At 72.6% G+C, this 115,343-nt stretch carries 90 protein-coding genes and 1 pseudogene (2 of these 91 cut by a window edge); 27 read left to right on the plus strand and 64 right to left on the minus strand.

What is annotated here, in order from left to right:
- Positions 1-428 carry the 3' end of a PPK2 family polyphosphate kinase gene (locus ACFC0G_RS11395; protein WP_376401448.1) on the plus strand. 475 nt of this gene lie to the left of the window's left edge, so only the last 428 of its 903 coding nucleotides appear in the window; its start codon lies off the left edge, out of view; its stop codon occupies positions 426-428.
- On the opposite strand, the gene ACFC0G_RS11400 is transcribed toward ACFC0G_RS11395, so the two are convergent.
- On the minus strand, positions 414-1,940 hold the full coding sequence (locus ACFC0G_RS11400) for a hypothetical protein (RefSeq protein WP_376400811.1): 1,527 nt from the start codon (positions 1,938-1,940) through the stop codon (positions 414-416). The genes ACFC0G_RS11395 and ACFC0G_RS11400 overlap by 15 nt on opposite strands.
- 120 nt (positions 1,941-2,060) lie before the next feature.
- Between ACFC0G_RS11400 and ACFC0G_RS11405 the strand changes: the two genes are divergently transcribed.
- Both ACFC0G_RS11405 and ACFC0G_RS11410 read left to right on the plus strand, forming a co-directional pair.
- Positions 2,061-2,258 (plus strand): hypothetical protein, encoded by a 198-nt coding sequence (locus tag ACFC0G_RS11405; RefSeq protein WP_376400814.1) that lies wholly within the window; start codon positions 2,061-2,063, stop codon positions 2,256-2,258.
- Between the two features lie 47 nt (positions 2,259-2,305).
- Complete coding sequence (locus tag ACFC0G_RS11410) at positions 2,306-3,211, plus strand: polysaccharide deacetylase family protein (RefSeq protein WP_376401452.1); 906 nt, start codon at positions 2,306-2,308, stop codon at positions 3,209-3,211.
- 15 nt (positions 3,212-3,226) lie between these two features.
- Here ACFC0G_RS11410 and ACFC0G_RS11415 read toward each other — a convergent pair whose 3' ends face one another.
- The 4 genes from ACFC0G_RS11415 to ACFC0G_RS11430 form a co-directional block, all read right to left on the minus strand.
- On the minus strand, positions 3,227-3,421 hold the full coding sequence (locus tag ACFC0G_RS11415) for a hypothetical protein (RefSeq protein ID WP_376400817.1): 195 nt from the start codon (positions 3,419-3,421) through the stop codon (positions 3,227-3,229).
- 134 nt (positions 3,422-3,555) lie between these two features.
- Positions 3,556-4,206, minus strand: a complete 651-nt coding sequence (locus tag ACFC0G_RS11420; protein ID WP_376400820.1) for an ABC transporter — start codon at positions 4,204-4,206, stop codon at positions 3,556-3,558.
- The gene (locus ACFC0G_RS11425) at positions 4,203-5,066 is read right to left on the minus strand and encodes an ATP-binding cassette domain-containing protein (protein ID WP_376400823.1); all 864 of its coding nucleotides are present in this window, start codon (positions 5,064-5,066) and stop codon (positions 4,203-4,205) included. Before ACFC0G_RS11425 ends, ACFC0G_RS11420 begins: the two co-directional genes overlap by 4 nt.
- The gene (locus tag ACFC0G_RS11430) at positions 5,063-5,740 is read right to left on the minus strand and encodes an AIM24 family protein (RefSeq protein ID WP_376400826.1); all 678 of its coding nucleotides are present in this window, start codon (positions 5,738-5,740) and stop codon (positions 5,063-5,065) included. The genes ACFC0G_RS11425 and ACFC0G_RS11430 overlap by 4 nt, the downstream gene beginning before the upstream one ends.
- Positions 5,741-5,822: 82 nt before the next feature.
- Between ACFC0G_RS11430 and ACFC0G_RS11435 the strand changes: the two genes are divergently transcribed.
- Positions 5,823-6,536, plus strand: coding sequence for a peptidyl-tRNA hydrolase (locus ACFC0G_RS11435; protein WP_376400829.1), 714 nt, complete (start codon positions 5,823-5,825; stop codon positions 6,534-6,536).
- Positions 6,537-6,548: 12 nt separating this feature from the next.
- Positions 6,549-7,244 (plus strand): hypothetical protein, encoded by a 696-nt coding sequence (locus ACFC0G_RS11440; RefSeq protein ID WP_376400832.1) that lies wholly within the window; start codon positions 6,549-6,551, stop codon positions 7,242-7,244.
- Between the two features lie 42 nt (positions 7,245-7,286).
- Here ACFC0G_RS11440 and ACFC0G_RS11445 read toward each other — a convergent pair whose 3' ends face one another.
- Complete coding sequence (locus ACFC0G_RS11445; protein WP_376400835.1) at positions 7,287-7,889, minus strand: CGNR zinc finger domain-containing protein; 603 nt, start codon at positions 7,887-7,889, stop codon at positions 7,287-7,289.
- Positions 7,890-7,974: 85 nt separating this feature from the next.
- Here ACFC0G_RS11445 and ACFC0G_RS11450 point away from each other — a divergent pair, with 85 nt between their 5' ends.
- The 5 genes from ACFC0G_RS11450 (at position 7,975) to ACFC0G_RS11470 (ending at position 13,922) form a co-directional block, all read left to right on the plus strand.
- Positions 7,975-8,793 carry an MBL fold metallo-hydrolase gene (locus ACFC0G_RS11450; protein ID WP_376400838.1) on the plus strand — a complete coding sequence of 273 codons (819 nt, stop codon included), beginning with the start codon at positions 7,975-7,977 and terminating at the stop codon, positions 8,791-8,793.
- Between the two features lie 89 nt (positions 8,794-8,882).
- Positions 8,883-10,349, plus strand: coding sequence for a DUF692 family multinuclear iron-containing protein (locus ACFC0G_RS11455; RefSeq protein ID WP_376401455.1), 1,467 nt, complete (start codon positions 8,883-8,885; stop codon positions 10,347-10,349).
- A gap of 4 nt (positions 10,350-10,353) precedes the next feature.
- Positions 10,354-11,421, plus strand: coding sequence for a TIGR04222 domain-containing membrane protein (locus ACFC0G_RS11460; protein ID WP_376400841.1), 1,068 nt, complete (start codon positions 10,354-10,356; stop codon positions 11,419-11,421).
- Positions 11,422-11,469: 48 nt separating this feature from the next.
- On the plus strand, positions 11,470-12,228 hold the full coding sequence (locus ACFC0G_RS11465) for a TIGR04222 domain-containing membrane protein (protein WP_376400844.1): 759 nt from the start codon (positions 11,470-11,472) through the stop codon (positions 12,226-12,228).
- An 86-nt stretch (positions 12,229-12,314) separates the two neighbouring features.
- Entirely contained in the window at positions 12,315-13,922 is a 1,608-nt protein-coding gene (locus ACFC0G_RS11470; RefSeq protein ID WP_376400847.1) for an alpha/beta hydrolase, read from the plus strand.
- A 66-nt stretch (positions 13,923-13,988) separates the two neighbouring features.
- On the opposite strand, the gene hemQ is transcribed toward ACFC0G_RS11470, so the two are convergent.
- Positions 13,989-14,702: a hydrogen peroxide-dependent heme synthase gene (hemQ, locus tag ACFC0G_RS11475; RefSeq protein ID WP_376400850.1), complete on the minus strand. Its 714-nt coding sequence runs from the start codon at positions 14,700-14,702 to the stop codon at positions 13,989-13,991.
- 17 nt (positions 14,703-14,719) lie between these two features.
- A complete protein-coding gene (gene hemG / locus ACFC0G_RS11480; RefSeq protein ID WP_376400853.1) occupies positions 14,720-16,246 on the minus strand; it encodes a protoporphyrinogen oxidase in 1,527 nt (508 codons plus the stop codon).
- A gap of 140 nt (positions 16,247-16,386) precedes the next feature.
- Here hemG and ACFC0G_RS11485 point away from each other — a divergent pair, with 140 nt between their 5' ends.
- Positions 16,387-17,385, plus strand: coding sequence for a DUF4349 domain-containing protein (locus ACFC0G_RS11485; RefSeq protein WP_376400856.1), 999 nt, complete (start codon positions 16,387-16,389; stop codon positions 17,383-17,385).
- A 73-nt stretch (positions 17,386-17,458) separates the two neighbouring features.
- Positions 17,459-18,832, plus strand: coding sequence for an FAD-dependent oxidoreductase (locus tag ACFC0G_RS11490; RefSeq protein ID WP_376400860.1), 1,374 nt, complete (start codon positions 17,459-17,461; stop codon positions 18,830-18,832).
- 85 nt (positions 18,833-18,917) lie between these two features.
- On the opposite strand, the gene hemE is transcribed toward ACFC0G_RS11490, so the two are convergent.
- Entirely contained in the window at positions 18,918-19,994 is a 1,077-nt protein-coding gene (hemE, locus tag ACFC0G_RS11495; RefSeq protein WP_376400863.1) for a uroporphyrinogen decarboxylase, read from the minus strand.
- Between the two features lie 91 nt (positions 19,995-20,085).
- Between hemE and ACFC0G_RS11500 the strand changes: the two genes are divergently transcribed.
- From ACFC0G_RS11500 to ACFC0G_RS11510, 3 genes are all read left to right on the plus strand, one after another.
- Positions 20,086-20,787: a DUF3000 domain-containing protein gene (locus ACFC0G_RS11500; RefSeq protein WP_376400865.1), complete on the plus strand. Its 702-nt coding sequence runs from the start codon at positions 20,086-20,088 to the stop codon at positions 20,785-20,787.
- Between the two features lie 286 nt (positions 20,788-21,073).
- A complete protein-coding gene (locus ACFC0G_RS11505) occupies positions 21,074-21,739 on the plus strand; it encodes a response regulator transcription factor (protein ID WP_017242457.1) in 666 nt (221 codons plus the stop codon).
- An 81-nt stretch (positions 21,740-21,820) separates the two neighbouring features.
- Positions 21,821-23,104 (plus strand): ribonuclease D, encoded by a 1,284-nt coding sequence (locus ACFC0G_RS11510; RefSeq protein WP_376400869.1) that lies wholly within the window; start codon positions 21,821-21,823, stop codon positions 23,102-23,104.
- Positions 23,105-23,175: 71 nt separating this feature from the next.
- On the opposite strand, the gene ACFC0G_RS11515 is transcribed toward ACFC0G_RS11510, so the two are convergent.
- Positions 23,176-24,294: an alpha/beta fold hydrolase gene (locus ACFC0G_RS11515; RefSeq protein WP_376400872.1), complete on the minus strand. Its 1,119-nt coding sequence runs from the start codon at positions 24,292-24,294 to the stop codon at positions 23,176-23,178.
- A gap of 308 nt (positions 24,295-24,602) precedes the next feature.
- On the opposite strand from ACFC0G_RS11515, the gene ACFC0G_RS11520 reads away from it, so the two are divergent.
- Both ACFC0G_RS11520 and ACFC0G_RS11525 read left to right on the plus strand, forming a co-directional pair.
- Positions 24,603-25,817: an acetyl-CoA C-acyltransferase gene (locus ACFC0G_RS11520; protein ID WP_024755102.1), complete on the plus strand. Its 1,215-nt coding sequence runs from the start codon at positions 24,603-24,605 to the stop codon at positions 25,815-25,817.
- Entirely contained in the window at positions 25,814-27,952 is a 2,139-nt protein-coding gene (locus ACFC0G_RS11525; protein ID WP_376400875.1) for a 3-hydroxyacyl-CoA dehydrogenase NAD-binding domain-containing protein, read from the plus strand. Before ACFC0G_RS11520 ends, ACFC0G_RS11525 begins: the two co-directional genes overlap by 4 nt.
- A 115-nt stretch (positions 27,953-28,067) precedes the next feature.
- On the opposite strand, the gene ACFC0G_RS11530 is transcribed toward ACFC0G_RS11525, so the two are convergent.
- From ACFC0G_RS11530 to ngcE, 10 genes are all read right to left on the minus strand, one after another.
- A complete protein-coding gene (locus ACFC0G_RS11530; protein ID WP_376400877.1) occupies positions 28,068-29,150 on the minus strand; it encodes a hypothetical protein in 1,083 nt (360 codons plus the stop codon).
- 96 nt (positions 29,151-29,246) lie between these two features.
- On the minus strand, positions 29,247-30,761 hold the full coding sequence (locus ACFC0G_RS11535; RefSeq protein WP_376400880.1) for an amino acid permease: 1,515 nt from the start codon (positions 30,759-30,761) through the stop codon (positions 29,247-29,249).
- A 120-nt stretch (positions 30,762-30,881) separates the two neighbouring features.
- Positions 30,882-32,840, minus strand: a complete 1,959-nt coding sequence (gene dxs / locus ACFC0G_RS11540; RefSeq protein ID WP_376400883.1) for a 1-deoxy-D-xylulose-5-phosphate synthase — start codon at positions 32,838-32,840, stop codon at positions 30,882-30,884.
- Positions 32,841-33,100: 260 nt separating this feature from the next.
- Positions 33,101-34,420: a sugar ABC transporter permease gene (locus ACFC0G_RS11545; protein WP_376400886.1), complete on the minus strand. Its 1,320-nt coding sequence runs from the start codon at positions 34,418-34,420 to the stop codon at positions 33,101-33,103.
- On the minus strand, positions 34,417-35,205 hold the full coding sequence (locus tag ACFC0G_RS11550; RefSeq protein WP_078626871.1) for an ATP-binding cassette domain-containing protein: 789 nt from the start codon (positions 35,203-35,205) through the stop codon (positions 34,417-34,419). The genes ACFC0G_RS11545 and ACFC0G_RS11550 overlap by 4 nt, the downstream gene beginning before the upstream one ends.
- A gap of 323 nt (positions 35,206-35,528) precedes the next feature.
- Positions 35,529-36,593 carry a sugar ABC transporter substrate-binding protein gene (locus ACFC0G_RS11555; protein WP_376400889.1) on the minus strand — a complete coding sequence of 355 codons (1,065 nt, stop codon included), beginning with the start codon at positions 36,591-36,593 and terminating at the stop codon, positions 35,529-35,531.
- A gap of 121 nt (positions 36,594-36,714) precedes the next feature.
- On the minus strand, positions 36,715-37,926 hold the full coding sequence (locus ACFC0G_RS11560; RefSeq protein WP_376400892.1) for an ROK family protein: 1,212 nt from the start codon (positions 37,924-37,926) through the stop codon (positions 36,715-36,717).
- Between the two features lie 179 nt (positions 37,927-38,105).
- Positions 38,106-39,044 carry a carbohydrate ABC transporter permease gene (locus tag ACFC0G_RS11565; protein WP_376400895.1) on the minus strand — a complete coding sequence of 313 codons (939 nt, stop codon included), beginning with the start codon at positions 39,042-39,044 and terminating at the stop codon, positions 38,106-38,108.
- Positions 39,044-39,973: a carbohydrate ABC transporter permease gene (locus ACFC0G_RS11570; RefSeq protein WP_376400898.1), complete on the minus strand. Its 930-nt coding sequence runs from the start codon at positions 39,971-39,973 to the stop codon at positions 39,044-39,046. The genes ACFC0G_RS11565 and ACFC0G_RS11570 overlap by 1 nt, the downstream gene beginning before the upstream one ends.
- A 101-nt stretch (positions 39,974-40,074) precedes the next feature.
- Positions 40,075-41,523 (minus strand): N-acetylglucosamine/diacetylchitobiose ABC transporter substrate-binding protein, encoded by a 1,449-nt coding sequence (ngcE, locus tag ACFC0G_RS11575; RefSeq protein WP_376400900.1) that lies wholly within the window; start codon positions 41,521-41,523, stop codon positions 40,075-40,077.
- 536 nt (positions 41,524-42,059) lie between these two features.
- Between ngcE and ACFC0G_RS11580 the strand changes: the two genes are divergently transcribed.
- A complete protein-coding gene (locus ACFC0G_RS11580; RefSeq protein ID WP_376400903.1) occupies positions 42,060-42,977 on the plus strand; it encodes an FG-GAP repeat domain-containing protein in 918 nt (305 codons plus the stop codon).
- Positions 42,978-43,069: 92 nt separating this feature from the next.
- On the opposite strand, the gene acnA is transcribed toward ACFC0G_RS11580, so the two are convergent.
- Entirely contained in the window at positions 43,070-45,787 is a 2,718-nt protein-coding gene (gene acnA / locus ACFC0G_RS11585) for an aconitate hydratase AcnA (protein ID WP_376400906.1), read from the minus strand.
- 221 nt (positions 45,788-46,008) lie between these two features.
- The gene (locus tag ACFC0G_RS11590; RefSeq protein WP_376400909.1) at positions 46,009-46,869 is read right to left on the minus strand and encodes a maleylpyruvate isomerase N-terminal domain-containing protein; all 861 of its coding nucleotides are present in this window, start codon (positions 46,867-46,869) and stop codon (positions 46,009-46,011) included.
- Positions 46,870-46,986: 117 nt separating this feature from the next.
- Between ACFC0G_RS11590 and ACFC0G_RS11595 the strand changes: the two genes are divergently transcribed.
- Entirely contained in the window at positions 46,987-47,343 is a 357-nt protein-coding gene (locus ACFC0G_RS11595) for a VOC family protein (RefSeq protein WP_376400912.1), read from the plus strand.
- A 51-nt stretch (positions 47,344-47,394) separates the two neighbouring features.
- Positions 47,395-48,924: a helix-turn-helix domain-containing protein gene (locus tag ACFC0G_RS11600; protein ID WP_376400914.1), complete on the plus strand. Its 1,530-nt coding sequence runs from the start codon at positions 47,395-47,397 to the stop codon at positions 48,922-48,924.
- Positions 48,925-48,986: 62 nt separating this feature from the next.
- Here ACFC0G_RS11600 and ACFC0G_RS11605 read toward each other — a convergent pair whose 3' ends face one another.
- From ACFC0G_RS11605 to ACFC0G_RS11620, 4 genes are all read right to left on the minus strand, one after another.
- Positions 48,987-52,157, minus strand: coding sequence for a trypsin-like peptidase domain-containing protein (locus ACFC0G_RS11605; protein WP_376400917.1), 3,171 nt, complete (start codon positions 52,155-52,157; stop codon positions 48,987-48,989).
- Positions 52,154-52,504: a trypco2 family protein gene (locus ACFC0G_RS11610; RefSeq protein ID WP_376400920.1), complete on the minus strand. Its 351-nt coding sequence runs from the start codon at positions 52,502-52,504 to the stop codon at positions 52,154-52,156. The genes ACFC0G_RS11605 and ACFC0G_RS11610 overlap by 4 nt, the downstream gene beginning before the upstream one ends.
- 385 nt (positions 52,505-52,889) lie before the next feature.
- Positions 52,890-54,113: a M20 family metallopeptidase gene (locus tag ACFC0G_RS11615; protein WP_376400923.1), complete on the minus strand. Its 1,224-nt coding sequence runs from the start codon at positions 54,111-54,113 to the stop codon at positions 52,890-52,892.
- Positions 54,110-55,564 (minus strand): MFS transporter, encoded by a 1,455-nt coding sequence (locus tag ACFC0G_RS11620; RefSeq protein ID WP_376400926.1) that lies wholly within the window; start codon positions 55,562-55,564, stop codon positions 54,110-54,112. Before ACFC0G_RS11620 ends, ACFC0G_RS11615 begins: the two co-directional genes overlap by 4 nt.
- Before the next feature lie 432 nt (positions 55,565-55,996).
- On the opposite strand from ACFC0G_RS11620, the gene ACFC0G_RS11625 reads away from it, so the two are divergent.
- On the plus strand, positions 55,997-56,977 hold the full coding sequence (locus ACFC0G_RS11625; RefSeq protein WP_376400929.1) for an Lrp/AsnC family transcriptional regulator: 981 nt from the start codon (positions 55,997-55,999) through the stop codon (positions 56,975-56,977).
- A 47-nt stretch (positions 56,978-57,024) separates the two neighbouring features.
- On the opposite strand, the gene ACFC0G_RS11630 is transcribed toward ACFC0G_RS11625, so the two are convergent.
- The 3 genes from ACFC0G_RS11630 to ACFC0G_RS11640 all read right to left on the minus strand — a co-directional run bounded on the left by ACFC0G_RS11630 (position 57,025) and on the right by ACFC0G_RS11640 (position 60,276).
- On the minus strand, positions 57,025-58,575 hold the full coding sequence (locus tag ACFC0G_RS11630) for an MFS transporter (protein ID WP_376400932.1): 1,551 nt from the start codon (positions 58,573-58,575) through the stop codon (positions 57,025-57,027).
- 127 nt (positions 58,576-58,702) lie between these two features.
- Positions 58,703-59,116, minus strand: coding sequence for a RidA family protein (locus ACFC0G_RS11635; protein WP_376400935.1), 414 nt, complete (start codon positions 59,114-59,116; stop codon positions 58,703-58,705).
- A complete protein-coding gene (locus ACFC0G_RS11640; RefSeq protein WP_376400938.1) occupies positions 59,113-60,276 on the minus strand; it encodes an acyl-CoA dehydrogenase family protein in 1,164 nt (387 codons plus the stop codon). Before ACFC0G_RS11640 ends, ACFC0G_RS11635 begins: the two co-directional genes overlap by 4 nt.
- 138 nt (positions 60,277-60,414) lie before the next feature.
- Here ACFC0G_RS11640 and ACFC0G_RS11645 point away from each other — a divergent pair, with 138 nt between their 5' ends.
- Together ACFC0G_RS11645 and ACFC0G_RS11650 are read left to right on the plus strand one after the other, a co-directional pair.
- A complete protein-coding gene (locus ACFC0G_RS11645; protein WP_376400941.1) occupies positions 60,415-62,037 on the plus strand; it encodes an AMP-binding protein in 1,623 nt (540 codons plus the stop codon).
- Between the two features lie 43 nt (positions 62,038-62,080).
- The gene (locus ACFC0G_RS11650) at positions 62,081-62,908 is read left to right on the plus strand and encodes a PaaX family transcriptional regulator C-terminal domain-containing protein (RefSeq protein WP_376400943.1); all 828 of its coding nucleotides are present in this window, start codon (positions 62,081-62,083) and stop codon (positions 62,906-62,908) included.
- Between the two features lie 46 nt (positions 62,909-62,954).
- Here the strand turns inward: ACFC0G_RS11650 and ACFC0G_RS11655 are convergent, their stop codons facing one another.
- From ACFC0G_RS11655 to ACFC0G_RS11665, 3 genes are all read right to left on the minus strand, one after another.
- Positions 62,955-63,455 (minus strand): DUF1772 domain-containing protein, encoded by a 501-nt coding sequence (locus ACFC0G_RS11655; RefSeq protein ID WP_376400946.1) that lies wholly within the window; start codon positions 63,453-63,455, stop codon positions 62,955-62,957.
- An 87-nt stretch (positions 63,456-63,542) separates the two neighbouring features.
- Positions 63,543-65,981, minus strand: coding sequence for a bifunctional salicylyl-CoA 5-hydroxylase/oxidoreductase (locus tag ACFC0G_RS11660; RefSeq protein ID WP_376400949.1), 2,439 nt, complete (start codon positions 65,979-65,981; stop codon positions 63,543-63,545).
- Positions 65,966-66,793, minus strand: coding sequence for an enoyl-CoA hydratase family protein (locus ACFC0G_RS11665; RefSeq protein WP_376400952.1), 828 nt, complete (start codon positions 66,791-66,793; stop codon positions 65,966-65,968). The genes ACFC0G_RS11660 and ACFC0G_RS11665 overlap by 16 nt, the downstream gene beginning before the upstream one ends.
- 255 nt (positions 66,794-67,048) lie before the next feature.
- Here ACFC0G_RS11665 and ACFC0G_RS11670 point away from each other — a divergent pair, with 255 nt between their 5' ends.
- On the plus strand, positions 67,049-67,567 hold the full coding sequence (locus tag ACFC0G_RS11670; RefSeq protein ID WP_376400955.1) for an ATP-binding protein: 519 nt from the start codon (positions 67,049-67,051) through the stop codon (positions 67,565-67,567).
- A 118-nt stretch (positions 67,568-67,685) separates the two neighbouring features.
- On the opposite strand, the gene ACFC0G_RS11675 is transcribed toward ACFC0G_RS11670, so the two are convergent.
- The 17 genes from ACFC0G_RS11675 to ACFC0G_RS11755 all read right to left on the minus strand — a co-directional run bounded on the left by ACFC0G_RS11675 (position 67,686) and on the right by ACFC0G_RS11755 (position 98,850).
- Positions 67,686-69,098 (minus strand): amino acid permease, encoded by a 1,413-nt coding sequence (locus ACFC0G_RS11675; protein ID WP_376400957.1) that lies wholly within the window; start codon positions 69,096-69,098, stop codon positions 67,686-67,688.
- A 122-nt stretch (positions 69,099-69,220) separates the two neighbouring features.
- The gene (argF, locus tag ACFC0G_RS11680; RefSeq protein WP_376400960.1) at positions 69,221-70,243 is read right to left on the minus strand and encodes an ornithine carbamoyltransferase; all 1,023 of its coding nucleotides are present in this window, start codon (positions 70,241-70,243) and stop codon (positions 69,221-69,223) included.
- Between the two features lie 266 nt (positions 70,244-70,509).
- Positions 70,510-71,742 (minus strand): arginine deiminase, encoded by a 1,233-nt coding sequence (locus tag ACFC0G_RS11685; RefSeq protein ID WP_376400963.1) that lies wholly within the window; start codon positions 71,740-71,742, stop codon positions 70,510-70,512.
- 71 nt (positions 71,743-71,813) lie between these two features.
- The gene (locus ACFC0G_RS11690; protein WP_376400966.1) at positions 71,814-74,321 is read right to left on the minus strand and encodes a hypothetical protein; all 2,508 of its coding nucleotides are present in this window, start codon (positions 74,319-74,321) and stop codon (positions 71,814-71,816) included.
- Positions 74,318-76,723, minus strand: coding sequence for a hypothetical protein (locus tag ACFC0G_RS11695; RefSeq protein ID WP_376400969.1), 2,406 nt, complete (start codon positions 76,721-76,723; stop codon positions 74,318-74,320). Before ACFC0G_RS11695 ends, ACFC0G_RS11690 begins: the two co-directional genes overlap by 4 nt.
- Complete coding sequence (locus ACFC0G_RS11700; RefSeq protein WP_376400972.1) at positions 76,720-79,365, minus strand: hypothetical protein; 2,646 nt, start codon at positions 79,363-79,365, stop codon at positions 76,720-76,722. Before ACFC0G_RS11700 ends, ACFC0G_RS11695 begins: the two co-directional genes overlap by 4 nt.
- Positions 79,362-82,958, minus strand: coding sequence for a tubulin-like doman-containing protein (locus tag ACFC0G_RS11705; RefSeq protein ID WP_376400975.1), 3,597 nt, complete (start codon positions 82,956-82,958; stop codon positions 79,362-79,364). Before ACFC0G_RS11705 ends, ACFC0G_RS11700 begins: the two co-directional genes overlap by 4 nt.
- 22 nt (positions 82,959-82,980) lie before the next feature.
- Positions 82,981-85,722 (minus strand): VWA domain-containing protein, encoded by a 2,742-nt coding sequence (locus tag ACFC0G_RS11710; RefSeq protein WP_376401459.1) that lies wholly within the window; start codon positions 85,720-85,722, stop codon positions 82,981-82,983.
- Positions 85,723-85,730: 8 nt separating this feature from the next.
- Positions 85,731-86,252 (minus strand): Pycsar system effector family protein, encoded by a 522-nt coding sequence (locus tag ACFC0G_RS11715; RefSeq protein WP_376400978.1) that lies wholly within the window; start codon positions 86,250-86,252, stop codon positions 85,731-85,733.
- Positions 86,249-88,210 carry a hypothetical protein gene (locus tag ACFC0G_RS11720; RefSeq protein ID WP_376400981.1) on the minus strand — a complete coding sequence of 654 codons (1,962 nt, stop codon included), beginning with the start codon at positions 88,208-88,210 and terminating at the stop codon, positions 86,249-86,251. The genes ACFC0G_RS11715 and ACFC0G_RS11720 overlap by 4 nt, the downstream gene beginning before the upstream one ends.
- The gene (locus tag ACFC0G_RS11725; RefSeq protein WP_376400983.1) at positions 88,207-90,717 is read right to left on the minus strand and encodes a hypothetical protein; all 2,511 of its coding nucleotides are present in this window, start codon (positions 90,715-90,717) and stop codon (positions 88,207-88,209) included. The genes ACFC0G_RS11720 and ACFC0G_RS11725 overlap by 4 nt, the downstream gene beginning before the upstream one ends.
- The gene (locus ACFC0G_RS11730; protein WP_376400986.1) at positions 90,714-91,637 is read right to left on the minus strand and encodes a hypothetical protein; all 924 of its coding nucleotides are present in this window, start codon (positions 91,635-91,637) and stop codon (positions 90,714-90,716) included. Before ACFC0G_RS11730 ends, ACFC0G_RS11725 begins: the two co-directional genes overlap by 4 nt.
- Before the next feature lie 90 nt (positions 91,638-91,727).
- The gene (locus tag ACFC0G_RS11735) at positions 91,728-92,453 is read right to left on the minus strand and encodes a Crp/Fnr family transcriptional regulator (protein WP_376400988.1); all 726 of its coding nucleotides are present in this window, start codon (positions 92,451-92,453) and stop codon (positions 91,728-91,730) included.
- A gap of 430 nt (positions 92,454-92,883) precedes the next feature.
- Positions 92,884-95,412, minus strand: coding sequence for a polynucleotide kinase-phosphatase (locus ACFC0G_RS11740; RefSeq protein ID WP_376400991.1), 2,529 nt, complete (start codon positions 95,410-95,412; stop codon positions 92,884-92,886).
- Positions 95,409-96,947: a 3' terminal RNA ribose 2'-O-methyltransferase Hen1 gene (locus tag ACFC0G_RS11745; protein ID WP_376400994.1), complete on the minus strand. Its 1,539-nt coding sequence runs from the start codon at positions 96,945-96,947 to the stop codon at positions 95,409-95,411. The genes ACFC0G_RS11740 and ACFC0G_RS11745 overlap by 4 nt, the downstream gene beginning before the upstream one ends.
- A gap of 57 nt (positions 96,948-97,004) precedes the next feature.
- Positions 97,005-97,913: a homocysteine S-methyltransferase gene (gene mmuM / locus ACFC0G_RS11750; protein ID WP_376400997.1), complete on the minus strand. Its 909-nt coding sequence runs from the start codon at positions 97,911-97,913 to the stop codon at positions 97,005-97,007.
- A gap of 13 nt (positions 97,914-97,926) precedes the next feature.
- Positions 97,927-98,850, minus strand: a complete 924-nt coding sequence (locus ACFC0G_RS11755) for an LLM class F420-dependent oxidoreductase (RefSeq protein ID WP_376401000.1) — start codon at positions 98,848-98,850, stop codon at positions 97,927-97,929.
- 248 nt (positions 98,851-99,098) lie between these two features.
- On the opposite strand from ACFC0G_RS11755, the gene ACFC0G_RS11760 reads away from it, so the two are divergent.
- Positions 99,099-99,464, plus strand: coding sequence for a hypothetical protein (locus ACFC0G_RS11760; RefSeq protein WP_376401501.1), 366 nt, complete (start codon positions 99,099-99,101; stop codon positions 99,462-99,464).
- A gap of 47 nt (positions 99,465-99,511) precedes the next feature.
- Here ACFC0G_RS11760 and ACFC0G_RS11765 read toward each other — a convergent pair whose 3' ends face one another.
- From ACFC0G_RS11765 to ACFC0G_RS11820, 12 genes are all read right to left on the minus strand, one after another.
- Entirely contained in the window at positions 99,512-99,997 is a 486-nt protein-coding gene (locus ACFC0G_RS11765; protein WP_376401003.1) for a DUF6099 family protein, read from the minus strand.
- A 126-nt stretch (positions 99,998-100,123) separates the two neighbouring features.
- On the minus strand, positions 100,124-100,489 hold the full coding sequence (locus tag ACFC0G_RS11770; protein WP_376401462.1) for a nucleotide pyrophosphohydrolase: 366 nt from the start codon (positions 100,487-100,489) through the stop codon (positions 100,124-100,126).
- Positions 100,490-100,635: 146 nt separating this feature from the next.
- A complete protein-coding gene (locus ACFC0G_RS11775; RefSeq protein WP_376401006.1) occupies positions 100,636-101,922 on the minus strand; it encodes an ATP-binding protein in 1,287 nt (428 codons plus the stop codon).
- Between the two features lie 55 nt (positions 101,923-101,977).
- Positions 101,978-102,409, minus strand: a complete 432-nt coding sequence (locus ACFC0G_RS11780; protein ID WP_024758847.1) for a cell division protein SepF — start codon at positions 102,407-102,409, stop codon at positions 101,978-101,980.
- Positions 102,410-102,520: 111 nt separating this feature from the next.
- Positions 102,521-103,609: a PLP-dependent aminotransferase family protein gene (locus ACFC0G_RS11785; protein ID WP_376401465.1), complete on the minus strand. Its 1,089-nt coding sequence runs from the start codon at positions 103,607-103,609 to the stop codon at positions 102,521-102,523.
- Positions 103,610-103,873: 264 nt separating this feature from the next.
- Positions 103,874-104,569, minus strand: a complete 696-nt coding sequence (locus tag ACFC0G_RS11790) for a GntR family transcriptional regulator (protein WP_376401009.1) — start codon at positions 104,567-104,569, stop codon at positions 103,874-103,876.
- A gap of 61 nt (positions 104,570-104,630) precedes the next feature.
- Entirely contained in the window at positions 104,631-105,635 is a 1,005-nt protein-coding gene (locus tag ACFC0G_RS11795) for a proline racemase family protein (protein WP_376401011.1), read from the minus strand.
- A 119-nt stretch (positions 105,636-105,754) separates the two neighbouring features.
- On the minus strand, positions 105,755-106,687 hold the full coding sequence (locus ACFC0G_RS11800) for a dihydrodipicolinate synthase family protein (protein ID WP_376401014.1): 933 nt from the start codon (positions 106,685-106,687) through the stop codon (positions 105,755-105,757).
- Between the two features lie 115 nt (positions 106,688-106,802).
- Complete coding sequence (locus tag ACFC0G_RS11805; RefSeq protein ID WP_376401017.1) at positions 106,803-107,708, minus strand: metallophosphoesterase family protein; 906 nt, start codon at positions 107,706-107,708, stop codon at positions 106,803-106,805.
- 23 nt (positions 107,709-107,731) lie between these two features.
- Positions 107,732-108,535, minus strand: coding sequence for a putative protein N(5)-glutamine methyltransferase (locus ACFC0G_RS11810; RefSeq protein ID WP_376401020.1), 804 nt, complete (start codon positions 108,533-108,535; stop codon positions 107,732-107,734).
- A 198-nt stretch (positions 108,536-108,733) separates the two neighbouring features.
- Positions 108,734-109,240 carry a hypothetical protein gene (locus ACFC0G_RS11815; protein ID WP_376401023.1) on the minus strand — a complete coding sequence of 169 codons (507 nt, stop codon included), beginning with the start codon at positions 109,238-109,240 and terminating at the stop codon, positions 108,734-108,736.
- Between the two features lie 43 nt (positions 109,241-109,283).
- Positions 109,284-110,960 carry an MFS transporter gene (locus ACFC0G_RS11820; RefSeq protein WP_376401026.1) on the minus strand — a complete coding sequence of 559 codons (1,677 nt, stop codon included), beginning with the start codon at positions 110,958-110,960 and terminating at the stop codon, positions 109,284-109,286.
- Between ACFC0G_RS11820 and ACFC0G_RS11825 the strand changes: the two genes are divergently transcribed.
- Together ACFC0G_RS11825 and ACFC0G_RS11830 are read left to right on the plus strand one after the other, a co-directional pair.
- Positions 110,959-112,017 (plus strand): RNA polymerase subunit sigma-70, encoded by a 1,059-nt coding sequence (locus ACFC0G_RS11825; RefSeq protein WP_376401029.1) that lies wholly within the window; start codon positions 110,959-110,961, stop codon positions 112,015-112,017. The genes ACFC0G_RS11820 and ACFC0G_RS11825 overlap by 2 nt on opposite strands.
- A 235-nt stretch (positions 112,018-112,252) precedes the next feature.
- Positions 112,253-112,553: pseudogene (locus ACFC0G_RS11830) on the plus strand (DUF4265 domain-containing protein); the annotation flags it as partial.
- Positions 112,554-112,779: 226 nt separating this feature from the next.
- Here the strand turns inward: ACFC0G_RS11830 and ACFC0G_RS11835 are convergent.
- The 3 genes from ACFC0G_RS11835 to ACFC0G_RS11845 form a co-directional block, all read right to left on the minus strand.
- Positions 112,780-113,232, minus strand: a complete 453-nt coding sequence (locus ACFC0G_RS11835) for a hypothetical protein (RefSeq protein ID WP_376401032.1) — start codon at positions 113,230-113,232, stop codon at positions 112,780-112,782.
- Positions 113,233-113,246: 14 nt separating this feature from the next.
- Entirely contained in the window at positions 113,247-114,896 is a 1,650-nt protein-coding gene (locus tag ACFC0G_RS11840; protein ID WP_376401035.1) for a restriction endonuclease fold toxin-2 domain-containing protein, read from the minus strand.
- Positions 114,897-114,962: 66 nt separating this feature from the next.
- On the minus strand, positions 114,963-115,343 hold the 3' portion of the coding sequence (locus ACFC0G_RS11845; protein WP_376401038.1) for a DUF6928 family protein. The gene runs 150 nt beyond the window's last position; 381 of the gene's 531 nt are visible here — the last part of the coding sequence; the start codon falls outside the window, past its right edge; the stop codon is at positions 114,963-114,965.

Below are 115,343 nucleotides of genomic sequence, written 5' to 3' on the forward strand. Positions count from 1 at the left end.
TCGCACGCGTCCGCGACCTGGTCCCGCGCGAGCGGCTCGACCGCCGCTACGAGCAGATCAACCGCTTCGAGAGCTCGCTCGCCGAGGACGGCGTGACGGTCGTCAAGGTGTTCCTGCACATTTCGTACGAGGAGCAGCGCAACCGGCTCCTGGAGCGCCTGGACAACCCCGAGAAGCACTGGAAGTTCAACCCGGGCGACATCGAGGAGCGGTCGGTGTGGCCGGCGTACCGGGAGGCGTACGAGATCGCCCTCGAACGCTGCACGACGGACGAGGCCCCTTGGTACCTGGTCCCGGCGGACCGCAAGTGGTACCGGAACTGGGCGATCAGCAAGCTGCTGCTCGAACACCTGGAGGCGCTGGACCCGGCGTACCCACCGGGCGACTTCGACGTGGACGAGTGCCGGCGGCGACTACTGCTGACGTGAGCGGCGCCAGTCCCTGACGGCGCGCGTCAGCGCCTCGGAGGACTCCAGGTCGAGGAGCTCCAGCCGGCCGTGGCCGACCATGACGGTGAACAGCCGGCCCAGGAGCGCCGTCTCCTCCGCCCGGGCCAGCCGGACGGTGAAGGTGGTCATGACCTTCGTGTCGTCCAGCCAGGTCACCAGATCGAACAGCGTGTCGATCCCGGTGTCGTCCAGGTCCCTGACGGCCCGGCCGAGTCGCAGGTCGGGCCCGGCGGCGACCGCCGCGGCGAGGACTAGGGCGGCCACGTCGTACCGTCCCGCCTTCGCGAGCCCCACCGAGGCCCGCAGGCCGAAGCGGTCGAGCCGGCTCCCGTTGGCGAGCTTCTCCGCCACCCGCGCCAGGGGGGCCGGGCTCACGGTGCCGGCCAGCGCGGCCGTCACGAGGGTGACCGCCTGGGCGTCGCTCCGCACCCGGCCCACCGCCTCGGCGAGGACCCGGTCGGCCTCGGAGTCGGAGCGGGTCCCGGCGTCCCGCAGGCCCTGGAAGACGACGGCCGCGCTGCGCTGGGTGACCCGGGAGGCGACCGCCGCCGTCCACGACTCCCGGGTCCGGGTCCGTCCCAGCCGGACGACCTCCGGGGCGAAGGCCAGCACGTCGTCCAGCGGCCTCAGCCGCGCCACGTCCGCGGCGAACGTCTCCGGGGCGGCTCCGATCTCCAGCAGCCAGCGCAGCAGCTCCGCCACCTCCTCAAGGGGACGCGACCACGCGGCCTCGGTCAGGTCCCGCGCCGCCTCGGGGAGGTCGTCCCCGTCCCACATCGCCGCCAGCCGACGCTTGAACAGCTCCAGCGGTACGTCGTCCAGGGCCGTCGCCGGGCCCCGCCGCGACAGCTCCTCCTCCAGGTCCAGCACCTGGTCCCGCAGCTCCCTGCCCTGGCGCTCGGCATCCGCCCGGAGGCGTTCGGCGTCCTGGAGATCCTGGCGGAGCCGGGTGATCTCCCCGAGGAGGTCCTCCTGCGCGCGGCTGAGGGCGGTCCGCTCCGCGCCCCAGTCCATGCGGAGCTGTGTCAGGTCCTCGGCGACGTGACGTACTTCGGACTCCTTGCGTTCCAGGAGGGAGTGCAGGGCCTCGACGGTGCGGTGGGCCCGTTCCGTGTCGCGGCGGGAGCGGGCCAGCTCGCCCCGCAGGCTCTCCAGCTGGAACTCCGCCGGGTTGCAGACGCGCAGCGCCTCCAGCCGCTGCCCCCGGATCGCCTCCTTGGCCTCCGGCTGGAGCGGGGCGCCCACGTGCTCCTCCACCTCCCGCACCAGGCGGTCGATGAACTCCTGAGGGGCGAGGCGCCGGCCGGAGAGGTAGCGGGACACGGCGGACTTGTCGAGGTGGACGCGGTGGGCGTACTGGGTCTGCGGGATGCCGAGGCGGTTGAACAGTCCTGTCAACACGGTGCCGAGTGCGGCGACTTCGGCCACCTCGCCCCGCTCGACGTCGGACGAGGTGCCCTGCGCGCCCTGCGTACGGGCCACTTCGGTCATCGTGCCTCTCCCCCGGCGGTGTTGACGCCGCATCGGCAACAGTTGCGGCTTTCGCAACGTACCGGACGGAGCCGACGGTGGGGGCTCGTCGATCTCCTCCTCGCCTCCCGAAGGAACCCCATGCGCACTCTCCGCCGGGCGCAGCGCGCCCTCATCGTCCTCGTCGCGACGCTGCCCCTGCTGCTCGTCACCCTTGCCTTCGTCCCCGCGCTGCTCGTCCTCCCCTTCCGCCGGGACCGGGCCGCACACGCCCAGGCGATGGTGCGTCAGCTCAGCGCGTGGACTCGGGTGCTGCTGCTGTCGAGTCGCGAGCGTTAGTCACTTTGATCAGTTAACTTCCGATCGTGAACATTTCTGTACGAAAGATGGCGGCGTCCGCTCTCCTGGGCGCCGCTCTCGTCGGCTGCGGCGGGGGCGGCGACCCGACCCCCGCGGCGAAGGAGCCGACAGGGCCGACGGGGTCGACGGCGCCGGCCGCCCCCCACAGCCCCTCGGCTCCGGCCGACGCGGCGGCCGGGCCCAAGCCGGCGGCCGGACGCGGCGGCGTACGCACCGCGGCCCCCACCCTGGCCCCGGGGCCCGGCGGACTCACCCCGGTGTACTCCCGCCGGACCGCGGGGGCGCCGAACAGCGCCGAGAAGGTCGTCGCGCTCACCTTCGACGCCGACATGACCGCCGACCAGGGCCCCCGGGCCGCGCGCGGCGAGCACTTCGACAACCCGCAGCTCGTCGCGACCCTGCGCCGGCTCAAGGTCGACGCCACCGTCTTCATGACGGGCCGCTGGGCGGAGGAGTACCCGGACCAGGCCAAGTCCATCGGCGGCGACCCGCTCTTCGAGATCGCCAACCACTCCTACAGCCACTACGCCTTCGCGTCCCCCTGCTACGGACTTCCGACCGTCGCGGGCCCCGACATGACCGCGGACGTGCAGCGGGCCTTCGACGCCTTCCGGGACGCCGGGGCGGTCAACGTCGTCCCGTACTTCCGCTTCCCCGGCGGCTGCTACGACGACGCCGCCCTGCGCGCGCTCGGCCCCGCCGGGGTGACGGCGGTCCAGTGGGACGTGGTCAGCGGCGACGCCTTCGCCAAGGACGCGGACGCCGTCGCCGAGCAGGTGCTCGACGGGGTGAAGCCCGGCTCGCTCGTCGTCATGCACTGCACGCGCAGCGCCGCGCCCGTCACCGAGCAGGCGATCCGCCGGATCGTCCCGGAACTCCGGGCGCGCGGCTACCGCTTCGTGAAGGTCTCGGAGCTGATGGGCGGCCGCTGAGCCGCACGACGCCTCCTAGCCCGAGCAGGCGTTGCGCTGCGCTTCCTGCCATTCACACACCGGGCAGAGCGTGATCCCCTTGACCGACTCGGGGTACTCGGTCGGCTCCTGGCACAGGACGCAGGAGGCGAAGGGGCCCTCGGCCGCCGGTTCGGGCTTCGGGCCGACGGGCTCGGAGGTGCCGTCGCAGTAGGACGTGGACTCGGTCATGTGGTCGAGCGTACTCACTCGGGGGTTGCTCACTCGGGGGTTACTCACTCCGGGGTTGCTCACTCGGGGGTTGCTCACTCGGGGGTTGCTCACTCCGGAGTTGCTCCCTTCGAGCCCGCTCACTCCGCGCCCGCTCACTCCAGGCGTGCCGTGGCCCGGCAGGCGAGGGCCGCCGTCGCCGCCGCGAGGAGCACGGCTCCGGCGCACGCGAGCCAGGGCAGCTGTGCGGTCGTCGTGCGGGAGCCGGTGACCAGGGCGGTCAGCGCGTGCTTCGCCGGGGAGCCCGTGGTCACGAGGGCGAGGAGCGAGCCGGTGACGAGCGCCGCGACCGACCAGCCGGCGGCCTTGACGAACGGGCGGGCGGTGAGGGCGCCCACGGAGGCGCCCGTCAGCACACAGGCCGCCGTCGCGAGGAGCCCCGCGCCCGCGGCGGCGAGCGGGCCGACCCCGCGCAGGTCGCCGATCGCCGTGACACCGAGGACGGCGAGCACGCCGAGGAGCCCCGGCAGGGCGGTCCCGGTGAGCAGCGCCGCGAGGTGGGCGCGGCCCCGGCCGGCGGCCGCGGCGACGACGTTCCGGGCGGCGGGCGGTTCCTGGGTGAGGCAGATCCGTACGCACCAGGCCGTCACCGGGACCAGGGCCGCCGCCGAGAAACCGAGCGCGCCGAGCACGGGCTCGCCCGCGCGGACGCCGACGGCGAGGAAGGCCGCGTAGAGGAGGAGCGGTGCGAGCCAGCGCTGCGAGCGGAGGAGCAGACCCGACTGGTAGCGCAGGAGCGCCGTCATACCCGTACGCCTTCGGAGTCGAGTCGGTGGATGTGCCAGGAGGCGGCGAGGAGCGCCGCGAGGAGGGCGTCGGAGTGTGCCGCGCCGACGGTCAGGACGAGCGTGCCGATGGGGTCGGTGGGGCCGTCGGGCTCGTCGGAGTGCGGCGACTCGGTGGCGGGGGCGCCCGGGAGGCCGTCCGGGAGCGGCTTGCCGCCGGAGGCGGTGATCCGGACCCGGGGCTCCGGCGGCGCTTCCCGCGCCGCTGCCGCGACGGCCCGTACCGCGCCGGCCTCCACGGCGTACACCGCGTCCGCCTCCCCCGCGAGGCGGCGCGGGTCGTGGTCGACGAAGACGGCCGTGCCGCCCGCCGCGACCCGTTCCCGGACGGCGCGGTCCAGTGCGGTGCGGGCGGTGGTGTCGAGGCCGGTCCAGGCCTCGTCGAGGACGAGGAGGTCCGGGTCCGCGAGGAGGGCCTGGGCGACGGCGACCTTCTGGCTGGTGCCCTTGGAGAGTTCCGCCAGTTCCGTACGGGCGTGCTCGGCGGCCCCGAAGCGCTCCAGCCACTCCGCCGCCCGGGCCCGGGCCGTCGCCCGGCCGAGGCCCTGGACGCGGCCCAGGTGGACCAGGTAGTCGCCGGCCGTGAAGGGCAGGGCCACCGGGAAGCGTTCGGGGACGTACGCGGTGCGGGGCGGGCGGCCGGTGATCCGGCCCTCGCTCGGGGCGTCGATCCCGGCGACAAGACGGAGCAGCGTCGACTTCCCGGTGCCGTTGGTGCCGACGACCCGGACGAGGGCGGGGGCGGGCAGGTCGAGGACGGCCCCGCGCAGGACCCACGGCCCGCGCGGGCCGTACCGCCGCCCGACCCCCTCCAGCCTCAACTCGACGAGTTCTTCTGCGGGGTGAGCTCGCTGGGCCGGACGACGACGAAGCCCTGCCCCTCCAGCTTGAGCTGCACCGCCTCGCCCGAGCCGCCGCGGATCATCGAACCGAGGGACTGCGAGCGGTGCAGCGAGGTGCGGAGCTGCTCGCTCCAGCCGACGACGGCGTCGGTGTCGACGAACACGGGGGCCTGCGGGGAGACGGGGATGACGATGGGGTTGCCCTCGCAGATCAGCGCCACCTTCCCGTAGCCGGAGAAGACGGAGTTGAAGATGCCGCCGCCGGTCACGCCGGCGCCCTTCACCGTCTTGATCTCGTAGTGGAGGGTCGAGTCGAAGCAGAGGACGTTGCGGCCGTTGACCGAGAAGGCGTCGCCCTGCTCGATCTCGATGATGAAGCAGTTCTGCGCCTCGTGCGCGAACCAGGCCTCGCCCTGGCCGCGGACGGCCATCAGCGCCAGGCCCTCGCCGGTGACGGCGCGCTTGAGCAGGCCGCCGATGCCCTGGCCCTTGCGCTCGAAGTGGAGATCGCCGCGGAAGGCGATCATCGAGCCCTGACGGGCGTGCATCTCGCCGTTGACGGTGTACTTGACCGACTTCGCGTTCTGCAGGGTCATGCCCGGGAAGCCGGCCGCCTCGGCGAGATGTTCGCCGGCGAAAAGATCACTCTTCATGCAGGGCATCCTGGCCCGGAAGCCCTGATTCCCACAAGAATCCCCCGCAGTTCGCACGCATCGGCAGTGGCAGACTTGCCGGGTGAGCAGCCACGAGACCGACCTCCGCGATGAGAAGCCCCAGTTCGTCCTCCCCCTGGTCGTACGGATCGAGCGCGACGCGCCCCCGTCCCGTACCGACGCCCTGGAGACCGCCGCGCGGGCCGTCCTGGAGATCCTCACCGACGACCGTTCCCTCGGCGAGGGCGAGTGGGCGCAGGCCATGACGGACTGGGAGGACGCCCGGATCCGCAAGGTCGTGCGCCGGGCGCGCGGCGCGGAGTGGCGGAAGGCCGGAGCGCTCCCGGGGATCACCGTGGCCGGCGCGGAGGCGGAGGTACGGGTCTTCCCGCCGGTGCCGCTCGACGGCTGGCCCAAGGAGCTGGCCAAGCTCCAGGTGTCGGGCACCGAACTCGACGACCCGGCGGCGCCCGGTCCCGTACCGGACGGGGCCGTGGTGCTCTGGATCAACCCCGGGGTCGACATGTCGGCGGGCAAGACGATGGCGCAGGCCGGCCACGGCGCGCAGCTGCTGTGGTGGGCGATGGACGACGCGGACCGGAAGGCCTGGCAGGCGGCCGGCTTCCCGCTCGCGGTGCGCACCGCGACACCCGAACACTGGGCCGCGCTCGCGGCGGGCGACAGCGGCCTTCCGGTCGTACGCGACGCCGGTTTCACGGAGATCGCCCCCGGAAAGACGGTCGTCTCCGAGGGCAGCCCCCTCTTCGCTCCCCACCTCCGACTGCGCCGCCCGTAGAAGACCGAGGCCATGACCTCGCCCTTGGGCCGGCGGGCCGACCGATCCGCGTCCCTGCTGCTCCTCTTCCTCCTGGCGGGAGCCAGTGCCCTCGCCCGCGGCCCCGCCAGGTGGAAGCTCAGGAAGATCGCCACGTCGGACGAGGTCCGACGGAAGCGGCAGCGCGCCGAGCACGAACTGCGGGCGCGCGCCGAGGAGATCGGCAGGTCCGGGCCGTGGGGCCCGGCCCTGCGCACCACTCTGGTGGACTCGTGCACCCGGGGCGGCGCCAGGAACCTCTTCGACCGGAACGCGCCGAAGCAGCCCGCCATGTCCTGCACGCTGCGACTGCACCTGTACTTCGTCGTGGACCGTCCCGTACCCGACATCGTCGGGGACCTGCGCTCCATGACGACTCCCGCGGTCTGGTCCGAGGATTCGATACGGGCCGTCCTGCGCTACTACGAGACCGAGGTCCACGCGTCGCCGCACACCTACCCGCCGTCCGTCGGAAGCCTCAAGGGCGGGGAGCAGCTGTCCTGGGACGCGCCCGGCGACAACGTGCGGGCGAAGGTCGCGGAACCGCGCCCAGGGCGGCGTAAAGCGGTGCTCGGCACCTGCGCGTCCGACCCTGCGGATGTCACCCTCCGCGCGCTGCGGGAGCGGCCGGGGACGCTCTTCGCGTGGACGCTGACCACGGGCTACCACACGGTCCAGGGCACCAGGTGAGCCCGAGGGGCACGACGGGACGACGCTGCTGAGCCGCTCCCGTCAGTCCGCCTCCGGCGGCCGGGTGCGGCGGGCGTAGGCGCGGGCGGCGCGGGCGCGGTCGCCGCAGCGGGTGGAGCACCAGTGGCGGCGGCCGTGGCGGAGCAGGTAACGGTTGCAGGGGGTGGAGCCGCAGCTGGTGAGGCGGTCGGCCTCGGGGCCGGTGACGAGGTCGGCCGCGTTGGCCGCGAGCGCCGCGAGGGCGCGGCCGAGGATCTGGTCGGTGGGGCAGGGCGCCGCGCGGTAGGGGCCGTTGCGCTCGTCCCAGTACAGCAGGGCGGCCGTGGGGGCCTTGCCGATCGCGTCGTTGACGGCGGAGAGCGCCATGGGCAGGGCGGGCACGCCCGCGACCCGGGCGGCCAGCAAGGACCTGACGTGTTCGCGCAGGGAGCGCAGCTGCGCCGCGCACATCTCCTGCACTCCGGCGTCGGCCGGCGCGAGGCCGTGCTCGGTGAGCCACCGGTTCGTGGCCTCGGGGGTGCCGAGGAAGTCCATGGAGTGCCCGCCGGGCAGCGTGACGACGCTGTTGACGAAGGCGAGGGCGATGTACTCCTCCGCCCCCGGCGCGGGCGGCGGCATGGATGCGGCGGTCGAGGTCTCACTCATGGTTCTCATGGTACGGCTTGCTTTCATCCGTGAGTCATGGACTATGGTCCTCACGGATAGATCGCCACTTATTCGTGAGGTTCTGATGACTGACACCGGCACGCCCGCTGAGCACGAGCAGATCCCCGTCCGCGTCCTCGGAGGCCCGACCGCACTCTTCGAGTACGGCGGCCTGCGCTTCCTGACCGACCCCACGTTCGACGCACCCCGCGAGTACCCCGTACCCGGCGGCCTGCTGAGCAAGACGGCGCCCTCCGCCACCACGCCGGCCGAGATCGGCCCGATCGACGTGGTCCTGCTCTCCCACGACGAACACCCCGACAACCTCGACGCGTCCGGCCGCGCCCTCCTCGCGGACGTCCCGCTGACCCTCACCACCACCGGCGGCGGACAGCGCCTGGGCGCGGGGACCAAGGGACTGGCCGACTGGGAGTCGGTCAAGCTGGACCGCCCCGGCGGCGGCACCGTCACCGTCACCGCCGTGCCCGCCCTGCACGGCCCCGGTACCCGCGAAGAGGTCGAGCCGTTCACCGGCCAGGTCGTCGGCTTCGTCCTGACCGGGCAGGACCTGCCCACCTTCTACGTCAGCGGCGACAACGCCTCGCTCGGCCTGGTCCAGGAGATCGCCGAGCGGTTCGGCCCGGTGGACACCGCCGTCCTGTTCGCCGGAGCACCCCGTTTCCCCCAGCTCTTCGGCGGCGCCACGATCGTCCTCGACAGCGCGCAGGCCGCCGAGGCCGCCACGATCCTCGGCGCCCGCCGCGTGGTCCCCGTCCACTGCGACAGCTGGGCGCACTTCACCGAGAGCCGCGACGACGTGATCGCCGCGTTCACCGCCGCCGGGCTGCTCGACCGCCTCGACCTGGGCGGGGCCCTCCACCGGACGCCGGAACCTCAAATGTAGCTCTGAACGTCCCCCTCCCTGGGTTCGAACGTCTCCGCCGGGGCCATCACGTGGATGACTGAGGACCGAAGGAGGGGGACATGGGGGACATGGAGGACATGACGGCACTCGGCATCGGCATCGGCTGGCGTCCCGAGATCGCGGAGGCGGTGGAGGCGCTGACCGGCGTCGACTGGGTCGAGGTGGTCGCGGAGAACATCTGCGCCGACCACCTGCCCGACTCGCTGACCCGGCTGCGGGAGCGCGGCGTGACGGTCGTCCCGCACGGGGTGTCGCTCGGGCTCGGCGGCGCGGACCGGCCGGACCCGGCGCGGCTCGCGGCGCTCGGCGAGAAGGCGGTGGCGCTGGGGGCGCCGCTGGTCACGGAGCACATCGCGTTCGTACGGGCCGGGGGGCCGCTCACCGCGTCGCCGCTCCTGGAAGCGGGCCACCTGCTGCCCGTGCCCCGCACCCGGGACGCGCTCGACGTGCTCTGCGAGAACGTCCGCATCGCGCAGGACGCGCTGCCCGTGCCGCTCGCCCTGGAGAACATCGCGGCCCTCATCGCCTGGCCCGGGGAGGAGCTGACGGAGGGGCAGTTCCTGGCGGAGCTGGTGGAGCGTACGGGGGTACGGCTCCTCATCGACGTCGCCAACCTGCACACCAACCACGTCAACCGCGGCGAGGACCCGGCGAAGGCCCTGTCCGAGCTGCCGGTGGAGGCCATCGCGTACGTCCACGTGGCGGGCGGCGTCGAGCGCGACGGCGTCTGGCACGACACGCACGCCCACCCGGTGCCGCGCCCCGTCCTCGACGTCCTGGCGGACCTCGCCTCGCGGGTCTCGCCGCCCGGCGTGCTCCTGGAGCGGGACGACGACTTCCCGCCCGCGGAGGAGCTGGCCGCGGAGCTGACGGTGATCCGGGAGACGGTGGCACGCGCCCGGAGCGCGGGAACGCCGGTCGCCGGATCCGTCGCCCCGGCGCAGCCGCTGCTCATCGGCGCGGGCGCCCGCGTCTCGGGCGGGCCGATGCCGAGCGCCCTGGCCGTCGATGTCGACAGCGACAGCGACAGCGACATGGACGTGGACGTGGACATGGACTCCGTGGCGCCGGGCCTGCCCCGGCCCAGGGCCGCCGCCGACGACGTTCCCGTTCCCGAGCCCTCCGACGGCGCCCGCCAGCGCGTCGCGCTCGCTCAGGCCGCGCTGCTGTCCGCGCTCGTCGCCGGGACCCCCGCGCCCGAAGGGTTCGACAGCCGGCGCCTCGGGGTGCAGAGCCGGGCGCTCGCGGCCAAGCGGGCCGGGGTCGTCGCGAAGGTCGCCCCCGAGCTTCCGGAGATCCTCGGCAAGGGCTTCCGGCCCGCGTTCCTCGCGTACGCCAGGACCCGCCCCATGACCGGCGGCTACCGCCGTGACGCCCTCGACTTCGCCGAGCACCTGCTGCTCGCCGACCGCCCCGAGGACCCGGCCGCCCGACGGCGGCTCACCGAGTGGTGGCAGGACCGTTCCGGCAGCCGCCCGCCCGGCCGCGCCGTCCGGCTCGCCCGGGCCGCCCGCCACGCCCTCGTCCGGAGGTGACCGCGTGAACGCCCTGGTCGTCGTCTTCTACGTCGCCGGCGCCGCCGGCATCGCCCTGCTCATCACCCGCGTCGTCCGCTCGCGCGGCCGCTCCGGCGGGCCGATCCACGACCGGTACGAGGCGGCCTTCCTCAACGGCGGCCCGGCCCGGGTCGTCGACGCCGCCATCGCCGCCCTCCAGTCCGACGGCCGGATCGCGATCGGCGGCCCCGGCATCGTCGCGGTCGTCCGGCCCGTCGCGCACGACCCGGTGGAACGCGCCGTACTCGACGTGCACGCCGCCGCCCCGCACGGGGCCCTGCACCACCTGCGGCTCGCCGTGATGCGGCACCCGGCGGTCCAGGAGCTCGGTGACGGGCTCGCGGGGCGCGGGCTCATCGAGGAGCCGGCGAGGCGGAGCACCACCCTCGCCTGGTGCCTCGCGCTCGGCCTCACGGCCTTCTTCCTCTTCCCCGTCTCGGTCGTCCTCACCATCCTCGACCTGGCCACCGCACCGGAGATGTCGGTGCCGTTCGTCGTGAAGGTGCTGCCCCTCCTGTTCGCCGCCGGGGTCACGGCCATCGCGTGCGGGGCGATCTCCGGGAAGCGGCTCACCTCCGCCGGGCAGGCCGCCCTCGCGGCGTACGGACGGGCCCACGGCCACCTCGCCGACGCCGGTCACCTCGTGGCCCTGTACGGGCTGCGGGGCCTGCCCGACCCCGTGCTGCGGGAGCAACTCCTCGCCGCCGCCCGGGTGTACGCGCCCCGAAGGAGCCGCGGGCGCGGAAGGCGTCCCGCGCCCTCGCACCACCTCTCCGCCGACTACGCCGCCGCCGGTGTGGCCACCGCGTGGTGCGCGGAGAACAGCTTCTGCGGCGGGGGCGGCTCCTCCTCGGGCGGAAGCTCCGGCTCGTGCTCGTCCGGCTCGTGCTCGTCCGGCTCCTGTTCCTCCGGTTCCTGTTCCTCCGGCTCGTGCTCGGGCGGCGGGTCCGGCTGCGGTGGCGGGGGCGGCAGTTCCTGTTCGAGCTCCAGCGGCAGTTCCTGCTCCAGCTCCAGTTCCAGCGGGAGTTCGTGCTCCAGCTCCAGCAGCTGATCACCCGTTCGAGTGGCGGGGGCCCGCGACCTGTCGTAGAACTCGGACATGGTCTGGGTTCCGCTTCTCCTCGTGGCATGCGTCGTCGCCGGTGTCGCCTGCGCACGGCTCTGCCGGGCCACCCTCGTGGCGGCCCGGCCCGCGGCTGCCGGGCCGTACGCCGGAAGCGACGACGAACTCACCGTCCTCGAAGCCGCCTACCTCGCCGGCGGTCCGCTCCGGGTCACCGATCTCACCCTCGTCGCCATGCACCGGGAGCGGCGGCTGCTGCTCGCCCACACCGGCTGGGCGACGGTCGTGGACGCCGACGGCGGCTCAGGGGACGAGTGGGAGAGCGCCGTACTCGGTGCCATCGGGCCCGGCGGCCAGTCCCCCATCCCCGCGGTCCGTCCGGAGGTGGCCGCCGCCGACGCGGTGCGGGCGCTCGCGCAGCGGCTCGTCGACCGGGGGCTCGCCGTGTCCGACGCGGGCCGCCGCGAGGTCGCGGCCGGGGTGCGGGCGGTGCGGGCCGCGCTCCTGCTCACCCTCGCGCTCGGGGCGGCGGCGGCGCTCCTCGTGCCCGGCGACGAACGGACCCCGGCCGTCGCCGGGTTCACGCTGCCGCTGCTCGCCTCCGGGCTCTGCCTGCTGATCGGCCGGATCGAGGTATACCCGTACACCCGCTGGGCGTCCCCCGCCGGGCAGCGGCTGCTCTCCGGCCTCTCCCGGGCCGACCCGCTCACCGCGCTCGCGACGCGCGGCCCCGCCGTCCTGGAGCCCGAGCTCCGCGCGGCACTCCGGGAACACGCTCCCGTACGCCTCCCGTAGTTCCTTTACTTCGCCCCGCCCCGCGCCAACGATCTCTTCGTCCCCGCGCGCGCCCCACGCGCACGCGGTCACGAAGGGAAGCACCGATGCCCTCTCCCGCGCTGTACGGAGCCCTCAGCGCCCTCCTGTTCACCGCCCTGCCCCTGGCCCCCGCGCACGACGCTCCCCCGTCCGAGGCGCGCGGCACCGTGCTCGCCGCCCGCCGGGCCGCCGCCGAGGGGATCGCCTTCGGCTCCTGCCCGGCAGCCGAGAGACTGCCGCCGTCCGTCGCGTGCGGCACCGTCCGCGTACCGCTCGACTACGCGGACCCGGACGGTCCCCGCGTCCCGCTGACCGTCAGCCGCGTCCGGGCCTCGGGGCCCGCCGCCGGCCGGCAGGGCGCGCTCCTCTTCAACCCCGGGGGCCCGGGCGCCTCCTCGACGTACTTCCCGCTGGCCGCCGAGCTCCCGGCGTGGCGGCGGATCTCCGCCGCGTACGACCTCGTGGGCTACGCCCCGCGCGGGGTGGGCCGCTCGGCGCCGGTCTCCTGCCAGGACCCGGCGGACCGGGCGACGGGCCCGACCCCGGCGCCGAGCCGGCCGTCCGAGGTGTACAAGCGGGAGCGGATCGCGCGCGCGAAGACGTACGCGGAGGGCTGCGCGCGCCGGACGGGCCCGGCCCTGCGCCACTACCACTCGCTCAACAACGCCCGGGACCTGGAGGTCGTGCGGGCGGCGCTCGGCGAGCCGCGCCTCACGTACCTGGGCAGCTCGTACGGCACGTACATCGGCGGCCTGTACGCGACCCTCTTCCCGCACCGGGTGCGGCGGATGGTCCTCGACGCGCCGGTGGACCCGAGGCCTGACCGGATCTGGTACCGGAACAACCTCGCCCAGTCCGAGGCGTTCGAGCGGCGGTGGGCGGACTTCCGCACCTGGGTGGCGAAGCACGACGCGGTGTACGGGCTCGGTGGCACCGCGCGGGAGGTGAGCGGCCGGTACGAGCGGGTGCGCGCCGAGCTCGCGGAGCGCCCGGCGGGCGGCCGGGTCGGTCCCGGCCAGCTGCACGCGGCGATGCTGGACACCGGCTACGACGACCGGTTCTGGCCGCTGCGGGCGGGCGCCCTCGCCGCCTATCTGCAGGGCGATCCGGCGCCGCTGATCGCCCAGGCCGCGCCCCCGGAGAATCCGGGGCCCGACGCGGGCAACGGGCGTGCGGTGTACACGGCGGTGGAGTGCAACGACGCGCCCTGGCCGGAGGAGTTCGCCGTCTGGGACCGGGACAACACGCGGCTGGCGGCACGGGCCCCGTTCGAGACCTGGGACAACGCCTGGACGAACCTGCCCTGCGCCTACTGGAAGGCGCCCCGGCAGCGCCCGCTGGACGTGCGGACGGGTCCGGGGGTGCTGCCGCCGGTGCTGATCCTGGCGGCGGAGCGGGACGCGGCGACCCCGTACGCGGGGGCGGTCGAACTTCAGCGGAGGCTGTCGGGCGCGGCCCTGGTGACCGAGCGGGACGCGGGCACGCACGGTGTCGCGGGCGGGCCGAACGCCTGCGTGAACGGCTATCTGGAGCGCTATCTGCTCACGGGGGCGGTTCCGGACTTCGACAGGACCCCGGAAATGACGCCGGTGCGGCGCGCGTCATGCGCGCCGCACCCGGAGCCGGACCCGGTGTCGCTGGACGGGAGGGCAACGAAGACGCCCGCCGTCTGATCTTCCGGGTCAAGGGGTGGCGCGCCCGGCCGGGAGCAGGGCCGCCACCAGGTTCGTACGGCCGTGTCAGGCCAGGCCCGCCACCAGGTCGGCGACGCTCTTGCGCCGGCCGGTGTAGAACGGGACCTCTTCGCGGACGTGCATCCGGGCCTCGGAGGCACGCAGGTGGCGCATGAGGTCGACGATGCGGTGCAGCTCGTCGGCCTCGAAGGCGAGGAGCCACTCGTAGTCGCCGAGCGAGAAGGAGGCGACCGTGTTGGCGCGGACGTCGGGGTAGCCGCGGGCCATCTTGCCGTGGTCGGCGAGCATGCGGCGACGGTCCTCGTCCGGCAGCAGGTACCAGTCATAGGAGCGCACGAAGGGGTAGACCGAGACGTAGTCGCGCGCGTTCTCGTCGGCCAGGAAGGCCGGGATGTGCGACTTGTTGAACTCGGCGGGGCGGTGCAGCGCCATGTTGGACCACACCGGCTCCAGGGCGCGGCCCAGCTTGGTGCGGCGGAAGAGGTTGTACGCCGCCTGGAGCTCGTCGCTCGTCTCGGCGTGCCACCAGATCATGACGTCGGCGTCGGCGCGCAGACCGGAGAGGTCGTACGTGCCGCGGACGGTGATGTCCTTGGCGGCGAGCTGGTCGAACAGCTCCTGGACCTCGTCGGCGTAGCCGGCGCGGTCCTCGGGCAGAACGTCGCGCAGCTTGAACACGGACCACAGGGTGTAGCGGATGACCTCGTTGAGGTCCTTCGCCTTCTTACCGGCGTTCGGGATCTTTTCGGGCGCACTCATACGCCTATTCTCGCCCGTCACGAGGAGTGCCCCGCACCGGGGTCGGTCCTTTTCGACGTGGCGATGATCTCGTCCCCGAACCCGGCCGCGATCTCGTCGGCCGCGCGGTGGGCCGAGGCGATGCACGCGGGGATGCCGACGCCGTCGTACGCGGCGCCCGCGACCCGCAGTCCGGGCAGGGCGGCGACGGCCTCGCGGACGCGGGCGACCCGGGCGAGATGGCCGACGGGGTACTGGGGCAGGCCGCCGGTCCAGCGGGTGACCGTGGTGGCGACGGGGCGCGCGGTGAGCCCGGTGGCGGCGGCGAGGTCCTTGAGGGAGGCGGCGACGAGGTCGGTGTCCTCCCGGTGGACCTGCTCCTCCTCGCCGTGGCGGCCGACGGAGGTGCGCAGGACGAAGAGGTCGGGGGCGCCGTCGGCGACCCAGCGCCACTTCTGGCTGGAGAAGGTGGAGGCCTTGATGGTGTGGCCGTCGACGGGTGGAACGAGGAACCCGGAGCCCGGCAGGGCGGGGAGATCCGTGCCCGGCAGGGCGGGGAGATCCATGCCGGCCGGGGCGGGCAGGTCCGTGCGGCGGAAGGCGAGCGTGATCAGGGCCATGGAGGCGTACGCGATCTCCGCGAGCTCGGCGGAGGCGGCGGGCGCGTGGTCGGCGAGGAGCGCGGCGGCGGGCCCGGCGGGGGTGGCGAGGACCACGGCGTCGGCGGCCAGGACCCGGTCTCCGGCGACGACCTCCCAGCCGGCCGGTCCGGTGCGGCGCAGGGCGGTGACGGGGGTGCGGGTGAGGATCTCGCCGCCGGCGGCGCGGATCGCGTCGGCGACGGCGCTGGGCAGGGTGCCGACACCGCCCTCGACGCCGAGGAAGACGGAGCCGCCGAGTCCGGTGCCGGCGCCCGCCGCGTCGGCAGCGGCGGCGGCGGCTCCGGCCTGCTGGACGGCGTGGACGGCGGCGGTGAGCGTGGGGTGGCGGCGGGCGGCCTCGAAGAGGGCGGGGACGGCGGCCTTCATCGAGATGCGGTAGGCGTCACCGGCGTAGACCCCGCCGAGGAGGGGTTCGACGAGCCGGTCGACGACCTCGTGGCCCATGCGCTCGGCGACGTACGCGCCGATGGCGATGTCGTCGCCGATCTCGGTCGGGGGCAGTTCGCGGTCGAGGCCGATGCGGCGGACCCCCTCCTCGGAGAGGAGCCCGTCGACCGCGCGGCCGTCGCCGGGGACGCCCATCACATGGCCCTTGGGCATGGGGGTGAGCTCGCCCCGGGACCAGACGGACGCGGTGGTCGTGGCGGGCGGCTGGAGCCGGTCGCCGAGGCCGACGGCCCGGGCGAGGGCGACGGCCTCGGGGCGGCGGGCGAGGAGCGACTCGGCGCCGAGGTCCACGGGCGCGCCCGCGATCTCGCCGGCGAGGAGCTTGCCGCCGAGGCGGGCGCCCTCTTCGAGGAGGGTCACCCGGTGGCCGGCGGTGGCGAGCCGGTGGGCGGCCGCGAGTCCGGCGATTCCGCCTCCGGCGACGACGACGTGGTGTCCCGTGGTGTCCGCGTTCATGGGACCACTCTCTCAAATCGCCCGCGCGCTCCCTTTCCGAGGCCGGACCGTGACCGCATCGCTACCGCCGGACGGAAACCCGCGCGGCCGCCGCTCACGTCCAAGGGGCACGACTCACCACCATTCCCTGGGGGGAACCCATGCACAGAACACGAACGGTGTCCCGGGCCCGGACGACGGCGGCCGCCGCGCTGCTGACGGCCTCGCTCGTCCTGACCGGCTGCGGCGCGGGCGGTACGACGGCCGGCGACAGCAAGAGCGACGTGAGGGCGGCGCAGGGCGGGAAGGCAGCGGGCGCGGCCGACGCCGACTCGGGCAGCGAGAAGCAGCCCACGGCACCGGGCAAGGCGGCGCAGCCGCAGCACGTCATCCGTACCGCCTCGCTCGCCGTGGAGGTCGAGGACGCGGCGAAGGCCCTGGTCACGGCCCGCCGGGTGGCGGCGGGCGCCGGCGGGCGGGTGGAGAACGAGTCGACGGAGCGGATCGACGACACGTACGTCACCTCGCGCGTCGTGCTCCGGGTGCCGCAGGAGCAGTACGACGCGGTCCTCACCGAGCTGGCGGGCACCGGCAAGCTCCTCGCCCGCACGGCGGACGCCAAGGACGTCACCGAGCAGGTCGTGGACGTGGACAGCCGGATCGCCACCCAGCGGGCGAGCGTCGCGCGGGTGCGGGCGCTGATGCAGCGGGCGGAGAAGCTGGCCGACGTGGTGACCCTGGAGGGCGAGCTGAGCCGCCGCCAGGCGGACCTGGAGTCGCTGCTCGCCCAGCAGTCCTCGCTGAAGGACCGGACGACGATGGCGACGATCACCCTCGAACTCACCGAGAAGGAGAGGCCGGGCGCCGACAAGGAGGAGGACGAGGGCCGTCCCGGCTTCGGGGACGCGCTGAGCGGCGGGTGGAACGCCCTGGTGGGCGCGCTCGCCTGGATCGGCCTCGTCCTGACCGCCCTGGCCCCGTGGCTGGCGCTCGCCCTGATCGCCTTCCTCCTCTGGCGCCACCTGATCCGCCCGCGCCGCACGGCGCGCCTCGCGGCACGCCCGGAAGCCGCGCCGGAGCCCCGCCCGCTGCCGGCCCAGAACGCCGCCGGCGTGGCCACGCCCGCCGAGCGTCCCGACACCCCCGGGGCCGGCGAGTGAGCCGAAGGGGCGCGGCGGGGCTGTGAGCCCGGCTGTAGCGCCCCGGAGGCGAACCGAGCCTCAAAATAGGGGAATGAGCGAACGACTGGTGGTCATCGGTGGCGACGCGGCGGGCATGTCCGCCGCGTCGCAGGCGCGCAGGCTCAGGTCCGCCGGGGAGCTGGAGATCGTCGCCTTCGAGCGCGGTCACTTCTCCTCGTACTCGGCCTGTGGCATCCCGTACTGGGTCGGCGGGGACGTCGCCGCGCGGGGCGAGCTGATCGCCCGTTCCCCGGAGGAGCACCGGGCCCGGGACATCGACCTGCGGATGCGGACCGAGGTGACCGCGATCGACGTGCCGGGGCGGCGGGTCCTCTCCCGGGACCTGGACGCGGGTACGGAGGCGTGGACGGGCTTCGACAAGCTGGTGATCGCGACCGGGGCCCGGCCGCTGCGTCCGCCGCTGCCGGGGATCGACGCGGCCGGGGTGCACGGCGTGCAGACCCTCGACGACGGCCAGGCGCTGCTCGACTCGCTGGAGCGCACGCCGGGACGGCGGGCCGTCGTGGTCGGCGCCGGCTACATCGGGGTGGAGATGGCGGAGGCGCTCCTCGCCCGGGGGTACGAGGTGACGGTCCTGACCCGGGGCGAGCAGCCGATGGCGACGCTCGACCCGGACATGGGCCGGCTGGTGCACCGGGCGATGGACGGGCTGGGGATCACGACGGTCGTCTCGGCGGAGGTGACGAAGATCCTGACCGGTGCCGACGGGCGGGTACGGGCGGTGACGACGGCGGACGCCGAGTATCCGGCGGACGTGGTGGTCCTGGGGACGGGCGTGGTGCCCGAGACCTCGCTCGCCCGGGCGGCGGGGCTGCCGCTGGGCGCGCACGGCGGGCTGCTCACCGACCTCGCGATGCGGGTGCGCGGCCATGACGACATTTGGGCGGGCGGCGACTGCGTGGAGGTCCTGGACCTGGTCTCGGGCCGGGAGTGGTACGTGCCGCTGGGGACGCACGCGAACAAGCACGGCCAGGTCATCGGGGCGAACGTCGGCGGCGACTACGCGACGTTCCCGGGTGTGGTGGGCACGGCGGTGTCGAAGGTGTGCGACCTGGAGATCGCGCGGACGGGCCTGCGGGAGCGGGACGCCCGGGAGGTGGGGCTGCGGTTCGTGACGGTGACGGTGGAGTCGACGAGCCGTGCGGGCTACTACCCGGGGGCCGCGCCGATGACGGTGAAGATGCTGGCGGAGCGGCGTACGGGCCGGCTGCTCGGGGTGCAGATCGTGGGGCGGGAGGGCGCGGCCAAGCGCGTCGACATCGCGGCGGTGGCGCTGACGGCGGGGATGACCGTGGAGGCGATGACGGCCCTGGACCTGGGGTACGCGCCGCCGTTCTCACCGGTGTGGGACCCGGTCCTGATCGCGGCCCGGAAGGCGACGGCGGCCGTCCGGGCGGCGGGCTGAGGGACAGAGACACGAACACGGACAAGGACAAGGCGACGGCCGCCGGGTGACCCCGGCGGCCGTCGTCGCATCGCGTGCCCGTGGGTCAGACGGCCGTCCGCGTGTGCACGTAGTCGACGAGACGCGTCAGGGAGTCCGGGTCCATCGACGGCATGACGCCGTGGCCCAGGTTGAAGACGTGGCCTTCCAGGTCCTTCGCGGCGGCGAGGACCTCGTCCGCCTTCGTCTCCACGACCTCGCGCGAGGCGAAGAGCACGGCGGGGTCCAGGTTGCCCTGGAGCGCCTTGCCGGGGCCGACGCGGCGGGCGGCCTCGTCGAGCGGGACGCGCCAGTCGACGCCGACGACGTCCGCGCCCGCCTCGCCCATGAGGCCGAGCAGCTCGCCCGTGCCCACGCCGAAGTGGATGCGCGGGACGCCGTAGTCGGCGACCGCGTCGAAGACCTTCACGGAGGCCGGCATCACCGAGCGGCGGTAGTCGGCCGGGGCCAGGGCGCCGACCCAGGAGTCGAAGAGCTGCACGGCGGAGGCGCCGGCCTCGATCTGGACCTTGAGGAAGGCCGAGGTGATCTCGGCGAGGCGGTCGAGCAGGTCGGCCCAGAGCTGCGGGTCGCCGTACATCATCGCCTTGGTGCGCTCGTGGCTGCGCGACGGGCCGCCCTCGACGAGGTAGCTCGCGAGGGTGAAAGGCGCGCCGGCGAAGCCGATGAGCGGGGTGTCGCCCAGCTCGGCCGTGAGCATCCCGATGGCCTCGGTGACGTAGTGGACGTCCTCGGGCGTGAGGTCGCGCAGCCGGGCCAGGTCGGCGCGGGTGCGGATCGGGTCGGCGACGACCGGGCCGACGCCGGGCTTGATGTCGAGGTCGAGGCCGATGGCCTTGAGCGGGACGACGATGTCGCTGAAGTAGATGGCCGCGTCGACCTTGTGGCGCCGCACCGGCTGGAGCGTGATCTCGGTGACCAGCTCGGGCCGCATGCAGGACTCGAGCATGGGAATGCCCTCGCGGACCTTCAGGTACTCGGGGAGGGAGCGCCCGGCCTGCCGCATGAACCAGACGGGGGTGTGCGGCACGGGCTCGCGCCGGCACGCCTTGAGGAACGCGGAGTCGTGCGTCCGCGACTGCTGCTTCGTCTGCTGGCCCTGCGGGCTGTCGTTGGCACTCACGCCCAGAATCTTCGCATGTGGCGGGAAGCCGCTCGTCCGGGCCGGGTGTCCCTCCCCGCACAGAGGCCCCGTTCCGCCTACTCTTCCCCGCATGGCTGCGGCTCAGGGACATTTTTCCGATCATTCCGACGGCAAAAGAGGGACGGACGACACAGCGGACAGTACGGAGACGAATCCGGTACCACCCGCCTTCCGGCGGGCGGTGGAGGCGCTGCGATCGGCGCGACTGCGGTCCGAGATCGAGATCGACCCGACCAGGCCCCCGCAGCGCCTGGCCCCGTACGCGTACGCGGTGGAGGCGGCCGTCGTCGACGGCGAGGACGACCTGGCGGACGGACGGCTCGTGCTGCTGCACGACCCGGACGGCCACGAGGCATGGAAGGGGACGTTCCGGCTGGTGACGCTCGTCAGGGCGGAGCTGGAACCGGAGATGGCGGCGGACCCGCTGCTCCCCGAGGTGTGCTGGTCCTGGCTGACCGGGGCCATGGAGGCACGCGGGCTCGCGTACGGGGAGGCGAGCGGGACGGTCACGATGGCGGGCTCCCACTATTTCGGCGGGCTCGCGGACCGGAGGCCGGCGACCCAGATCGAGATCCGGGCCTCCTGGACGCCGCGCGAGGGGCTCGGCGGTGTGCCGGACACGGGGGCGCACCTGGCGGCCTGGTGCGATCTGCTGTGCCAGATCGCGGGGCTGCCCCCCGCACCGGCCGAACCGGGGGCGGGGCCGACGGGAACGGTGACGGGCGCGGGGGTCGTGTCACTGCCCCAGCGACGGGGCCCACAGCAGGCGTGAGGCCCCGGAAGGACCCTCTCCGGCGGGACGGGAGGGGGTCCGTTCGGGGGCCCGCCGAGTGGACCCCCGAGTGCCCCGCTGAGGGGTCCACTTGGGGGTCCGCTCGTAGGATGATCGATCACGCGTCCGAATTGCCCTAATTGTTACTCACCAAATCGTGATCTTTCCCTAAAGGAGGGGGGCCCAGCTGCCGAAGGAGTCAGTGACCCCTTCAGCAGCACGGGTTCGCCCCCCGGCTTCATCCCCGAGCCGGCTCCGTCCCGCATCCTTCCCCCCAGGAGGCCTGGTGTCCGTTCTCCTCGAGCAGCCCGCAAGCCTGGTCGCCTACCGCCCGAACAAGCCGACGGCCATGGTCGTCGTGGCCGACCCGCGCGTCCGCTCCACCGTGACCCGCCACCTGTGGGCCCTCGGAGTACGCGACGTGATCGAGGCTTCGTCCATCGCGGAGGCACGTCCCCGCGTCGGCAACCCGCGCGACATCTGCGTGGCCGACGTCCACCTGCCCGACGGCAGCGGCCTGACCCTGCTGTCCGAGACCCGCGCCGCGGGCTGGCCCAACGGCCTCGCCCTCTCGGCCGCCGATGACATCGGCGCCGTGCGCAACGCCCTGGCGGGCGGCGTGAAGGGCTATGTCGTCACCGGTACGCGTACCAACATCGGTCACCCGACCCGACCCGGAGCCGCACCCATCGGTTCCGCCGCCGCGCGTCTGGGCCACCGCCGCCCCCCGGGTGCCCCGAGCCACCCGGGCGGCTACCGCGAGCTCTCCGGCCGTGAGGTCGAGGTGCTCCGGCTCGTCGCGGAGGGCCAGTCGAACAAGGCGATCGGCGTCTCCATGGGCCTCTCCGCCCTCACCGTCAAGAGCCACCTCGCCCGCATCGCCCGCAAGCTGGGCACCGGCGACCGCGCCGGCATGGTCGCGGTGGCCCTGCGGACGGGCATCATCCACTGACGAAAGGCCCGCGAGAAGCCCGCGCCTGTCGACGGAACGTTCCGTCGACAGGCGCTTGCCGTTCACCGATACCCTTGACAGGTGACCGACGCCCAAGAGACCGCAGCAGACACAGCACTGCGCACCACCGGGGGCGGCCCCCCGGACGACGATGTCCCTGCGAATGGGCTTCCGATCCCGTTGCTGGAGCCCCGCGAGGGGATTCCGCCGGTGGTCGAGACCGAGGACGCCCTCGCCGAGGTGATCGCCGCGTTCGCCGCCGGCAGCGGCCCCGTGGCCGTCGACGCCGAGCGCGCCTCCGGCTACCGCTACGGACAGCGCGCCTACCTCGTGCAGCTCCGCCGGGAGGGCGCGGGCACCGCGCTCATCGACCCCGTGGGCTGCCCCGACCTCTCGGGGCTCGGCGAGGCGCTCGCCGGGACCGAATGGATCCTGCACGCCGCGACCCAGGACCTTCCGTGCCTGCGCGACATAGGCATGCTCCCCACCTCGCTCTTCGACACCGAGCTGGCGGGACGGCTCGCGGGCTTCCCGCGCGTCGGCCTCGGCGCGATGGTCGAGTCCGTCCTCGGCTACGCCCTGGAGAAGGGCCACTCGGCCGTCGACTGGTCCACCCGCCCGCTGCCCGAGCCCTGGCTGCGGTACGCGGCGCTCGACGTCGAGCTCCTCGTCGACCTGCGCGACGCGCTGGAGAAGGAGCTGGACCGGCAGGGGAAGCTGGAGTGGGCGCACCAGGAGTTCGACGCGATCGCCTCCGCCCCGCCCGCCCCGCCCCGCAAGGACCCGTGGCGCCGCACCTCCGGCATGCACAAGGTGCGCCGCCGCCGTCAGATGGCGGTCGTCCGGGAGCTGTGGACGGCCCGTGACAAGGTCGCCCAGCGGCGGGACGTCTCCCCCGGCAAGGTGCTGAGCGACGCGGCGATCGTCGAGGCGGCGCTCGCGGTGCCCGTGAACGTGGCCGCGCTGACGGCGCTGCCCGGCTTCGGCAACCGCATGGGCCGCCGTCAGCTGGAGCAGTGGCAGGCCGCGGTGGACCGGGCCAGGGCCCTGCCGGAGAGCGAGCTCCCCCAGCCGGGCCAGCAGGTCGCCGGCCCGCCCCCGCCGCGCGCCTGGGCGGACAAGGACCCGGTCGCGGCGGCCCGCCTCTCGGCGGCCCGCACGGCGGTCACGGCCCTCGCGGAGGAGCTGAACCTCCCCCAGGAGAACCTGATCACCCCGGACACGGTCCGCCGCGTCTGCTGGGAGCCGCCGACCCCGGCCACCGCGGAAACGGTGGCCGCCGCCCTGACGGGCCACGGCGCCCGCCCGTGGCAGGTCGGGCTGGTGACCCCGCTCCTGCTGGAGGCGCTGTCGGCGACGGCGTGACCCCGCTTCGGTGGAGCCCCCGACCGCGTGCGGCCGGGGGCTCCACCGTCGTACGGGATCCCGCGCGGCGCCTACGGGACCGGGCTGAGGTCCCCGTTGGTGTCCATGTCGAAGACGCCGTGGGTCTTGCCGTCGACCTTGAGGTGCTTGAGCCAGTGCTTCGAGAGGTTGTGCACGTTCTTGTGCTGCATCTCCCAGACCACGGAATGGCCCGCGCAGGCCAGCTTGACCATCAGCTTGTGCGAACCCGCGACGGCGTCGTAGAGCGCGGGGACGGAGAAGTTGAGTTCCGGGTTCGTGTTGGGCGGTGACGTGTTCACCTGCTTGTCGTACTCCCCGTACACCATCAGTACGGGGACGCTGCCGCCGAGCACTCCGCCCTGGGCCGCGGTGGTGTTGTTCCACCCCCACCTGACGAAGTTCCTGATCCGGTTGAACCCCGTCGGGGGTCCCCACGTGCTGCCGATCGGGTCATTGGCCATGATCGCGTCCCAGGCCACGTCGACGATGCCGGGCGCGCGCTGCCCCTCGCAGGGCGCCTCGGCCTTCCAGCCCTGGTCGAACCCCGTCTTCCCGCCGATGAAGGTCGGGAAGCCCTGGAGCGGAAGCGCGGCCGGTGCGTTCGACGTGCCGAGGGGCGGGAAGATCGGCGCCAGCAGGAACAGGCTCGACACCTTCGTGGGGTTCTTGACCGCGTACGGGCCCATGGTGAACGCGGCGGCGGACCAGCCGACGAAGGCGACCTTCTCCACGCCGCACTCGGCGCGGATGAAGTCCACGACGGCGTTCAGCTCGTCCCGGTCGCTGTTCGAGTTGGTCAGCTGGAACGGGTAGCTCGGCGGGCCCGGAACGAATCCCGGCGGCCGCGGCGTCAGCAGGGGCTGCTGGGCCGGGTTGACGTTGTGGGGGTCGTCCATCTTGGGGCGCGGGGAGCGTCCGGACCCCTGGAGGTCCATCATGAAGACGTCGTAGCCGGCCTTCGCCAGCGCCTCGGCCCAGCTGTACGACTGGTGCTGGAGGTCGAAGCCCGCGAGCACCGGAACGCTCCGGCCGTGGAGCATGAGGACCGGTGTACGCGTCCCGACGGACGTGTCGCGCCGCTCCCGCACGAAGAGCTCGACCGTGTCGCCCGCGTTCGCGGGGACGGTGGACGTGTGGGGGACGGCGTGGTCGATGGTGACGATCGCCATGGGAGTCCTTTCCGTGCACAGCGCCGGGACACGGTGCCCCGGCGCTGTGCAGCCTCCGCCCGCCGGCGGGTGTCCGCGGCGCGACGCGGCCGCCGCCCTGGGCCCATCGGGTTGCAGGACCGTTCGATCGGACGGGCGTACGCGGGGGGCGCGCGAGCGTCCCGGTGGGATCCTCGGGGTGTGACCTTCACCGCTTGCCCCCCAAGGACTGGGCAGCCCGGTTACTCACAAGTAGCATGGGGGAAGCAAGCGCACGCTTAGGCGTGTCGCCGCAGCAGTGCCATCCCGCACCCTGGAGGAGAGCCAACGTGCCTCGTAGCGTCAGGGATGTCGTCTTCGTCGACGGCGTCCGCACCCCGTTCGGCAAGGCGGGCCCGAAGGGCATCTACCACGAGACCCGCGCCGACGACCTCGTCGTCAAGGCCATCCGGGAGCTGCTGCGCCGCAACCCCGGCCTCGACCCCGCGAAGATCGACGAGGTCGCCATCGCCGCGACCACGCAGATCGGTGACCAGGGCCTGACCCTCGGCCGTACGGCGGGCATCCTCGCCGGGCTGCCGCAGTCGGTGCCGGGCTACTCGATCGACCGCATGTGCGCCGGCGCGCTGACCGCCGTCACCTCGGTCGCCGGTTCGATCGCCTTCGGCGCGTACGACGCCGTCATCGCCGGTGGTGTCGAGCACATGGGCCGCCACCCCATGGGCGAGGGCGTCGACCCGAACCCGCGGTTCGTGAGCGAGAAGCTGGTCGACGAGTCCGCCCTCTTCATGGGCATGACCGCCGAGAACCTGCACGACCGCTACCCGAGCATCACCAAGCAGCGCGCCGACGAGTACGCCGTGCGCTCGCAGGAGAAGGCCGCCAAGGCGTACGCCGACGGCAAGATCCAGCAGGACCTGGTGCCGATCTCGGTGCGCCGTACCGACGCCTCCACCGGCGAGACCGGCTGGGGCCTGGTCACCGCCGACGAGCCGATGCGCCCGGGCACCACCCTGGAGTCGCTGGCCAACCTGAAGACGCCGTTCCGCGTCCACGGCAACGTCACCGCGGGCAACGCGGCCGGTCTCAACGACGGCGCCACCGCCTCGATCATCGCCTCCGAGGACTTCGCCCGCGAGCACGACCTCCCGGTCAAGATGCGCCTCGTCTCGTACGCCTTCGCCGGCGTCGAGCCCGAGGTCATGGGCTACGGCCCGATCCCGGCGACCGAGAAGGCCCTCGCCAAGGCCGGTCTGTCGATCGAGGACATCGACCTCTTCGAGGTCAACGAGGCCTTCGCGGTCCAGGTCCTCGCGTTCCTGGAGCACTACGGCATCGCCGACGACGACGCCCGCGTCAACCAGTACGGCGGCGCCATCGCGTACGGCCACCCGCTCGCCTCCTCCGGCGTCCGTCTGATGACGCAGCTGGCCCGCCAGTTCGAGGAGAACCCGCAGGTCCGCTACGGCCTCAACACCATGTGCGTCGGCTTCGGCATGGGCGCGACGGTCATCTGGGAAAACCCCCACTGGGAGGGCAAGTGAGCACCACCGCCGAGCTTCTGAAGGGCGCCGCCGCGCTCTTCCCCGACGAGGTCGTCACGAGCGCCCACGTACGGCACTTCGAACTGCCCGCCGGTGCCGGTCGGTTCGCGCTGATCACGCTGGACAACGGCTTCGACCACACCAAGCCGACCACCTTCGGCCCGCAGTCGCTCGCCAACCTGAACGCGGCGATCGACCAGGTCGAGGCGGAGGCCGCCAACGGTGAGATCACCGGCGCCGGCATCACCGGCAAGCCGTTCATCTTCGCCGTCGGCGCCGACCTCAAGGGCGTCGAGCTGCTGAAGAAGCACGACGAGGCCCTCGCCATCGGCAAGGGCGGCCACGACGTCTTCAAGCGTCTGTCCGCGCTCGCCGTGCCGACCTTCGCGTACTACAACGGCGCGGCCATGGGCGGCGGCGTCGAGGTCGGTCTGCACTGCACCTACCGCACCGTGTCGAAGGCCCTGCCGGCCTTCTCGCTGCCCGAGGTCTTCCTCGGCCTGGTGCCCGGCTGGGGCGGCTGCGCGATCCTGCCGAACCTGATCGGCGCCGAGAAGGCCGTCTCGGTCGTCATCGAGAACTCGCTGAACCAGAACCGTCAGCTCAAGGGCAAGCAGGTCTTCGAGCTCGGCATCGCCGACGCGCTGTTCGAGGGCGCGGACTTCCTGGAGCAGTCGCTGATCTGGACGGCCTCCGTCCTGAACGGCTCCGTCACCGTCGAGCGCCCCGAGATCGACCGCGGCGAGGGCTGGGACCAGGCCGTCGCCAAGGGCCGTGCCATCGCCGACTCCAAGGTGCACGGCGCCGCCCCGGCCGCCTACCGCGCCCTCGACATCATCGAGGCCGCCAAGGACGGGGACCTGCAGAAGGGCTTCGACGCCGAGGACCAGGCCCTCGCGGACCTGATCATGGGCGGCGAGCTGCGCTCCGGCATCTACGCCTTCAACCTGGTGCAGAAGCGCGGCAAGCGTCCCGCCGGTGCCCCGGACAAGTCGCTGGCCCGCCCGGTCACCAAGGTCGGTGTCGTCGGCGCCGGTCTGATGGCCTCCCAGCTGGCCCTGCTCTTCCTGCGCCGCCTCGAGGTGCCGGTCGTCCTGACCGACATCGACCAGGAGCGCGTCGACAAGGGCGTGGGCTACGTCCACGCCGAGATCGAGAAGCTGCTCGGCAAGGGCCGGATCAACCAGGACAAGGCCAACCGTCTCAAGGGCCTGGTCTCCGGTGTCCTGGACAAGGCCGAGGGCTTCGCCGACGCGGACTTCATCATCGAGGCCGTGTTCGAGGAGATGTCCGTCAAGCAGAAGGTGTTCGCGGAGGTCGAGGCGGTCGCCCCGGCGCACGCGATCCTCGCCACCAACACCTCCTCGCTGTCGGTCTCCGAGATGGCGTCGAAGCTCCAGCACCCGGAGCGCGTGGTCGGCTTCCACTTCTTCAACCCGGTCGCGATCCTCCCGCTCCTGGAGATCGTCCGCGGCGAGCAGACGGACGAGGCCTCCCTGGCCACCGCGTTCGGTGTCGCGAAGAAGCTGAAGAAGACCGCGGTCCTGACGAAGGACGCCCCGGCGTTCGTCGTGAACCGCATCCTCACCCGCTTCATGGGCGAGATCCAGAACGTCATCGACGAGGGCACGTCGGTCGAGACGGCCGAGAAGGCCATCGAGCCGCTCGGCCTGCCGATGTCGCCGCTGGTCCTCCTGGAGCTCGTCGGCCCGGCGATCGGTCTGCACGTCTCCGAGACCCTGAACCGCGCCTTCCCCGAGCGCTTCACCGTCTCCCCCAACCTGAAGGCCGTCGTCGAGGCCGGCAAGCGCGGCTTCTACGTCTACAAGCCCGAGAACGGCTTCAAGCCGGAGCTCGACCCCGAGGTCGCCGCCCTCCTCGTCCAGGGCGACTCCGTCCTGACGGAGGAGCAGGTCCGCGACCGCGTCCTGGACGCGGTGGCGCAGGAGATCGGCCTGATGCTGGAGGAGGGTGTCGTCGCCGAGGCGCAGGACATCGACCTCTGCCTGATCACGGGCGCGGGCTGGCCCTTCCACCTGGGCGGCATCACGCCGTACCTGGACCGTGAGGGCGTCTCCGAGCGCGTCAACGGCAAGCGTTTCCTGGCGCAGGGCGTGGCGAGCGTCCCGGCGTAACACCGGAGTTCACCCCCTCAGGGCGTACGCGAACGGCCCCGGCACCTTCTCCAGGTGCCGGGGCCGTTCCCGTGCGAGAGGGGGTACGGGGGCGGGCTCGCCCCCGTCACCGGGCTCAGCCCACGGGGCGCCAGCCCTCCAGGAGGAGGCCGTCCGCCGCCGCCTTCTGGCGCGTGGTGACCAGCGTCTTCCCGCCGGCCAGGGCCATCGCGACCAGGCGCCCGTCGAGGCCCCTGGTGAGGACCGTGGTCAGCTCCCCGCGCGCCTCACCGGTCTCCGACCAGCGGGCGCCCGACTCCTCCTGCTCGCTCGGGTAGGCGGCGAGGGCGAGCCGGCCGTCCGCCGACTGCTGGGCGAGGACCGTGCAGTCGAAGCCGTCGATCAGACAGCGGGTCGCGGTCAGCCGTCCCGTACCGACCGCGTCGGCGAGCCGCACCGGCGCCAGACCGCGCCCCGGGGACCAGGCGCGGATCCCGCCGTCCTTGTCGCCGTAGTAGACCGTCACGTGCCCCGACGGGCCCGTCACCGCCGCGAGCGTGCCGAAGGCGACCTCCGCCGGCACCACGTCCTGCCGGACGGGCTTGGCCCCGGACTCCTCCTGGACGTACCGGAGGAGGCCCTTCGCGGTCGCCGTGAGGAGCTCGACGCGCCCCTGGCCGTTGACCGCCGCCACCGGGGACGGGTCGGTGCCCGAGCCGTGCAGGTCCCACCACGGGTGCCAGCCGCCCGCGTCCTTCTGCGCCCGTACGCTCAGCCCGCCGCCGCCGTTCCGTACGAAGGCGTACGCGCGGCCCTGGGCGTCCACCGCGACGGCCGGGTTGCCCGTCCACGGCCCCTTGCCGTTCGAGTGTCCGATGGAGCGCCACGCCACGGCCGGACGGCCCGTCTGGAACTGGATGCTGTGCACCAGCTCGACGTGCTCCTCGTCCCCGGCCGTGGGCCGCAGCCCGACGAGGTGGACGTAGCGGTCGGCGCCCTGGCCGACCGCGAGGAAGGGCGTCAGACCGTCGCCGCCGAGCGAGACCGGCCCGCTCCAGCCGCCCTCGGGCTCCTCGGTCCAGCGCATCACCTCACCCGCCCGGGGCAGGTACGCGCTGAACCGTCCCTCCTCCCCTCTCGTCAGCCAGCTGCCCTGGAGGAGAGGGGTGGAAGTGGAACCGTGGGCAGAGGCTGTGGGGGCCTGGGATCGATTCGCCATGGGGGGATCCAGCGCTCCGGTCGTCGGGGGAGTTCGGGTACGAACCGACTGTAGTCGCCCGCCCGAACGCCTCTGCCCGCCCGGTGCCTTGCCCGCTCAGTACCGCGCTTCCCGGCCCTGCTGACCCAACCGGCTGTGCTTGCGCCCGTACAGGAAGTACACGACGATGCCGATCACCATCCACACCGCGAAGCGGAACCAGGTCTCGCCCGGCAGGTTGAGCATCAGCCAGAACGAGGCGGCGATGGAGATGATCGGCAGCACCGGCACCCAGGGGGTGCGGAAGGAGCGCGGCAGGTCGGGGCGGGTGCGGCGGAGCACCATGACGCCGACGGCGACGACGACGAAGGCGAAGAGCGTGCCGATGTTCACCAGGGTCGCGAGCTCGTTGATGCTGGTGAAGCCGGCGACGATGGAGATGATCACACCGAGCAGGATCGTCGGGCGGTACGGGGTCCGGAACTTCGGGTGCGTGACCGAGAAGAAGCGCGGCAGCAGGCCGTCGCGGCTCATCGCGAAGAAGACGCGGGTCTGGCCGAGGAGCAGGATCAGACAGACCGTGGTGAGGCCGACGGCGGCGCCGAAGCTGATCACGCCGGCGTAGAAGGGATGCCCGGCGGCTTTGAAGGCGTCGGCGAGCGGGGCGCTCACCGACAGCTCGGTGTAGTGCTGCATGCCGGTGACGACGAGGGCCACGGCCACGTACAGCACGGTGCAGATGAGGAGGGAGCCGAGGATGCCCCGGGGCATGTCCCGCTGCGGCAGCTTGGTCTCCTCGGCGGCGGTGGCGACCACGTCGAAGCCGATGAAGGCGAAGAAGACGACCGAGGCGGCGGTGAAGATGCCCATCACGCCGAAGTTGGTCGGCTCGTAGCCGAAGAGGACCGTGAGGAGCGGGGAGTCCCAGTTGGAGCCGCCGCCCTCCGGGGTGACGGCCGGCGGGATGAACGGCTTGTAGTTGTCGCCGACGATGAAGAACAGGCCGGCGATGATCACGATCATCACCACGGTGACCTTGATGGCCACGACGACCGCGGTGATCCGGGCGGAGAGCTTCATGCCCAGGACGAGGACCACGGTCAGCACCAGGACCAGCAGGAACGCCAGGATGTCGAAGGTTCCGCCCGCCACGTCCGGGCCTTCGAGCGAGGCCGGCAGGTGCCAGCCGATGTTGTCCATCAGCGAGCGGACGTACCCCGACCAGCCGACGGCGACCACCGCCGTACCGAGGGCGAACTCCAGGACGAGGTCCCAGCCGATGATCCAGGCGGGCAGCTCGCCGATCGAGGCGTACGCGAAGGTGTACGCCGATCCCGCCACCGGCACCGTCGAGGCGAACTCGGCGTAGCAGAGGGCGGCGAGGGCGCACACGATGCCGGCCGCCACGAAGGCGAGGGCCGTGGCCGGTCCCGCGTTCTCCTTGGCGACCTTGCCGGTGAGGACGAAGATGCCGGTGCCGATGATGACGCCGACGCCGAAGACGGTCAGATCCCATGCCGACAGGGATTTCCGGAGCGCGTGCTCGGGCTCCTCCGTGTCGCGGATCGACTGCTCGACCGATTTGGTCCGGAAGATTCCGGAGTTCGCCCGTGGCTGCTGGTCCGTACTCACCGTCGTACCTCCATGCCAGGGAACTGCCCGCTTTAGGGTCAGAATGCACGCGGAAGGGCCGGTCGGCACTCCGAAGAGTGATCCGACCGGCCCAAAGGTGACGCGGGGTGACGTCGTTCGTCAGTCGCGCGCGGGCTCCACGGCCTTCGCGCTGGTGTCGGTGGGGGTCCCCCCTGCTCGAGCGGAGTCGAGAGCTCGGGGGAGGCCGTCCAGACGCGAGACCAGACCGGTGACCTGACGGGCGATGTCCGGGGCGGTCAGCCCGATCTCGGCCATGACCTCGCCGCGCGAGGCGTGGTCGAGGAAGCGCGGCGGGATGCCGAAGTCACGCAGCGGCACGTCCACTCCGGCGTCGCGCAGCGCCTGGGCGACGGCCGAGCCGACGCCGCCGACACGGCTGTTGTCCTCGACGGTGACGACGACGCGGTGGCGCTCGGCGAGCGGGGCGAGGGCCTCGTCGACGGGCTTGACCCAACGGGGGTCGACGACGGTGGTGGAGATGCCCTGCCGGTCGAGGAGGTCGGCGATCTCCAGGCACATGGGCGCGAGGGCGCCCACGGAGACCAGGAGGACGTCCGGCCGGTCGGAGCCGGGCTCGCGGAGCACGTCCATGCCGCCGACGCGGCGCAGGGCCGGTACGGCGGGGCCGACGGCGCCCTTGGAGAAGCGGACGACGGTCGGGGCGTCGGTGACCTCGACGGCCTCGCGCAGCTGGGCGCGGACCTGGTCGGCGTCGCGCGGTGCGGCGAGCCGCAGGCCGGGTACGACCTGGAGGATCGACATGTCCCACATGCCGTTGTGGGAGGCGCCGTCGGTGCCGGTGACGCCGGCCCGGTCCAGGACGAAGGTGACGCCGCACTTGTGCAGCGCGACGTCCATGAGGACCTGGTCGAAGGCGCGGTTGAGGAAGGTCGCGTAGACGGCGAAGACCGGGTGGAGTCCGCCGGTGGCGAGGCCGGCCGCGGAGACGGCGGCGTGCTGTTCGGCGATGCCGACGTCGAAGACCCGCTCGGGGAAGGCCTTGGCGAACTTGTCGAGGCCGACGGGCTGGAGCATGGCCGCGGTGATCGCGACGATGTCCGCGCGCTCCTTGCCGAGCTCGACCATCTCCTGGGCGAAGACGCCCGTCCAGTCGGCGCCCGAGGAGGCGATGGGCAGACCGGTGTCGGGGTGGATCTTGCCGACGGCGTGGAAGCGGTCGGCCTCGTCCTGGAGGGCCGGCTGGTAGCCGCGGCCCTTCTCGGTGAGGCAGTGGACGATGACCGGGCCGCCGAAGCGCTTGGCGCGGGTCAGCGCGGACTCCAGGGCCTCGATGTCGTGGCCGTCGATGGGGCCGACGTACTTGAGGCCGAGGTCCTCGAACATGCCCTGCGGGGCGATGAAGTCCTTGAGGCCCTTCTTGGCGCCGTGCAGGGTCTCGTAGAGCGGCTTCCCGACGACCGGGGTGCGCTCCAGGATGTCCTTGCCGCGGGCGAGGAAGCGCTCGTAGCCGTCGGTGGTGCGCAGGGTCGCCAGGTGGTTGGCGAGGCCGCCGATGGTCGGGGCGTAGGAGCGCTCGTTGTCGTTGACGACGATGACGAGCGGGCGGTCCTTGGCGGCGGCGATGTTGTTCAGCGCCTCCCAGGCCATGCCGCCCGTGAGGGCTCCGTCGCCGATGACGGCGACGACGTGGTCGTCCTTCTTCAGGACCTCGTTGGCCTTGGCGAGGCCGTCGGCCCAGCCGAGGACGGTCGAGGCGTGCGAGTTCTCGATCACGTCGTGCTCGGACTCCGCCTGCGAGGGGTAGCCGGAGAGGCCGCCCTTCATCTTGAGCTTGGAGAAGTCCTGGCGGCCGGTGAGCAGCTTGTGGACGTAGCTCTGGTGTCCGGTGTCCCAGAGGACCTTGTCCTTCGGGGAGTCGAACACCCGGTGCAGGGCGATGGTCAGCTCGACCACACCGAGGTTGGGGCCGAGGTGCCCGCCGGTCTTGGAGACGGCGTCCACGAGGAACGTCCTGATCTCGTCGGCCAGCTGGTCCAGCTGTTCCGGGGAAAGCCGGTCCAGATCTCGCGGTCCCCTGATACGGGTCAGCAGAGCCACCCGTGCCTCCTTGCGTTTGAGCTGGTCGAGCTTGCCGATTTGTCGAGTCTAATGTTCCGTCTTGGATCGCGGGCATCGGGCCAGGGGGTGAGGCGTCACCCTCATGGCGGACGGTCCGCTGATCTGTACGGCTCTGTGCGTGGATCTGTACGGCTCTGTGCGTGGATCTGTACGGGCGGTGCACTGCTCCGGACGCAGCAGTGCCCGGCGCCGGTTTCGCGGCGCCGGGCGGTGTGGCGAGCGTTACGCGCGGGGCGACCCTACGCGCGGCCGGCCGTCTTCTGCGTCTTGCGGGAGACCGAGTCGATGATCACGGCGATGAGCAGGACCGCTCCGGTGATCATGTACTGGATCGCGTTCGAGGACAGGTTCATCTGGTTGAGGCCCTGGACGATCGACTGGATGACCAGGATGCCCAGGAGCGCCGACCAGACCTTGCCGCGTCCGCCGAAGAGGGACGTGCCGCCGATGACCGCCGCGGCGATGCACATCATGAGCTGGTTGCCGCCGCCGAGGGAGCGGTCGGCGCCGCCGGTGGCGGAGGCGAGGAAGAGGCCGCCGATCGCGCCCATGGTGCCGGAGATCATGAAGACCGAGATCCGGATCCACGAGACGTTGATGCCGGCGCGGCGCGCCGCCTCGATGCCGCCGCCGACCGCGAAGACCTGCCGGCCGTACGTGGTGCGGCGCAGGACGAAGTCGGTGACCAGCAGGATCACCAGGAAGATCACCAGGGAGAGCGGGAGGCCCTGCTCCTGGTTGAAGCCGTACGCGGCGACGAGGACCAGGACCGCCAGGACGGCGGTGCGCAGGATGATCTCGCTCTGCGGGCGGTGCGGGAGCTCGGCGGCCTTGCGGCGGCGCGAGTCGCGCAGCTGGGCGAGGTAGAAGGCGGCGACGACGACCACGGCGAGGCCGTAGGCGGCGGCGACGTCGGAGAAGTAGTACTTCGTGAGGTCGCCGACGAAGCTGCCGATCGGCGTGGGGATGGTGGACCGGTCGCCCATCACCCAGGTCTGCAGGCCGGCCCAGCCGAGGAAGCCGGCGAGGGTGACGACGAAGGCGGGCACGCCGATCTTGGCGAAGATCAGACCGTGGAAGGCGCCGATCAGGGTGCCGGAGAGGATGCCGAGGACGATCGCGAGCCCGTCCGGCATGTCCGTGCCGAGGACGCCCCAGACCGCGCCGGCGAGGCCCGCCACGGAGCCGACGGCGAGGTCGATCTCGCCGAGCAGCAGGACGAAGACGATGCCGACGGCCATGATGCCGGGGCCGACCGCGTACAGCGTGATCTGGTCGAGGTTGTACGAGGTGATGAAGTTGCCGGTGAGGGCCTGGAAGACGATGCCGATGACGATGAGGCCGACGACGACCGGCAGCGAGCCGATCTCGCCGGAGCGGATCTTGCGCTTGAACTCGTCGACGTAGCCCTTGAGGCCCTGCTGGCGGACGAGGAGGCGGGGGTCGACGGCGGGGATCGCGGCGGCGGCCGGGGCCTGCTCGCCCGTCCGGGGGTCCGGCACGGCCGCCTGGTCGCTCGCGGCCTGAGCGGGCTGCGGGGTCTGCGGGGTCTTGCTCACTTCGCTACCTCCGCGTTGCGCGCCTGGCGGCGGGTCACGGCGTTGTCCGTGGCTCCCGTGATCGCGGCGATGATCTCTTCGTGCGTGGTGGTGGCCACCGGGAAGGTGCCGTTGTTCCGGCCCAGGCGCAGCACCGCGACGGTGTCGGCGACGGCCTTCACGTCGGCCATGTTGTGGCTGATGAGGATGACGCCGAGGCCCTGCTCGCGCAGCCGCTCGACCAGGTCGAGGACCTGTGCGGTCTGCTCGACGCCGAGGGCGGCGGTCGGCTCGTCCAGGATCACGATCTTGGGGTTGCCGACGAGGGCGCGCGCGATGGCGACGACCTGCCGCTGACCGCCGGAGAGGGCGGCGACGGGGATGCGGACGCTGGGGATGCGGATGGAGAGGGTCGAGAGGAGGTCCTTCGCCCGCTTCTCCATGGCGACCTCGTCGAGGACGCCGCCCTTCTTGATCTCCCGGCCGAGGAACAGGTTGGCGACGACGTCGAGGTTGTCGCAGAGCGCGAGGTCCTGGTAGACGGTCGCGACACCGAGGTTCTGGGAGTCGTGCGGGCGGTTGATCTCGACCGGCTCGCCCTCCCACTCGATGACGCCCTCGTCGATGGGGTGCACGCCGGCGATCGTCTTGACGAGCGTCGACTTGCCCGCTCCGTTGTCGCCGACGAGCGCGACGACCTCTCCTGCGTGGACTTCGAGATCGACACCGGAGAGGACCTGAACCGCTCCGAACCGCTTGAAGATCCCGCGCAACGCCAACACGGGCGTCTGGGACACGTGAACCAACTCCTTCGCCACCGGTGCGGCGGCGGGCATGGCGCGCCGCCCGGGCGGCGCCGAAATCTGAGGGGGGCTTGCACGTCCGGCTCCCGGACCGACAGCGGGGTCTGGGTCGGCCGGGAACCGGACGGCGTGGGTGGGGACGGAACCCGTTCGTGGTGCGTATCCGCCGCGCGCTCCTTCACCTCTTGCACGTGGCGGCCGGCCGAGGGGCCGGTCGCACGGGCGGGGAGGCGGGGACGGGGCGGTCGTACGCGACGCACGGGGGTCCGTCGCCGGGGAGCCGGGCCCGTGAGGGCCCGGCCGGGCTCAGGACGAGGCCCGGAGGGTTACTTGATGCCCAGCTCGGTGCACTTGGCGGCGAGGTCCGCGGTGCAGATGTCGGCGGCCTTGTAGATGCCGTCGGCGATCACCGTGGACTGGATGTTGGCCTTGTCGACCACGACCGGGGGGAAGAGCGTGGAGGGCACGCCGTCGGTCGCGCCCTGCGCGCCGAGCTCCTTGCCCTTGAGCAGGTTCACCGCGAACTTGGCGGCCTCGGGGGCCAGCTGGAGCGGCGACTTGTAGATCGTGAAGGTCTGCGAGCCGGCGACGATGCGCTGGATGCCCGCGACCTCGGCGTCCTGGCCGCCGACCGGGACGTTCTTGACGCCGGCGTTCTCGAGGGAGGTGATGATGCCTCCGGCCATGCCGTCGTTGGCGGAGTAGACGGCGCCGATCTTGTCCTTGCCGACCGAGGAGATCGCGGCGGACATCTTCTCGCCGGCGACCTTCGGGTCCCACTCGCCGGACGCCTCGTAGGCGACCTTGCCGACCTTGCCGTCGAGCGCGGTGTGGGCGCCCTTCTTGAACAGCGCGGCGTTCGGGTCCTTCTCGTCACCGTTGATCATCACGACGTTGGCGGTGGCGGCCTTGGAGCCGAGGGCGGCGAGGAGCGCCTGGCCCTGGAGCTCGCCGACCTTGTTGTTGTCGTGGCTGACGTAGGCGTCGGCACCCGGGATGGCACGGTCGTACGCGACGACCTTGACGCCCTTGGCCTTCGCGTCCTTGAGCCAGCCCGCGGCCTTGGCCGAGTCCACCGGGTCGAGGGCGATGACCTTGACGCCGTCGGCGATCAGCTGGTCGAACTGCTGCTTCTGCTTGACGATGTCGGAGACCGCGTTGTTGTACACGATCTCGCAGTCGGAGCAGGCGGCCTTGACGGCCTTCTCGAACTGGGGCTTGTCCAGGGCCTCGTAGCGCGAGGTCTTGTTCTCGGGAAGGAGCAGACCGATCTTGGTCGAGCTGCCCTTGTCTTCGCTGTCTCCGCCACCGGCCTGGCCACAGGCGGCGAGCGAGAGGGCCATCGAGACCGCGGCCGTGGCTATGACGGCGCGACGCGTCACTGCGTTCATTGGGGTTGCCTCCCTGACGAGGCCGCGACGTTGCGGCCGAGGATGCACGAAGTCAACTCGGCCGCAACACCGTCGTCAAGAAGTAAATTCTTAACGAGATGACAACGGTGCCTTTCGTTATCTAAGTGAAGGCAGGCGTGGAGGTCGGGGCGGCCGCGGGCAGCGGGCTCTCCAACAGGGTCGAATCGCCCATCTCGCTCAGGACGAGGGCGAGGGCGCCCAGCACCTCCGCACGCCCGCCGAGCGCCCCCTGGGCCAGCGAGAGCTGCCGGGCGGCGCTGGGGATCGCGTACCGCGAGACGGAGTCCCTGATGGGCGCGAGCACCAGCTCGCCGGCCTCCGCGAGGTCGCCGCCGAGCACCACGCGGCTGGGGTTGAGGAGGTTGCAGAGGTTGGCGATGCCGCTGCCGATGTGCCGGCCGACGTCGGCGATCACCCGGCGGCAGCCGGGGTCGCCCGCCCTGGCCAGCTGGACGACCCGTTCCATGGTCAGGTCCGGGCCGTGGCTGGGCTGGAGGAGCGGCAGGACGTAGCGGGCGGCGGTGAAGGTCTCCAGGCAGCCGCGGTTGCCGCAGCGGCAGACCGGTCCCGACTCGTCGAGGGTGATGTGCCCGATCTCGCCGGCGGTGCCGCCGGGGCCGCGGTAGACCCGCCCGTCGATGACGAGACCGGCACCGACGCCGCTGGCCACCTTGATGTACGCGAGGTCCTTGACGCCCCGCCCGCTCCCCCAGACCAGCTCGCCGAGCGCGCCCAGGTTGGCGTCGTTGTCGACGTGCACGGGGACGCCGAGGCGGCGGGAGAGCTCCTCGGCCGGGTTGATGCCGCTCCAGCCCGGCAGGATCGAGGTCGAGCCGAGCAGGCCGGAGGAGACGTCGATGGGGCCCGGTACGCCGAGACCGACGCCGATGACCTTGTCGCGGCCGATCCCGGTGGCCTCGATCAGCCGGGTGACCAGCTGCTCCGCCCGGTCGAAGCCCTCGGCGGCGGAGGCGTCCACGTCGAGCGGCTCGGCCTCCTCCGCCAGCACCTGATGGGCGAGGTTGCCGACGGCGACCCGCAGGTGGGTGTGGCCGAAGTCGACGCCGATGACGATGCCCGCGTCCCCGGAGAGCGAGACGCTGCGGGCCCTGCGGCCGCCCGCGGAGGTCGGGGTGACGTCGACCGTCCCGCCGTCCTTCAGCTCCCGCACGATGTTGGAGACCGTGGCGGCGGACAGGCCCGTCGCCCGAGCGATCTCCGCCTGGGTGAGCGAGCCGGCCATCCGCACCGCCCGGACGACCCGTTCGAGATTGGCCCTGTGCAGAGATGTCTGCGACCCCGGAGTCTCCATCGACTCACTCACTCCCACCGATTTCTCCAACATGTGAACCCTAAGGGGACGCTTTCGCCTTGCCCCCCGTCAAGACCTTGAGCGAGGGGCGTCGGGTGTCACGGCACACGAAGGGCCCCCGGCGCAGCGGCGCCGGGGGCCCTTCGGGGGTGTCGGAGAGGGCCGGAGAGGCCCGGGGATCACTTCACGGCGCCGGCGGTCAGACCGGCCACCACCTGCCGCTGGAAGATGATGTACGCGGCGAGGACCGGCAGCATGGCCATCACCAGACCGGCGAAGAGGCCGGACCAGTCGCCCTTGTAGCCCTGGCTGACGGCGAGCTGGACCAGACCCTGCGAGAGCACCTTCTTCTCCGGCTCGGTGTTGAGCACCGTCGGCAGCAGGTACTGGTTCCACTGGCCGAGGAAGTTGAAGATGCCGACGCTGATCAGACCGGGCTTGGCCATCGGCAGCATCACCTGGAAGAAGGTCCGGGTGTGCGAGGCGCCGTCCACGAAGGCCGCTTCCGCCACCGAGGTCGGCAGGGTGCGGAAGAAGGCGGTGAGGAAGAAGACGGTGAACGGCAGCGAGTACGCGATGTAGACGAGGATCAGGCCGTGCAGGGTGTTGAGCAGGGCCATGTTCTGCATCACGTAGAACAGCGGCACCAGCGCCAGGATGATCGGGAAGCTCATCCCTCCGATGAAGAGGAAGTAGATGAAGCGGCTGCCCGGGAAGTCGAAGCGGGCCAGCACGTAGGCAGCCATCGAGCCGAGGAGCAGCGTGCCGAAGAGCGAGCCGCCGACCACCAGGATGGTGTTCAGGAAGTAGTCGCTCATGTGCGCTTCGGTCCAGGCGCGCGACCAGTTCTCGAAGTGCAGCTTGTCGGGCAGCGCCCACGGCGAGGTGAAGATCGCCCTGTCGGTCTTGAAGGAGGTCATGACCGCCCAGAGCAGCGGCATGACGACCATGATCGCCCAGAGGATGAGCATGCCGTGCGAGAAGACGTTGAGGGCCGCGCCCTCGGCCTTGGCGGTCTTGCGCGGGGCGGCCGGCGGCGTCTTGGTGAGCACGGGACCGGAGCCCGACGGGGAGCCGGGGGTCTCGACGCCGGTGACGGCAGTGTCGGTCGTCTTCATCAGAACTCCAGCCGCTCGCGTCGGCCCAGCTTCATCACGACGGCCGCGAAGGCCAGCGTGACGACGAGGAGCGCGACACCGATGGTCGTTGCGTAGGCGGCCTGACCGTCCCGGAACGCCTTCTGGTACACGTACAGCGGAAGGACGATGGTGGAGTAGTCCGGCCCGCCGCCGTTGGGGCCTACGGTCATGATCTGGACGACGGCGAAGGACTCCGCGCCGAGCGCCAGGATGCCCATGTAGATCCACCCGGACTGCACGGTGTCCCAGAGCAGCGGCAGGGTGATCTTGAAGAAGGTGGTGAAGCGGTTCGCTCCGTCGAGGAGGGCCGCCTCGTAGAAGTCCCGCGGGATCGACGCCATGCCGGCCGAGAACAGGACCACGAAGAATCCGACCGTGGACCAGACGAGAACCACCATCACGCAGATGAGGGCGAGGTCCGGGTCGCCGAGCCAGTCCGGCTGAATACTGTCGAGACCGACACCCTTCAGTACGGAATTGATCGCTCCGCTGTTCGGGTTGTAGGCGAACTGGAAGAGCAGCGCGACGATCGCGATCGACAGCACCTGCGGGAAGAAATAGACGATCTTATAGAACGACGATCCGCGCACGCCCGCGATGGCCGCTCCCCTGCGGCGCCGACCGCCGACATTGAGCATGAAGGCGAAGAACAGCGCGAGGCCGACGGTCACCAGCGGCAGTACCACCGCGAAGGTCAGACTGTGCTGGAGCGATTTCCAGAAGACCTCGTCGTCCAGCATTCTGCTGTAGTTGTCGAACCCGACCATCCCGAATTCGGGACTCAGCCCGGTCCAGTCCGTGAACGAGTAGTAGATGGACTGGATGAACGGCCAGATGACGAACAGCGCGTAGAGCGCGAGGGGGGCCGCCAGGAACCCCACGATGAAACGGTACTTGCCGTGTTGCATTTCCTACCGACCCCGATCTTCCCGCGGAGGCGCGCCGCTGCTGCCACGCGCTAGGGGGCCGGGGCCCGCTCCCGGTCGGCGGGAAGGGGCCCCGGCACTGCTCACTGGTGCTTGTAGTGCTTGATCGAGGAGTCCTGGGCCGCCTCGTCGGCGAACTTCTGGATCTTCTTGATCGTCTCGGCCGGGGTGGCGCGGCCGGCCATCAGCTCGCCGATACCGGCGACACCGATCTTCTCCTTCTGCAGCGCGACGTACCAGTCCTGCAGACGGGGGTTGACGACGTTCTGGCCGGCCTTGTCCAGGGCGGCGACGCCGGACTTGAGGCCCGGGGTCAGCTCGATGCCGTCAGTGCCGCCGTTGAGGGCGGTCAGCGACTTCACGGACTGCGTGAAGTTCTTGGAGGAGGCCTCGCTGAGCATGATGCGCAGCTGCTCCATGCCGCCCTCGGCGTTCTTCGCCTTCGCGGGGACGATGAAGGGCTCGCCGCCGGACGCCCAGATCGTGCCGAACGGCAACTTGTCGGAGGCGTCCAGGCCGGTCGGGCCGGAGACGGCCAGGTTGAAGTCGGCCGGCATGGTCTTCGCCGCCTCGTTCTCGACCCAGGAGCCGTTCGGGATGAACAGCGCCTTGCCCTCGGTCCAGGCGGTCTGCGACTGGATGTGGTCGAGGCCGGGGGTGCCCTTGAGGACGTACCCCTTCCTGACGAGCTCGTAGTACGCCTCGAAACACGCCTTGACCGCGGGGTGCTCCCAGGCCTTCGGCTCCAGGTTGTCGATGGCGTCCAGGACCTCGCGGCCGCCGACCTTGGCGATCATCGGGTACAGCGAGAACGGGACGTAGTACGGGTGCTTGCCCGCGTACGTCCAGCCGGCGATGCCCTTCTTCTTGGCCTTCTCGCAGACGGCCAGCATCTCGTCCCAGGTCTCGGGGTACTTGGCGTCGAGGGAGTCGAGCAGCTTCTGCGAGTACCAGACGCCGTAGACCGTGTAGGCGTAGTACATGATCCACACCGGGTCGCCGTCGAACTGGCCCATCTCGACGATGCCGGGACGCAGGGTGTCGCGGACCGTCTTCTTCGGGTCGTCGACGGAGGGCGAGTCGAGCAGCGGGGTGAGGTCCATCAGCTGCTTCTGGCCGACGAGGACACCCATGTCCATCTGCTCGGCGCCGGAGTTGTCGATGAGGTCCGGCGGGGTGCCACCGTTGAAGCGCGGCTGCAGCGTGGTGGTGATCTTCTGGGTCGGGGTGAACTTGACCTTCGCCTTGGGATAATTCGTCTCGTAGATCTTGATGGCGTCCTTGGCGTAGTCCTGCCCGAAACCACCGTCGAAGAGGACGAAATCAAGCCCTGCCGACTCGTTCACCCCGAGCGGGTTCTTTTCGGACTTCTGGCCCTTCTCGACCTTTCCGTTGCCACTGGCGTCACTGCTCGCGCAGGCGGAGAGGAAGCCCATCGTCGGCACCGAGATCAGACCGATCGCCGCGGAACGCTTGATCAGATCGCGACGGCCGAGGCCGCCCTCATTGGTGTGTGCGGAGGTGGATCCCATGCTCAAGTCCTCGCCTTCATTCAGGACTCAGGCGGTGTACCGGTCGCCCGTACTCACTCGCCTCAGGCGAAGGGCCCCGCCACCGCGGTCATTTGCAGCCGGGTCGTGCACGCGTCGGGCCTCGCCGGAGCTTTCCGACGGGCTGGACGCCGACAGGTATAGTCCACTTCCCTTCACCGGAGCAAGATCGAAAGCAGGTTTCAGCAACCATCTTTCCCGAGTTGAGACCTCCGGGATAAGCGCGCCGAATCTGCGGCGTTTCGTCCAACCATTGGCCCTGTAACACCCTTGACAGCACATCAGACCTCCACATATTGGGGGCCTTGCCGCACGATTGGCTGGACCGAACCGTGCCGAGTGGTGCGTTGCGGGGGCAAAGGGGGACATACGTCCGTGACCGAAACAGTTGTGTCACAGACCCGTCGCCCGGTGAAGATTCCGTAAGGAGGGGCGAGATCATAGAGGTCTCGCCGACGCCCGTCCTCGCGACGGAGGCACGGCGAACCTGCCTGTTACCTACGCATCTGGAGTATTACGTGGCCAAATCTTCTGGCCTGAACCGTACGGGCGTTCTGGCCCGTGTCACGGTCGCGGCGATCACGGCCGCCCTGGTGGGCACGACGACCTCCGCGGTCGCGGCGGACGCGCCGCAGCCCGACCGCTCCGCGACCGGCGTCGTGGAGTCGGCGCCGCGCGCCGGCGCGCTCGCCGCCACGGCCGCGGTGACGCCGAGGAACTCCCTCTACGGCGCCGTCAGCAGCGGCGCGCTCTACCGCTACGACCTCAACGGCACCGGCGGCCTGAAGGCCTCCGTGAGCAGCGGCAGCGGCTGGCAGTACAGCAAGTTCATCACGCAGGCGGACCACAACGCCGACGGTCGCTCGGACGCCCTCTGGTTCGTCGAGAACGGCCGTCTCGCCCACATGCGGTTCGACGCCAACCCGACCGACATCGGCGGCGGCTGGGGCAGCTACACCAAGGTGTTCTCGGCGAGCAACACCGGCGGCGGCGCCGCCGACGACCTGTTCGCGCGGGACACCTCGGGCGTGCTCTGGCACTACCTGGGCTACGGCACCGGCAAGCTCACCCCGCGCTACAAGGTCGGCACCGGTTGGAACGCCTACAACCAGATCACCGGCAAGGGTGACCTGACCAACGACGGCAAGGCCGACATCGTCGCGCGTGACGGTTCGGGCGTGCTGTGGCTGTACAAGGGCACCGGCAACTACAAGGCGCCCTTCACCACCCGCACCCGCATCGGCGCCGGCTGGGGCGGCTTCAACAACCTGCTCTCCGTCGGCGACATCAACTACGACGGCATCGCGGACCTCACCGCCCGTGACGGTTCGGGTGCGCTGTGGCTGTACAAGGGCACGGGTAACGCGTCCTCCCCGTTCCACACCAAGGTAAAGATCGGCACGGCCGGCTGGAACGGCTTCCGCCTCATGTTCTGATCCTTCGTCCGCCTCCGGGTGAACGAGCGAAAGGGCCCCGCTCCTCTTCCGAGGAGCGGGGCCCTTTCCGCTTGCTACCGGATCAGCGGGGGTCAGCCACGGATCAGGTTGCGGAGCACGTACTGCATGATGCCGCCGTTGCGGTAGTAGTCCGCCTCGCCGGGGGTGTCGATGCGGACGACCGCGTCGAACTCGACACCGGTGTCGGTGGTGACCTTGACCGTGCGCGGCGTGGTGCCGTTGTTGAGCTCCTCGACGCCGGTGAAGGAGAAGGCCTCCTCGCCGGTCAGGCCGAGGGACTCGGCGTTCGCGCCCTCCGGGAACTGGAGCGGCAGGACGCCCATGCCGATGAGGTTCGAGCGGTGGATGCGCTCGTACGACTCGGCGATGACGGCCTTGACGCCCAGGAGCGCGGTGCCCTTGGCGGCCCAGTCGCGGGACGAGCCGGAGCCGTACTCCTTGCCCGCCAGGATCGCGAGCGGGGTGCCCTGCTCGATGTAGTTGCGCGAGGCGTCGTAGATGAACGACACCGGCGCGTCCGCCTGGGTGAAGTCGCGGGTGAAGCCGCCCTCGGTGCCCGGCGCGATCTGGTTGCGCAGGCGGATGTTGGCGAACGTGCCGCGGATCATGACCTCGTGGTTGCCTCGGCGCGAGCCGTAGGAGTTGAAGTCACGACGCTCCACACCGTGCTCGGTGAGGTACTTGCCGGCCGGGGTGTCGGCCTTGATGGCGCCGGCCGGGGAGATGTGGTCGGTGGTGACCGAGTCGCCCAGCTTGGCCAGGACGCGCGCGCCGACGATGTCGGTGACCGGGGTGGTCTCCATCGTCATGCCCTCGAAGTACGGGGGCTTGCGGACGTAGGTGGACTCGGTGTCCCACTCGAAGGTGTTGCCGGTCGGGATCGGCAGCGCCTGCCACTGGGCGTCGCCCGCGAAGACATCCTTGTAGGACTTGTTGAACATGTCCTCGCCGATGGCGTTGGCGACGACGTCGTTGACCTCGGCCTCCGTCGGCCAGATGTCGGCCAGGTAGACGGGCTTGCCGTCCTGGTCGATGCCGAGGGCGTCCTTGGTGACGTCGACCTTCATCGAGCCGGCGAGGGCGTACGCGACGACCAGCGGCGGCGAGGCCAGGTAGTTCATCTTGACGTCGGGGTTGATGCGACCCTCGAAGTTACGGTTGCCCGAGAGCACCGAGGTCACGGCCAGGTCGTGCTCGTTGACGGCCTTGGAGACCTCCTCCGGCAGCGGGCCGGAGTTGCCGATGCAGGTGGTGCAGCCGTAGCCGACGAGGTTGAAGCCGACCTTGTCGAGGTACGGGGTCAGGCCCGCCTTGTCGAAGTAGTCGGTGACGACCTTCGAGCCCGGGGCGAGGGTGGTCTTGACCCACGGCTTGCGGGTCAGGCCCTTCTCCACGGCCTTCTTCGCGACGAGCGCGGCGGCGACCATCACGTACGGGTTCGACGTGTTGGTGCAGGAGGTGATCGCGGCGACGGTGACGGCGCCGTGGTCGATCTCGTACGTCGAGCCGTCGGGGGCCGTCACGAGGACGGGCTTCGACGGGGCGCCGTTCGGGTGGTTCGCCGGGGCGTCGGAGGCCGGGAAGGACTCCTTGCCCGCCTCGTCCGCCTCGTCGACGTAGTTGCGCACGTCGAGCGCGAACTGCTGGGCGGCGTTCGCGAGGACGATGCGGTCCTGCGGGCGCTTCGGGCCGGCGATGGAGGGGACGACCGTGGAGAGATCGAGCTCCAGCTTCTCGGAGAAGTCGGGCTCGGCGGCCGGGTCGAGCCAGAGGCCCTGCTCCTTGGCGTACGCCTCGACGAGCGCGACCTGCTGGGCGTCGCGGCCGGTCAGGCGCAGGTACTTCAGGGTCTCGTCGTCGATCGGGAAGATCGCGGCGGTGGAGCCGAACTCCGGCGACATGTTGCCGATGGTGGCGCGGTTCGCGAGGGAGGTCGCGGCGACGCCCTCACCGTAGAACTCGACGAACTTGCCGACGACGCCGTGCTTGCGCAGCATCTCGGTGATCGTGAGGACCAGGTCGGTGGCGGTGGTGCCGGCCGGGAGCTCGCCGGTCAGCTTGAAGCCGACGACGCGCGGGATGAGCATGGAGACCGGCTGGCCGAGCATCGCGGCCTCGGCCTCGATGCCGCCGACGCCCCAGCCGAGCACACCGAGGCCGTTGACCATGGTGGTGTGGGAGTCGGTGCCGACGAGGGTGTCGGGGTACGCCTGGCCGTTGCGGACCATGACCGTACGGGCCAGGTGCTCGATGTTCACCTGGTGGACGATGCCGGTGCCCGGGGGGACGACCTTGAAGTCGTCGAAGGCGGTCTGGCCCCAGCGCAGGAACTGGTAGCGCTCCTTGTTGCGGCCGTACTCCAGCTCGACGTTCTGGCCGAAGGCGTCCGCGGTGCCGAACTTGTCGGCGATGACCGAGTGGTCGATGACCAGCTCGGCCGGGGAGAGCGGGTTGACCTTCGCCGGGTCGCCGCCGAGCTCCTTGACGGCCTCGCGCATGGTGGCGAGGTCGACGACGCAGGGCACACCGGTGAAGTCCTGCATGATCACGCGCGCGGGCGTGAACTGGATCTCCTGGCTCGGCTGAGCCTGCGAGTCCCAGCCGCCGAGGGCACGGATGTGATCGGCGGTGATGTTCGCGCCGTCCTCGGTGCGGAGCAGGTTCTCCAGGAGGACCTTCAGGCTGTAAGGGAGGCGCGCGGAGCCCTCGACCTTGTCCAGCTTGAAGATCTCGTACGACTCGTCGCCCACGCGCAGCGTGCTGCGGGCGTCGAAGCTGTTCGCCGACACGACAGTCTCCTTCATCAATGTGCGCGTACTACCGTCATGCTGCCGCCACGACCCCTCGCCGATCCGCTAAGGTAAGGCTGAGTTAGGTAACCCTTACCGGGCGGGCGGCCACGGTGCGCCGTAAGCAGTTATCTCGATGTCGAGATAACTCTAGTGCATCCCCGCCGCTCGGTCATGCCCGGCCGCCCCGTGAATCCGCGGTGGCGCGCGTCACCCCCCGGTCAGGGGGTGGCGACCAGCTCGCCGAGGCGGGTGGCGAGCCACGGTCTGCGGCCGCCGGCTCGCATGCGGCCCTGGACGATCGCCTTCCAGATCGGCGTGCGCCGGAAGGAGACCAGCAGGAACGCGGCCGGCGTCACCGTGATCCGGCAGTCGTACGCGCGGGGCGGGGCGTCGCGGGTCACCGTCATCGTCCCGTCGTCGACGACGATCGCCAGCCTCGGACCGCCCTTGACGACCAGGTCGAACGCGATGCGGACGCCCTGCGCCTTCGCCGCGTCCAGGGCCAGGCTCATCATCGTGGGCATCGACTGCCCGATCACCAGGCTCGCCTCGTCCGGGCCGATCGGCCACGGGAGCCGCGCGCCGCGCGCGATGTCCAGGCCGTGCACGAGGGTCTCGCTGAGCATCAGGCCGGTCACGACCGCCACCGTGAGCGTCGGCTCCGACCCGTACCAGGGAGCGGTGACGGGGGTGTCAGGGGCGAGGCCCTCGGTGGTCCGCAGGAACCTCTCGCCCCGTTCGGCGAGGAGGTCGCCGAGCCGGGCGCGCCCTTCGTCGTCGAGGAGGCCGACGGAGGTGGCGTTCATGGCCGTGATCCGCTCGACGAAGGGCAGGTCGCCGGGCGGCAGGACGTCACCCCACTCCACGGACCCGTCGGCGGAGACGACGGAGCCGTACGCGAGATACACGGAGGCGAGGTGCGCGCCGACGTCGCCCACGGTCCACACCGGGACGCCGGAGGGCGCCTCCAAGTCGGGAACGTCGCCCAGCAGCCCCACGAGTCGCGGGATCGCGGCGGCCAGCGCGGCGCGGGTCCTCCGGTGCTCGGTGACCGGATCGAATGCCGTGACGGTGCCCATGCGACTCCCCCAAGCGGTGGACGGGCCCGCACGTTACCGCCGAGTAGTGCCGCAGCGATAGACACCGATGGCCGCGCACGGATGGCCGGGGGCGTCCGACGGGTCGAGGATCGAACCATGTTCAGCGGCGCGCACGTGATTCTCTACACCCGGGACGCGGAGGCCGACCGCGCGTTCCTCAAGGACGTCCTCGGCTTCGACCACGTGGACGCCGGCCGGGGCTGGCTCATCTTCAAGCTGCCGCCCGCCGAGATCGCCGTGCACCCCACGGAGGGCGAGCCGAAGCACGAGGTCTACCTCATGTGCGACGACCTCACCCGCACCCTGACGACCCTGGACGAGCGGGGCGCCACGATCTCACGACCCATCACCGAGCAGCCCTGGGGCCTGCTCGCGGCCGTCCGGCTGCCGAGCGGCACCGAACTCGCCCTGTACGAACCGCGTCACCCGACCGCGCACACCCTGTCACCCTGACGGCCCACCCCAATGGAGATCGTCATCTCATATCTGAGATAACGTGACGCCATGGCAGACGACTACCTCGTACGCATCGGCAAGCTCATCCGTGACGCCCGTCAGCACCGTGGCTGGACACAGACGCAGCTTGCCGAGGCGCTGGCCACGAGCCAGAGCGCCGTCAACCGGATCGAGCGCGGCAACCAGAACATCAGCCTTGAGATGATCGCCCGGATCGGCGAGGCCCTCGACAGCGAGATCGTGGCCCTGGGTTACGCGGGTCCCATGCACCTCCGCGTCGTCGGGCGCCGCCGGCTCTCCGGAGCCATCGACGTCAAGACGAGCAAGAACGCCTGTGTCGCGCTGCTCTGCGCGTCGCTCCTCAACAAGGGCCGCACGGTCCTGCGCCGGGTCGCCCGCATCGAGGAGGTCTTCCGGCTCCTGGAGGTCCTCAACTCCATCGGAGTGCGCACCCGCTGGATCAACGACGGGGTGGACCTGGAGATCGTGCCGCCCGCCGAGCTGGACATGGAGTCCATCGACGCCGAGGCCGCGATCCGCACCCGCTCGATCATCATGTTCCTCGGCCCGCTGCTGCACCGCATGGACCGCTTCAAGCTGCCGTACGCCGGCGGCTGCGACCTCGGTACGCGCACGATCGAGCCGCACATGATCGCGCTGCGCCGCTTCGGCCTGGACATCACGGCCACCGAGGGGATCTACCACGCCCAGGTCGAACGCTCGGTCTCCCCCGACCGCCCGATCGTCCTGACCGAGCGCGGCGACACGGTGACCGAGAACGCGCTCCTCGCCGCGGCCCGCCACGACGGCGTCACGGTCATCCGCAACGCCTCCTCCAACTACATGGTCCAGGACCTGTGCTTCTTCCTGGAGGCGCTGGGCGTCCGCGTCGACGGCATCGGCACCACCACCCTGACCGTGCACGGCGTGCCGCAGATCGACGTCGACGTCGACTACTCCCCCTCCGAGGACCCGGTCGAGGCGATGAGCCTGCTCGCGGCGGCCGTCGTCACCGAGTCGGAGCTGACGATCCGCCGGGTCCCGATCGAGTTCATGGAGATCGAACTCGCGGTCCTGGAGGAGATGGGCCTCGACCACGACCGCTCGGCCGAGTACGCCGCCGACAACGGCCGCACCCGCCTCGTCGACCTGACGGTCCGCCCCTCCAAGCTGGAGGCGCCGATCGACAAGATCCACCCGATGCCCTTCCCGGGCCTGAACATCGACAACGTCCCCTTCTTCGCGGCCATCGCGGCCACGGCGCAGGGCAAGACCCTCATCCACGACTGGGTCTACGACAACCGCGCCATCTACCTCACCGACCTCAACCGCCTCGGCGGCCGCCTCCAGCTCCTCGACCCCCACCGCGTCCTGGTCGAGGGCCCCACCCGCTGGCGCGCCGCCGAGATGATGTGCCCGCCGGCCCTGCGGCCCGCGGTCGTCGTCCTCCTGGCGATGATGGCGGCCGAGGGCACGTCGGTCCTGCGGAACGTGTACGTCATCAACCGCGGTTACGAGGAGCTGGCGGAGCGCCTCAACTCGGTCGGCGCGCAGATCGAGATCTTCCGGGACATTTAGGGATCCTCTGCGCGAAGGGTCTCCTCCCGAACCACCGGACGCCTCATGGTGGTTCGGGAGGCTTAACCCGAGGCATCGGATTTCAGAGGGACCCACCTCGTCATCGAGTCCCAGGCCTCCAGAGCGCCTGTCAGGACTTCCACGGCGGCCGGGGAATCAGGTCCGACGGTGCTTGCCAAGATGAGCAGCATTCCTCCGTACTGCTGCACCAGTGCGATGAACTCCTCGGTCGCAGGAGCGGTCCAGAGCTGGCCGAACGTTGCCACCGCGACCTCACCGGGGCCAGTGAACGCCCAAGCACGCCCGTCGGACGACCTGGGCGGCAATCCGGACCACAGCGGTTGGAGGTCGAGCGCTTCAGCGCTGGCCGACCGGGGCCCGAAAGCAGCCGTGGCCGTCCAGCGGTCCCCGCTCTGGACCAACTGCGCCACCTCGAGAGAGGGGTTGACCACGAGAGCGGGAACGAGCAGGTCGCTCCGCTCCCCCACAGGCACCCCGGCGGTGAAGGCCGTCCAGCTGGTACCCGCCTCTTTGGCCACATTGATCAGGGCCGAATCGTTCCAGTGCGGATATCGGCACAGTCCGAAGTGGAAGAGCCGTGCTTCGGCCCAGCTGTAGTGGTCGTCCACATAGAGTGCCGGAACACCGTCGCCCAGCGGGTATCCGCAGTCCTGGCAGTCACCGGCCCAGAGCAACTGCATGAGGGAACGGGCTTCCTCCTGCCCAAATCTGTCCAGGCAATCCTGGCCGAAGGCCAGATGCGGGAGTCCGGCCGAGCCGTCCGCGGCCTCCAGGACCACCCAGTCCGATGAGTGGCCGTGCTCCCGTGCCCGGCTCCACCACTCCTCCCCCAGCCGGACATCGCCGAAGGAGTACGCTGTCACGCCGGCCATCAGGCAGCCGATCGGGTCGCCCAGATTCCCCTGCTTGACCGCTGTCTCGTAGGCACGCGAGACATAGGAGCTCGCCGTTTCGTGGTCTTGCCTGCGCAGGAGGACGCCAGCGTACGAGAGCGCGGCGAGCGGGATCTCACCGTCCGCGGCAACTCTCAGGGCCTCGACGGCTTCGTCCGACTGCCACTTCGACCTCAGCCAGTCCGAGTAGTGCAGTGCGCTCCCGGGATCGCCGGCCTCGGTACCGCGCTTCCAGAGCGCTATCGCCTCATCCTGGTTCCCCAACTTTTCGTGGATCAGGCCGAGGGCGCCGATCGACTCCCGCTCCCCACTCTCGATCGCACGCTCGTACCACTTCCGCGCCTCTTCCAGATTCCCCCTCACGAAGGACAGGGCACCCATGTTGTGAGCCCCGGTGGAGTCGCCCAGGCAGGAAGCACGCTCGAAGCAGCGGCCGGCACCGTCATAGTCCTTCTCCGCGGCCAGCAGCGCCCCCAGGCTGATCAGGCCGTCGGGATCGTCCGCCTCCGCGAGGGGGCGGAGCACCTCCTTGGCCACGTCCGGCCGGCCCGCCACCTTGGCGACGGTCGACACCAACACGCGGCGCGTGTCGTCCACGATGCGCAGGGCCTCGTCCCACACCTGTCCCGGGAGCTCGCTCGGACGGGATCTGCGCGCAGCATCGGACACGAGGTAGTCGAACGGCTTCCATGTTCCTCCCCGGCCCGGGACCAGGGGGCTGGTCACGCCCAGCACGATCCTGGACGCCCAGTCCCAGGCTTCCTCCATGCCTTCCGGCCGCAGCGCCGGGCCGCCCGCCTGGTCGAGGAAGTGTGCGTGGAGGCGTTCCAGGGACTCCGGCGCCAGCGCAGTGTCCACACCTGTGCGGGCGAGGGCGACGGCGGCCGCGACGAGAGCGGCACCCCGGGGGTTGCCTTTCACCCGGGAAGCTGCCTTCCACCGCTTGAGAACCTGCGGTCCCGCCGCGAGGTACTCCGCCACCCCATGTGCCCTGTCGGCGTTCAGTGCGGCAACGATGCGTGGATCCTCGCGCGACGACGCAACCCGCCGCTCGTCGCCGGTCCAGATCCGGTCCAGGGTGATGTGATGCGCTGCGCGGATCACTCTGCCCGGTGAGGACGGCAGACGCGGCCCGGTGCCCCGCGAGAGCGACGGGCCGTCCTCCTCGTCCGTGTAATGCTCGTGGAACTCGGTGCGCAGCGTGGCGAGCACGACCGTGCCGCGGCGGACGAGCCGATCTAGCAGGGACGGCGTCAGCCCGTCGGACCGCAGGTAGTTGTGCAGGTCGTCGAGCCATACGACCTTCTCGCGATCACTTCCGGAGGAAGCATGCAGGAAGGACAGGTCGGCGTCGGGGTCCGGCTTGCAGACCGACCAGTCGCCGTGATTGCGGACCATGCCTTCGAACAGGGCCCTCGACTTGCCCGCGGCCGAATCCCCTGTCAGCAGCAACATGCCGCCCGTCTCCGCCAGCGCTTCGAGCCGGGCGTCCACCTGCGCATCGACGCAGCGTGGCACGTACTGCACGACGTCCGGATGGCCGGCGGCATCCGGCGCACGATGAACACCGAAGGAGACCGGGTCGGCGTCGGCAACAGGGAGCCAGTCACCTTCGCAGGAGGCGGAGGCCTCGTGCACCACCTGCGGCGCCGACCTGCCGATCTCCACCACCTCGGGACAGAGCCCTGCAGCTGCCTCCACCGCCCGCCGGAAACCGGCATCGGCCACCACGACGGAGATGGGAACGGCTTCCACCCGCGCGTGACCCCACTGCGCGGGATCCCCAGAGACCACGCCGATCAGGTATTCGCCAACGAAGAGCGCGGCGCCCGACATCCCCTGCCACGGCGATGCGCCGGAGGTGCCGGCCGCGGGCGGCGGGGCGTGGGAGCTGTCCAGGACATAGCGGCCGCGCAGGACGGATGATCCCGGCTTCAGCGTGCCCACGATCTGCTCGGTGTCCGGCCTCATCCCGTCCCGGAGCGAGATCCGCGGGTAGCCCACCGCTTCGCAGTTCTCCCAGGCGGCCAGGCCGGAAATCCGACCCCACCGGACATCGGACATCCGGCACGTCGTGGCCTCCCTGACCAGGTCGTCATCCGCTTCGAGCAGGGCCGCGTCGCACGACTCGTCGTAGCGGCGCCACACGAGGCGGCAGCTGCGCATCCCCGTCCCTCCAGGGACGGCGACGCGAACAGCCCCGCCCTCCTCTTCGAACAGGTGCGCCGAAGTGAGCACCAGGCGGGAGTCCAGTAGGAAGCCGCTGCCCTGCCGCGCTCCCTGGACGATGGCGATGCGTTCGACGGACCGGGCGCTCATCCGCCGCGCAGTCCGGACGGATGCTCGAAGTCACCCATGTCGACCTCGGCCTGATTTCCGATCTCGATCGGCCCGCCGTTGGCGGAATCCTTCGGCCTCAGCTTCACGGACACCTTGTGGACGGCGTTCTGTGCCACCCCCACCTGGGCGTCGCCGGAGACCACCCATGCCTTGAACCCCGCCTTGGCCGTCGCGTCGCGCCGCAGCTCGACCGAGAAATCCAGAGTGATCTCGTCGACCTCGAACCTGATGCGCTGGCCGTCCGCGGCGTGCACAGAGGCCATCAGCTGATCCCGCAAGCCCTGTACGGCCTCAGTGAGTTCCACGTTCTCCAACGGATCGCGCACGTCTCCGACTCCCCCGTTCGGTCAACCGTCAACCGCTACCACTATCACATTGTCCACGGCACGAAACGGCGATCCGGACAGTGCCTCCAGACACGGCGGGGCGCTGTGTGGCCACGCAGCACCCCAGCCGACGCCCACCCGCCCTCGACTGCCCACTACACACCGGAAGAACGCCAGGAGCCGCACCCTCAGACCCCGTATGCCGCCATCACAAGGGGAAGTCGCAGTCGAAGGCGCACTACCAGGGCAAGCGATGGACGGACCACTCGTGCAGCGAGCGTGCAAGATGATCTTGATGGAGGCTCATTTCTCCAGCTCAGAGAACATGCAGCACATTTCCAGGACATCTGGCATCTGACATCCGTGCACGCGTCAGGAGGCCGTGTCAGGAGGCCGTCGGTGCGGCCGGGTCCCGGTAGGGGGGGCGGGTCGTGAGGCGGTCGAGGAGGGACCGGCGGTGTGCGGGGGTGGTGGCGAGGTCGAGGGCGGTCCAGGCCATGGCGAGGCCGCCGTCGAGGACGGCGCGGTCGGCCTGGGGGGTCGTGCCGTACCGGGTGAACTCGGGGTTGTGCATGATCGTGTCGCCGCTGTCGTAGCCGATCAGCGGGTGGATGGTCGGGACGTGGTGCGAGACGTTGCCCATGTCGGTGGAGCCGCCCCGGAGGGACGGGTCCTCGGCCCGGACGTCCCGGCCCAGCGCGCGGGCCGCGGCGAGGTAGCTGCGGCCCATGGCCAGGTCCTGGCGGAGGTCGGCGTAGTCGTTGCCGACGGCCTCCAGGGCGAGTTCGGCGCCGGTGGCGAGCGCGCCGGCCTCGAAGCAGGCGCGGACGCGGGCCTGGAGCTCGCGGAGTTCCTCGCTGGTCCCGGCGCGGCAGTCGTAGTCGGCGGCAGTGTGCGCCGGGATGACGTTGGCGGCCTCGCCGCCGGAGGTGACGAAGCCGGAGACGACGGCTCCGGGTCGCATCTGCTGGCGGTACGCGGCGATGGCGACCTGCGCGATCATCATCGCGTCGGCGGCGTTGACTCCGCGCTCGGGCATCGCCGCGGCGTGCGCGGAGCGGCCCGTGTAGCCGACCTTCCAGCTGCTGATGGCGAGCGAGCTCATGCCGACGGAGTCCGAGGGCGCGGCGTGCACCATCATCGCGGCGGCGACGTCGTCGAACACGCCGCCGCGCAGCATGTCGACCTTGCCGCCGCCGGACTCCTCCGCCGGGGTCCCCAGCAGCTTGACGGTGATGCCGAGCTCGTCGGCGAGCGGCGCGAGCGCCAGGGCGGCGGTGACGGAGGCGGCGCCGTTGACGTTGTGGCCGCAGGCGTGGCCGATCCCGGGCAGCGCGTCGTACTCGGCGCAGATCCCGATGACGAGGTCGCCGCTGCCGGCGGTGGCGGTGAACGCGGTCGGCAGGTCGCACACGCCACGGGTGACGTCGAAACCCGCGGCCTCGACGAGATCGGTGATCCGGCGGGCGGAGCGGTGTTCCTCGTAGGCGAGTTCGGGGTCGGCGTGCAGCTGGTGGCTGAGGGCGAGGACCTCGTCCTGGCGTCGTGTCACGACGTCGCGGGTGCGGGCGCGCAGCAGGTCGAGGGGTGCGGGTGCGGTGGTGGTCATGAGCGGTCCTCGCGGTCCTTCGCGGTGCGGTAGAGCAGGGAGATCGCGGCGCCGGCCAGGGAGACGACCGCGCAGATCGTCCAGGAGGTGGTGTAGGCGCCGAGTTCGGGCAGGGTCTCGCCGGCCGGGGTGCGGGCGGCGAAGACGGTGAGGACGATCGCGGCGCCGGCGGACCCGCCGACGTTGATGAGGAGTTCGTTGATCCCGGAGCCGACCGAGGTCCGGTCGTGGGGCACGGACTCGACGGCGAGGGTACGGGTGGAGTGCTGGAGGAAGCCGATGCCGAGCCCGGCGACGGCGGTGCCGGTGAGGAACAGCGGCATCGAGCCGTGCCAGGTGAGGGAGGCGACGTAGCCGGCGGCCATGAGGAGGGAGCCGGCGCACAGGGTGAGCCGGTCGGAGATCGCGGCGGCGACGGCGGGCGCGGCCAGGGCCCCCGCCGCGATGGCGAGGAGGTTGGGCAGCATCGCGAGGCCGATGGCGAAGGGGTCGAGGCCCAGGCCGTAGCCGTACTCGGCGGGGCCGGTGCCCATGAAGACGGGGTTGGCGACCTGGAGGCCGATCATCGGGACGGTGAAGGTCACGGTCACGAGGGAGACGGTGACGACGTTGCGGTGCCGGAACATCCGGACGTCGATCATCGGCTCGGCGGTACGCAGCTCGACGAGGACCCACAGGGCGGTGACGAGCGTGCCGCCGACGAGGCAGCCGAGGGTACGTGCCGAGGTCCATTCCCAGTCGGGCAGTCCGCCCATGCCGAGGCCGAGCATGATCGCGACGAGGCCCACGCACAGGAGGATGCCGCCGGCCCAGTCGATCCGTCCGCCGGGGCGTGCCGCGGACTCGGGCAGCAGCGGCCAGGTGACGGCGAGGGCGAGGCCGACGGCGGCGGTGGGCACCCACAGGGCGGCGGTGGGGCTGTCGACGGTACGGGCGACGAAGCCGCTGGCGATCAGGCCGACCGCGATGCCGGCGACGAGCGCGGCGACCATGTAGCTGATGCCGCGCCGGGACTCCCCGTCGCCGTCCTTGCCGCGGTTGCGGAGGACGCCGACGAGCAGCGGGAAGAAGCCCGCGAACGCGCCCTGGAGGACCTGGCCGACGAGCAGCACCTCGAAGGAGCGGCTCAGGCCCACCAGGACGGAGCCGAGCAGCACGATCGCGAGGTTCCAGCGAAGGACGCGCCGGTGGCCGTAGAGATCGCCCATGCGGGACAGCACCGGGGTGAACGCGACGGACGCGAGCAGGTTGGCGATGCTGATCCAGTTCAGCTCGGCGGCGGTGACGTGGAGGGTGTCCGTGAGCCCCTTCAGAAGCGGGGAGAGGAAGCCCTGGGTGATGCCGCTGGACAGCTCGACCAGCGCGACGGAGGCGATCACCGCGGCGCCGGGGGTCGCGCGGACGGCGGCCCGCGACGCCGGTGGCGTCCGCAGGGTGTCGGTGTCCGTCATACGTACCACCTGTTCGGGGAAGGGGCCCGGGGGCCTGGGCGGGGAGGTGCCGGGGTGTGGGGGTGCGGGGTGTGGGAGTGCGGGGGTGTGGGAGTGCGGGGGTGCGGGGAGGGGCGGGGCGCCCGGCGGCGGCCGGTCTTCGGTCGGCCACGTGGCGAAATCCGCACCACAATGTCGCCAGCGGACAGGCAATCGGGCAAGAGTGCGCCTCACAATCGGGTGAAGGCGTCATTCGACCGGGTCCGATCGGCGGATCCAGGCAGGGACCCGCCCCCGACGGCCCTCCTCCGACACGCCCGCGACCCACCCCGGGCCCCGCCCCGGGCCCCACCCCGGGCCCCCTCCCCCGGCCGCACCGTAGGGTCCGGCCACACCACACACTCCCCCGCCCACCCCGCCGCTCACCCCGCCCCATCCCCAGGAGGTTCCTCGATGACGACCGAGCCCCCACTGCACGGCTCGCTCGACGCCCTGGACCACGCCGTGCTCCGGGCGCTCCACCGCGATCCCCGCGCGCCGTTCTCCGAGGTGGCCGCGACGGCCGGGGTGCACGAGCGGACCGCCGCGCGGCGACTCGACCGGATGACCGCGACCGGGGCGGTGGGGTTCACGGCGGCCCTCATCCCCGAGTACCTCGGCGAGGGCGTCACCGCCGAGGTGGCCGTGCGCTGCGCCCCCGGCCGCGTGCACGAGACCGCGCTGGCCCTCTCCCGACGGCCCGAGACACGGTCCGTCGAGGTCGCCACCGGTGCGCTCGACGTGTTCGCCGAGCTGAACGTGCCCGACCACGACGCCCTGCTCACCCTCGTCGACGCGGGGATCGGCAGGCTCGACGGTGTCGTCGACATCCACTCCTCGGTGGTCCTGCGGCTGCTCCTCACGGCCAGTGACTGGGCGCCGTACGACGACGAGCCCACCGACGTACGACGCCACGCCATCGAGGGCCGGCGCCTGCCCGAGCCTCCGGTGGTGGACGAGCTCGACCGTCGCCTGGTCGCGCTCCTCCACCGTGACGCCCGGATGTCCACCACCCGGCTGGCCCGCGAGCTCCGGGTCGGCGAGACCACCGCACGCCGCCGGCTGAGCCGCCTGATGGCCTCCCACGTCCTCCACCTAAGGCTGCACGCGGAGCCCGCGGTGCTCGGCTACCCCGTCGAGGCGCGGTTCCGGCTGGCCGTCAGCCACGCCCGCCTCGACGCCGCGATCCGCCGCCTGGCCGAGGAGCCCGCCGTCCGCCACCTCGTCGTCACGACCGGGACGACCGCGCTCCTCGGCTACTCCAGTCACCGCTCCACGGCGGATCTGCACGACTTCGCCGCCCGCGTCTTCGGCGCACTCGACGGCGTCGCGTCGGCGGAGGTCGCCCTGCTCATGCGCACCTACAAGCGCGCCGGGTTCGCACCGGGCCCGTAGGCGTGAGAAGGCCCGGGCCGTCTCACGGGCCCGGGCATCGGCTCCGGTCAGGCGCCCGGGACCACGCCGCCCTTGAGGCGTTCGAGGTCCGAGGGGCGGACCTGGATGGCGACGAGGGCGATCACGAAGGCGAGGACCGCGAAGACCGCCGCCACGATGAAGCCGGCCGAGACTCCGGCGGTGAGGACCTCGTCGCTCCAGGGCGGGGGCAGTTGGCCGGTCTCGGCGAAGCGGGCCTTCTCCAGCGGTCCCGCCTGGGCGAGGAAGGCCGGGACCTGCGTGTCCGCCTCGTTGCGGCTGACCGTGCCGAAGACCGTGACCAGGATCGAGAGGCCCAGCGAACCGCCCACCTGCTGGGTCGCGTTGAGCAGGCCGGAGGCGGCTCCGGTGTCCTGGGCCCTGACGTTGGAGAGGGCCATCAGGGTCAGCGAGACGAACATGAAGCCCATGCCGAAGCTGAAGACCAGCATCGGACCGAGGATCGAACCCAGGTACGTCGAGTCGATGTTGGTGAAGGTGAGCCAGGAGAGGCCGACCGCCAGACAGAGCGACCCCACCACCATGAAGGGCTTCGGGCCGAACTTGGGCAGGAGTTGTGAGGTGATGCCGGCGGCGACCGCGATGACGGCGCTCACCGGGAGGAAGGCGAGACCTGCTTGGAGCGGGCTGAAGTCCAGGACGGTCTGCACGAAGAGCGTGAGGAAGAAGAACATCCCGAAGATCGCGGCCGCGAGGCAGAGCATGATGCCGTAGGTGCCCGCGCGGTTGCGGTCGGCGAACATGTGCAGCGGGGTGATCGGCTGCCGGGAGCGGCGTTCCACCAGGACGAAGGTGACGAGCAGGACGACCGCGGCGACGAAGGAGGCGATCGTGAACGGATCGCGCCAGCCTTCCTGTGCGGCGCGGATGAATCCGTAGACCAGCGCCACCATGCCGAGGGTCGAGGTGAGCGCGCCGGTCACGTCGAAGTGGCCGGGCTGGCGCGCGGACTCCTTGACGTGCCGGGGTGTCAGGAAGGCGATCATGAGGGCGATCGGCACGTTCACGAAGAAGATCCAGCGCCAGTCGAGCCATTCGACGAGGATGCCGCCGGCGAGCAGGCCGATGGCGCCGCCGCCTGCCGACACGCCCGCGAACACGCCGAAGGCGCGGTTGCGTTCGGGGCCTTCTTCGAAGGTCGTGGAGATCAGCGAGAGGGAGGTCGGCGAGGCGATCGCGCCGCCGACTCCCTGAAGCGCGCGGGCCGCGAGGAGTTGCCAGTCGCTCTGGGCGAAGCCCGCGAGCAGGGAGGCGAATCCGAAGAGCAGGACACCGAAGATGAAGGTCCTGCGGCGGCCGAGGATGTCGCCCGCGCGTCCGCCGAGGAGCAGCAGTCCGCCGAAGGTCAGCGTGTAGGCGTTCACGACCCAGGACAGGCTGGTGGTCGAGAAGTCCAGGGACTGCTGGATGTCGGGCAGGGCGATGTTCACGATGGTGATGTCGAGGACCACCATCAGCTGACAGGACGCGATCACGAAGAGGGCGATGCCCTTGCCGTCCCCTTTGCCCTTGCGCGGGGAGGTCGCGGTCGAGGTCGTCGGCTTCGGGTCACTGGTCATGGCTACTCATGACTTCTCATGGCGCATCGCTCCCTCACCGGAGGGGCCGTGGGCCGGTCAGTCCACCTTTCGACATTAAGCCCGGCCCGCTCGGGCGACCAGTTGATCAATAGCGGCCCCCGTCGGGTCAGGCGTGGGCGGGCTCGTCGAGGACCGCGAAGCCGTCCAGCTCCACGCGCGCCTGTGCGTCCCAGAGGCGTACGACTCCGATCACGGCCATCGCCGGATAGTCGCGGCCCGCCAACCGGCGCCAGATCCGGCCCAGTTCGTGGGCGTGGGCGCGGTAGTCGTCGACGTCGGTGGTGTAGACGGTGACGCGGGCGAGGTCGGCGGGGGTGCCGCCGGCGTGGCGCAGGGCGGTGAGGAGATTGCCGAGGGCGGTGGTGAACTGCTCGGGGAGGGTGTCCCCGACGACTGCTCCCGCCGCGTCGAGCGCGGTCTGTCCGGCGAGGAAGACCAGGCGGGTGCCGGTGGCGGTGACGGCGTGGGAGAAGCCGGTGGGCGGGGCGAGTTCGGCCGGGTTGTGGCGGTGGAGGCTCATGCGGAGCCCACCTCCTGTCGGATGGTCCGGGCGGGGCCGGCGGCCTGGGCCGCGTACAACTCCTTGGCGATGATGGCGCGTTGGACCTCGCTGGCGCCCTCGTAGATGCGGGGTGCGCGCACCTCGCGGTAGAGGTGTTCCAGGAGGTGGCCGCGTTGCAGGGCGGCGGCGCCGTGTACCTGGACGGCGGCGTCGACGACGTACTGCGCGGTCTCGGTGGCGAGGAGTTTCGCCATGGCGGAGCGCCGGGGCACGTCCGGGTCGCCGCTGTCGTACGCGGTGGCCGCCGCGTAGACGAGGAGGCGGGCGGCCTCCGTGCGGGTGGCCATCTCGGCGATCCGGTGGGAGACGGCCTGGAGGTCGGCGAGGACGCCGCCGAAGGCGGGGCGGGCGGCGGTGTGGGCGACGGCGGCGTCGAGGGCGGCCTGGGCCATGCCGACGGCGAAGGCCCCGACGCTGGGCCGGAAGAGGTTGAGGGTGTTCATGGCGACCCGGAAGCCCTGGTCCGGTGCGCCGAGGAGGTCCTCGGGGCCGACGGGGACGCCGTCGAAGGTGAGGGTGCCGAGGGCGTGCGGGGAGAGCATGTCGAAATGCTCCCCGCCGAGTCCGGGGCGGTCGGCGGGGACGAGGAAGGCGGTGACGCCGCGGGCGCCCGCGCCGCGGATGGTGCGGGCGAAGACGGTGGCGAAGTCGGCCTCGGGGGCGTTGGAGATCCAGCGTTTCTCGCCGTGCAGGCGCCAGCCGCCGCGCCCGTCGGGGACGGCGTCGAGGGCGAGCGCGGCGGCGTCGGAGCCCGCGCCGGGCTCGGAGAGCGCGAAGGCGGCGACGGCCCGTCCGGCGGTGGCCTCGGGCAGCCAGCGGGCGCGCTGCGCCGGGGTGCCGAAGGCGGCGACCGGGTGGGTGCCGAGGCCCTGGAGGGCGAGGGCGGTCTCGGCCTCGGTGCAGGTCTGGGCGAGGGATTCGCGCAGGAGGCAGAGGTCGAGGGCGCCGGCGTCGAAGAGGCGGGCGAGGAGGCCGAGTTCGCCGAGGGCGGCGACGAGGGGGCGGTTGACGCGGCCGGGCTCGCCCTTCGCGGCGAGCGGCGCGAGACGGTCGGCGGCGAGGACGCGGAGCTCCGCACACCAGGTGATCTGTGCCGGATCGAGCGAGAATGCGGGCATGTGGGCCCTCTCCGACGCCCTCCGGCGCCCTTGTCGCTGCGCCGTCCGGCGCCCTTGTCGCGAACCGTTGACTGTCGTCACCAACACGATACGCTCATGGGGCGTTGAGCGACCCCACCACGACAGGGGGACGGACTCATGGAGCTGACACCCTCGGCCCACCTCGACACCTTCGCCCGCGACCGGCTGCCACCGCCGGAGCGATGGCCGCAGCTCCTCTTCGAGCTGCCGGAGCTCACCTACCCCGACCGGCTCAACTGCGGGGCGGAACTCCTCGACCGTACGGTGGAACGATTCGGCACGGACCGGCCCGCCTTCCACGACGGCGAGGGCGGGGTCTGGAGCTACGGCGAGCTCCTCGACCGCGTCGACCGCATCGCCCACGTCCTCACCACCGACCTGCGGGTCCGGCCCGGCAACCGGGTGCTCCTGCGCGGCCCGACCACCCCCTGGCTCGCCGCCTGCTGGCTCGCCGTGATGAAGGCCGGTGCCGTCGCCGTCACCGTCCTGGCCCAGCAGCGCGCCCCCGAGTTGGCCGTGATGGCCGACGCCGCGCGCTGCACCCACGCGCTCTGCGACGCCCACTCCCTCGACGAGCTCCTCGCCGCCCGGATCCCCGGCCTCCGCGTCACCGCCTTCGGCGGGGACGGCCCCGACGACCTCCTCGCCCTCACCGCCCGCCACCCCGGCCGGTACGAGGCGGTGGCGACGGCCGCCGACGACGTGGCGCTCATCGCCTTCACCTCCGGCACGACCGGGCAGCCGAAGGGCTGCGTCCACTTCCACCGGGACGTCCTCGCCGTCGCCGACACCTTCTCCGCGCACGTCCTGCGCCCGCTGCCCGACGACGTCTTCGCCGGCTCGCCGCCGCTCGCCTTCACCTTCGGCCTCGGCGGGCTCGTCGTCTTCCCCCTGCGGGCCGGGGCGAGCGCGGTCCTGCTCGAACAGGCCGGCCCCAAGCAGCTGCTCGCGGCGATCGAGCGGCACCGGGTCTCGGTGCTCTTCACCGCCCCGACCGCCTACCGCGTCATGCTCGACGAGCTGACCGGCGGCGGCGCCCCCGACGTCGGCTCGCTGCGGCGCTGCGTCTCCGCCGGCGAGAACCTGCCGGAGGCGACCTGGACGGCCTGGTACGGCAGCACGGGCCTGCGCCTGATCAACGGCATCGGCGCGACCGAGCTCCTGCACATCTTCCTGTCCGCCGCCGACGGCGACATCCGCCCCGGCACCACGGGCCGCCCCGTGCCCGGCTGGCAGGCCAGGATCGTGGACCGGGAGGGGCGGGAGGTCCCGGACGGCGAGGAGGGGCTGCTCGCCGTGCGCGGCCCGGTGGGCTGCCGCTATCTGGCCGACCCGCGCCAGGCTGAGTACGTACGGGACGGCTGGAACGTCACGGGCGACACGTACGTCCGCCGGCCCGACGGCTGGTTCCGCTATGTCTCACGGGCCGACGACATGATCATCTCGGCCGGGTACAACATCGCCGGACCCCAGGTCGAGGAGGTGCTCCTCGGCCACCCCGACGTGGTCGAGACGGCGGTCGTGGGCCGCCCCGACGAGCTCCGCGGGCAGGTCGTCGTGGCGTACGCGGTCGTACGGGACGGAGTGCCGCGCGACTCCGTGACGGCGGCCGCGCTGCGGGCCTTCGTCCGCGCCCGCCTCGCCCCGTACAAGTCGCCCCGCGAGATCGTCTTCCTCGACGCGCTGCCGCGCACGGCGACGGGCAAGCTCCAGCGCTTCCGGCTGCGCGACCCGGTCTGATCCGGGACCGGGCATGTCAGGACCACCCCCTAAAGTGATCACCGTGGCCGAGCAGCACACTCCCCGATCCCTCATCGTCTCCCTCTACGGCGCTTACGGCCGGGGGCCCGACGAGTCCCCCATGCCGGTGGCCGCGCTGATCCGGCTCCTCGGCGGGCTCGGCGTGGACGCGCCCTCGGTGCGCTCCTCGGTGTCGCGGCTGAAGCGGCGCGGGCTGCTGCTGCCGCGCCGGACGGCGGACGGCGCCGCCGGATACGCCCTTTCGGAGGACGCCCGGCGGCTTCTCGACGACGGCGACCGCCGGATCTACGCCCGTTCGGAGCCGAAGCTGTCGGACGGCTGGGTCCTGGCCGTCTTCTCGGTGCCCGAGGCCGAGCGGCACAAGCGGCACCTGCTGCGCTCCCGGCTAGGCCGGCTGGGCTTCGGCTCGGCGGCGCCGGGTGTCTGGATCGCGCCGGCCCGGCTGTACGAGGAGACGCGGAACGCCCTGGAGCGGCTGGAGCTCTCGACGTACGTGGACCTCTTCCGGGGCGAGCACCTGGGGTACGCGGCGACGGCCGAGGCGGTGGCCCGCTGGTGGGACCTGCCGGCGATCGCGGGGCTGCACGAGGAGTTCCTCGCGGCCCACGAGCCGGTCCTGCGGGCCTGGCGGTCGGCGCCGGGCGGCCCGGAGGACGCCTATCGGGCGTATCTGCTCGTCCTGGACTCCTGGCGGCGCCTGCCGTACGCGGACCCGGTGCTGCCGGCGGAGCTGCTGCCCGACGACTGGCCGGGCCGGCGCTCGGCGGAGGTCTTCGCGGCCCTGCACGAGCTGCTGTGGGAGCGGGGCGCGGAGTTCGTGCGGCCGTTCGTCGCCGGGGACACCCCTTAGTCCCGGCCTTGGCCCCGGGCCTGGTCCTGGGCCTTAGTACCGGGCCTTAGTCCCGGGCCTGGTCCCGGGCCGTGCCCCGTACCGCCATCGCCCGGATCAGGCAGACGAGTCCCACCACCGCCAGGATCGTGCGGACCAGGTTCCACGCCACCCAGGGGTCTTCGAAGGCGGCACGGGCGGCGGCCGGGTCGTGGGCGGCCGCGAGGGCGGCGTTGAGGGGCACGTTCGCGGCCGTGGTGACCAGGAAGACCGCCGCGCAGAGGACGAACCCGGCGAGCGTCCAGACCCGCGCCCGGGTGGCCCGGTGCTGCCAGGCGGCCACCCCCGCGAGGATCGGCGCCCCGAAGAACGCGGTGAAGAACACCGGGTTCTGGATCACGTCGTTGATGTTCCGCATCACCTCGAAGAAGACCCGGTCGTCGCTGCGTGCCAGCGCCGGCATCACCGAGCAGACGTACGCGAACACCACCCCCGCGACCAGTCCGGTCGCCACCGTCGCCGCGCCGAGGACGGCCCCGGCACCTCTTCCACCCGTGTTCTGTGTCATGTCCCCATTCAAGTGGGGGGACGACGCGGAGAACATGGTTCCGCGTCGCACCGGCATACGCGAGCGTCCACGGTCGACCGGGCGGGTCTACTCGCGGCGGCCCGTCGGGGGCGGGCGGCTGCCCGCGCGGTACGGGGCCGGCCAGGGGGCGGCCGGGCCCTCGTAGCCCTGGTCGGCCGCCGCGTGGAGGGTCCAGTGCGGGTCGTAGAGGTGGGGTCGGGCGAGGGCGCAGAGGTCCGCACGGCCCGCGAGGAGCAGGGAGTTGACGTCGTCCCAGGAGGAGATCGCGCCGACCGCGATGACGGGGACGCCGACCGTGTTGCGGATCCGGTCGGCGTACGGGGTCTGGTACGAGCGGCCGTACTCGGGGCGCTCGTCGGGGACGACCTGGCCGGTGGAGACGTCGATCGCGTCGGCGCCGTGAGCGGCGAAGGCGCGGGCGACCGCGAGGGCGTCCTCGGTGCTCGTGCCGCCGGCGGCCCAGTCGGTCGCCGAGACGCGCACGGTCATGGGGCGGCCCTCGGGCCACACCTCCCGTACGGCGTCGAAGACTTCGAGGGGGAAGCGCAGCCGGCCGTCGAGGGTGCCGCCGTACGCGTCGGTGCGGTGGTTGGTGAGCGGGGAGAGGAAACCGGAGAGCAAGTACCCGTGTGCGGCGTGCAGTTCGAGCAGGTCGAAGCCGCAGCGGGCGGCGCGTCGGGCGGCGGCCGTGAACTCCTCGCGCACGGCGGCGAGTCCGGCGCGGTCGAGGGCGTGCGGGGTCTGGTTGACGCCGGACCTGTACGGAAGGGGCGAGGCGGCGACGAGCGGCCAGTTACCCTCGGGCAGCGGCTGGTCGATGCCCTCCCACATGCGCCGGGTGGAGCCCTTGCGGCCGGAGTGGCCGAGCTGCACGCCGAGCGCCGTGCCGGGTGCCTGTGCGTGGACGAAGGCGGCGATCCGGGCCCAGGCCTCGGCCTGCTCGTCGGTCCACAGGCCGGTGCAGCCGGGGGTGATGCGACCCTCGGGGCTCACGCACACCATCTCGGTCATGACGAGTCCGGCGCCGCCGAGGGCCCTGGCGCCGAGGTGGACGAGGTGGAAGTCGCCGGGGACGCCGTCCTCGGCGACGTACAGGTCCATGGGCGAGACGACGATCCGGTTGCGCAGGGTCAGTCCGCGCAGGCGGAAGGGGGTGAACATGGGCGGGGTGCCGGGCGGGCAGCCGAAGTCGCGTTCGACCGTGTCGGTGAAGGCCGGGTCGCGCAGCCGCAGGTTGGCGTGGGTGACGCGGCGGCTGCGGGTGAGGAGGTCGAAGGCGAAGCGGCGGGGCGGGCGGTCGACATGGCCGGCGAGCTCCTCGAACCAGCGGAGGCTGGCGGCGGCCGCGCGCTGGGTGGAGGCGACGACGGGGCGGCGCTCCACCTCGTACGCCGTCAACGCCTCGGCCAGGGTGGGGTGTTCGCCGATGGCGGTGGCGAGGGCGAGGGCGTCCTCGACGGCCAGCTTGGTGCCGGAGCCGATGGAGAAGTGCGCGGTGTGGGCGGCGTCGCCGATGAGGACGGTGTTGCGGTACGACCAGCGCTCGTTGACGACGGTACGGAACGCGGTCCAGGCGGAGCGGTGGGAGCGCAGCTCCCGGCCGCCGAGCGCCTCGGCGAAGATCTTGGCGCAGCGGGCGGTGGACTCGGCCTCGTCGAGTTCGTGGAAGCCGGCGGCCCGCCAGACCTCCTCGCGCATCTCGACGATGACGGTGGAAGAGCCCGCGGAGAAGGGGTAGGCGTGGAGCTGCATCACGCCGTGCTCGGTCTCGGCGATCTCGAAGCGGAAGGCGTCGAAGGCGAAGTCCGCGGCGAGCCAGATGTAGCGGCAGCGGTGGGTGGTGAGGGTGGGGCGGAAGTGCCCGGCATGGGCCTCGCGGGTGCGGCTGTGGACGCCGTCGGCGGCGACGACCAGGTCGTGGCCGGCGGCAAGCTCGTCGGCGGGCGGGGCCTCGGTGCGGAAGCGGAGCCGTACGCCTAGCTCGGCGCACCGGGCGTGCAGGAGCTCAAGGAGGCGGCGGCGGCCGAGGGCGGCGAAGCCGTGGCCGGTGGAGGTCGTGCGGTGGCCCCGGTGGACGACGTCGATGTCGTCCCAGCGGACGAGCTCGCGGCGGAGCGCCTCGTACACGGCGGGGTCGGCGTCCCGGATGCCGCCGAGGGTCTCGTCGGAGAGGACGACGCCGAAGCCGAAGGTGTCGGAGGGTGCGTTCCGCTCCCAGACGGTGACCTCGCGGGCGGGGTCGAGCCGTTTGAGGAGGGCCGCGGCGTAGAGGCCGCCGGGGCCGCCGCCGACGACGGCGATCCGCGCGATCCGCGCGATCCGCGAGGGCGTCCCGGCGGTCGGGGGGACGGCCAGGGTCGGGGGGACGGCCGGGGTCGGGCGGACTGCCGGGTCCGGAGGGACGGCCGGGCCCGGGGGGACTGCCGGGTCCGCCGGGGTCGAGGGGACGGCCGGGGCCGAGGGAGCGGCCGGGTCCGGGCCGGCCATGGCTAGCGGCCCTGCCATTTCGGGGGGCGCTTCTCGGTGAAGGCGGCGTGGAACTCGGCGTAGTCCTCGCCGTGCATCAGGAGGGCCTGGGTCGCCGCGTCCAGCTCGATCGAGGCCGCGAGCGGCATGTCCAGCTCGGCGGAGAGCAGGGCCTTGGTCTGGGCGAGGGCGAGCGCGGGGCCGTCCGCGAGGCGGCGGGCGAGGGCGGCGGCGCGGGTGTCGGCGGCACCCTCCTCGGTCAGCTCGCTGAGCAGGCCGATGCGCTCGGCCTCGGCGGCCAGGACGGGTTCGCCGAGCATGAGGAGCCGGGTGGCGTGGCCGAGCCCGACGACCCGGGGCAGCAGGTAGGCCGCGCCCATGTCCCCGCCGGAGAGTCCGACCCGGGTGAAGAGGAAGGCGAAGCGGGTGGTGGGGTCGGCGATCCGGAAGTCGGCCGCGAGGGCGAGGACGGCCCCGGCGCCCGCGGCGACGCCGTGGAGCGCGGCGACGACCGGGAAGGGGCACTCGCGGAGCGCCCGGACGACCTGGCCCGTCATCCGGTTGAAGTCGAGGAGCCGCGCGGTGTCGAGGGAGAGGGTGGCGCCGATGATCTCGTCGACGTCGCCCCCGGAGCAGAAGCCCCGGCCCTCGCCGCCGAGGACGAGGGCGCGGACGGTCCGCTCGCGGGAGAGCTCGGCGAGCAGGTCCCGCAGGTCGGCATAGGCGCCGAAGGTGAGGGCGTTGAGCTTCGCGGGGCGGGCGAGGGTCACGGTGGCGACGCCCTCGTCGAGGTCCAGGCGCAGGTGCCGCCAGCGTTCGGTGCGGGTCGCGGATCCGGTAAAGGGGCTCATCCGGAACGGCCTCCTTCCTCCGTTCGGAGGGTATCACCGTACTGTGACTGTCGTCACGAGTACGCGATAAAGGGGGTATGAGTCCGGACACCACAAGGTCCCGGGAAAGAGGTGACCGAAGTCCCTGGCGGCCGGGGAGGGGTGCCCTGGGAACCGGATTTTGCACCTCGTAAGGTTGAAACCAGGACGTCTCGGGATGCCCCCACACCACTCGCCCACCCGCCGCCCCCCTCGGTGAAGGGAGCCCTGCCCCCCATGCCCGAAGTCACCGGCCCCACCGGACCCGCCGATATCGGCCCCATCGACATCGGTCCCACCGGCGCCGGACCCGCCGCCTCCTGGCGCATCCGGCTGCCGCACACGACCGCCGCCGTGCCGATCGCCCGCGCCCTGATCCGTACCGCGCTCCACGACATCGACCCCGGCGCCGCCGACCTCCCCGACGGGGACACGGCCGAGCTGCTCACCGCCGAGCTCGTCGCCAACGCCGTCGAGCACACCGCGGGACGGGGCCCGATCGAGCTGGTCGTCGAGCTGCTCGCCGCGCCCGGCGGCTGTCAGATCGAGGTCCACGACTCCGAGCCGGCCCGCCCGGGCGAGCTCGTCTGCCCCGACCCCGGCGTCGAGGTCGACCCCTGGCAGGAGCACGGCCGCGGCCTCCTCCTGATCCGCGCGCTCAGCAGCGACTGCGGCCACCGCCCGACCGCGCACGGCAAGGCCGTGTGGTTCACGCTCCCGGGGATCCCCGCGCAGCGTCGCCACCAGGAGCCCTGAGCGACGGGGACGGTCAGGGCCGGCCAGGTCCGGCCAGGGCAGGGCAGGTCAGGTCAGGTCAGAGCAGGTCAGGTCAGGTCAGAGCAGGTCAGAGCAGGTCAGAGCAGGTCAGGGACGGTCACGCACCCCGAACGACCGGATCCGCGTCGCCGAGCCGCGAGTGGCGGCGCCCGTACAGCGCGTACACCAGCGTTCCGACGACCAGGAAGACGGCGAACTGCACCCACGTCGTCCAGCCCGTGCCCCAGATCAGGTAGAGACAGAAGCCGATGCCGAGCACCGGGCTCAGCGGGTAGAGCGGCACCCGGAAGGACCGCCGCAGCGCGGGATCGCGGCGACGCAGCACGATCACCGCGAGATTGACGGCCACCATGACGGCGAGCGTGCCGATCGTCGTCAGGTTGACGACCACGTCGAGCGAGGCGAAGGCGGCCGGGACGGCGAAGACGCCGGCGACGATCCAGGTGTTGGCCACCGGAGTCGCGGACCGCGGCGAGACCCGCTCGAAGACCCGGGGCACCAGACCGTCGCGGGACATCGACATCAGGATGCGGGTCTGCCCGTACATCACCGCGAGGACGACGGACGCGATGGCGACGACCGCGCCGAAGGCGACGACCCCGCCGCCGACCGAGGAGCCGGTGACCTCGTCGACGACGAGCGAGAGCGCGGCGGGCTGGTCGGCGACGGCGTCGGCGCCGAGGGCCCCGATCGCGGCGAGCGCGACGGAGCAGTAGAGCAGGGTGACGAGCCCGATGCAGACGAGGATCGCGATCGGGATGTTCCGGCGCGGGTTCTTCACCTCTTCCCCGGCCGTGGTGATCGCGTCGAAGCCGATGTACGAGAAGAAGGCCACCGAGGCACCCGCGGTGATGCCGCCGGCGCCGTTCGTGAACGGCGAGAGGTTCCCGTCCTCGAAGGCGGAGAAGCCGATCACGCAGAAGACGACCAGGATGCCGATCTTGAGGACGGCCATGGCGGCGGTCGCCCGGGCGCTCTCCCTGACCCCCCGGACGAGCAGGGTGGCGGCGAGCAGGATGACGACCACGGCGGGCAGGTTGACCACGCCGCCGTCGCCGGGTCCCGCGGAGAGCGCGACGGGCAGTCGCAGGCCGGTCAGGCTGTCGAGGAGCTCGTTGAGGTACTGGCTCCAGCCGACCGCGACCGCCGAGACGGAGACGCCGTACTCCAGGAGCAGGCACCAGCCGACGAGGAAGGCGGTCCGCTCGCCGAGGCTCGCGTAGGCGAAGGAGTACGAGGAGCCGGAGACGGGGATCGCGCTGCCCAGCTCCGCGAAGGAGAAGGCGGTGAAGACGCAGGTGACCGCGGCGAGCACGAAGGAGATCACGACGGCCGGGCCCGCCTCCGCGACGCTGTCGGAGAGTCCGACGAAGATGCCGGTGCCGACGATCGCGCCGATGCCGAAGCACACGAGCTGGAAGAGGCCCATGGTGCGCTGGAGGCCGTGGCCTTCGAGGTCGGCGCCGGACTCGGCGATGAGCTGCTGCGGGGACTTGATCCGCGAGGGCATGCGGGGGTTCTCTCATCTCTGGTGGTGCACGCGTGAGGGGGGTCCGGGCATGTATGCCCGAACCCCCCTGAAGGATGCGATCGTAAGCCGCACCACGCATATTCGCCCAAGAGGGCGTAAAGCTACGCCTGCGGCTCCCCGGCAGTGCCCGCCATGATGGCGACCAGGACCGCCTTGATCGTGTGCATCCGGTTCTCGGCCTCGTCGAAGACGACGGAGTGCGCCGACTCGAAGACCTCGTCGGAGACCTCCAGCTCGGTCAGTCCGTGCCGGGCGTGGATGTCACGGCCGACGGCCGTGCCCAGGTCGTGGAAGGCGGGCAGGCAGTGCAGGAACTTCACGTCCGGGTTCCCGGTGGCCCGCAGCACGTCCATGGTCACGGAGTACGGGGAGAGGGCGGCGATCCGCTCGTCCCAGACCTCCTTGGGCTCGCCCATCGACACCCAGACGTCGGTGGCCACGAAGTCGGCGCCCCGGACCCCGTCCGCCACGGACTCGGTGAGGGTGATCGTGGCACCGCTCGCCTCGGCGAGCTTGCGGGCCGCGGCGACGATACCCTCGGCCGGCCAGTACGCCTCCGGGGCGACGATCCGCACGTCCATGCCGAGCAGGGCCCCGGTGGCCAGGTAGGAGTTGCCCATGTTGAAGCGGGCGTCGCCGAGGTAGGCGAAGGCGATCCCGTCGAGCGGCTTGTCGGTGTGCTCGGTCATGGTGAGCACGTCGGCGAGCATCTGGGTGGGGTGCCAGTCGTCGGTGAGGCCGTTGAAGACGGGGACCCCGGCGAAGGCGGCGAGCTCCTCGACGGCGGCCTGGCTGTCGCCCCGGTACTCGATGCCGTCGAACATCCGGCCGAGGACGCGGGCGGTGTCCTTGACCGACTCCTTGTGACCCATCTGGGAGCCCGAGGGGTCCAGGTAGGTGGTGGAGGCGCCCTGGTCCGCGGCGGCGACCTCGAAGGCGCAGCGGGTGCGCGTGGAGGTCTTCTCGAAGATGAGCGCGATGTTCCGGCCGCGCAGCCGCTGGACCTCGGCGCCCGCCTTCTTCGCGGCCTTGAGCTCCGCGGAGAGCGCGATCAGGCCGCGGAACTCCTCGGCGGTGAAGTCCAGCTCCTTGAGGAAGTGGCGGCCGATGAGGTCTGTGGCCATGGGACGCGCTCCTGGGGGTACGGGTCGAGGGGACGGCGGTCGCGGACCCTGGAAGTCTATACGAACATCAGCATTTCTATACAGCCCCCTCGCGGGGTGCCGCTTGGGCAGGGTGGCGCCCTCGTGGAGTGGCCCTTTCGCGGAGTGGCGCCCTCGCGGAGTGGCGCCCTCGTGGAGTGGCGCCCTCGCGGAGTGGCGCCCTCGCGGAGTGGTGCTCTCCTGGAGTGGCGCCCTCATGGAGTGGCGCTCTCATGGAGTGGCGGCGCTCAGGTCGCGTCGCGCTCCACCGGGCAGCTCATGCAGCGCGGGCCGCCCCTCCCCCGGCCCAGCTCGCTCCCCGGGATCTCGATCACCTCGATGCCCTGCTTGCGCAGATGCGTGTTCGTCGTGACGTTCCGCTCGTACGCCACGACCACCCCCGGCTCCACGGCGAGCACGTTGCACCCGTCGTCCCACTGCTCGCGCTCCGCCGCGTGCACGTCCTGCGTCGCCGTCAGGACCCGGATGTCCTGGAGTCCCAGGGCCGCGGCGATGGCGCTGTGCATCTGCTCCGGCGGATGGTCGGTCACCCGCAGGGACTGCCCCGCGTCGCCGGGTTCGATCGTGTACGAGCGGAGCATGCCGAGCCCCGCGTACTGGGTGAACGTGTCCTGGTCGACCATCGTCATCACCGTGTCCAGGTGCATGAACGCGCGCCGCTTCGGCATGTCGAGCGCGACGATCATGCGCGCCGAACCGGCCGCGAACAGGCCCCGGGCCAGCATCTCCACCGCCTGCGGCGTCGTGCGCTCGCTCATCCCGATGAGCACGGCGCCGTTGCCGATGACCAGGACGTCCCCGCCCTCGATCGTCGACGGGTAGTCGCGCTGCCCCTCCGACCAGTGGTGGAAGGAGCCCGCCTCCGGTCCCTTGAAGAGCGGGTGGTGCCCGTAGATCGCCTCGAAGTGCACGGTCTCGCGCTGCCGGGCCGGCCAGCGCATCGCGTTGATCGAGACGCCGTCGTAGATCCAGGCCGAGGTGTCCCGGGTGAAGATGTGGTTCGGCAGCGGACCGAGGACGAAGTCGTCCAGGTCGAGCGCGTGGAACCGCACCGACGTCGGCTCCCGGTGCGCCGCCAGGAACTCCCGCTTCGTCATGCCGCCGACGAGCGCCTCGCCGAGCGACCCGGCGTCCAGCGAGTCGAACGCGGCGCGCAGGTGGTCGGCGGCCAGCGGCCCGTACTCCTTCTCGTCGAAGACCCGGTCCAGGACCAGCGCGCGGGCGGCCGGCACCTCCAGGGCCTCCCGCAGCAGGTCGCCGAAGAGATGCACCTCGACCCCGCGGTCCCGCAGCACGTCGGCGAAGCCGTCGTGCTCCTGGCGGGCCCTGCGCACCCAGAGCACGTCGTCGAAGAGGAGGGCGTCCTTGTTGGACGGCGTGAGCCTCTTCAGCTCCAGATCGGGGCGGTGGAGGATGACGCGGCGCAGCCGCCCGGTCTCGGAATCGACATGGAATCCCATGGGCCCATCCTGACGGAGCCGGGCGGCCTGGGCCCGTCTTTCGGGCCTTCGGGCCCGCGGTTCAGGGCGTGTCACTTCAGTGCGGAGGCGATGAGGATCAGGGCGATGAGGACTCCGAGGAAGGCGGCGGTGCGGAGCAGGAAGCGGCGGGTGTAGCCGTTGACGGGCTCGCCGTCCGGCTGCGAGAAGGCGACGGGGCGGGGCGGCGGCTCGCCGGGCTGCGGGGACTGGTGGGGTGGTGGGGACTGGTGGCGTGGCGATGCTTGGTGGGGTGGTGCGGTGTGATGCGGCCGCGGGGCTTGGTGGGGTGACGGGGCCTGGTGGGGCTGCGGGGTGCGCCGGGTGCCGGACGCCTCCTTGAGGAGGGTGAGCCAGGCCGCGTCGGGCAGGCCCGGGCGGTCGCCGTCGACGATCTGCCAGAAGGCCTCGCGGGCCGACGGCACCGGGCTCGTACGGAGTCGGGAGAGCAGCGCGGCGACCGTGCCGACCGGGGCGTCCCCGCCCCCGAGGAGGGGGCGGACGGCCCAGCGGTGCAGCTCGGCCGCGTTGGACGCGCGCTGTTCCTCGGGCGGCTCGGAACGGTCGTCCTCGGCGCCGGGCGACGCTGTCGCCCAGAGCTCCCGGCCGATGACCACCTCGCACAGCTCGCGGCGCGCCGGATGTCCCCAGGACGGCAGGCGCCGGGCGATCTCCCCGAGGAGGAGGGTGACGACGACGTACATCTGGGGTCGGCGCAGGGCGTCGAGCAGCTCGCGGCTGCCCGCCCGCTCGACGAGGCCGCGCGCCTCGTCCACGTCGCCCGCGGTCGGCAGCCGGTGGACGAGCCCGGTCTCGACCTCCCGCTCCCCGCCCCGCAGCTTCCTGATCCACCCGCTCCGGCCACCGCCGGCTGGACCGCTCCACTGGGCACGGACGGAGGGGAGGACGGGACGGGGGTACGGGTCGTACGCCGGGTCCGGGGCGGGGTGGGGGCGGAGGGGTACGGGATCCGGCTTGGGGGCGGGGTCGGGGGCGGGGGCGGACTCGGGGCCGGGACCAGGTTCGGGGTCGCGATCGCGGTCGCGGTCGGGCCGGCGCGGTGAGGTCCCGGAGGCCCAGGGATCGGCCCCGCCGGGGGCCTCGCCGTGGGCCGTGTCGTCGGTGTCCGGGTACGGCGCCGCCGGGTGCCGGGACGGGTCCTGGAGGGGGCGGTCGGGGAAGGGCGGGTCCTGGCGGCCGTCCCACGGCTCAGGTGAGGACGGGGGACGCCCCGCGTCAGGGGACGGGGATACGCGGGATATGGGGGACACGGGGGGCCGGCCGGCGTCCGGGGCGGCCGGGGCGGCCGAAGGACGGCGTGGGTCGGCGCCGTCCGGCGTGCGGCCGGGGTCCCGGGACGTCGGCGAGCGCCGCGGCTCCGGCGACACGGCCGGGTACCCCGGCTCCGGTGCCGCCGGGTGTCGCTCGGGCGCGGCCCCGTACCCCGGCTCCGGCCCGTACCCCGGCTCCGGCTCGGCCCCGCGTCGCCGCTCGGGTCCGTACCCCGGCTCCGGCTCGGCCGCGCGTCGCCGCTCGGGCTCACCCCCGTACCTCGGCTCCTGCTCCGGCGTCGCGCCCCGGTAGCGCGGCTCCGGCGACGCGGGCCCGTACCGTGCGTCCCCCGTCGGCGGGAAGCGCGGCTCCCGGGGCGGGCCGTGGCGGCGGGTGCGGGCGTCGAGGATGTCCACGGCGCGGGCCGCCGTGTCGAGGAGCGGGGCCCGGCGGGCGGAGGCCGCCTCGTGGAGGGCGCGGCCGACCGCCCACTCGCGTCCGTCGCCCTCCGCGACGCCCCGCAGGTGGTGGCGGACGAGCCGGGCCGCCGTCTCCTCCGCGCGGTCGCCGGACCGCTCGCTCGGGTCGAAGCGGTGCCGCCCCGTGTTGGGACTCGACGCACCCGACCAGCGGCTCACGAACACGAAGCGCAGGGAGGGCAGTTCGACGGTGTCGTGGCTCGCGAAGGTCCAACCGCGGCCGATGAGCTCGCCGAACATGCTGTGCAGCCCCCACAGCACGGGTCCGGCGGTGTCGCCCCGCGCGTCGAGGACGGTGAACGTGCCGTCGGGGTGCCGCAGCAACTCCGCCACCGTTCCGGTGAGTTCTCCCGCCACGTACGGCAGCGTCTCGTCGAGCTCGCCCTGCCCGCGGCCCGTCGCCGGTACGAGGACCTCCTCCCGCACCACCGGGAGCCGTCCGCGCACCTCGGCGGCGTTCAGGGCGGCGGCGCCCTCCCAGTCCCAGGCCTGGAGGCCGAGACACAACGAGGGGTCGAGCAGCGCGGGAGAACCGACGAGCGCGTGACAGAGGACGGACGTCCCGCCGTCGGTGTCCGTGAACGGGGTGCGCCGGATCAGCATCACGCCCGGACGGCCCTCAAGGCGGATCAGGGCAGGCCGCGTCTCCTCCCCGCCGGCCCGCAGCACGGGACCGGAGATCCGGAAGAGGGCCTCCGTCTCGTCCCGGGGCCCGGACCAGGCCACCGGGCCGAATCCCGTGCTGCCCGAGGCGTTCTCGCTGTCCCAGCGGAAGACGATCTGGTCGACCTCGTTCTCCGACCGTGTCATCGGACGATTCCCTCCGTAGGCTCCGCCCCGGGCAGCAGCCCGCACATGGCGAACAGGGACAGCAGTGGTGCCAGGACCCGGCGCGGCCGGACCCCGTGCGGGAAGTGGTCGCCGCGCGCCTGACCGCCGGTCGCGGCGACGAAGTGCAGGGAGCAGTTCGCGCAGTCGTCGAAGGGCTTGAGCCAGGCGGCGCTGGCGTGGTGGGCGAGGAAGGCGTACGCGTCCCGGCTCTCGTCCCGCGCCTCGGCGGGGTCGAAGCGGCCGGGCAGGGCCCGGCCGAGCCACCGGTCGACGGTCGGATCGAAGCGTACGAGGTCGCTCTTGTTGACGGCGAGCGCGGTCGGTGCCGCGACGAGGCCGCCGCGCCCCCTCGGGATCCGGTCGAGGACGGTGGCGAAGGCCTCGTCGCCGAGGTCGCGGCGGCGCAGCCCGCTCTGTTCCCGTACGGGGTCGAGGGAGCCGAGCCGGAGCGCGCGCAGCGGGTCAAGGACGAAGACGAAGGCGTCGACGCCCATGAGGAAGCGGGCCACTTCCCCGTCCTGCGCGAGGTCCTCGCCCGCGAGGTCGAAGAAGACGACGGGCCGGGGCGTCCCGCCGCCCGCGGAGACGAGCAGCCCGTCGGCGAAGCGGGCGAAGGTCTGCTGTCCGGTACGGCCCAACTGCCGTCCCTGCTGGAGGTTCTGCACGCGCTCGCGCAGATAGGTGCGGTGCGCCTCGGGGTTGAGCGGACGGCTCCGCAGCCCGTACGGCGCGAGGCCGCCGAGTTCGATCTCGCCCAGCATCGCGGCGAGGAGGTGGGTCTTGCCGACGGAGGAGCTGCCGACGAGGGCGACGGAGAGCGGCTCGCCGTTGGTGAGGTAGGGCACGGGGAGTTCGTGCTCCTCGTCGCCCTCCACCGTGTGCGGGCACAGGTGGTAGGCCTTGCGCAGGGCGTCGGCGATGTGGGCGGGGCGCCGTTCCGTGGTGAGGTCGAGCGGGATCCGGTTGCCCTTGGCGTCGATGGTGACGAGCAGGCGTTCGTCGTACTCGACGGGGAGCAGGCAGTGCGGGCACATCCGGCTCCGCGAGGGCGGGGCCGGCGGCGGTTCGAGGGGCGACGCCGAGGCGGCGGGGCGGAGGGATCCGTCCCCCGCTCCGAAGATCCGGTCGATGAAGGTGGTGCGCGGGGAGCGCGGATCCGTGGCGGAATCCGTCACCGGGCCGGCGTACGGGTCGGTGTGCGGGTCCGTGTACGACTCGCTGTACGGCTCCGCGTACGGCGCCGCGCCGGACAGCCCGTCGTTCTCGACCGCGACCCGTTTCCGGGCGAGTCGCTGGTCGTACTGGGCACGCCACGGGGCGAGCGGGTCGGCCGCACCGGCGGCGCCTGCGAGCGGATCGCGCACGTTCAGGAGCCGCATGAGCTCGGCGGGACGCGGCCGGTCGGCCGCTCGCGGGGAGAAGAGGCCGCTCTGGGCCAGGGCAGCGAGCCGGCGGTAGTCGCCGAGGTCGCCGGGTGGGCCCTCACCCCGGGCGGGGCGGCCGGAGAGGAGGTAGTAGCCGAGCTGGGCGACGGACCACAGGTCGTCGCGCGGGTCGGCCGCGCCGAGCCCCTCGCGCTGCTCGGGCGAGGCCCAGGGCGCGCCGCCGAACGGCTCGCGCGTCTCCCCCGCGCGCCGCGCGGCGAACGGCTCGCTGAGCCGCACGTGGGCGCCGTCCCACCGCACGGTGTCCGGCGCGACGGCCCGGTGCACGAGCCCGATCTTTTCCAGGAGCCGTACGGACAGGGCGAGTTGGCCGATGATCCGCTCCTGCTCCTCGGGGCCGAGGCGGCCCGCCCACTCGGTGAGCGGCCGGCCGCGGGGCACCCGGTACAGCACGAAGGGCTCGGACGCGGTCAGGTCGAAGCCGACGATCCTGGCGAAGACGGCCCCGAACTTCGCGGTCCCGTACCGCCGTTCCAGGGCGACGGCGGCCTCCACCTCGCGCTCCAGGAGGCCGTACGCGTGGGGGTCGGCCTGCGCGGACGCGGGCAGCCGGAACTGAAGGACCGGCCATCCGGCGCCCAGAACGGCGCGGCGTGCGAGGAGGCCGGGCCTGGCGGGCAGCCGGCGCTCGTCGCCGTACCGGACGGTGAAGCGGACCGGCTCCTCGTGGTGGGTGAGGAACTCCAGTTCCTCGTAGTACGGGTGCGGGGGGCTCATGGGCTCCCTCAGGTGGTCCGGATGGTACGGATCGATCGGGTGGTTCAGCGGGTTCCGCGCGTTGCCCGGGCCGGGCTCGTCCGGGTGGTTCAGGTCGCTCGGGTGGTTCGGGTCGTGCGGGTGGTTCGGGTCGTGCGGGTCGATCGGGTCGTGCGGGTCGATCGGGTGGTTCAGGTCGTTCAGGTCATGCGGGTCGATCGGGTGGTTCGGGTCTGTCACGGTTCTCCCGCCTCCTCGGCGCGGACGGTGTGCACGACGTCCGCGCGCAGCGGTACGAGACGGAGGATGCCCGCGTGCCGTCCGGCACCGGTCCACACCACGTCCTCGGCGGTGCCCCGCCAGATGTCGTCCCCCGCCGCCCCGCGCCGCATCGCCTCGGGCACGAAGCGGACCTGCCGGGCGGCGAGCGGGTCGTGGGAGAGCAGCCTCAGGTGCTCGGGCCCGCAGAGCGCGACCGTGGCGCCGGGGTCGTCCTCGGCGAGCAGCAGCCGGGCCACCGCGTCCGGGGCGACCCCGGTGAGCCGGGCCGCGTCGGGCCGTTCGGAGCGGTCGGCGAGGGCGCCGAGCGAGGTGAGCGTGCCGAGATCGCGGAGGCCGTCGTACGGCGGCGGCGGCGAGGCCGCCGCATCGCGCTCCAGGCGGATCCGCGTCTCGTCGAGGAGCTCCGTCAGCCGCTGCCCCTGCGCCAGGTGCTCCGTGCCGCCGGGGTCGCGTTCGATACCCGCCCAGCAGCCGTCGAGGAGGAGGACGGTACCGGCGACCAGGTCCCCGACGAGCGTGTCGACGAGTGCCGGGCCCCCGTCCCCGTACCGCCGCTCCAGCCAGACCGGGGCCGGCCCGGCGGAGAAGGCGCCCGGCACGCCGACGGAGCCCGCCGGGGCGGGCGCGGGCCGTGGTGACGGGCGCGGGGACGACGGCGGGACGGCGGAGTGCGCGGCCGGCTCCCGTACGGGCGGCTCCTCGTTCATGTCCGACCAGCCGTCGTCCTCCCCGCCGTCCCCCCAGTCGTCCCAACTCCAGGCGTCCGCAGCGGTGTCGGTGCCGCCGGACGGGCCCGGGCCCGGCGCGGGCGCCGACGGTTCGTCCGCCCAGGAGTCCTGGTCCGGCCCCCACTCCGACTCCCGGCCCGCTCCCCACTCCTGCCCCCACTCCGGCGACGCGTCGGGCGACCGCGCGCCGCCGTACGCGTCGGCGGTCTCCGCGAGACCGCGCAGCAGCCGGGCCACGGCACCGGCACCGGCCGCGCAGTGGTGCCGTACCTCGGCGAAGAGCCAGTCGTGCACGGCGGTCGTCACGACCAGGGCGTGGATCTCCCGCAGGATCCGGCCCGCCTCCTCCGGGTCCGCCCGCGCCCACCAGTCGTCCACGGCCCGGGTCCAGTCGCGGAGCGCGAGCAGGACCACGGCCACGAAGGACACGGCCAGGGCCACGGCCCCCACCCAGACCGGCGGGGCCAGGAACTGGCCGAGGCCCGCCCCGACGAGGCCGCCGAGGACGCCACCCGCGAGCCGGGGCGCCGCGCCCGTGGCACCGCCGCCGTCGATCCGCCCGTCGGGCGAGCGGTTGGGCCTGCGCCGCAGCATCAGATGGGCGAGCCCGGCGGCCAGCGCGCCGACGGCCGGGCCGAGGACCCAGCCGAGCACCGGCCACACCCCGGCGAGCAGCGCGAGGAGGCCGGTCAGGGCGAAGGCCACGGGCCGCGAGCCGCCGGCGGTGAACGGATACCGTCCCCCGAGCCGCCGCAGCCGCTCCGGACCGCAGAGCGCGTCGAGCCGCGCGAGCCGGGAGGCGCTGCCGGCCGGGGCGGTGCGCGCCGCGAGCCCGGAGAGCCTGGCCGCCACGGAACGCAGCGGCAGGCCCTGGCCGATCAGGTCGTACGTGTGGTCCCGCAGGGCCGGGACGATCCCCGCCCGCGTGATCTCCCGCGGCAGCTCCGGGAGTTCGACCCCCCGGTCGCGGAGCAGCCCGCGGTGTTCCGCCGTGAGCCGGGTGCCGCCCGCGGCGCCGAACGCGTCCGCGACGGCCGTACGGAACCGGGCCAGCTCCTCCGTGAGCCGCTCGATGTCCCCCGGCAGGTCGACGGCGCGGCCCGCCCCGGTGAGGAGCCCCGCCGCGCCCCGCACCCGGTCGTAGCCGTCGACGGCGTCGTCGAGGGCCTCCTGGCAGGCGGCGAGCCGGGCCCCCGCCCGGCCGCCTGCGGGGAGCCAGTCGTGGCCGGAGAGGGAGCGCGGCACGCCCTCGCCGAGGAGCAGGGCGAGCGCGCCCGGCACCCCTTCCGGGGAGGCGGCCCCGGCCGGGACCTCGGGGCCGGTCAGCCCCTCGACGGCCTGTCGCCAGGCCCGCGCGCGGGCCTCGTCGGTGAGGTCGTGCTCCAGGATCCGCACGGCGGGTACGGCCACGCCGTGCACCACGTCCCCGAGCGAGCCGAGGGCGGCGTCGAAGACCTCCGGGGTGGCCAGTACCTCGACGAGCGGGCGCAGGACGTCGTCGACCACGGCGTCACCTGTGGAGCCGCCCGTGATGTCGCCCGTGGTGTCGCCCGTGGTGTCGAACAGCCACAGGACTCCGGCGGCGGGCGGGCGCAGCGTCAGGGTGCGGCGCAGCGTCCGGTCACCCCGGGTGCCGACGGCGAGACAGACGATCTGGGCGGGGCCGTAGGAGGAGAGGCGCTCGTAGAGGAGCTGGTGGCCGACGATCCCGGCGGCCTCGTCGACGACGAGGAACCGGCGTTCGCCACCGGGTTGCGGGACGTCCAGCGCCGCGCGGACGGCGGCGTCGAGGTCGTCCGGCCCGCCCGCCCGCAGGTCGAGGCAGACCGCATGGCCCGGGAGGGGTCGCTCGGGGAGGACGCGGTGGTTCACTGCTCCTCCTCCCGGTCCCAGGGGTACCCGCCGGACTCGAACTCGGACTCGGGATCGGGCTCGGGCTCGGAGTCCCAGCCCTCCTCGTACAGGGACCCCTGGGGCTGTCCGTGCTGTCCGTGCTGTCCATGCGGTCCGTGCTGTCCATGCGGTCCATGCGGTCCGTGCTGTCCCGCCTCCGGCCCGGGGGCCTGCGCGGACCCGTTCCCCCCGTACCCGTAGTTCTCCCGAGGGTCGGTACTACCGGGCGGCCGGCCCTGGCCGTAGTTCTGGCTCTGGCCGTGGCCGTAGTTCTGGCTCTGGCTCTGGCTCTGGCTCTGGCCGTGGCCGTAGTTCTGGCTCTGGCCGTAGCCCTGACCGTGCCCCTGAACCGGAACCGGAACCTGAGCCTGAGCCTGAGCCTGAGCCGGAACGTACCCCTGCCCCTGCCCCTGCCCCGCAGCCCTCCGCCCCGCCCGCCCCGGCCCGTGGCGGTCGAAGAGGGCGCGCAGGGTGGAGCGGGTCGGGCGGGCCGAGGGCGGGAAGCGCATGTCCAGGGCCCCCGGGAAGGTGACCTCCCAGAACTGCCGCAGCGGGGTCATCCATTCGACGTCCGTGTCGCCGTACTCCCGGTACTCGGCCTCCAGTCGGTCGAGCAGGACGAGCTGACGCGGGGCGACCTCCTCCACGAAGTGGGTGAAGAGCCGGGACGGCGGCTGCGGCACCTGCGTGAGGCCCTTGGGCAGGGTCTTCATGAGGCGTTCGCAGAACACCTCGATGATCTGGCCCTCGTCGAGGAGCGCCCAGCGCTCGTACGCGCGCAGCATCCCCGCCCAGCTGGAGAGCGAGCCGTCGAAGGCCTCCAGGCGCAGCGACATGGTCGCGGACTCGCCTTCCTGGAGCCGGATCCGGACGAGGTCGGGCGAGTCCGGCGGGCCGTCGACGGCGATGTTGCCGTTCCACATCGCGCAGAGCAGCCGCTGAAGGATCCGCTGGCGGTCCTGCTCGGTGGCGACGAGCCAGTCGTCCTGGTAGCCGAGCCGCTGCCGCCAGTGCAGGAAGTCGTCCTCTCCGGCCGAGTCGCGGGCTTCGGACCAGAGGCTGAGGACGTTGCGGACCTCGGAGATGTCGGTGAGGTTCATGCCGCTGCGGAAGAGGACGACGGTGAGGGATTCGGTGTCGACGGCCCGGTACTCCTGGTCGGCCTTCGCGGGCAGGTTGAGCGCCTGCCGGAGGAAGCCCGCGGCGCGGCCGTCGGACTCGCTGGCCGGGTGCACGATGAGGATCTTCATCGGGCCGCTGCCGTCCGGGACGAAGCCGACGGGGAGCAGTCCGGCGAGCCGGGCGCGGAACTGGTCGAGCCAGCGCGGGTCGACCTTCGACTCGGCGCCCTCGTCGCCCGCGGCGGCCCGCAGCAGCAGCTCCATGGAGGGCAGCAGGGGGCGGGCGAACTGGGCCTCGTTGGCCTCGCCGAAGAGCTTCTTGACCCGGCGTTCGAGGACCTGCTTGATCTCCTTGACCGGCGCCCCCGGCGCGCGGCGCACCGCGTCGAGGGCGTTGCGCCAGTCGTCGGGCCGGATCAGCCGGTCGAGGAGGGTCGCGGCGTCGGTGCTCTCGGGGAGGCCCTCGCTCTGGGCGAGCCGGTCGACGACGTCGTCGTAGAAGGCGCGCAGGGTGTTCTGCGGGGGCAGGAGGTAGGCGATGCCGGCACGGTCGTCGCGGTAGAGCTCGCGGCGGCGCTCGGCGAATCCCCGTGCCTCGTCCTGCTCGTGGGCGCGGAGCACCTTGGTGAGCTCGCTCAGCTCGTTGGAGATCCGGGCCAGCGGCGGGCGCCACTGGGCCTCGCCGGCCTGCCAGCCGCGGTGCCAGAGGCTCCGGGCGCGCCACTGGTACCAGGCCTGCTGCGCGGCGAGCGCCTCTTGGACGTCGGGGTCGTTCCACCGGGCGGGTACGACGCCGCCCATGCTCCCCTTGATGCGGGGGATCGGCGGGGCGGCGCTCTGGACGTGGGAAGGCCGTTCGGGCTCGTTGCGCCGGTTGTCCAGCATCCCCTTGAAGCCCACCCTGGCGACCCGCTCGGGGTGGCCGGGCAGGCCGCCCAGTACGGCTTCGAGCTGGAACGGGCCGATGAGGCCGAGGAGTTCGCGGGCGCCGGAGCCCGGCCTGAAGTCCTCGGTGAGGCGCGGGATCTCGCGGGTGAGGTTGGTGTCGAGTCGGCGCAGGGCGTCCTCCATGGACCCGAGCCGGTACTGCAGTTCCTGGGCGATGTCCCGTCGCCCCCTGGGGAGTTGCTCGGGTCCGGGGACGTCCGGCACCTCGCGGTTCCAGAGCCGGCCGATGCCGGAGCGGACGAAGAGGTCGCGGACCTGCTCCGAGCCGTCCCGGGCGGGCCGCCGGGCCCGTTCCTCCATGCCGCGCACGGCCTGGGCGAGGAGCCGGGCGGCGACGATCTCGGCGAGGTCGTCGACGGGGACGGTGAGGGAGGCGGCGAGGCTGGTGGACATGCCCCGGTAGCCGATGCCGGAACGGGCCGGCGTCGAGCGCTCGACGGCCTTGTTGACGAACCGTTCCGCGAAGGACTGGTAGTCGTCGTCGGCCTGGGCCACCCCGCCGTTGGACTCGCTGAGTTCGGTGCCGATGAGCGACATCACCATGGCGGTGATGGAGCGGCGCAGGTCCTCGCTGCCGATGACCGACGGCTTGGAGAAGAGGAAGGCGGTCTGCATGGTCGCGGGACGCAGGGCGACGACCCCGTCTCGCGGGTACGTGATGCTCAGCCGGCCGCGCTGTTCGACGTCGCCGACGGAGTCGTCGGAATCGGGCATGTTCTGGTCGTCGACGAGCCGCGAGAGGTCCACGAGGGCGCGGGCGGCGTTGAGTTCGGCCTCGCGTCCGCCGCCCGCCTCGGGCGGGAAGGCGGACGGCATGACGACGAGCGGGTAGATCTTCACCCCGGGCACCTTGGCGTTGCGGAACTCGTGCCCGATGAGGTGGATGAAGTCGTAGAAGATGCCGGCGCCGGTGCCGCCCGCGACGGAGAAGGCGACGAAGACGTCACAGCCCCGGATCTGGCCGCCGCCGACCCGCTGGAGGTCGCCGGCCGACTGGCCGATGGCCCCGATCGCCTCGCGGAGCTGGCGCAGGACCGGTTCGAGCCCGGAGCGCAGGGTCGCGAAGAGCGCGGCGCGGCCGACGGTCGGCAGCTGCCCCGCACCGCTGTTGAGGGGGGCGACGCGCGGCTGCCGGATCCGCGGCGGCAGCCAGGACCGGGTCTCCCCCGGGACGGAGACGCGCAGCATCTCCGTGACCTCGGGCGAGGAGTCGAAATCGGTGGGCAGCAGGTCCCGGACCATCCGGGACGTACGGGCGAAGGCGGCGCCCTCGGCACCCTTCGCCTTGAACTGCGGTGCCTTCAGCAGTTCCGCCTCGCTGAAGTCGGCGTAGACGAACTGGAGGCAGTCGGGCAGCTGGAAGGGCATCCGGCGGCCGCCGTCGACGAGGTCGGTACCGTCGGGTCCGCAGAGCTCCCGGCGGAGGCTGCGCTCCAGCTCGGTGCCGATGCGTCCGCCGGTGCCGCCGAGCCCGACGAAGAGCATGGGCTGATAGATCTTCATGTCGTCTCCTTTGGGGGCCCGTTCAGAAGAGGTCCGGGTCCCCGGCGGTCGTCCCGCCCGTGCCCGTACTGAATCCGGTACCGCTGCCGGTTCCGGTGTCGGTTTCGCTGCCTGTTCCGGTGGTCGTGGGGTGGTCCGTGGCGCCGTCGGACCGGCCGGACCGATCGGATCGCCCGGATCGCCCGGGCCGTCCGAACCGGCGCGGCCGGGGAATCCGGCCTTCCCGGTCCGTACGTGTACGGGACCCGTCGCCTTCGCCCGTACGGGATCCGGTTCCGGTACGGGAGTCGGTTCCCGTCCGGGAGTCGGCTCCGTCGCCCGTGCGGAAGCCGGAGCCGCCGCCCGTGTCGAAGTCGAAGTCGTCGTCCGTACCGAAACCGCCACCGCCACCGGTGCCGGAGCCGTAGCCGTCTCCGGAGCCGTAGCCGCCGGTGCCGGAGCCCGTGCGGGCGCGGCCCGACCGGCCGCCGCGGGCAGTTCCCCCGCCCCGTACGACGAGTTCGTACGCGTCGAGGCCGGTCGGCTCGCCCGGCCGCAGGGGAACCTGCGCACCGCCCCGGGGACGCAGCAGCAGTTGGCCGGTGCCGGTGCGGCGCAGGACGTGGGCGCCGGACGAGGCGCCCTCGCGGGCCCGGCGGAGGGTGGGCGGAGCGCCGCCCATGTCGTCGACCGCGAAGGGGAAGGACCCGCGGGCGCCCTGGCCCCGGCCGACAGTGAGCGTGTCGAGGACCCGGCCGTGCTCGCGGAGTTCGAGCGTGACGCCGGTGAGGTCGCGACGATGGCGCCGGGCCAGGATCTGCGCGATGACGAAGCCGGCGATGAGGACGAGGCCCGCGGCCCCGCCGACGACGGCCTTCCACCAGCGGTCCCACCAGGTCGGCGGGGCCACGACCAGGACGTCGAGGAAGCCGTCGTCGAGGACGAGGTCGCCGTCGCCGGGGTCCACGGCCGCGATCCGGCCGCCCAGTTCGCCGAGGGGCGTGCCGCCGCCGACGGTCACGGTGATGGGGACGCGCGTGCTCCCGCCCGGCGGGGCGGTGACCGTCGCCGGGGAGACGGAGAGCTCGGCGCCGGGTGTCAGGTTCTCCACGGCGAGCCGCAGGGTGCGCGGTCCGGCGTCGTTGTTGGTGACGTCGAGGGTGCCGCGGACGGTGCTCCCGGGGTGCACGGTGGCCCGGTCGAGGACGAGCCCGGCGGTGAGGAGCGGTGTGCCCTGGGTGACGCGGGCGTGCAGCGGCCGACGGTCGGAGGTGACGCCGGGCGCCGACATGCGGGTGGTGAGCTCCAGGTCGCCGGTGGCGCCGGCGGGCACGGTGAGCGTGCCGGTGAAGCGGACGTCGCCCGCCCTGCGGTCGGGGGCCCGCCCGTCGTCGGCGAGCCGGAACGTGACGGGGGCGAAGCCCGCGCCGCGCAGTTCGGCCGCGACCGTGAGATCCGCGAGCTGGCGGGGATCGGTGACGGTGACGCCCCGCCGGGTCTGCATCCGCACCGACACGGTGACCTCCTCGCCGGCGCGCGGGGAGGCCGGGTCGAGGGTGACGTCGGAGCGGAGCACGCCCTGCCAGATGGCCCGGACGGCGACCTCGCGGTCGCCGTGCCCCTCCGGTGCCTCGATGTGCACGCGCCAGCGGCCCGGCAGCGGGTTCTTGACGCGCAGCGCCTCGACCGGCCCGTCCTGTCCGCCGACCTCGAAGGTGGAGCCGTCGAACTCGCCCCGGGTGGGAACCTTGCGGCCCGCCGGGTCGTAGTAGGTGACCCGAACCTTCGGGTCGTGCTTGGAGACCGTGAGGGAGCCGTCGGTGGCGATGGGCGGGATGACGACCGTCAGGTCGGCGGGCGGCTTCCCTGCGGTGCCGTGCGCGATCCGCGCGCAGCGGGCCGCGGCGAAGGTCTCCTGGAGCGCCTTGTCGAGGTCGGCGGAGCTGCCGACGACCCGCATGTGGGGGACGGAGCCCGGCACGTCGGAGCAGGCGCCGCGGAAGCCGCCCTCGGCCATGGCCGTGAGGGCGGCGCGGTCGATCCCGGTGCCGAAGCCGAGGGGCCAGATCTGGACGCCGGCCGCCCGGGCGCGGGCGAGTTCCTCGGTGAGCCGCCGCTCGCCGTTGGACTGGCGGTTGGCGGGGTCCGCGCCGTACTCGGGGCTGTCGGAGACGTCGAGTTTGCCGTCGGTGAGCAGGAAGACGACCTTGGGGGTGGCAGGTGCCTTCGCGGCCGCGCCACCGGGCGTGCTCTTCTGGGTCTTCTGGGTCTTCTGGGTCTTCTGGGTGAGGCGGGTGACGGCCTGGCGGATGGCCGCCGGGAAGTCGGTGCCCGGTCCCATCCGTGCCGCGTCGCGCTTGTTGAGGAGCTGGACGCAGCGGCTGAGCCGCTCGCGGCCCGCCGCGTCGGCGACGGTGAGATCGCAGACCTCGCGCACGGGCGACTGGCCGGCCTTCTCCGAGCTGCCGAAGCCGATGACGGCCGCCCGGGAACGCTCCGATATCTCGCCCTGGCTGAGCAGCCCCGCCGCCTCCGTCTCGCGCGCCAGGTCCTTGTCGGCCAGGCTGGCCGACTGGTCGACGACGACGGCGAAGTCGATCGGGTCCGGTCCATCGGCGGGCTCGGCGGCGGCTTCGGCCACGGACCCGGCCGCGGGTTGGGCGGCTGCGGCCGGCGCCCGGGGGGCGCGGGGGTGGCCGGGGGTACCGGCCGCCGCGAGCGGGCCGGTGAGCGCGACCAGCGCACCGGCGAGGAGCAGGGCGCTCCCCTTGTTCGTCCACTGCATCGTCACTCTCACCACAGTTCGCTGAGGAGGGCCAGGAGGGCGCCGAGCGCGAGCGCGCACACGCCCAGGCGCAGCCACCGGTACTTCGCCGCGAGCACGAGTCCGTGCACGCTGGCCTGTTCGAGGAGCCAGCCGGTGGCGTCCGCGCCGGGCGGGGCCAGCCGCTCGCGCAGTTCGCCTTCGGACGGCCCCGTCGCGAGGTCGCGCAGGAGCGTGCGGTCCGCTCCTATCCGGGTGCGGGGCAGGACCACCGACACGAGCATCAGGACGCCGGCGGTCCACAGCGCGCCCGCCACCAGGAGGAGGCCCAGGCCGACCCCGGCCCTGGGCACCAGGGCGCGGTCCCCGGAGAACACGACCGCGAGGAAGGCGAGGGCGCCGGACAGCAGGATCGCGGCCTTGGTGTCGGCCCGCCCTATGTCCTCGCGAACGGTGGAGAGCAGCCGCTCGGCCATGAACCGCAGCTCTTCGGGCGCCACCGGTGCGGCGGGGGCCGGGGCGGCGCTTCCCTGCGGGTCCGGGGTCGTCACTCCTCCTCCCAGTCGTCGAATTCCTCGCTGTGCCGGCCCGGGCGCGCGCTCCCGGAGGTCCGCCGCCGGTCGGTGCCCTCCAGGTCGTACGGATCGTCACGGTCGAAGCGGTCGTACGGGGCGTCACCCTCGTACCGGTCCCGGTCGCCGCCCCGGCGGCGCGGCCCCCGCTCGCGGTCCCCGTCGCCGTAGGCGTACCCGCCCCTGTCCCTGTCCCGCTCCCGTTCGCGCTCGCGCTCGCGGTCGGAGCCCGACTCGACGTGGGTCGGCTCGTACACCCGCCGGTCGTGCGGGGCATCGCCACGCTCGCCGCGCTCTCCGTCGCCTCCGTGGTCTCCGCGCTCTCCGCGCTCTCCGTGCTCGCGGCTGCCCCCGCTCTCCCTGCTCTCCCTGCTCTCCCTGCTCTCCCCACTCCCTCGGGTCTCCCAGGTCTCCCGGCTCCCCCGGGACTCCCGGCTCCCCCGGGACTCCCTGCTCCCTCGGGTCTCCCTGCTCCCCCGGGTCTCCCTGCCGTCCCCGTACTCGTCGCCCCAGTCCGGTCGGACCGGCTCCGGAGCACCCTCTTCCAGGGCGCGCCGCGACCGTGAACCCCCCGGTCCGCCCGCCGGGTTGAGCACGTGGTCGGTGATGCCGCCGACGACGTTGCTGGTCTGCGTCCGCAGGTACATCAGGACCTGGTACATCTGCTCGCCGATGTCGTGCCGTTCCAGGACACCGGTGTCCAGGAGTCGGTTGAAGACGGCCAGGTAGTCCTCCTGGCCCTCGCGCCGCTCCCGCTGGAGCTGCATGCGCATGTCCCACTGCTTGTCCGGGTTCATCGCCATGTGGTGGGCGATCTGGGCCAGGTCGCCGCGCCGGAACAGGACCTCCATCTCACGGGCCCGTTCGGCGATCAGGGCCCGGTCGGCCGCGTCCTTGCGGCGCTCCGCCTCGGCCTCGCGCGCGTCGGCCTCCATGGTCACGCCGACCCTGTCCCGACGGTAGACCTCGGCCTTCACCGAGTCGTCGAGGTCGATGAAGACATGGACCCGGGTCTTGAGCCCGATGTCCCGGCCGAGGACGAGGCGTCCGGCGCCCAGCTCGTCCTGGACGGCCTCGTCCACGCGCTGCGCCTCGGTGATCCGGAACCTGCGGGACAGCCGGCGGAGCCTGTCGAGCAGCTCGTCGTGCAGCAACTCGGCGACGTCCTCGACCTGTTCCTGGACGACGAGGTGCGGATCGGTCACCACCCACTGGACCCTGGCGACGGCCTCGAAGAAGACGCCGTCCCCGGAGGCGGGCAGCTGGAGCCGGAACTCCGTGACGTTGCGGCCGAGTTGGACCTCGAACACGGTGTAGGGGGAGCCGAGCAGCGGCTTGTTGACGTCCTCGTAGCGATCCGGCCAGACCACGCGGTGTCCGCCGTTGCGGTAGAGGAGAACCGCGGCGACCCGGCCGCTCCGGCGGCGGTACGGGGGTGCGTACTCGCCGAGGAGCGGCCCGCGCGGCCTTCCGGAGGCCTCGGGGCTCCACTGCTCCCGTACGCGCCCCTCACCCCGCATCTCTCCGCGCGCCTCGTCCCGTCCCCCGTCCCGTCCCCCGTCCCGCCCCTCTTCCCACTCCTGACCCTCCGGCACCCGCGCGCCCTCCTGCCCCTGTTCGCGGTCCGACCCGCGTTCCCGTTCCCGGTCCCTGCCCCGGTCCCTGTCCGGGCCCCCGTCCCGATTCCTGCCCCGGTCCCGATCCCGGTCCCGGTCCCCGTACCGCGCCTCGCCCGGCCCGTCGTACCGCTGCCGTTCCCGCTCGTCGCGCTGCTGCCGGTCCCTGTCGTCCCGCGCGCGCCCGGGCCCGTCGTCGTACCGCTGCCGTGCCCGGCCGTCCGGCGCGCGCCGGTCCGCGCCCCGTCCCTCCGGCGTCCGCTCGTCCCACCGCGCCTGCCCGTCCGGCCGCGCACCCCTGTTCTGCTCGGGCCCGGTCATCGGTTCGCTCCTTCCGTCACGGCGTCCCACATGCGGCGCGCCGCGCCTCTGCCCAGGGGCCTGTCGCGGTCCCGGACCAGTTCGTTCAGCAGGCCCCTGAGGCGGTCGCGGTCGCGGCGGTCCACGGCGAGCAGCGGCAGGAAGCGGCAGACGTGGCCGAGCGCCTCCTCGTCCTTCGCGGCCCGCCGGAGCAGGCTCCCGAGGGCCTCCAGGGCCACCTCGCCGGAGCGTGCCGTGGCGAGCGTGTGCCGCAGCAGCCGGGCGAGGTCGGGGGCGAGCGCGGGGTGGGTGGCGAGCAGGGCGACGAGCAGCGGGCGGGCCGCGTGCGGGTCGAGCTCGGGCACGTCCCGCAGGCCCCAGAGGTGGGTGGTCCGGGTGCTCAGCGCGCGGATGACGGCGAGGTGGACCAGGTTGGCGAGGTTGAGCCGGCCGTCGTCGAGCCAGTGGCCGAAGCGCCGCAGCACGGGCTCGGGTTCGCCGGAGGCGAGCAGCCGGGCCGCGCTGAAGGCCGCGGCCCCGAGCACGTCGGCGTCGGACGCCTCGTGGACCCGGACGACCCGGGCCAGCGCGTCGAGCGAGCCGGGCACGTCCCCGGCGGCGAGCACGTAACCGTGGGCCAGCAGCGCGGTCCCGACGAGCCCGGAGTCCGCGGAGACCGCCCAGTCCTTGAGCACCGCGGCGACGGCCGGCCGGATGCGGGGGTCACGGGCGGACTCGGCGAGCGCGGTCGCGGCGGCGAGCCGGGCCACGGGCGCGTCCGTCACGGCGAGGGGCACGATCAGCTCACGGAATCCGTGGATCCAGTCCCAGGAGCAGAGCACGCCGGCCGCGACGGAGGCCCGCACCCACACCTCGGCGCGCGGGTCGTCGCACAGGGCGCGCAGCCAGCGCGCCACCGGACCGCGGACGTTGTGGTAGCCGTGCCAGATCTCGCCGAGCACGGCGCCGGCCAGGGCCTCCCCCTGGAAACGGACCGCCCGCACCGGCACCTTCGCCGGGCCCAGGTCCAGTTCGCCGTCCTCAAGGACGGCCCGGGCCCGCACCGGCCGGTGCTCGGCGTGCGTGCCGAACAGCCGCCTTCCCGGGGCGTGTTCGGGGTCGAGGGTGACGGCGAGCTCCCAGGCGAGGAGTTCGGAGGCCTCGGCCGCGAGGCTGTAGGCGGAGCCGTCGAAGACGGCGACGGCGATACGGAACGCTCCCGCGCTCAGGGCGGGGAGCGCCTCGGGCAGCGTGCCGGGGCGGTCCGCGCCCGCGAACCATTCGCGGGCCTGCGCCGTCACGAAGGCGGCGCAGTCGGCGCGGAGTTGCTCGTCGGTCACCTCGCCCCGCCAGTGACGGGCGAGGTGGTCCGCGAGCCGCGCGGCCTCGCGCGGCCGCAGCTCCTCCAGGCCGAGGGCCGTGACGATGTCGGGGCGGACGGCGAGCGCCTGCGCGCCGTCGAGGGCCTCGGCGGGCTCGGCGCGCAGCAGGTCGCGGAGGTGGCGCCGGAGGACCTCGTCGGCGGGCGGCGGCGCGCAGTACATCCCGTACCGTCCGCGGAGCATCCGGTCGGCGAGCTCGCCGTTCTCGACGAGGACGACCCCGTACGCGTCACGGCCGCGCAGCAGCTCTCCGAAGCGGTCCAGGTGCAGCTCGGACAGGCGGGTGGCGGGGCGGCGCGCGGAGGTGGGGCCGTCGCCGCCGGGGCCCGAACGGGAGTGCCGCGGTTCGCTCTCGGTCCTGACGTCCTCGGTGAGCAGCTCCAGGAGGTGGCCGCCGCTGTCCTGGAGGGCCTCGTCCGTGATCTCGTCGACGCCGTGGCGCGGGTCCAGCCGGAAGATCTGGCCTTCGGCGAGCTCGTCGAGGAGGGCGAGCGCGGTGGCCTTGCGACCGCTGCCGGGCTCGCCGCAGAGGACGAGGACCCGGCGCTCGCGGAGCTGCCGCTTCATGCGCGCGTAGTCGGCGGTCTCGCAGTACACCCGGCCGAGGTGGTCGAGCGCCTCGGGCGGGACGGGGCCCCGGACGAAGCGCGCGGACTCCTCGGAGGCGTACAGGGAGAAGAACTGGTTGCCCTCGAAGACGGTGCCGTCGCCCTGGATGTTGGTGTGGCGGTCGCCCGCCGCGCTCGCCCAGGTCCGGACGGCGCGCCGTGCCGTGGCGGCGCCGCCGGTGTCGCCCTCGCCGCCGAGGGGGCCCCGGTCGGCGGACGCGAAGACGTTCGGCTCGCGCGGCTGGTCCCCCGGCCCGTCCCCCCGGTCGGCCCCGCCCGCCCGGTCGCCGTCCCGGTCCCCCCGTCCCGCACCGCGGTCCGGCCCCCGCTCGGACCCCCGTTCCGAGCCCCGCTCGGATCCTCGGTCCGACCCCCGGCCCGATCCCCGGTCTCCGCCCCTCTCCCCACCCCTGTCCGCGCCTCGGTCCCCACCTCGGTCCCCACCTCGGTCTCCGCCTCGGTCCCCACCCCGGTCGTCGGCGCCGCGGCCCGCGTCCTGGGCGTCGTTCGCGGACGCGCCGTCGTCGTGGTCGCTCACTCCCGCTCACCCGCCCCCGCGTCCTTGCGGATTCCGGTGAACCCGCCGTGGATCGTGTTGCCGTGGACGTCGAGCAGGTCGCCCCCGACGTGGTACGTGCGGTTCCCCCCGCCGGTTCGGGGCGTTGGGCCGTCCCCCCGCGACGGCCCAACGCCGGTCCCTGAATCCACCCCGGGCACCCGCCGCCCCCCGGAGGCGCCCCCGTTCGCGCCCGCGCCCCCGTCCGCGCCGTTGTCCGCCCCCTCGTCCGCCCCCTCCTGCGGGAGCTCCCCCTCGGGCCCGATCAGCGGCGGCGCGGTCCGGCGCGGGACGTGGAACCAGGCGGCCTCGTCGGTCTCCTTGGACCGGATCCGGGCCCGCCGGTAGTGGTCCGGCTCCACGTACCGCCCGCCCTCGGCGACCACGTTCCCGTACAGCCAGTCGGAGACCACGACGAGCAGGTCGACGTCGGGGGTCTCCGCCATGATCCGCTTGGCCGTGGGGCTGTCGCAGAGCCGCGCGGCGAGGTCCACCGCCCGCCCGACGAGCCCGTGCCGGTCCTGGACCACGAGTCCCGCGTTCATGCCGATCCGCAGGCGCAGCCGCCGGCTCCGGCCCGTGTTCTGGGCGCGGAGGCTCTCGTACAGGGTGTCGATCCACCGTCCGACCATGAGCCTCGGCGGCATGTCGGGGCGCAGCGCGGCGAGGACGCCGTCCCCCCGGTCCTCCTGGTGGAAGGTGCCGGGCTCGACGCCGACGGAGGCGTACGCCTCGTCGAACGCCGCGTACATCGCCGTGCGGTGCAGCTGCTTCTCGGCCATGTCCAGGGTGCCGGACCCGCAGATGTCGCCGAAGACGACGAACCGGTGGATCCCGCCCGAGGCGGCTTCGCGGCGCGAAACCGCCTCCCCGTGCGCCCCGTTCACTCCCGCACTGCTCACTCGGACTCCCTGTCGGATGCCGTGGTGCCGTTGGTGCCGTGGTGGTGCGTGTCCAGACTGGCCGCGTTCCGCGACCGGCGATGTAGCCGTTTACACATCCGGCGGAGATTCGTCCGCCTGTTCCGCGCGGGGGCGCGCACGCCCCTCGGCGAGCAGCACGAGGACCCGCATGTCGATGACGATGACGGTGCGGTTCGCGGTGCGGACGACGTCCTGTTCCCGCAGCAGCCGCAGTGCCTTGGCCACGGCCTCCCGGGTGGCTCCGATGGCCGCGGCCAGGTCGTGCTGGGGCAGCGGGAGCTCCAGTACGGTCCCGGCGTCGGCCGGCCGGCCCGCGCGCTCCGCCAGTTCGACGAGGCGGGCCGCGAGGCGCTGGAGCACGGTCTCGGAGGCGAGCGCGCGGCGTTCGACGTCGGCGCTGCGCAGCCGGGTGGCGAGCTGGCGCATGATCAGCGAGGTGGCGTGCGGCCGGGCGGCGAGGAAGCGCCGGAAGCGGTCGCCGGAGACGGCCACCGCCTCGACCGCGCCGAGCGCGGTGACGGTGGCGCTGCGCGGCCGCAGGTCGACGGCGGCGAGGTCGCCGACGACCTCGCCGGCGCCGCGCAGGGCGAGGATGAGCCGGGAGCCGCGCTCGGTGCCGACGGAGACGACGGACCAGCCGGAGAGCAGCGCGAGGACGTAGGCGCTGGTGTCGTGTTCGCGGATCATCACCTCCCCGGGTTCGTAGGCGCGGCGGGCGCCCTCGGCGATGAGGGAGCGGCGGTCGGCCGCCGGGAGGGCGTGCAGGAAGGAACGGTCCTGCCCGAAGAGACTCATCACCCGTTCACCCCCGTACCGTCCGCCTCCCCTCGGGGAGACCGCCCACCGGTGATCGACCGGCGCCCTTCGCGTGTGTGTTCGCACCTCATGTGGCATGTCCCGCCACATTGTTGACACTGTGTCACCTCGTGGGGTGAAGAACGCTAGAGGTGCGGAACGGCGGCGTCAACGAGCACGGGGGGCGCAGGGGAGCGCCGTTCCCGGCACCCCTGCGCCCCCCGTCGGAGCAGCACGAAAGAATCACGGAACCGCCACGGAAGCCGTGCTGAAGCACCGCTGAACTCCCGTGGAAGCCCCCGCGACCGCAGCGTCACGCCTCTCGGATCACTCCCGGACCAGAGCCTCACTCCGCCGGGCTCGGAGAGCGTCACGCCCCTCGGCCCAGAGCACCACGCCTCCCGGCTCGGAGAGCGTCACGCCTCCCGGCTCAGAGCCTCGGGTCGACCGGCTCCGACTCCAGGGCGAGGACCGCGAAGACGGCCTCGTGGACCCGCCAGAGCGGTTCGCCGTCCGCGAGCCGGTCGAGCGCCTCCAGGCCGAGTGCGTACTCGCGCAGCGCCAGCGACCGCTTGTGGCCGAGGAACCGCTGCCGCAGCCGCTCCAGGTTCTCCGGCCGGGTGTACTCGGGACCGTAGATGATCCGCAGGTACTCCCGGCCGCGCACCTTCACGCCCGGCTGCCCGAGCCGCCCCTTGGCGTCACGGACGAGCGCCGCCAGCGGCTTGACGACCATGCCCTCGCCGCCGGCTCCGGTCAGCTCCAGCCACCAGTCGGTGCCCGCGCGGACCGAGGCCTCGTCGCCGGTGTCGACGACGAGCCTGCGGGTGACCTGGAGCAGCCCCGTCGGGTCGTGCTCCACCAGCCGGTCGAGCCAGGCCAGCTGCTCGTCGTGCGGCACGGCGGCGAGCGAACGCCCGCGCGCCGCGAGGAGCTGGAAGGGCGCGAACCGCACGCCCTCCAGGCCCTCGGTCGGCCAGCAGTACCTGCGGTACGCCTCGGTGAACGCGGCCGCGTCCACCTGCCGCTCCCGCTGCTTGGCGAGGAGCCCGTCGAGCCCCTCGACCCCGCGCGCCACCGCCCGCTCCAGGGCGTCGACCGCCCCGGGCAGGACGGCGCCGGAGGCCGCGCCGACCGCCGCGTACTGCGAGCGCAGCAGCCCGGCCGACTTGAGCGACCACGGCATGAGCTCCCCGTCGAGCAGCAGCCAGTCCGTGCCCAGCTCGTCCCAGAGCCCGGCGGCGCCGATCGCGGTCCGCAGCCGGTCGAGGACCTGCTCGGTGACGGCCTGGTCGTCGAAGAAGGGCCGTCCGGTACGGGTGTGCAGGGCGCCCGTCACACCGGTGACGCCGAAGCGCTCGCGGGCCGCCTCCTCGTCGCGGCAGACCAGGGCCACGGCCCGGGAGCCCATGTGCTTCTCCTCGCACACGACCCGCTCGACGCCGTCCGCCCGGTACTGGGCGAAGGCCTCGGCCGGGTGCTCCAGATACCCCTCGGCGCGCGAGGTGGCGGTCGGGGCCATGGTCGGCGGCAGGTAGGTCAGCAGCCGGGGGTCGACGGCGAACCGGCTCATGACCTCCAGGGCCGCCGCCGCGTTCTCCTCGCGCACGGCGAGGTTCCCGAGCTGCCGGGTCTCCACGATCCGCCGCCCTTGCACGTCGGCCAGGTCCAGGGGTCGCCCCTCGTGCCCGCCGGGCGCCTCGGTCACGAGCGGCCGGGCCGGCTCGTACCAGACCCGCTCGGCGGGTACGTCGACGAGTTCGCGCTCCGGCCAGCGCAGCGCGGTCATCTTCCCGCCGAACACGGCCCCGGTGTCGAGGCAGATGGTGTTGTTGATCCAGGAGGTGTTCGGTACGGGCGTGTGGCCGTACACGACGGCGGCCCGGCCCCGGTAGTCCTCCGCCCACGGGTAGCGCACCGGCAGCCCGAACTCGTCGGTCTCCCCTGTGGTGTCCCCGTACAGCGCGTGCGAACGCACCCGGCCGGAGGTGCGGCCGTGGTACTTCTCCGGCAGCCCGGCGTGGCAGACGACGAGGGCACCGCCGTCGAGGACGTAGTGGCTGACGAGCCCGTCGATGAACTGCGCGACCTCGGCCCTGAACTCCTCGCTCTCGCCCGCCAGCTGCTCGATCGTCTCGGCGAGCCCGTGGGTCTCCTGGACCTTCCGGCCCTTCAGCCAGCGGCCGAGCTTGTTCTCGTGGTTGCCGGGCACGCAGAGGGCGTCGCCCGCGGCGACCATGGCCATGACGCGCCGCAGGACGCCCGGCGAGTCGGGGCCCCGGTCGACGAGGTCGCCGACGAAGACGGCCGTGCGCCCCTCGGGGTGGTGTCCGTCCACGTATCCCAGCGTGGCGAGCAGGGTGTCGAGCTCGGACCGGCAGCCGTGGATGTCACCGATGATGTCGAAGGGTCCCGTGAGGTGACGCAGGTCGTTGAAGCGGCGCTCCAGCACGATCCCGGCCTCGTCCACCTCCTCGACGGAGCGCAGGACGTGGACCTTGCGGAAGCCCTCGCGCTCCAGTCCGCGCAGCGAACGGCGCAGCTCGCGGCGGTGGCGCTGGATGACGTGCGCGGGCATGTCCGCGCGGTCGGGTCGGCCGGCGTTCCGGCTGCGGCAGACGTCCTCCGGCAGGTCGAGGACGATCGCGATCGGCAGCACGTCGTGCGACCTGGCGAGCTGGACGAGCTGGCGCCTGGCCTCCTGCTGCACGTTGGTGGCGTCGACGACGGTCAGCCGCCCGGCCGCCAGCCGCTTGCCGACGATGTAGTGGAGGACGTCGAAGGCGTCCTTGCTCGCGGACTGGTCGTTCTCGTCGTCGGCGACGAGCCCCCGGCAGAAGTCGGAGGAGACGATCTCGGTCGGCTTGAAGTGGCGCCGGGCGAAGGTGGACTTGCCGGAGCCGGTGGCACCGACGAGCACCACGAGGGACAGGTCGGTGACGGGCAGGGTGCGGGTCATGCCGTGACCTCCTTCAAGGTCTCGTCGGTCGTGGTCTCGGCCGTGGCCTCGGCCGTGGTCTCGGCCGTGGCCTCGGCCGTGGTCTCGGCCGTGGTCTCGGTACGGGTGAAGACGGCCATCTGCGTGGGCGGGCCGACCTCGGGGTCGTCCGGTCCGACAGGGGCGAACTCGACGCCGTACCCGTACTGTCCGGCGACTCCGACCGCCCAGCCCCGGAACTCCTCCCGGGTCCATTCGAAGCGGTGGTCGCCGTGCCGGACGTGTCCGGCCGGCAGCGACTCCCAGCGCACGTTGTACTCGACGTTCGGCGTGGTCACGAGCACCGTACGGGGCCGGGCCGCGCCGAACACCGCGTACGCGAGCGCCGGCAGCCTCGGCAGGTCCAGGTGCTCGATCACCTCGCTGAGCACGGCCGCGTCGTAGCCGGCGAGCCGCTTGTCGGTGTACGCGAGCGAGCCCTGGAGCAGCGTGACCCGGGCGGCCTGCCGCTCCCCCATCCGGTCGAGCCGCAGTCGCCGCGCGGCGACGGTCAGCGCCCGCACGGACACGTCGACGCCCACGATCTCCGTGAAGCGCACGTCCTTGAGCAGTGCCTGCACCAACTGGCCCTGCCCGCAGCCCAGGTCGAGCACGCGGGCCGCTCCGGCCGTGTGCAGGGCGGCGAGGATCGCCTCCCTGCGCTGCTCGGCGAGCGGCACGGGCCGCTCCTCCGTGTCGCTGGACTCGTCGACGGCATTGTCGACGTCCTCGACGTCGAGGCCCTCGGCCTCGGCGAGCCGCACCAGTTCGAGCCGCTCCGTCGCCTCACGGGTCAGGCCCCAGCGGCGCGAGAGATAGCGCGCGGTGATCAGCTTCCGCTCCGGGTGCCCGGCGAGCCAGCCGTCCCCGGCGCGCAGCAGCTTGTCGACCTCGTCGGGCGCGACCCAGTAGTGCTTGGCGTCGTCGAGGACGGGCAGCAGCACGTACAGCTGGTTGAGCGCGTCGGCGAGCCGCAGCTCGCCTTCGAGCACGAGCCGCACGTACCGGGAGTCGCCCCACTCGGGGAACTCGCCGTCCAGCACGATCGGTTCGGCCTCCACCGTGGCCCAGCCCAGCGGCCCGAACAGCGCGCGGACGAGGTCGGCGCCGCCCCTGGCGGGGAGCGCGGGGACCTCGATCCGCAGCGGCAGCGGAGCGGCGGCCCGCTCGGGCATCGCCTGGCACACACCGTGCAGCGCGGTCTTGAAGACCTTGGCGAGTGCCACGGCCAGCAGCGAGGACGCCGCGTAGGGCCGGTCGTTCACGTACTGCGCGAGCGCGGAGTCGGGGGCGCCGCCCCGGCCCTTGCCCTTGCCGCGGCGCACCAGCGCCACGGGATCCACCTCCAGGAGGAGTGCCGCGGTGCACCGCTCGGTGCTCGCCTCGGGGTAGAGGACGTGCGCGGTGCCGTGCGAGGTCGAGAACGCCTGCGCCCGCTCGGGATGCTTGTGCAGCAGAAAACCGAGATCGGTCGCGGGTCGCTCCGAGTTGCCGATGGTGCTGATTGTCAGGAACACATGCCCGAGTATGAGCGGCCCTTGCCCGCCCGACCAGGCATTTTCCGCGCACCCGCGTCAGCTCCCGGGCGTCAGCTCCCTGGCCAGAGCGGTGATCGCGGCCGGTCCGACACGGCAGCAGCCACCGATCAGCCGGGCACCGGCTCCCGCCCATGCGACGGCGCGCGACGGGTCGAAGGTGACGTCGCCGCGCCAGCCCCGGGCCCCGGCGTCCCACCGCTCCCCGCTGTTCGGGTAGACCACGGCCGGCTTCCCGGTCACGGCGACGGCGAGCTCCACGGCGGACCCCACCCCTGCCGGGTCGCAGCAGTTGATCCCGACCGCCACGACCTGGTCGTTCCCGGCGGCGACCGCGAAGGCCTCCGCCAGCTCCTGCCCCGCCCGGGTCCGCCCGCCCTCGACCGTGTACGAGAGCCACACCGGCACCCCGCACCCCTCGACCGCCCGCAGCAGCGCCTCCGCCTCGTCCGCGTCGGGCACGGTCTCCAGGGCCAGGACATCGGGCCCGGCCGCGGCGAGCACCTCGATCCGGGGCCGGTGGAACCGCTCCAGCTCCCGCACGGACAGCCCGTACCGCCCCCGGTACTCACTCCCGTCCGCAAGCATCGCCCCGTACGGCCCGACGGACGCAGCCACCCACACCTCCTCCCCCACACGCTCCGCCGCCGCCCGGGCGAGCTCCACGCTCCGGGCGAGGAGCCGCGCCGTCTCCGCCCGGCTCACGCCCCGCCGGGCGAAGCCCTCGAAGGTGGCCTGGTAGGCGGCGGTGGTGATCACCCGGGCACCGGCCCGTACGTACGCCGCGTGCGCCGCCTCGATCTGCTCGGGGCCGTCGGCGAGGAGCCGCGCGGACCAGAGCCCGTCCGAGAGGTCGCAGCCCTGCGCCTCCAGCTGGTTGGACAACCCGCCGTCGAGGACGAGCGCGCCCTCGACGAGGGCCTCGGCGAACGTACGGACCGGTGTCATCGGCTCACCCCGCTCAGCCCAGCTGCGACTGGACGCGCGCGGAGATCAGCTCCAGGTGGTCCAGGTCGTCGAGGTCGAGGACCTGGAGGTACACCCGGGAGGAGCCGATGGCCGCGTACCGACCGAGCTTGTCGACGACCTCGGCGGGCGAGCCCGCGAGACCGTTCGCCTTGAGCTCGTCCACGTCCCGCCCGATGGCGGCGGCCCGACGGGCCACCTCCGCGTCGTCCTTGCCGACGCACACGACCAGCGCGTTGGAGTACACGAGGTCGCCGGCCGGCCGCCCCACCGCCTCCGCCGCCGCCCGGACCCGGCCGAACTGCCGCTCGCTGTCCTCCAGCGAGGCGAACGGGATGTTGAACTCGTCCGCGTACCGCGCGGCCAGCCTGGGGGTGCGGCTCGCGCCGTGGCCGCCGATCAGCACCGGGATCCTGTCCTGCGCGGGCTTCGGCAGGGCGGGCGAGTCGGTGAGCCGGTAGTACTCCCCCTCGTAGGAGAAGGTCTTGCCGAGCTCGGTCTCCCACAGGCCGGTGACGATCGCCAGCTGCTCCTCCAGCCGGCCGAACTTCTCCTTCGGGAACGGAATGCCGTAGGCCTTGTGCTCCTCCTCGAACCAGCCCGCGCCGAGCCCCAGTTCGACCCGGCCTCCGGACATCCGGTCGACCTGGGCGACCTGGATGGCGAGGACTCCGGGAAGCCGGAACGTACCGGCCGTCATCAGGGTCCCGAGGCGGATCCGCTTCGTCTCCCTGGCCAGCCCGGCCAGGGTGATCCAGGCGTCCGTCGGTCCGGGAAGCCCGTCGGACGAGCCCATGCTGAGGTAGTGGTCCGAGCGGAAGAAGGCGTCGAATCCGAGCTCCTCGGTGGCCCGGGCCACCGTGAGGAGGGTGTCGTAGTCGGCCCCCTGCTGGGGTTCGGTGAAGATGCGAAGATCCATGCCTCCATCCTGCACCGTGGGGTGCGTGTCAACCTCTCCGTCAGCTCGCGGGCGGCTCCGGCACGGTCGGGTGAATATCCGTCCCCGTGGCGGGCCGCGTCCACCCCGGCCAGTGACCGTGGCCCGGGACCCGTCGTTGGCTCGGGCGGAGCCGGACCGCCCGGCCCGCGTGCCGGCGGCCGCTGCCGGTGCGTCGCTCTCTCTCGTGTCCCCGCCACGGCGGCGGGGGCCGGGCCGAGGAGGCCGCCATGTCCCAGGAAGCCGCGCCGGAGCGGGCCGTGCCCGAGCAGTCCGCGCCGCCGTCCGTGCCCGAGCAGAAGGCCGCCGGCGCGCCCAAGGGCCTGCTCCAGCAGATGGAGGAGCTGATGGCAGCGCTTTCCGCCGACCTCTCCCAGCTCGACGCCGACATCCAGTCCTCGGCCGACCGCCTGGACCCGGAGCCCACCCCGCCCGGCACGGACCGGCCCGGACCGGAACACCCTGACGCCGATCAGTACTGCAGCGATCAGCGCGGTCACGGAAGCGAGCACCGCGAGGGCGCCGGCCACGAGCCCGACGGCCGTCCGGCCGCCGACGGCCGCCCTGCCCCCGGCGACGCGCGCCCCCTCTTCTAGAGCCACCGCGGCCGCCGCACAGCCCCCGGCCGATCGCCGTCCGCCGTTCACGCCGGACCCGGCCCGGGGCCCGCCCGGCCTCGGGCCGGGTCGGGCGGACGGGTCCGCTCACGGTCCCGCACCTCCAGCCTCCGCAGCATCCCGCCCACCCGGTCGTTCGACTCGTCGACCGCGTCGATGGCCTCGATGCACTGCCAGTAGAGCCCCTCCTCGTCGGTGGCGCAGGCCACCCCGACGAGCGCGATCCCCACGTCCCCGAGCAGCGCCCCGAGCGCCGTCAACGCCACGACCGGATCGCCCACCTCGGTCAACTGCGCCGCACGCGGCCCACCGGACCCCCACGCCGGGTACTCCCCGATCTCGCTCAACCCCCGCGCCTCGCCGCGCAGTTCCAGCGGCCCGCAGAGCGCGAGATGACTTCCCATCGCCTGGGCGAGCGCCTGCGCCTGCCAGGCCTCCGCCACGATGTCCTGTGCTGTCCCGCTCCCCGCCAGCGCGTGCCGCCCGGCCGCGATGAGCCGCTCTGCTTCCATCAACGCCGCCCCCGTTCGTACGACTTACCGCCCACTCATTCCACTACCCAGAGTGAGGCCGCCTGAGCCCCAACACCAGGGGAATTCGGAAATCTGTGGACAGTAGGCTCGACGGGGAAAAGTCGATCACTCCGAAGAGTGACGATCTCCTGTCGCGGCCCCGCCGCCTTCCCCTCCACCCCGCCGCCGGACGGGAAATCGGACCTCATTCCTGTCGATCTTCGCCGCGAGCGCCACCAGGGGGTCGACCCCGAGCACCTCGCAGAACTGGAGCAGATAGGCGAGCACGTCGGCCACCTCGTCCGCCACGCGATGCGCCGACTCGGGGTCGTCCATCACCCGTTCCGCCTGCTCAGGGGTCAACCACTGGAAGATCTCCAGGAGTTCGGACGCCTCCACGCTGAGCGCCGCCGCCAGGTTCTTGGGCGTGTGGAACGGCTGCCAGTCACGGGCGGCCGCGAACGCGGCCAGCCTGCGCTGCAGCGCCGCCACGTCAAGCCCTGCCGCGTCACCGCGCACCACGTCGCCGCGCACCACGTCCCCGCCCAACACGCCCTCACCCACCGTCTCGCCGCCCACCGTCTCGCCGCCCGACATCTCGCTGCCCGGCGTCTCGACGCCCGCCGTCTCGTTCTCCGTCATACGCCCAGGTCTACCACCGTCACCCCGGGCACCCGACGCGCCTCCCCCGCCCCTTGCTCCCCGACCGCCCCCGCGACCCGGATGTGCCCGTCGGCGGCGATGCCCACGGCGAGGCCGAGCAGTTCGCGCACCTGGCGCCCGTCGAGCCCCCGGTCCAGGCCGTCGGCGAGCAGGGTCAGGCTCTGCATGGCGTCGGGCACCTCGGCAATCCGGTCCATCGCGAGCACGCCGGGGCCCGTGAGCAGGGTGAGCGCCAGCGCGAGGTAGCGCAGTTCACCGTCGCCGAGGCGGCCGAGCGGCGTCGCGGGCCGACCGCCCCGTTCGAGGACGGCGCGGACGGTGCCGTCCCGGAGCTGCTGCACGCCGAGCCCCGTGACGGGCCCCGCGCAGCCGGCGCCCGCCACGGCCGCGAGGCGGTGGTGTCTGCGCGGGCAGTCCGTGTGGGTGCGGTGCAGGACCTCGGCGAGGTTGGCGCAGTCGCGCCGCAGCCGCCCTTCGCCGGGGAGGACGGGAGCCCGCATCCCCTCGGGCCGGGGGTCGCAGGGGAAGGCGGATCGCAGCCCGATGACCAGTTGCTCGGCGGCGGCCAGGACCTCCAGCTGTCCGGGGGTCTTGCCCGCGACCCGCAGCGGCAGCAGGGCCGTACCGAGCAGGTCGTCGGGGAGGGGTGCCCGCGTGACGGGGGTGGCGCCGGCCGTGTGCCACTCGGCCTGGACGGTGCTGCGGCCCGGGTCGCGCAGCGCGGTGGCGAGGAGGGTGCGGCCCCGTCCGGTGAGCCGCTCGCCGACGATCCGGAGCCGGGGCTCGGCCTGGACGGCGAGGTCGAGGTGGACCGGGCCGGCCGGCCCGTCGACCGTGCACCCGATCCGGAAGCCGCGTCGGCCCTGGGCGTCGGGCCGGGCGCGCTCGGGAACGCAGTCGGCCGCGTCGGGGAACACCTCGTCGAGGGAGTCGCCGGCGCCGAGCCGGGCCAGGGCCTCGTACGCCCGGAGCGTGGTGGACTTGCCGCTTCCGCTGGGCCCGGCGAAGAGGGTGACGGGCCCGAGCGCGTGGACGGCACCGCGGTGCCCGGCGAACGCGGACAGGCGCAGCTCGGTGACGACCGGCCGGGCGACGCCCCGCCCGCCCCCGCCCCTGGGAACGCCCCCCGAAGGAACAGCTCCGGAAGGAACAGCCCCCGAAGGAACGACCCCCGATCGCCCGGCAAGGGCGCCGGAGGGAAGCGCGTCGGAGGGGTGGGCGCGTGGGGTGCGGGCGAGCGTGCTGCCGCCGGTGAGGTCCATGCCCGGACCGTACGCAGCCCGCTCTCTGACGAACCGTTACGTCCAGATGACCTTCCTACGAACGGGGGACACCGGCGGTCCGGCCGCCCACGACCTCCTCCCCGTCCTCGCCCTCCGCACCCTCGACCTCCGTACCGGCCGGGGCAAGGAGGAAAACGTTCCGGTCGACGCGGTGCATCCCGCTGCCGAGGCCGAAGACGACGCCGCTGCTGAAGTCGAGGATGCGCTTGGCGACATCGGTGTCGGCGCTCGTCAGATCGAGGAGCACCGGGATCTGGGCGATGAGGTACTCGGCGACCTCACGGGCGTCGGCGAACACCTGGACCCGCAGCACGATCATGCGGCGCTGCTCGGCGGACTCGTACTGCTCGGGGATCGTGCGGTGGTCGACCCTGGACGGCCATTCGTCACGGCCGCGCAGGGGCACGACCTGGGCGAGGCCCTCCCACTGCTCGTCGGTGACGTCGTACCTCTCGTACCTACTCATGGGCCCATCCTCCCGCTCCTCACCCGTTCGGCCCAACAACGACACGAGGTCATGGCGGGACGGCGAGCGGAAGGGGCCGACGACCGGCCCCTCGACCCGTCAGCCGCGGCCTCAGGCGAAGGTCTTGGCCAGTCTGCGCAGGCCTTCCCTGATCTCCTCGGCCGAGTGCGTGGTGAACGACAGCCGCATCGCGCGCGGGTCCGGCTCCCCGCAGAAGAACGGCGCCCCGGGAACGTACGCCACCTCGTGGCCGACGGCGGTCTTGAGGAGTGCCGTCGCGTCGTGGCCCTCGGGGAGGGTGACCCAGATGAACATGCCGCCTTCGGGCCGGTTCCAGCGGCTGCCCTCGGGCAGCGCGGCAGGCAGGCCTTCGAGCATGGCGTCCCTGCGCTCCCGGTACGCGGCCCGCACCCCCGCGACGTGCGCGTCGAGGTCGCTGTCGCGCAGATAGCGCGCGGCCGCGGCCTGGTCGATGGAGGAGGTGTGCAGGTCGGCGGCCTGCTTCGTGATCACGCACGCGCGGCGCAGCCCGGCCGGAGCGCGCAGGTAGCCGAGCCGGAGCCCGGGTGCCATCACCTTGGAGAAGGAGCCGAGGAGGACGGTCCGGTCGGCGGCCGCGGGGTCGGCGGCGATCCAGGGAACGCGCTCGCCGTCGTAGCGGAGTTCGCCGTACGGATCGTCCTCGACGATCCAGAACCCGTGCCGCGCGGCGGCGCCGGCGACGGCGGCACGGCGCTCGGCCGGGAGCGTGCGGCCCGTGGGGTTCTGGAAGGTGGGGACGAGATAGAGGAGGGTGGCCTTCTCGCGCGCCGCGATCTCCTCCAGCGCGGCGGGGATGACGCCCTGGTCGTCGGTGGGCACGGGGACGACACGGGCACCGGCGAAGGCGAAGGTCTGGAGGGCCGCGAGGTAACAGGGGTCCTCGACGAGCACCACATCGCCCGGTTCGACGAGGGCCGTGGTGAGGAGCGTGAGGGCCTGCTGCGAGCCCGTGGTGATCAGCAGGTCGTCGGGGTCCGTGGGCAGGTCGCGCGCGGCGAGCCGGCCGGCGATCGCGGTGCGCAGTTCCGGGTCGCCCTCGGTGGTCGAGTACTGGAGCGCCCGCTGCGGGTTTTCGGCCAGGACACGGTCGTACGCCGCTCGGATCCCCGCGACGTCGAACAGCTCGGGGGCGGGCAGTCCTCCCGCGAAGGAGATCACCTCGGGGCGCGCGGTGAGCGCCAGGATCTCCCGTACCGGCGACGACGCGACGCTGGACAGCCGCGCGGCGGTGCCGGGAGCGGGGACGGAGGCGGACGCGGACGCGGACGAGGCCGAGGCGGAAGACGGGGCCGAAGCCGAGGCCGAGGAGGCGTTCGCGGGCGTCGAGGCGGCGGAAAGCATGGCGTCAGCATATAGACGGCCCGCGCCCTGTCCAGGTGTACGGAATCCCGGAAGAATCAACCGAGTTGAGGCTTCCGGCGCCTACGAGACCGCTGCCCGCCCGACCGGTTCGTCGCGGGCGTCGGCCCAGAGGGAGCGCACATGGCCGAGGTGTCGGCGCATGCAGTCCTCGGCGCCGCCCGCGTCACCGGCGACCATCAGGTCGAGGAGTTCGAGGTGTTCCTCGGCGGAGGAGACCAGCTTCCCCGCCTCGTCCAGGCCGGTCAGGCCGTAGAGGCGGGAGCGCTTGCGCAGCTCGCCCACGGTCTCGACCAGGCGCTCGTTGCCGGAGAGCGCGAGCAGCGCGAGATGGAAGCGGCGGTCGGCCTCCAGGTAGCCGATGAGGTCGTGTTCCCTGGCGCGGGACACGATCTCCTGGGCGACCGGCCGGAGTTCCTCCAGCTGCTCCGGGGTGGCCTTCCGGGTGACGTGGCCGATGGTGGGGACCTCGATGAGGGTCCGCAGTTCGGTGAACTGGTCGAGGTCCCGTTCGCTGACCTCGGTGATGCGGAAGCCCTTGTTGCGCACGGGCTCGACCAGGCCTTCCCGGGCCAGGTCGAGCATCGCCTCACGGACCGGTGTCGCGGAGACGCCGAGGTCGGCGGCGAGTCCGGGGGCCGAGTAGACCTGCCCCGGGCGGAGTTCGCCGGCGATCAGGGCGGCCCGGAGGGCGTGCCCGACCTGGTCGCGGAGCCGCTCGTGCGCTCTCACGAGGCCGTACTGTTTCAGGTCACCCATCGTGCGTCCTCCGAGAAGTCACGGAGGAGCATCGTACAATGTCACGTTTCTCTGGCGCGTCTCAGAGGAGGAACCCGGCGGGGAAGGGATCGTCGGGGTCGAGGAAGTACTGCGCGGTGCCGGTGATCCAGGCGCGGCCGGTGACGGTCGGGACGACGGCGGGCAGGCCGCCGACCTCCGTCTCGCCGACGAGCCGGCCGGTGAACTCCGTACCGATGAAGGATTCGTTGACGAAGTCGGTGTCGAGCGGGAGCTCGCCGCGGGCGTGCAGCTGGGCCATGCGCGCCGAGGTGCCGGTGCCGCACGGGGAGCGGTCGAACCAGCCCGGGTGGATGGCCATGGCATGCCGCGAGCGGGTGGCGTCCGAGCCGGGCGCCTCCAGGTAGACGTGCTTCACGCCGGCGAAGGCCGGGTCGAGGGGGTGGACGGGCCGGTCGGGGCCCGCGTTGATCGAGTCCATGACGGCGAGTCCGGCCGCGAGCAGCTCCTCCTTGTGGTCGCGGTCGAACGGCAGGCCCAGGGAGTCGAGTTCGACGAACGCGTAGAAGTTGCCGCCGTAGGCGAGGTCGTACGTGACGGTGCCGAGCCCCGGCACCTCCGTCTTGAGGTCGAGCGCGACGGAGAACGCGGGAACGTTGGTGAAGGTGACGGAACACGCCCGCCCGTCCTCGACGCGGACGTCGACACTGACGAGCCCGGCAGGCGTGTCGAGGCGGACGGTGGTGACGGGCTCGACGACCGGCACCATCCCCGTCTCGACGAGCACGGTCGCGACACCGATGGTGCCGTGACCGCACATCGGAAGCAGCCCGGACACCTCGATGTACAGCACGCCGTAATCCGCGTCGGGCCGGGTGGGCGGCTGAAGAATCGCACCGCTCATCGCCGCATGCCCGCGCGGCTCGAACATCAGGAGCGTACGGAGATGGTCCAGGTGCTCGATGAAGTGCAGCCGGCGCTCGGCCATCGTGGCACCGGGAATGACCCCGACACCACCGGTGATCACACGCGTGGGCATGCCCTCGGTGTGCGAGTCGACGGCATGGAAGACATGACGCGTACGCATGGGTCCCCTTCAGACGTACGGACGGATGGAGGTTCCTGCTACGGAGCCGACGGAGGCTCCCGCTACGGAGCCGGAGGAGGCTCCCGCTACGGAGCCGACGGAGACTCCCGCTACGAAGCTCACGCGTGTCCCTCGGCGAGCGCCTTCTCGGTCGCGGCGCGCACGACGGCGTCCTGCTCGGGCGTCAGCGGCGGGCGGGGCGGGCGGGTGGCTCCCCCGTGGCGCCCGGCGAGGTCCATGGAGAGCTTGATCGCCTGGACGAACTCGACCTTGGAGTCCCAGCGCAGGAGCGGGTGGAGGGCCTTGTAGAGAGGGAGCGCGACGCCGAGATCACCGGCGACGGCGGCCCGGTAGAGCGTGGCGCAGCTGCGGGGCAGGGCGTTCGGATATCCGGCGACCCAGCCGACCGCGCCGGCGAGGGCCAGCTCCAGGAGGACGTCGTCGGCGCCGATCAGGAGGTCGAGCTCCGGGGCGAGTTCGGCGATCTCGTACGCCCTGCGGACGTCACCGCTGAACTCCTTGACGGCGACGATGCTGCCGTCGCCGTGCAGGCGCGCCAGCACGGCGGGCGTGAGGTCGACCTTGGTGTCGAGCGGGTTGTTGTACGCGACGACGGGCAGGCCGACGGCGGCGGCCTCGGCGTAGTGGGCGCGTACGGCCCGCTCGTCGGCCCGGTAGGCGTTCGGCGGCAGGAGCAGCACCGAACCGGCCCCCGCCTCGGCGGCCTGCTCGGTCCAGCGGCGCGCCTCGGCGCTCCCGTACGCGGAGACCCCGGGCATGACCCGCGCCCCGTCACCCGCGGCTTCGACCGCGGTACGGACGACCTGGGCGCGCTCGTCGTCGGTCAGGGTCTGGTACTCACCGAGGGAACCGTTCGGGACGACCCCGTCGCAGCCGTTGGCGATCAGCCAGGCCACGTGCTCGGCGTACGCGTCGTAGTCGACGGACCGGTCGTCGCGCAGCGGGAGGGCGGTGGCGACCATGATGCCGTGCCAGGGGTGGGCACGGTGCCCGCTCTGGGCAGGCTGTGCCGGGGCATGCTCGTGGGCCATGAGGGACTCCCTTATATGGTGTGTGACATTTTATCTATCTCCGGTAGGGCCACAAGAGGGTGAATCGGGTGACTGTGGCGGCTGACGGGAAGGGAAGGGGGTGTTCAGCAGGTGTTCAGGGGGCACTCTGCGGCACGAGGACCGGGCGCGGCACGTTCCGGGGGTGGCCCGGACGCTTCCACTCCCTCGGGTAGCCGACCGACACCTCCTCGAAGCGCACGCCGTCGTGCACGGTGGTCCGGGGGATGTGGAGGTGTCCGTAGACGGCCACGGCGGTGTTGAACCGGCGGTGCCAGTCCGCCGTGCGTTCCGTCCCGCACCACTGGGCGAACTCCGGGTAGCGCAGGATCCGGGTGGGTTCGCGGAGCAGGGGCCAGTGGTTGACCAGGACGAGCGGGACGTCGGGGTCGCACTCCGCGAGGCGCCGCTCGGTGAGGGCCACCCGCGCCGCGCACCAGTCCTCGCGGCCCGCGTACGGGTCGGGGTGCAGGAAGAACTCGTCGGTGCACACCACCCCCGCCTCGTAGGCCTGCTCCAGCGACTCCTCCTTGTTCGCGGCCGTCGGCGTGCGGAAGGTGTAGTCGTACAGCAGGAAGAGGGGCGCGATCCGGACCGGGCCGCCGTCGCCCTCCCACAGCGCGTACGGATCCTCCGGGGTGAGCACGCCCAGGCCGCGGCAGACGTCCACCAGGTACTCGTACCGCTCGACGCCCCGCAGCTGGACCGGGTCCTCCTTCGGCGTCCACAGCTCGTGGTTGCCGGGGCTCCAGATCACTCGGGCGAACCTCTCGCTGAGCGTCCGCAGCGCCCAGGTGATGTCCTCGCTCAGCTCCCCGACGTCACCGGCCACGATCAGCCAGTCGCCGTCCGACGACGGACGGAGCTCTTCGACGATCCGCTTGTTCTCCTCGTGGGCGACGTGCAGGTCGCTGATGGCGAGAAGCTGCGGCTCGCGAGGGGCACGGGGGGTACGAGGAGTACGAGCATCGTGAGGAGTACGAGGAGAAGGGTTGCTCTCCATGAATGACCTCTTTCCCTTGTCGCTCAGGCGGTGTCGGGCAGGCTCGCGATGATCACGGTGGCGTCCAGGTCGTCGTCGGTGGCGACCCGTGCGAGCAGGCCGGCCCGCGTGACCGCGGCCACGGCCTCGTCGGCCTGCCGCTCGCTCGTCTCGAACAGCAGGACGCCCCCCGGAGCCAGCCACTCCGCCGCCTCGGCGACGACGCGCCGCAGGACCTCGAGACCGTCCGCGCCCCCGTCGAGCGCCACGCGCGCCTCGTGGTCGCGGGCCTCGGCCGGCAGCAGCTCGATCTCCACCGTGGGGACGTACGGGACGTTGGACAGCAGGACGTCCACGCGGCCCTTCAGCCCGGCGGGCAGCGCCGCGAAGAGGTCGCCCTCGAAGACCTCGCCCCCGGCCGGAGCGACATTGCGCCGGGCGCACCGGACGGCCGCCGGGTCGACGTCCGCGGCGTACAGCTCGGCCTCGCCCAGGGCGGCGGCGAGCGCGACCCCCAGCGCGCCGGAGCCGCAGCACAGGTCGACGACGACCGCACGCTCCGGAGCGAGCTCCGCCGCCTGCCGGACGAGCGCCTCCGTACGCCTCCGGGGCACGAAGACCTCGGCGTCGACCTCGATCCGCAGGCCGCAGAATTCGGCGTAGCCGACGACGTGCTCCAGCGGCAGACCGACGACGCGACGCTCGACCATCGCCTCGAGCTCCGCGGCGTCACCGGCCGCGGACATGATCATCCGCGCCTCGTCCTCGGCGAAGACGCACCCCGCGGCACGGAGGCGGGAGACGACCGCGGATTCGCCTGCGGAGTGGTCCAGCGAAGGAATGGACATGAAGGCCTTTCGAAAGAAACAGCAGAGATCACGGAGGTGATCGAGCAAAGGCCTCCACACTATCCGACGGACTCATCTCACCCTTGGGTCAGACCAGTTGCCGAAGGCGACGCGGGGCCCGTGAGGAATGCCCAGGTCCTCGGCCTGGGCATCCCGAAGCCCGGGTGTCACGGCGGTGACGACCGGCCGCGGCGGACGTCAGAGTGCGGGTTCGTCCTGGGTGTCTGTCGGCAGCAGGGCCAGGAGCTGTCGGGTGTGGCCGGGCAGTTCCCCTTCGGTGAGGCCGGAGATCAGGTCCATGAGCCGTACGGGTTGATCGACGAGGGCGGTGTCGTGGGAGAGGAGCAGCGTGGGGACCTGGGTGTCGAGTTCGGGCTTGCTCAGCGTCGCCCCGGCGAGGGTGCACAGGGCGTCCGCCTGGACGTGGATACGGTCCCGGAGGCCCGAGCCGCCGCCGGTGAGCCGGATGACGCGCTCGATGGTCCAGGTGTCCTGCGCGATGCGGTTGTCGTAGGTGGTGTTCGCTCCGGCGGTGACCGCGGAGACGGTGGCAAGGGTGGTGGCGGTGACGAGGGAGACGTGCGACAGGATCTGGTCCGCGTTCCATTCGCCGGGCGGCGGGTCGAGGGGGGCGGGCGAGTCGGCCACGGCCGTGGCGGCGTCGAGCAGGGTGCGGTAGGCGTCTCGCAGCTGTGCGATGTCCATCAGTTCGTCCATTCCTGGTGGGGATACGGGGGGATACGGGAGGTCAGACACGTGTGGTGGTGGGGGCGGGGATCGTCTCGTCCGGTACGGGCCGCGTGCGGGCCCGGCCGGGGATGACGAGGGCGGTGGCGGCGGCGAGGCCGGCCATGGCCGCGCTGACGGCGAGGGCGGCGGAGAAGCCGTCGGTGAAGCTGCGGGCGGAGTCGTATCCGCCCGAGGCGGTGAAGGCCGCGACGAGCAGGGCCACGCCGAACGCCCCGCCCAGCTGACGCAGGGAGTTGAAGGCGCCGGACGCCCTGCCGAGGTGCTGAGGTGCGACGCCGCCCATGACGGCGCTCTGCGTCGCGGGGATGGCCAGCGCCACCCCGGTCCCGGACAGGACCAGGGCGGGGACGAGCTGCCCGTACGGGAGTCCCGGCCGGGCCGCGGCGGCGATCTGCAGCATGGCCGCACCGTGCAGGACCATGCCGAGACCCAGGACGGGCCGCTCCCCGTACCGGGCCACCAGGATGCCGGCGAGTCGGGGCACCACCGCGGTCATGGCGCCCCACGGGGCCAGGCGGAGCCCTGCCTCCAGGGGATCGGCGTCGAGCGCGGTCTGGAGGTACTGGGCCATGAAGTAGACGGAGCCGAAGGTGGAGGCCCAGAGCAGGAAGATCGCCACGTTGCCCGCGGTGAAGGACCGGGAGCGGAACAGGCCGAGGGGCAGCATGGGGTGTGCGGTGCGTGCCTCCCAGCGGACGAAGCCGGCGAGGAGCAGCGCGCCGAGGGCGAGGGCGCCGAGTGTCCGGGCGGAGGTCCAGCCGAGCGCGTTGCCCTGGATCAGTGCCCAGACCAGCGTGAACACGCCGGCCGCGGACAGGCCGAGCCCGGGAAGGTCGAGCCGGACGGCCGGCCCGCGCGTGGCCGGGATGTGACGAAGGATCAGTACGGCGAGGACCGCCACGGCGGGCACGTTGATCCAGAAGATCCAGCGCCACGAGAGTCCCTCGCACACAGCGCCGCCGAGCAGGGGCCCGGCGGGGACGGAGACGCCGACGACGGCCGTGAACGACCCCAGGGCGCGGGCCCTGCCGGCCGGTCCCACCGCCGCGGTGAGCAGGGTGAGGGCCAGGGGCATCACCGCCGCGGCGCCGGCACCCTGCACGGCCCGCGCGGCGATCAGCGAGCCGGCTCCCGGTGCGAGCGCGCACGCCACGGAGGCGGCGCCGAACAGTCCGAGGCCGAGGGTGAACAGCCGTCTGCGGCCGAAGCGTTCCCCCAGCGTGGCGGCGGTCATCAGCAGGACCGCGAAGGAGAGGACGTACGCGTTCACCATCCACTCCAGCTCCTCCGAGGAGGCATGGAGATCGGTGCGGAGCACGGGGAGCGCGGTGGACACCACGGTGGCGTCGAGACCCACCAGCAGGGCGGCTCCGGCGGTGAGCCGGAGCACCCAGGCGGGGCTCGCGTTGTCGGGCGACATGCGGAGACCTTCCGGTCGGGGATGTGCTGTCATCCGGTACTGACACCGGCGGCGTACGGATCGGAACGCGGCCCGAGATCCGTCCGGTCCGGGGGCCGCGTTCCGATCCGGTCCCGGGGCCGCGTTCCGATCCGGCCCCCGGACGCGTTCCGATCCGGTCCCGGGCCGCGTTCCGATCCGGTCCCGCGCGGTGTCATAACAGACGGCGGCGGAAGAACGCACCCGATCGAGCCGCAGAACCGAGGAGCCGAGCATGACGACCGACCCCGACCTGCAACTGGCGCTCGCGGGCGACGCCGAGGCGTTCCGCCGCCTCACCGAGCCCTACCGCAGGGAACTCCAGCTGCACTGCTACCGCATCACCGGCTCGGTTTCCGACGCCGAGGACCTGGTGCAGGAAACCCTCCTGGCCGCCTGGCTCGGCCTGGCCGGCTTCGAGGGACGCTCGTCCGTGCGCGGCTGGCTGTACCGGATCGCCACCAACCGCAGCCTCAACGCCCTGCGCGCCACCTCCCGCCGCCCCCGACCGGCCGCCGTGACCACCGCGTCCGCGCTGCCCGAACCGACCCGGTTCGGCGAGCCGGTCTGGCTCCAGCCCTACCCCGACCACCTCCTGGACGACGTGCTCGACGCCTTCCCGGACCGGCGGCCGAGCCCCGAAGCGCGCTACGAGCTGCGCGAGTCGGTCGGCCTGGCCTTCGTCACCGCGCTCCAGCACCTGACACCACGGCAGCGCGCCGCCGTCGTCATCTGTGACGCCCTCGGCTTCTCTGTCGCAGAGGCCGCCGGGATCCTCGGCGCCGGCGCCACCGCGGTCAAGGGCATGCTTCAACGCGGCCGGGCCGTGCTGCGCGAGCACCGAGCCGAGCCCGGACGGCAGCCTGGCACGGGCTCGGCCCGCGAGCGGGAACTGGCCGGCCTGTTCGCCACCGCCCTGGAGGCCGGCGACACCGACGCCGTGGTCGCCCTGCTCTCCGAGGACGCCTGGCTGACGATGCCGCCCGAGCCGCAGCAGTACCACGGCCGCGAATCGATCCGCGCCTTCCTCGCCGACCGCGAGCAGGCCCGTGGAGTGCCGCTGCGCGCCATTCCCGTACGCGCCAACGGCCAGCCCGCGCTCGGCTGCTACCTGCCCACTCCGCCCGCGGCGATCGTCCGCCCCTACGGACTCATCGTGCTCACCATGGACCGGGACGCGATCACCGCGATCACCTGGTTCCGCGACACCAGCGTCTACCCGGCCTTCGGCCTCCCCCACTCCCTCCCCGACGACCGCCCCCGAAAGCCCACGACCGGCACGACGCCCTCCTGAGCACGACGCCTCTCCCCCCCCAGGAGTTCATGCCATCAGCCAACGACTGTGACGGCACCGCACGCGCCTGCCCCGGATCCAGCACACTCAATGGAAGGCCGGCACCGGCTGCACCTCCGAGCGATCCTTCGCATAGCACCCACCATTCACCAGCACCTCAGCCCAGCTCCAACGCCCTCTCCACGGCGGTCGTCTCTCCGGCTTGGGCAATGTCTCGCAGATACGGGAGCGCGGCGACGAGGACGGCGTTCACTGGGCGGGCCAGGTGGTCTCGCCGTCGCAGAACTGCACGATCCGGCTGATCGTGCTGCGTGACAAAGGATCTGGCGCGGCGCGGCAAAGCGTTCTGAACGCCTTCGCGAAACTGGGTGAGTGGAGAGGGGATCGAGCGGTTCGGCATGGTCGCTCTCGATGTGCCGCCGGAGGTAGACCTCGCAAAGGTCCAGCGACTCCTCGATCACGGCGTAGCCCAGGAGTGGTGGGACATGGAAGAGGGCTGCATCACCGACGCCTGGCGGGCAGCACGGGCCCGATGAGATGCGCGCGCTCCGGTCACCCGCCGACAGTGTCAGCACAAGTCCCGTCCGGGCAGAGGCAGAGCGGCATGCGTTGCATCCGCCGGGCCGCCTCTTCGAGCCCAGGCCGCTCCTGGGCTCGGCGGGAGGTATCCGGGTCTGTGAAACTGCGGTCCTACGTTCCGTCGGCCGATCAGAGCGACGGGAAGCAGCGTCACACAGTCGGCAGCCGCTTGGTGGTCGCTGGTCAGTGATCGAATGCGTCGAGGTGCCGACGCAGCAGGTCACCGATGTCTTCGCGGCCCCCTTCGACTGGCAGCGGCGAGGGGGTGTCCTCGCCGTTCGCCATGGCGAGGCTGCTGGCGAAGCGCACGAGGTTGGGCGCCGGGGCGAAGGAGTCACGCAACCAGACGGCGAAAGCGCCGGCTTCGTCTGCGGTCACGTCGGTGAGGGTGATGTAGGCGTAGTCGGGCTCGGTGATGGCCGCGGTGCCGTCCACCCACACGTCCGGCGCCAGCTCGATCTCGAAGTCCAGGACGGTCATCTCGTGGACGCCGGACCGCCGGTGCCCGATGGTGGGGTCGGGGAACGCCTCTCGCAGCGCCCGCTCCAGGGAGTCCAGCGTGGCGGGCCAGGCTCCGCCGTTCCCCTCGGGGGGATAGAAGGCGAAGTTCGTCCGGATGTTTCGTTCCGTGGCCATGGTCTTCCTTGTTCTCAGGGGACGTACCGCGTCGAGCCGGGCGTGCCCGTCATCGCCATCATGGACTGCCGGTAGACGGCGTTGTCCCTGCCGTTCGTCACGATCTCCAGGCCCTTGATCTCCCTGTTGGCGGGGTTGGCCATGGCCTGTTTGTAGCGGACGAGCTCCTTCTCGTCACCCGCGTACATGGAGTCGACGACGGGGTCCCACGCGATCTTCCCCTGATTGTTGATCTTGACGGGCTTCGCCAGTGTCTCCTCGACCCGGTCGAGGGTGCGGAAGCTCTTCTTCGTGCAGTCCGGGTCCCGTACGTGCTTCGCCTCGACGAGGTGGCCGTCGAGGGGGCGTATGCCGTCCACCATGAGCCCGCGCTTGCTCCCGAGCAACGGCACTTCCCGCTCGGGGTAGCCGGCCACGCGGAGCTGGTAGGCGTTGTCCGGGGCCGCCGGGCCACCGCCGCCGGCCAGGCCGCCGGGTCGGAGGGTATGCGTCCACGCGCGGAACTGCTGCTGCTCTGCCGCGGTGAGGAGACGGGTCGTCCCGGGGACCGGTGGAATCGGGTCGGCGAAGGAGATACCCGGGTCGACTGGGTTGATCATCGGAGCCAGCGCCGGGACCTGCCCGGTGTACGACGCGAGGACGATCGGGACGGGTACGGGAATCGGCGCGGGGATGAGGGGCGGCAGGAGCGGAAGTCCGGGGATGGCGGGCGCCGCCGGCGGATCGGCGGCGGGGAGCTTGATGAGGGCGGCGGACGAGTCCAGTGCATGTCCCACGGAGCCGAGGTCCCGGATCCAGGAGTCTCCTAGTACGGCATCGAGCAGTCCGCCGTCGTATCCGTTGCCGCCGAACATCGGCTGGTCCCAGGGCATGTCGACCGCGAAGAAGTCCAGCTTGCGCTCGGCGATCTTCCCCTTGGCAGCCTCCACGTGCTCGGCGTACCGATCGCATGCCTTGGCTATCTGCGCGCAGGCCGCGACGAGGTTCATCACAAGTGGCTCGCCTTCCTCGGCCTTCGCCGGCGGGCAAGTGAGGCCGACGCTGTACTTGACGTACGTCTGGAAAGCGTCGGCGGCCTCGCCCGAGTGTGCCTTGCTCGCCGTGAGGGCGTAGGTCTGCGCGTCCTCCAGGAAGCGTTGCATGAGCACCCCGGCGTGACGCCAGGAGCCGGCGACGTCCCGGATCTTCTCCGGCGAGCCACGGAAGCGGTCACTGCCGCCGCTGGGGGCGTACTGCTCGTACCAGGCGGTCTCCCCCACCACCTCGGGGAGCTCCTGGCCCAGCCCGAGGTAGTTCTCGGTGCAGTCCGCACCGGGGTCACCCATTCCCGCCGTGAGGTCGGCCTGTCGCCCAAGGAAGGCCGAGACCTGCCGGCTCTCCTCGGCCATGAACTCGCGGGCGTTACGCATCAGCCCCTTGCTCGTCTCGCCCAGGACGTAGGAGCTGAAGCCCATCTTGTCGAGCGTCGCGGCGGCTGCCGAGACGTACACCTTGGCAAAGGCTCGCCCCGCCTCGTCGTCGCCTGCCATCCCCTGTTGTCGCGCCAGTTCGTGGCCGACGGCAATGGCCGTGTCACGTGCTCCCCGCATCGTGTCGAGAAGCCCCATGGACCCGCGGATCATTCCTTCCGCGATGAACTTGACGTCCGGAGCAAGACCGGTCACCGTCGCACCCCCTTGCAGACGTGAATCGTCAACCTATCTCAGGCATGTGGCATCGTCTGGGCGGTGTCAGCTGCTCGGCTCATTGCTGTCGGCGAACAGGCGGAAACCGAGCAGTGGCACCCCGTCAGGGTCGACGTCGTCGGGGGCGGGTCGGCCTTCCAGAAGGAAGCCGAAGAAGGCGCGCAGGGCTTCGTTGCCCAGTTCCAGCGGGTGGAAGGGCAGCGCGTACGGCTCCTCGTCCCACTCCGGGTCGAACTCCACGGGACGGTCACCCGCCCAGTACGGCGTCTCGAAGGAGAACAGGTCGCCGATGTTCTCCGCGATGCCGCCGTCCGGGGAGAGGCTCAGCGAGCGGACCAGACGGCCGTCTTCCCAGACCGCAAAGGCGAGCCAGTCCGAGACGCTGTGCATCGCGTGCAGGATCATGCGGCGTCCTGCTGCCGTTTC

The sequence above is a fragment of the Streptomyces sp. NPDC056169 genome (assembly GCF_042268445.1).
GTDB lineage: Bacteria > Actinomycetota > Actinomycetes > Streptomycetales > Streptomycetaceae > Streptomyces.

Coding starts and splice junctions, on each gene's coding strand:
- ACFC0G_RS11800 (WP_376401014.1), bottom strand. CDS start 106,687: ATGGCCCACGAGCATGCCCCGGCACAGCCTGCCCAGAGCGGGCACCGT.
- ACFC0G_RS11450 (WP_376400838.1), top strand. CDS start 7,975: ATGACTGACACCGGCACGCCCGCTGAGCACGAGCAGATCCCCGTCCGC.
- ACFC0G_RS11835 (WP_376401032.1), bottom strand. CDS start 113,232: ATGGCCACGGAACGAAACATCCGGACGAACTTCGCCTTCTATCCCCCC.
- ACFC0G_RS11605 (WP_376400917.1), bottom strand. CDS start 52,157: ATGAGCGCCCGGTCCGTCGAACGCATCGCCATCGTCCAGGGAGCGCGG.
- ACFC0G_RS11625 (WP_376400929.1), top strand. CDS start 55,997: ATGACGACCGAGCCCCCACTGCACGGCTCGCTCGACGCCCTGGACCAC.
- ACFC0G_RS11430 (WP_376400826.1), bottom strand. CDS start 5,740: ATGAAGAGTGATCTTTTCGCCGGCGAACATCTCGCCGAGGCGGCCGGC.
- ACFC0G_RS11615 (WP_376400923.1), bottom strand. CDS start 54,113: ATGACCACCACCGCACCCGCACCCCTCGACCTGCTGCGCGCCCGCACC.
- ACFC0G_RS11455 (WP_376401455.1), top strand. CDS start 8,883: ATGGAGGACATGACGGCACTCGGCATCGGCATCGGCTGGCGTCCCGAG.
- ACFC0G_RS11515 (WP_376400872.1), bottom strand. CDS start 24,294: ATGGCGATCGTCACCATCGACCACGCCGTCCCCCACACGTCCACCGTC.
- ACFC0G_RS11710 (WP_376401459.1), bottom strand. CDS start 85,722: ATGCAGTGGACGAACAAGGGGAGCGCCCTGCTCCTCGCCGGTGCGCTG.
- ACFC0G_RS11705 (WP_376400975.1), bottom strand. CDS start 82,958: ATGAAGATCTATCAGCCCATGCTCTTCGTCGGGCTCGGCGGCACCGGC.
- ACFC0G_RS11805 (WP_376401017.1), bottom strand. CDS start 107,708: ATGGAGAGCAACCCTTCTCCTCGTACTCCTCACGATGCTCGTACTCCT.
- mmuM (WP_376400997.1), bottom strand. CDS start 97,913: ATGACACCGGTCCGTACGTTCGCCGAGGCCCTCGTCGAGGGCGCGCTC.
- ACFC0G_RS11820 (WP_376401026.1), bottom strand. CDS start 110,960: ATGCTCGGCTCCTCGGTTCTGCGGCTCGATCGGGTGCGTTCTTCCGCC.
- ACFC0G_RS11635 (WP_376400935.1), bottom strand. CDS start 59,116: ATGAGCCTCCACCGCCACAACCCGGCCGAACTCGCCCCGCCCACCGGC.
- ACFC0G_RS11780 (WP_024758847.1), bottom strand. CDS start 102,409: ATGAGTAGGTACGAGAGGTACGACGTCACCGACGAGCAGTGGGAGGGC.
- hemG (WP_376400853.1), bottom strand. CDS start 16,246: ATGAACGCGGACACCACGGGACACCACGTCGTCGTCGCCGGAGGCGGA.
- ACFC0G_RS11565 (WP_376400895.1), bottom strand. CDS start 39,044: ATGAAGACGACCGACACTGCCGTCACCGGCGTCGAGACCCCCGGCTCC.
- ACFC0G_RS11735 (WP_376400988.1), bottom strand. CDS start 92,453: ATGAGTCTCTTCGGGCAGGACCGTTCCTTCCTGCACGCCCTCCCGGCG.
- ACFC0G_RS11810 (WP_376401020.1), bottom strand. CDS start 108,535: ATGTCCATTCCTTCGCTGGACCACTCCGCAGGCGAATCCGCGGTCGTC.
- ACFC0G_RS11400 (WP_376400811.1), bottom strand. CDS start 1,940: ATGACCGAAGTGGCCCGTACGCAGGGCGCGCAGGGCACCTCGTCCGAC.
- ACFC0G_RS11675 (WP_376400957.1), bottom strand. CDS start 69,098: ATGCCCTCGCGGATCAAGTCCCCGCAGCAGCTCATCGCCGAGTCCGGC.
- ACFC0G_RS11445 (WP_376400835.1), bottom strand. CDS start 7,889: ATGAGTGAGACCTCGACCGCCGCATCCATGCCGCCGCCCGCGCCGGGG.
- ACFC0G_RS11410 (WP_376401452.1), top strand. CDS start 2,306: ATGGCGGCGTCCGCTCTCCTGGGCGCCGCTCTCGTCGGCTGCGGCGGG.
- ACFC0G_RS11590 (WP_376400909.1), bottom strand. CDS start 46,869: ATGGGCACCGTCACGGCATTCGATCCGGTCACCGAGCACCGGAGGACC.
- ACFC0G_RS11405 (WP_376400814.1), top strand. CDS start 2,061: ATGCGCACTCTCCGCCGGGCGCAGCGCGCCCTCATCGTCCTCGTCGCG.
- ACFC0G_RS11665 (WP_376400952.1), bottom strand. CDS start 66,793: ATGAGCCCCTTTACCGGATCCGCGACCCGCACCGAACGCTGGCGGCAC.
- ACFC0G_RS11485 (WP_376400856.1), top strand. CDS start 16,387: ATGCACAGAACACGAACGGTGTCCCGGGCCCGGACGACGGCGGCCGCC.
- ACFC0G_RS11685 (WP_376400963.1), bottom strand. CDS start 71,742: ATGGGATTCCATGTCGATTCCGAGACCGGGCGGCTGCGCCGCGTCATC.
- ACFC0G_RS11555 (WP_376400889.1), bottom strand. CDS start 36,593: ATGAACGCAGTGACGCGTCGCGCCGTCATAGCCACGGCCGCGGTCTCG.
- ACFC0G_RS11600 (WP_376400914.1), top strand. CDS start 47,395: ATGGCAGACGACTACCTCGTACGCATCGGCAAGCTCATCCGTGACGCC.
- ACFC0G_RS11720 (WP_376400981.1), bottom strand. CDS start 88,210: ATGACCGGGCCCGAGCAGAACAGGGGTGCGCGGCCGGACGGGCAGGCG.
- ACFC0G_RS11640 (WP_376400938.1), bottom strand. CDS start 60,276: ATGCCCGCATTCTCGCTCGATCCGGCACAGATCACCTGGTGTGCGGAG.
- ACFC0G_RS11500 (WP_376400865.1), top strand. CDS start 20,086: ATGGCTGCGGCTCAGGGACATTTTTCCGATCATTCCGACGGCAAAAGA.
- ACFC0G_RS11670 (WP_376400955.1), top strand. CDS start 67,049: ATGCCCGAAGTCACCGGCCCCACCGGACCCGCCGATATCGGCCCCATC.
- ACFC0G_RS11660 (WP_376400949.1), bottom strand. CDS start 65,981: ATGGCAGGGCCGCTAGCCATGGCCGGCCCGGACCCGGCCGCTCCCTCG.
- ACFC0G_RS11760 (WP_376401501.1), top strand. CDS start 99,099: ATGTCCCAGGAAGCCGCGCCGGAGCGGGCCGTGCCCGAGCAGTCCGCG.
- ACFC0G_RS11765 (WP_376401003.1), bottom strand. CDS start 99,997: ATGGAAGCAGAGCGGCTCATCGCGGCCGGGCGGCACGCGCTGGCGGGG.
- ACFC0G_RS11795 (WP_376401011.1), bottom strand. CDS start 105,635: ATGCGTACGCGTCATGTCTTCCATGCCGTCGACTCGCACACCGAGGGC.
- hemQ (WP_376400850.1), bottom strand. CDS start 14,702: ATGAGTGCGCCCGAAAAGATCCCGAACGCCGGTAAGAAGGCGAAGGAC.
- ACFC0G_RS11755 (WP_376401000.1), bottom strand. CDS start 98,850: ATGGATCTTCGCATCTTCACCGAACCCCAGCAGGGGGCCGACTACGAC.
- ACFC0G_RS11530 (WP_376400877.1), bottom strand. CDS start 29,150: ATGGCGAATCGATCCCAGGCCCCCACAGCCTCTGCCCACGGTTCCACT.
- ACFC0G_RS11690 (WP_376400966.1), bottom strand. CDS start 74,321: ATGACACGGTCGGAGAACGAGGTCGACCAGATCGTCTTCCGCTGGGAC.
- ACFC0G_RS11560 (WP_376400892.1), bottom strand. CDS start 37,926: ATGGAGACTCCGGGGTCGCAGACATCTCTGCACAGGGCCAATCTCGAA.
- ACFC0G_RS11655 (WP_376400946.1), bottom strand. CDS start 63,455: ATGACACAGAACACGGGTGGAAGAGGTGCCGGGGCCGTCCTCGGCGCG.
- ACFC0G_RS11420 (WP_376400820.1), bottom strand. CDS start 4,206: ATGACGGCGCTCCTGCGCTACCAGTCGGGTCTGCTCCTCCGCTCGCAG.
- ACFC0G_RS11465 (WP_376400844.1), top strand. CDS start 11,470: ATGGTCTGGGTTCCGCTTCTCCTCGTGGCATGCGTCGTCGCCGGTGTC.
- ACFC0G_RS11415 (WP_376400817.1), bottom strand. CDS start 3,421: ATGACCGAGTCCACGTCCTACTGCGACGGCACCTCCGAGCCCGTCGGC.
- ACFC0G_RS11470 (WP_376400847.1), top strand. CDS start 12,315: ATGCCCTCTCCCGCGCTGTACGGAGCCCTCAGCGCCCTCCTGTTCACC.
- ACFC0G_RS11825 (WP_376401029.1), top strand. CDS start 110,959: ATGACGACCGACCCCGACCTGCAACTGGCGCTCGCGGGCGACGCCGAG.
- ACFC0G_RS11595 (WP_376400912.1), top strand. CDS start 46,987: ATGTTCAGCGGCGCGCACGTGATTCTCTACACCCGGGACGCGGAGGCC.
- argF (WP_376400960.1), bottom strand. CDS start 70,243: ATGGCCACAGACCTCATCGGCCGCCACTTCCTCAAGGAGCTGGACTTC.
- ACFC0G_RS11620 (WP_376400926.1), bottom strand. CDS start 55,564: ATGACGGACACCGACACCCTGCGGACGCCACCGGCGTCGCGGGCCGCC.
- ACFC0G_RS11740 (WP_376400991.1), bottom strand. CDS start 95,412: ATGACCCGCACCCTGCCCGTCACCGACCTGTCCCTCGTGGTGCTCGTC.
- ACFC0G_RS11630 (WP_376400932.1), bottom strand. CDS start 58,575: ATGACCAGTGACCCGAAGCCGACGACCTCGACCGCGACCTCCCCGCGC.
- ACFC0G_RS11440 (WP_376400832.1), top strand. CDS start 6,549: ATGACCTCGCCCTTGGGCCGGCGGGCCGACCGATCCGCGTCCCTGCTG.
- ACFC0G_RS11790 (WP_376401009.1), bottom strand. CDS start 104,569: ATGGGTGACCTGAAACAGTACGGCCTCGTGAGAGCGCACGAGCGGCTC.
- ngcE (WP_376400900.1), bottom strand. CDS start 41,523: ATGGGATCCACCTCCGCACACACCAATGAGGGCGGCCTCGGCCGTCGC.
- ACFC0G_RS11775 (WP_376401006.1), bottom strand. CDS start 101,922: ATGGACCTCACCGGCGGCAGCACGCTCGCCCGCACCCCACGCGCCCAC.
- ACFC0G_RS11490 (WP_376400860.1), top strand. CDS start 17,459: ATGAGCGAACGACTGGTGGTCATCGGTGGCGACGCGGCGGGCATGTCC.
- ACFC0G_RS11645 (WP_376400941.1), top strand. CDS start 60,415: ATGGAGCTGACACCCTCGGCCCACCTCGACACCTTCGCCCGCGACCGG.
- ACFC0G_RS11570 (WP_376400898.1), bottom strand. CDS start 39,973: ATGCAACACGGCAAGTACCGTTTCATCGTGGGGTTCCTGGCGGCCCCC.
- ACFC0G_RS11815 (WP_376401023.1), bottom strand. CDS start 109,240: ATGGACATCGCACAGCTGCGAGACGCCTACCGCACCCTGCTCGACGCC.